Here is a 115,343-nt window from a genome sequence, read left to right as displayed (position 1 = left end):
TGTGGCGAGGGAGCTTGCTCCCGTTGGGGCGCGAAGCGGCCCCGGCATTTCAAAGTTAAACCGTATGTAACGGGCTTACGACTGCTTCGCAGCCGAACGGGGCGATGCGGCGTTCCGACAAGCCCCCTCGCCACACATTGATTTGAGCTTGTTCGAGGATTTTCTGTGCGCTCATTGTTCTGGCGTATCCTGGCCAGCTTCTGGCTGGCCATCGCTCTGGTTGCAGGGCTTTCCATTTTGCTGGGACACATGCTCAACCAGGACGCGTGGATTCTCAGTCGCCACCCGGGCCTCAACACCCTGGCCGAACAGTGGACGCAAACTTACGAAAGCCAGGGCGAGGAAGCCGCCCAGGACATGCTGGAGCAGCGCAAGCGCCAATATCACATCGACGTTCAGGTGCTCAACGAGGCAGGAGACCCAGTGGTACGCGGCACCTTCCCTCGGCGTGCAGCCGCCTTCGAAGCACGGCAGCAAAACGATGATCGGCGCCTGCCGTGGCGACGCCTGACCGATGAATACACCAGCGCCAAGACGGGCGACACCTACCTGCTGATCTACCGCATTCCACACCCGGAACTGGACGCCTGGCACCGGGAAAGCCTGCTCTGGCCGTTGAGTGCGCTGGGTATCGCCCTGGTGGTACTGACCCTGTTCAGCCTGCTGGTGACCTTTTCCATCACCCGACCGCTGAGCCGTTTACGTGGCGCAGTGCATGAGTTGGGGCAGACGACGTATCAGCAAAACAGCCTGGCGCAACTGGCTAACCGCCGCGATGAATTCGGTGTGCTGGCCAACGACTTCAATCGCATGGGCGCGCGCCTGCAAAGCCTGATCGGCAGTCAGCGGCAATTGCTGCGCGATGTGTCCCACGAATTGCGTTCACCTTTGGCCCGACTGCGCATTGCGCTGGCACTGGCCGAGCGGGCCAATCCCCAGGAGCGGGAAAAACTCTGGCCGCGTCTGACCCGTGAATGTGATCGACTGGAAGCACTGATCAGCGAAATCCTGGTGTTGGCGCGGGTCGATGCCGACAACGCCAGTGCCGAAGAGGTGGATCTCAATGCACTGCTCAATACCCTGCAAAAGGATGCTCAGCTAAGTTCGCCGGAGCAGAACGTGCGCCTTGAGGCCGAGCCGCAACTGAACATCAGAGGTTGGCCGACCATGATCGAGCGGGCCGTGGACAACCTGCTGCGCAATGCCCAACGCTTTAACCCGGTCGGGCAACCGATCGAAATGCAGGCGTCGCGTCAGGGCGAGAGGATTGTGGTCAGCGTGCGCGATCATGGCCCTGGCGTAGAGGCCGAACATTTGAATCAGCTGGGTGAACCGTTCTATCGGGCACCGGGGCAGACAACGGCCGGGCATGGCCTGGGGCTGGCCATTGCGCGCCGCGCGGCAGAGCGCCATGGCGGCAGTCTGGTGCTGGCCAATCACCCAGGGGGTGGGTTTATTGCCAGTCTGGAATTGCCGTTGGTGCCGGGGGCGGTGGTTCAACCGTAAATCGGGGGTGATGCAAGAAGATCGCAGCCTCGTTTCACTCGACAGCTCCTACACAGCTCCTACAGGGTTATGTGTACTTCTGTAGGAACTGTCGAGTGCAACGAGACTGCGATCTTTTGATCTTCAGGCCTTACCCGGCCAGGCGCTGACAAACTCGGCCAGATCAACCTTCTCCGCCACACGCGGTTCTTTCTGCGGCGTACCGAGATAAAGGAACGCAATCACCTCTTCCCCTTCGGCCAAACCCAACCCCTTGGCTACATGCGGCGAATAGGCCAGCTCACCGGTGCGCCACACGGCGCCAATGCCTTGCGCGTAAGCGGCCAGCAAAATCCCGTGAGCCGCGCAGCCTGCCGCCAACAATTGTTCGGATTTCGGGTATTTGACGTGATCCTGCAAACGCGCGATCACCACAACCACCAGCGGTGCACGCAGCGGGCCATTACGGGCCTTGTCCAGCGCTGCTTCTGATACCTCGCTGTCTTGCAGTTTCGCCGCTTCGGCCAGCAACTCGCCCATTTGCTCGCGCGCCGCGCCTTCGACTGTCAGGAAGCGCCAAGGCTGCAAATGGCCGTGGTCTGGCGCACGCATCGCGGCGGCAAACAGCACTTCGCGTTGCTCGGCAGTGGGCGCCGGATCGAGCAGTCGTGGAACGGAAACACGGTTGAGCAAAGCGTCGAGAGCCTGCATCGGCCACCTCCTGAAAAAAATGTCTGCCTATTCTAGCGGTATCCGGCGCAGGGCTGTCGGTTTACATGCCCTGCCTCGCAGGTAGAATGGCGCCCTTCCCTACTTCAGCCCGAGCGGACTTCATGGCGTTGCCGACCTTACGGATCATTGGTTTCATCATCGGCATCTTCCTGATCACGCTGGCCATTTCCATGGTCGTGCCCATGGCCACCCTGGTGATCTTCGAGCACACCAGCGACCTGCCATCGTTTCTCTGGGCCAGTATGATTACCTTTGTCGCCGGCCTGGCCCTGGTGATTCCGGGGCGCCCCGAACACATCCACCTGCGCCCGCGAGACATGTACCTGCTGACCGTCAGCAGCTGGCTGGTGGTGTGCGTCTTCGCCGCCCTGCCGTTCCTGCTGACCCAGAACATCAGCTACACCGACGCATTCTTCGAAAGCATGTCCGGCATCACCGCCACCGGCTCGACGGTGCTCACGGGCCTGGACACCATGTCCCCCGGCATCCTGATATGGCGCTCCTTGCTGCACTGGATCGGCGGGATCGGCTTTATCGGCATGGCGGTCGCGATTCTGCCATTGCTGCGCATCGGTGGCATGCGGCTGTTTCAGACCGAGTCGTCAGACCGTTCCGAAAAAGTCATGCCCCGTTCACACATGGTGGCGCGTTTGATCGTTGCGACCTACGTCGGCATCACCATTTTCGGCAGCCTGGCGTTCTGGTGGGCCGGGATGAGCCCGTTCGATGCGATCAACCACGCGATGTCGGCGATTTCCACCGGCGGTTTTTCCACCTCCGACCAGTCTTTGGCCAAATGGCCGGAGCCTGCGGTGCATTGGGTCGCGATCGTCATCATGATTCTCGGCGCCTTGCCGTTCACCTTGTATGTCGCCACGTTACGCGGTAACCGTCGGGCGCTGATCAAGGATGAACAGGTGCAAGGCTTGCTCGGCATGTTGCTGGTGACCTGGCTGGTGCTCGGCACCTGGTACTGGTGGACCACCCAGTTGCACTGGCTGGACGCCTTGCGGCATGTGGCGCTGAACGTCACTTCGGTGGTGACGACGACAGGTTTTGCACTGGGGGACTACAGCCTCTGGGGCAACTTCTCGCTGATGCTGTTCTTTTACCTGGGGTTTGTTGGCGGCTGCTCGGGTTCGACCGCTGGCGGGATCAAGATTTTCCGCTTCCAGGTGGCCTACATTCTGCTCAAGGCCAACCTTAACCAGTTGATTCACCCGCGCGCGGTGATCAAGCAGAAGTACAACGGCCACCGTCTCGACGAAGAAATCGTACGTTCGATCCTGACCTTTTCGTTCTTTTTCGCCATCACCATTTGCGTGATCGCTCTACTGCTGTCGCTGCTCGGCGTGGACTGGATGACCGCCCTGACCGGCGCGGCCAGCACGGTGTCCGGCGTCGGCCCGGGGTTGGGCGAAACCATTGGCCCGGCGGGTAACTTCGCCAGCCTGCCGGATGCTGCGAAGTGGATTCTCTCGTTCGGCATGCTGTTGGGTCGGCTGGAGATCATTACGGTGTTTGTTCTGTGTATCCCTGCGTTCTGGCGTCACTGACCGGCTTGAGCGCTTCCGTCAGCCGCGCCCGGTATTCGCCGGGGGTGGAATCGAACCAACGTCGGAAAGCGCGGAAGAAGTTGCTCGGATCGGCAAACCCCAGCAGGTAGGCAATTTCCAGCAGCGTCATGCTCGGTCGCGCCAGGTATTGCTCGGCCAGTTCACGCCGCGTGTCATCCAGCAACGTCTGAAAACTCGTGCCCTCTTCCTGCAAGCGTCGCTGCAAGGTGCGTTGCGACAGGTGCAGCGCCTGCGCTACCGCATCGCGCTTGGGTTCGCCCTGGGGCAGCAAGCGGCACAACACCTGCCGCGCATTGTGGGTCACGCGGCTCTCGGAAAACCGCGCCAGGTATTCACCGGCAAAGCGATCGTGCAGCAGCGCCATGGCCTCGTTGGCGGTGGGCAACGGCGCCTCCAGGTCAGCGCGCTCGAAAATCAAGGCGTCATAGGGCGCATTGAACATTATCGGCGCGTGGAAGGCTTGCTTATACGGTTCGAGGTCGGCGGGCTGATCGCCCAGCAGCAGCACTTTGCGCGGACACAGCGTGCGCCCGGTCAACCAGCCGCAAAACGCCAGGGCACAGGCCATCGATGCTTCGGCGCTTTGTCGGGTCGGCGGCAAGTGGTCGCCATGCACCGTCAGAATCAGCGCATAACCCTCGTCCAGTATGCGAAAACTCAGATCGGCACTTTCGGCGATGATTCGCTGATAACGCACCAGACGTTGAAAGCCTTCGGCCAGGGTTCGACTGGACATCAAGGCATAACCGGCAACGTGCAGGGACGCCGGTCGCACCACCTTGCCCATGTTCAAGCCGATCGCCGGGTTGCCGGACAACTCGACCGCGCGCTGCCAGAGCCGCGTCATGGAATCTTGCGGGAAGCGCGCATCCGGATCATCCAGTGCCGCATAGTCGAGCCCTAGCTGCTTGAACAAAACCCGGCAATCCAGGCCGTCCATTTCCAGTGCTTTGACAATCCCCATCGCCCAACTTGCAGAAGTCGTTCGTTCGCTCATGGCGTCTACTACGTGATGGCCGCATGCCACGACCCAATGCCGAAGGATACTAAAGTGGCGCCTATTGTCACTGGCTGATGCCTATGATCACTCTAGACTTAAATAGGCTACCCGCAGCGCAACTTGTTGCCTGCACACACACCACAGAGATCGCATTCGTGGAAAACATCAAACGTTTCAACAGCTTCGCTGCGTTTTACCCGTATTACCTCAGCGAACACCGCAATAGCACTTGTCGACGACTGCACTTTGTCGGCACCACGCTGGTTATTTTCATTCTGGCGCTGACCATCGCCAAAGGCGCATGGTGGCTGTTGCTGGCCCTGCCGCTGGCCGGTTACAGCTTCGCCTGGGTCGGGCATTTCTTCTTCGAGAAGAATCGTCCTGCAACCTTTGCGCATCCTCTTTACAGCCTGCTCGGCGATTTCGTCATGTACCGCGACATGATTGTAGGTCGCGTGCCGTTCTAGGCTCCTTTGGCCACAAAAGCGTCCTGTGCAGCCAGTGCAGCGCTCTGGATCCAAGCCCTACACTCCAAACATCCTTTCGATAAGAACAAGAGGATAGCCGATGAATGCCCGCGCCCGTTTTACCCACATGCAGGACGGCACGCAGGAAGACTGGGCGATTATCGCCACAGACTTCAGCGCCTATGCCCGGCAATTGCCTACAAGGATCGTGGCGCATTTGAAGTTACTGGAGGGGGATTTCGGCGGATTCCCGGTGGATCGCCTGACCCACTCGCTGCAAACCGCCAGCCGCGCCTGGCGCGATGGCCGCGACGAAGAGTACGTGGTCTGCGCTTTGCTCCATGACATCGGCGACACACTGGGGTCCTACAACCACCCGGACATCGCCGCGGCGATCCTCAAGCCGTTCGTCAGTGCCGAGAACCTGTGGATGGTGGAGAAACACGGGATTTTCCAGGGCTATTACTTCTTCCATCACCTGGGCATGGACCGGCATTTGCGCGAGCAATTCAGCGCTCATCCGCAGTATCAGGCGACCATCGAATTTTGCGCCCGGTACGACGCGGCGGCGTTTGACCCGGCATACGACACGCTGCCGCTGAGCTTTTTCGAACCGATGATGGAGCGGTTGTTTGCGCAGCCGAAGCATTCGATCTACAAGGCGGCGATGGAAGAACAAGCGCCGGCCTGAAGATCTTTTGACTTTGCTTTTAAGCCGGCTCTGCGACCTTAATTGCCTTCAACTCTGCCTCCCGCGCTTGGGCATCGGCCAACCGATACAACTCGATCGAGCCGTCCCAATGCTCGATCAGCGCCGTGCACGACTCCACCCAATCCCCGCAGTTGAGGTAGTCCACCTCGCCAACCTTGCGAATTTCGGCATGGTGAATGTGCCCACACACCACGCCATGCAACTCGCGTTTGACGCATTCGTGGGCAATGGCTTCCTCAAAATCGCTGATGAAACTGACGGCGGTCTTGACCTTGTGCTTGAGGTACGCCGACAACGACCAATAGCCGTAGCCATAACGGGCCCGCCAATGGTTGAGCCAGCGGTTGAGGGTCAGGGTGAATTCGTAGGCCGAGTCGCCGAGGAACGCCAGCCAGCGGTGATAGCGAGTAATCACGTCGAACTGATCGCCATGAATCACCAGCAGATGACGACCATCGGCGGTCACGTGCACGGCTTCGTCCACCAGCTGGATATTGCCCAGCATCAGTTTCGAATAACGGCGCAGGAATTCGTCATGGTTGCCGGTGACGTAGATCACTTCTGTGCCGCGCTTGCTCATGGTCAGCAGGCGACGAATCACGTTGGTGTGCGCCTGGGGCCAATACATGCCGCTACGCAGCTTCCAGCCGTCGATGATGTCACCGACCAGGTAAATCCTGTCGGCATGGTAGCCCTTGAGAAACTGCGACAGGTGTTCGGCCTGGCAGTCCCGTGTGCCCAAATGCACGTCGGAAATCCATAAGGTCCGCACACGTTGCTTACGGCTGGGTTTGGCGAGCTCGGCGCTGGTCATGGGCAACCCTCTGGACAAGTTTTGGCAAGCTTGCGCCGGTCGGGTTAATTGCCCATGACAATCGCAAGTCAGTCCTGTGACAACGCGCGAACGCAGGGCCTCGGTGTAGACTGGCGCCTTCACTCATCAATATCGCCACGAGACCTGCGATGAGACCGATCCTCACCCTGCGCCAATACACCCACGACCTGATCGTCCACAGCCACGACCACGCGCAACTGGTATTCGGGCTGTCGGGTGCACTGGATTTCGAGGTCGAGGGGCGTGGCAGTCAGGTGGTTCAGCGGAGTTTCGTGGTGGTGCCGTCCGGGGCGCATCATGCCTGCGGCAGCGCCCACGGCAGTCGTTGCCTGGTGCTGGATGTGCCGGGCGATCAGTGGGTGTCTCAGTCACTGGGGGACCACGCCGAGGCCAGCCGCCGCTTGCTCGACAATGCCGGGCGTCTGCCGCTGGACGCCGGGCAAAGCCAATTGGTGAGCTGGCTGGCGGGCAGCCCGATCAGCGATCCGCTGATCGCCCAGCAAGGCGCGGTGTTACTGCTGGCCAGCCTCAACAACGCCAAGCCCGACACGGTCGGCGGTCGGCGTCTACCGTATGCGGCGCTCAACGCTCACATCGATCAATACGCGGCCTATCCACTGCAAGTCGCCGACCTGGCGCGCATTGCCGGCCTGTCCAGCGCTCGCTTGCACGCGCGGTTCGTGGCGGAATGCGGGCAAACGCCGATGGACTACATCCGCAGTCGCCGGCTGCACATCGCCGTGCGCTTGTTGCGCGATTCGGCGCTGCCCATTGGCGAGATCGCCTGTCGGGTCGGCTACAACTCCCAGAGCGCATTCGCCGCAGCAGTGCTGCGTGAGTTCGGCGCCTCCCCCGGTAAATTGCGCCGCGAGGCTGGCGACAAATGACGCGAGTCTGGCGACAGACACCCGCAAGCACATCGTTCATTGTGTAGGAGTTGCCGAAGGCTGCTCCTACACAGGTCGACGGTGTTGTCGGCCAGATTCGATACGTTATTCAAGGACTGCAATGACTCCCCGTACCGCCCTTGGCGCTCTGCATATCGGTGCACTGATGTTCGGCCTGACCGGCGTGTTCGGCAAACTTGCCGCCGCCTCACCGGCGATCATCGTGTTCGGTCGTGCCGCGTTTGCCGTCCTCGCCCTGGCGTTTTTCGCCCGGTTCGCCAGTAATACCCGTTGGCAGGCACTCGACGCCGTGGACTGGCGCCGCCTGTTGCTCAGCGGCTTGCTGCTGACCGGGCACTGGGTGAGTTTCTTCATTGCGGTGAAGGTGGCCGGGGTGGCGATCGCGACCCTGGGCTTTGCCAGTTTCCCGGCGTTTACCGTGATCCTCGAAGGGCTGATTTTCCGCGAGCGCATCCGCGCCAATGAAATCTTGCTGGTGGTGCTGGTCAGCATTGGTTTGGTACTGGTCACACCGGACTTCGATCTCGCCAGCGGCGCCACCACCGGCCTGTTGTGGGCAGTGGCCTCCGGCCTGCTGTTCTCCCTGCTGTCCCTGACCAACCGCGCCAGCTCCGGGCGAATCCCGCCGGTGCAGGCGGCGCTGTGTCAGAACGTAGTGGTTGCGATCTGCCTGCTGCCGGTGGCGATGCCGCAGTTGAGCGAAGTACGCGCTATCGACTGGCTGTGGATTGGCCTGCTCGGGGTGTTCTGCACCGGCGTCGCTCACAGCCTGTTCGTCGCCAGCCTGGCGGTGATCAAGGCCCGGACCGCGTCAGTGGTGTTTGCCCTGGAGCCGGTTTACGGCATCACCCTGGCCTGGTTGTTGTTCGATGAAAACCCGACGCTGCGCATGCTGATCGGCGGCGCGTTGATCATCGTGGCCATCGTGGTCTCCAGCCGGTTGTCCGGCGGTTCAAGCCACAAGACCGTTGCCGCGCAAGCGCCGTCTCACTGAGTGCGGTCGTTGTGGCCCAGGTCGCGGTCCGGATCGATCTGATCACGGACCCGCTGCTTGAGCACCTTGGCCTCGGGGAAACCGCCGTCGGCCTTGCGTTCCCAGAGCTGCACATCGTCACAGAAAATGTGGAACACCCCGCCGGTACCGGGCACCAGGGATACTTTGCCCAGATCATCGCCGAAGGTGCTGAGCAGTTCCTGGGCCAGCCAGGCGGCGCGCAACAGCCATTGGCATTGCGTGCAGTAGGTGATGACGATTTCCGGTTTACGTGCGGTCATGATTGGCAAAACTCCTCTGCCTGAGGGGTTGCCATAATAACCACAAAGGCTGCGATCTTTTGATCTTCAGCGAATACCCGCCAACAGCGTTCGGGCCGTCTCCTTCAGTGGCTCGTCGCCTTCCTTGAGCAACTCGTTCAGCAGCTCGATGGCGCTGTCCAGGTCGCCGTCGTCAATGCAGGTCTGGGCCTGTTCGAGTTTACCCGCGCTGCTCGGCTCGGCCGGTTCAAGATCCATCAACTCAGCATTCAGCGGTTCAAGCTCCAGCGGCTGGCCGGGATCGCTGAATTCGTTGAGAAAGGTCTCGTCCAGAGATTGCGAGTCAGGTTCGGCGACCCATTCAAGCTCGGGCTCATCCAGCGTCGGCTCGTCGGGTATTTCGAAGACATCGGGCAACACATGAAGATTCGACGTGAACCCGGGCTCGTCTGCCGGTGATGGCTCATTCGATGGTTTGGCGCTGGGCGGTGAGTTGTCGAAGGGGCTGATCAGGTCCCAGTTCGCATCCATCGACAGGTCGTCGAGGTTCAACTGGAATTCATCGCTCGGTGCCGCTGGGATTGCAGGCGTGGACGGAGCCACTGCCACGGCGGCGACCACCGGCGCGGCGCCGACCAGTTTCGGATGGCGGGCGCGGATGTCCTGAAGTTGCTGTGCGTCAAACCCGGCCTCACGCAAGCTACTTTCCTGCGCGTCATATGCTTGCGCGTCACCCTGTTTACCAAGAACCTCCAGCAGCTGCACGGCCAGGTCGGTGCGCTGGGGCTCCTTGACCAATGCCTCTCGCAACAATCCGGCTGCCTCGGACAAACGGCCATAGGCGAGGTAGATACCAACCCCCTCCAGCACGTCGCCTGCGGCAGTCTCATCCGCCAAGCCGGCTACCGATTGCGCCTGGGTGGCTGGCCTGGCTGGTTCTGCCGTGCGGTTGAGCACCGGTTCATGACGTGACGGCTGCACGGGTAGCGGCTCGGGTAAGGCCTGAACCTGCTGTCGTTGACGGCGAATGAACACTGCGAGCGACACCAGGGCCACCAACGACAGCAACCCGATGATCAACGGCCAATGGGATGCTTCGGACGTCTCGACAACCACCGGAACCGGCGCCGGCACCTCGGGTGCGGCAGGTGCCGCCGACGCCTGTTTGATTTCCGTCAGTTGGGTTTGCAGCTCAGTCACCTGTTTTTTCTGAACGGCGATCTGCTCGTCCTGCGCCTGCAGCTTCGCATTGAGTTCATCGATGGTCTTTTGCAGCTGCTGGTTTTGCAGCACGCTGGTGGCCAGTTGTTCGGCAACAGGATCATTCGCCGGCGTGGCGGCTGGTTTATCGACATCAGGCTTGGGTGCCGAACTATTCACCGCAGGTGGCGGTGCAACAGCCGGTTCAACGGACGGGAACGCGGAATCCTGAGGGCCCGGCGCGGGGTCGTCGTTGACGGGAACAATCCCCGGTGAACCCGGCGGATCGATCAGCACGGTGTACTCGCGCAGCAAACGCCCGTTGGGCTGATTGAGCTGCACCAGAAAATTCAGAAAGGGTTCCTTGACCGGTTTACTGGACGTCACCCGGATCAGGCTGCGGTTGCCCCGCAGGATCGGCGTGAACTTCAGGTTATTGAGGAAGAACACCCGCTCGACACCGGCGCGGCTGAACTCCTCCGCCGTCGCCAGGCTGACCGACAGCTCGCCCTCCTCCAGACCACCGACATCCAGCAGGGCGATATCGGCGCTGAATGGCTGATTCAACGCCGAATGCTGGGTGATCTCACCCAAGCCTAGCGCAGGGGCCAATGCCGAGTAAGTGACGGCACCACCGACCAGCAGCAGCCGGGTGCAACACCGCAATACAACGTGCCAACTCTCGAGCATGAGCATCCCTTAGATAACCAGAACCAACCTGTATGCATTCGCACATCCGGTACGAACACGATATTGCCTAGTAGTTCTTTATAGTCTGCCCAACGGGGTATCTCAAAAGTCCGACGCGTGGTTGTGCCTCAAGATTTTTCCAGGTTGCCCAGGATGTGCGCGTGGACACGCATGCAGACCTTCAAATCCGCCTCATCGACGCCTTCGAATAATTCGTGACGCAGTTGCGTGGCAATGGTTTCAATTTGTTCGATCAAGGGCCGGGCCGGGGCACAGAGGACGATTTTTTTTGCCCGACGGTCTTCCAGCACCGATTGGCGTTGCACCAGGCCCTGACTTTCCAGGCTATCGAGCAGTCGAGCCAGGGTAGGCCCTTCGACGCCAACGCTTTGCGCCAGTTCACGCTGGGTGGGAGCATCATCGAAACGCGCAAGGTGCAGCAGCACCAGCCAGCGCGCCTGGGACAGGCCCAGGCCAGCCAGTCGGCGGTCCAGTTCGGCACGCCAACCCCGAGACATCTGGGCCAGTTGCATGCCAAAGCGGTGTTGATCGGTTAACGGCATAAAACACTCATGGTTAGACTGAAATAGAGAAAAACTAATTATTAGTCAGCTAAGCATGACCTTTGGCTATAGGCAAGGTTTGCTCTGTACTGAATCGTTACATCTGCGCGACAGGTCATTCAAATTTCGAATTCCGACTGCAGCGCGGCACGTACGCAATACAAAACGCCTTCCGGCACCCGCCCTGCGAACAACGCGGCTATCTCCGCCACCGGCGGCAACTCGCCTTCGCCGTCGAGGAAGGCGTCCTGAACTTCGCCCATCAACTCTTCGGGCAGGTCCAGCGCCTGTTCCAGTGACAGCTGCTGCTTGCCGATGGCCTCGGCGAGCATCGTGTAGACGTTCTTTTCCGAGCATTGCAGCTGACCGGCGATCTGCAGCGGTGTCATGCCGGCCCGGGCCAGCGTGATCAGCTCGTGGCGCACATCGGCCACCACTTTCGGCGCCTCGACCTGACCGCCGAGCACTTCGAGGAAAGCCTCGCCGTAACGTTCCAGTTTGCGCGCGCCGACGCCGCTGACCGTGGCCATTTCCGCCAGCGAGGTCGGCTGGCTGCGGAGCATTTCCAGCAGCGTCGAATCGGGGAAGATGACATACGGCGGCACGCCATGTTCTTCGGCCAGTTTGCGGCGCAAGGCACGCAGGGCTTCCCACTGTTCGCGCTCCTCGAAGCGGACCAGTTGGCTCGCCTGGCTCTTGCTGCTTTTAGCGGTGGTTTGCGGCTTGAGGTCGCGGCGCAGTTCCAGGGTCACTTCGCCCTTGAGCAGCGGCCGGCAGGTATCGCTCAGGCGCAGCCCACCGTAGCCTTCGAGGTCGATGTCCGCCAGACCGCGAGCAACAAGTTGTCGGAACAAGGAGCGCCATTCACTTTCGCCCAGCGCTTTGCCTACGCCGTATACCGACAAATGCTGATGGCCGAAACTGCGGACCTTTTCGTTGTCCTTGCCCAGCAACACGTCCACCAGATGGCCGACGCCATAGCGCTGGCCAGTGCGGTAGATCGCCGACAGCGCCTGGCGGGCCGGCTCGGTGGCGTCCCAGGTCTGCACGCCGTCGACACAGTTGTCGCAGTGGCCGCAGGGCTCGGGCATGTCTTCGTCGAAGTACGCCAGCAGGGTCTGGCGGCGGCAGCGGGTTTCCTCACAGAGCGAGAGCATGGCGTCGAGCTTGTGCTGCTCCAGACGCTTGTGGCGCTCGTCGCCTTCGGAGTTCTGCAACATCTGCTTGAGCATCACCACGTCTTGCAGGCCGTACGCCATCCAGGCATCCGCCGGCAGACCGTCACGACCGCCGCGACCGGTTTCCTGGTAATACGCTTCAAGGGACTTCGGCAAGTCGAGGTGAGCCACAAAACGCACGTTAGGCTTGTCGATGCCCATGCCGAACGCCACGGTGGCGACCATGATCAGGCCTTCCTCGTTGAGAAAGCGCTTCTGGTGATGCGCCCGGGTTTCGTTGGCCAGACCGGCGTGGTACGGCAGCGCCGGGAAACCTTGCTCGCTGAGGAACACCGCCACTTCGTCGACCTTTTTGCGCGACAGGCAATAAACGATGCCGGCATCGCTGCGCCGCTCGGCGAGGAACGCCAGCAACTGCTTGCGCGGCTGTTCCTTGGGCACGATGCGATAAAAAATGTTGGGACGGTCGAAACTCGACAGGAAACGCTCGGCATCCTGCAAATGCAGGCGATCGACGATTTCTTCCCGGGTACGCTTGTCGGCGGTGGCGGTCAGGGCAATGCGCGGGACGTTGGGGAACAATTCCGCCAACTGGCCCAGTTGCAGGTATTCGCGACGGAAGTCGTGGCCCCATTGGGACACGCAATGCGCTTCGTCGATGGCGAACAGAGCGATTTCGAGGCTTTGCAGGAAGGCCAGCATCCGTGGCTGAACCAGGCGCTCGGGCGCCAGGTAGAGCATTTTCACCTCGCCGCGCTTGATCCGTGCAGCAAGATCACGCTGCTGCTCGGCGCTGAGGGTGGAGTTCAACGACGCCGCGGCGACGCCCAGCTCTTCGAGGGTGGCGACCTGATCGTCCATCAGCGCGATCAGCGGCGACACCACCACCGCCAGGCCTTCGCGCAGCAGCGCCGGCACCTGGAAGCACAAGGACTTGCCGCCCCCGGTAGGCATCAGCACCAGGGCGTCGCCGCCACTGGCCACGCGCTCAATGATTGCACCCTGACGGCCACGGAAACTGTCGTAGCCGAAGATGTCCTTGAGGACGCGTTGAGCCTGTTCGAGCATAAAAACTCCAAAAATCACCGAAACATCCCTGCAAGGCTGGTTCAGAACCACGAAAGCTGCACAAACAAATCGTAAGTACGCATTGCATGACGCTGCATATTTCAGCCATGACGCCAGCAGGGCATCACAAAACGCGCGAGTATACCCGAGCCCTCCCCTGCAAAGGGCGCCGCTGATAAGACGCACGCAAGCCAACCGCGGGAGCAAATATGCCGCGCGGCTGGCCTGAGCGCTCAAGAAGGCCTAGAATTCCCGCATCGTATATTCCCCAAGGTAGCCCTTTAATGTCCTTCGCTGAGCAACTAACCCGCCTGCAAGTCTTCCTCGACGCCGACGAGCTGCATGACGAGGCGCTGGACTACGTGGCCGCCCACGGCTACCTCACCGCGCTGTCGATCTGTTCCGAAAGCGTTCCCGACCGTGAGTGGATCGACGCGCTCTTCGCCGAAGAGCCGCATTACGCCGACGACACCGAACGTGAAGCGATCGAATCCACCCTGGTGCTGCTCAAGGCTCACATCGCCCGCCAACTGGCGTCCGACGAAGAGTTCGAGCTGCCATGCGACCTCGACCTGGGCGATGACCCGGACGATTCCGACCTGCGTGGCTGGTGCATCGGTTTCATGGAAGGTGTGTTCCTGCGCGAAGCCGCCTGGTTCGAAACCGCCGAAGACGAAGTCAGTGAAATGCTGCTGCCGATCATGGTCGGTTCGGGTCTGTTCGACGAACAACCTGAGTTCTCCGACATCGCGGCCGACGCCAACCTGATGGACGACATGATCGTGCAAATCCCGGAAGCCCTGACCGCGCTGTACTTGCTGTGCAACGCGCCAGACGAAAAACCGGCGATCCTCAAGCCACGTCACCACTAAGGTTTTGCCTATGGACAACCCCATAGGCAACCGCCCCCTGATGTTGCGCTACGTGCTGCTGGCCATCGGCTGGCTGAGCGTAGCGCTGGGGGTGATCGGGATTTTCCTGCCGGTGCTGCCCACCACACCGTTCCTGCTGTTGGCAGCAGCCTGCTTCGCCCGCAGTTCGCCGCGTTTCTATCACTGGCTGGTTGAACATCCACGGCTTGGACCCTGGATTCGCGACTATCTGGACGGCAACGGCATTCCGCTCAAGGGCAAGGTCTACACCATCGGGTTGATGTGGACGAGCATCCTGTTCTCCTGCTACCTGGTGCCCCTGCCGTGGGCGCGCGGGTTCATGCTGACCAGTGCGGTGCTGGTGACGGTTTATATCCTCAAGCAGAAAACCCTGCATAAACCCTGATCCCCGTAGCAGCTGTCGAGCCCCGGCGAGGCTGCGTTCGGCTGCGAAGCAGTCGCCAATCCGATCAATGCGGTGTGTCAGGAGAAGGTGGGTTGCAGGTTTTGGGGCTGCTTCGCAACCCAACGGGGGCAAGCCCCCTCGCCACAGGAAACAACCCGCCGACATCCTTTCGTCCGACGACCTACCCGACCTCGCCGTAAACACCGCCTAGACTTCAGGCATCTGCACCCGAGCAGCCAGACATGCCCCGCAGTCCGCGTAGTCCAGGATGGTCAACGCTCCGACTTCGGTTCGGCGGATGGCTGTTGCTGGCGAGTTTTCTGCTGGCCGGGTTGGGCAGTGTCTGGGCCGACTGGGATTTTGCGCAGGTTCTGCAAACGGCCGAAAAACGTTACGGCCCCCTTGGCGAGGCCCGGGGACAGATCGAGGCCTGGAGCCAAATGCTGCAAAGCGAACGCAACCAGCCTGAGCGCGAACAGCTGAACGCGGTCAATCACTTCTTCAATCAGCAACTGAGTTTTCAGGATGACACGCGCATCTGGCATCAGACCGACTACTGGGCCACGCCCGTGGAGTCCTTGATCAAAGCCGCAGGCGACTGCGAAGACTACGCCCTGGCGAAATACTTCAGCCTGCGTCACCTCGGGATTCCCAGCGAAAAACTACGCATCACCTACGTCAAAGCCCTGACCCAGAACCAGGCGCACATGGTGTTGACCTTCTACAGCAGCCCCACGGCCGATCCGCTGGTGCTGGACAACCTGATCGACGAGATCCGCCCCGCCTCCCAACGCAAAGACTTGCTGCCGGTGTACGCCTTCAACGCCGAAGGCCTGTACTTGCCGGGAGCCAATGGTGGTAAACGCAGCAGCGACTCGAAAAAACTGTCGCGCTGGCAAGACGTATTGAAAAAGATGCAAATCGAAGGGTTCGCCGTGGGCGAAGGCTAGCCGCCACTGCAAGGAGTGTTTTCATGTCACTGCGCAAACAGTTGTTCCTCGCCATTTGCCTGTTCTTGCTGGTGGCCTTCAGCGGCAGTTTTTTTGTCAGCCTGGAAAGCTCCCGTGAACAGATGCTCAGTCAGTTGCGCTCCCACGCCCAGGACGCCGCCACAGCGCTGGGCCTGTCGTTGACCGCGCAGATCGACGACCCGGCGATGATCGAGTTGATGGTCAGCTCGATTTTCGACAGTGGCTATTTCACCAGCATCCGGGTTATCAACATCGAGAATGAACAAGTGCTGGTGGAGCGCAGCGTACCAGCGCAAATCGAGGGTGTACCCGGCTGGTTCGTCAGTCTGGTGAACCTGCGCCCACAAGGTGGCGATGCACTGGTCACGCGTGGCTGGGACCAGGCAGCCCGGGTCGAAGTGCTGAGCAACCCGCAGTTCGCCCTGGCCAAACTCTGGGACAGCTCCCTCGGCAGCCTGATCTGGCTGCTGATTTGCGGACTGCTCAGCGCCGTGTTCGGAGGCTGGCTATTACGCCGGCAATTGCGCCCGCTCGACAACATGGTCAAACAGGCTGAAGCCATCAGTAAACGCGAGTTCCGCAGCTTGCCAAAATTGCCGCGCACGCCGGAGCTCAAACGCGTGGTGCTGGCCATGAACCAGATGGTCGAAAAACTCAAAGCGCTGTTCGCCGAAGAGGCCGCGCGCAGTGAAAAACTGCGCTCCGAATCCTATCAGGACAACCTTACGGGCCTGGCCAACCGGCGCTTGCTGGATGAACAACTGGCCGACCAATTACTGGATTCCGAGCAAAGCCGCGACGGTCATTTGCTGATGCTGCGGATCAACGACCTGATCGGCCTCAATCAACGCCTGGGTGGCCAGCGCACCGATGCCCTGATCAGCGCCGTCGGCGAGTTGCTCAAGCGCCTGACGCAACCTGCAGAACGTCGTACCTGGCTCGCGGCGCGCAATCGCGGTGGCGAATTCAGCTTGCTGACGCCGGGTCTGGACAGTAGGGGGGCCGCGCGCCTGGCCTCCGAAATCAGCGCCACCCTGGAAAACCTGCGCCTGACCGGCGCCAGCGACTGCATGCCCGTGGCGCATCTGGGCATCGTCGCCTACCACCCGGGCGAACCGGCAAATGATGTGCTGCTGCGACTGGATCAGGCGCTGACCCAGGCCCGGCAACATCCCGAGCGGCCATGGACATACCAGGCCCAGGTCGATACTGCGCCGAATCACTCTCAGCATGATTGGCGCAACTGGATCGACGATGCACTGACCGAAGGCAAGATGCAGTTGTATTTCCAACCGGTGGTGCAATGCGCCGACACCAGTCAGGTGCTGCACCACAAAGTCCTCGCGCGCCTGCTCGACCCGCAGGGCCAGGCCGTTGCCGCCGGGCATTTCCTGCCGTGGATCGAACGCCTCGGCTGGTCGGCGCGGTTCGATCTGGCGATGCTCGAAACCACCCTCGAATACCTCGCCGCCAACCGCTGGCCGCTCGCGTTGAGCCTGTCCGGCAGCACCCTGCGCGACCAGACCCAGCTGAAACTGATCTGCGACATACTCGAATCATTGCCGGAACTGGCGCCTCTGCTGACCCTGGAAATCGACGAACGCCAACTGCCGCCCCCCGAAGAACTGCAACGCCTGAGCCACAGCCTGCTCAACACCGGTTACCGCATCGGTTTGCAGCATTTCGGCGGCAGCTTCAGCCAGATCGGCAACCTGACGCAACTGGGGTTGGCGTACTTGAAAATCGATGGGGCGTACATTCGGGGTATCGATGAGCAGAGTGACAAGCGGTTGTTTATCGATGCGATATACCGGGCGACCAACAGCATTGATCTGCCGTTGATTGCGGAAATGGTCGAAACCAAAGGGGAGCTGGAGGTGATTCGGGAGTTGGGGGTGTTTGGGGTGATGGGGCGGTTGATCGGGCCGCCGGAGCCTATGTGAAGATGATGTAAACGGAGATGTTTAATCTGACACCTCCAGATACTCCTTAGGGCTACGCATTCTTGCGCCGCAACCTACAACTCCGCCAGAATCCGCCGGCTTGTGTGCTTTTGGGGTCGGGCTCTATTGTTTCCGGGTCGCTGACGAATCAGCGATCGGGTTTCGCAGCCCGGGTCAATCAAGGTGCATTGCGCCACCGTTCCCTTTCAGTTGGCTCTTTTTTCGTCTACTGGATGGCGTTATGGCGGCTGTGCGCGGGAGATCTTCGGGTCTGCCGGGTTCCTTGATTCCCGGTCTGCGAACCTGCGTACAGCTGCCACCTCCCTCGTTTCGCAGCGAGCAGTGACAGCTCCATTAATCAAGGAGCTTCACCATGTTCAAAATCACACCCAACCCACCCGAAACCGACGACGTTTCCCCCTACGAAACCCCGGACTCCAAAAAACTCAACGAAGCCGCCGAGCGCGCCCTCGATTACTACCTCAAACCGTCCGACCCCAAGCCCCCACGCAAGCCGAGCACGATTTACACCGTTGCCCCGGACATCGACATCGAAGAGCTACTGGCCAATGCCTGCGAGTCCTTTGCCTCGGCCAAGGTGATCGCCAGTGACTGCGCCGGGTTTCTGGAGGGGCCGCAGCGCAATACGATACTGGGCGTCGCGCAGCTCATCATGTTTGGTGAACTGGCGGTGAGTCGGGCGCTGGACAGTCTGGAACTGAAGGCTGACCCGGCCCTATGACCTGATCCCTGTGGCGAGGGGGCTTGCCCCCGTTGGGCTGCGAAGCGGCCCCCAAAACCTGCAATCACTGTCTGTCTGGCAAACTGCATGTACAGGTTTTACGACTGCTGCGCAGCCGAACGGGGGCAAGCCCCCTCGCCACATGAGGTGTATCCGGGCACAGGGCCGGTAGATAAATCCTCAACCAACAAAAAACCCGCCATCCCCTTTCACCGGGAATGGCGGGTTTTGTCGTTTCAGATCACACGGTATCCACCTTCAACGAATGGTCGTTCAACATGCCGTTGATAATGGTCGCGGTATCGTGACCGCCGGCAATCACCCCACCCGCCCCCGGGGTGACGCCGTAGTGACTGGCCAGGTTCACACCGGCCAGGTCGATGGTCTGGCTCGGCGTGGCGCCAGCCATGGCGCTGATGTCGATGCTGGTGACCAGGGTCGCGCCGCTGCCGGTGACTTTGAAGTGCAGGTAATCATCCAGCGATGCCGCAGTGCCGTTCTCGCCTTGCAGCAGTTGCGACAGGTCGAGTTTGTCGGTGCCCGGGGTGAAGTCGGTGATGACGTCGTGGCCGCTGTTACCTTTGAGCCACTGGAAGGTGTCGGCACCGCTGCCGCCAGTGAGGGTGTTGTCGCCCAGGCCGCCGATCAGGAAGTCGTCGCCGCCCCCGCCGTTGAGCACATCGTTACCCAGACCGCCGTTGATGATGTTGCCGTTGTTGTCGCCCGTGAGGCTGTCGTTGAAGTTCGAGCCCGTGAGGTTTTCGATGCCGGTCAGGGTGTCGGTGCCTGCGCCAACAGTGTTTTGCGCGGTGAGCAGGCTGAGGTCGACAGTGACGCCGGCGGTGGCATGGGCGTAGCTCGCGGTGTCGTTACCGGTGCCGCCGTCGAGCCAATCGTTGCCCGGCCCGCTGAACAGCAGATCGTTGCCGGCACCGCCGTGCATCTCGTTATTGCCTGAGCCTGCGGTGAGCACGTCGTTGCCGTCACCCGCATTGATAATGTTGTTGCCGGTGCCTGCGATCAACACGTCATCGCCCGAGGTGCCGGTCAGTGTATGGCCGGCCTGATAGGTGATGTCGACTGCCGCGCTGTCGCTGCCGCCGTGGTTGTCGCTGGCGGTGTAGGTGCCATGGAAGTCTGGCGTGGAGTCCTGGGCTCCGGCGTAGTTGACGGTCATGGTCAGTTGATAGTTTTCCGCCCCCTTCCCGCTGTTGCCAGGTCCCCCGTCGTCGATGTTGGTGATGTGGATCTGGTACGTGCCGTCCGCCGTGGCGGTGATGGTCTGGCCATCGGCGAGAGCCATGTAAGCGCCGCCATTGACCGAGTACTCCATGGTGATGTGGCCGGCCGCCAGGTTGTGGTCCAGGTTGAGGGTTTCGCCCTGTTTGAGGTTGACGGTGATGCGGTCCTCATCGTTGGTATTGTTGGTGCTGACCGCCCCCAAGGCCCCGCTGACCACCAGCATGGCGGTCATGGCGGCAGCGTTGGCGACGAATGCACTGCGGGCGATAGTCACGGCCTGGACGTTATTGCCGGTGAAACTGAAGCTCGAGTTGGTGCCGGTAAAGTCCGCCCCCTTGGCCGTCCAACCCGTGTTGAAGGTGGTCGGCGATGCCGTGAGCGGATCGCCGTTGGGGTCGGTGTCGTTGGCCAATAGCAGCTCGCCCGGCACCACGATACTGCCCGACAGCACGTTGGTGATGATGTGATCATCGACCGCCACCGGTGGCGAATTCGGAATCACGTTGACCGTCAGGGTCGAGCTGGTGAGATCGCCATCGTTATCGCTGGCGGTGAAGCCGATGTTTTCGGTGATCTGCACGGCCGTGGTTTTCTGCGAGGTGTAGGTGTACTCGCCGGTGTCGAGGTTCACCAGCAGCGTGCCGCTGTTGTTGGTGGCGATGCTCAGGGTGTTGTCGACGGTGTTGAAGGTGCCGTGGTTGGCGCCGCCGCTGAAGTTCAGCGAACCCTGATTGCTGTTGGCTTTCGGGTCGTAGGTATAGGTGGTGCCGTCGACCGTGAGGGTTTTGATGAAACCGCCATCGGCGCCGAATGTACCGCCCTCGCCCAGCAACGAACCGGTGACCGGCGCACCTTGCACGGTGCCCGAAAGTACCGAGTTGAGTTGGTTGAGGTCAGTCACCACCACAGCGTTGGTGTCGGTGTGCGTGCTGCCGTCATAGGCCACCGGATCGAGGCTGGCGTTATTGACGCCGCTGCCCAGGCCGATGGCGTAGTTCTTGATGCCATTGGCGTCGAGGAAGGCTTTGAGCGCGATCTCGTCCGCAGTGCCGATGTCGCCTTCGTTGGGTTTGCCATCGGAGAAGAAGTAGCCGACGTTCTGCGCCCCGATGAGTTTGCCCGAGGTGTCGAACGCGCTCTCCATGGTTGCCACGGCCGCGTCGTAGTTGGTCCCGCCGCCTGCGGTCAGCGTAGCGATGATCGACTTGGCCGTCGCCACATCGACCCAGATCGACGTCTGGTCGGTGGCGCTGCTGCTGAAGGTGACGATCTGTACCTTCACGTCGCCCAGATTGTCGTACTTGTCGAGCAGCGCGCTGATCGCCTGCTTGGCCAGGTCCAGCCGCGACAGGCCCGATACGCCGGAGGGGTCATCCATACTCCCGGACACGTCGATCACCAGCAGCAGGTTGGAGTCGATCTGCACGGCCGGCACCGAACGGTCCGAGGCGACGGCGTGAGGCACGTCGTCGACGATGCTGACCACAAGGGTGCCGGTGGTGCTGTTGCCGATGGCATCGGTGGCTTTGTAGGTGAAGCTTTCGTTCAAGGTATTCGCGCCATCGTTGGCGTTCGGCGATGTTTTCGGCGCCGAGGTCAGGGTGTACGTGTAGGAGCCATCGGGATTGAGCAGGATTTGCCCGTAGGTGCCGGTGGCGCTGCCGACCAGGGTGTAGGTGATCGCGCCAGTGGCGCCAGTGATCGAGCCTGCCAACGTACCGGAGCCAGTTTCACCGGTGTTGCCGGGCTCGCTGCCGGTGACGCTGCCCGCCGCCAGGTCCTGCCCATCCTGGGTCAGATCCAACGCCTTTTCGTAGACGATTACATCGGTATCGGTGGCCGCTACGAGACAGTTGTTGGACACGTCAACGGTGATCGTGGCGGTGCTTTCATCGCCGTCGGCATCGCGCACGGTGTAGGTGAACACATCCGTGGCGCCCGCTTCGCCGACTGAATTCGGGTTGCTGTGGTACACGGCGTTGCCGCTGGCATCCAGGGTGAGATAGCCGTAGGTGCCATTGATTTGCGTGTTCAAGCCACCGATGGCCGAAGTCGAGGTGTCGCTGCCAGCACGCACGCCGACCACTGCCCCACCCAAGGCAGGGCCATCAGCGCCGAGCACATCATTGTCCAGCACATTGCCGCTGACCGTGCCGCCCTCCACCACCGAAACCGAATCGCAATGGGCCGTCGGCACGTCATCGACGATGTTGATCACGATGGTACTGGTGACGCTGTTGCCCAGAGAATCGGTGGCCTGATAGGTGAAACTTTCGCTCAGGGTATTCGCGCCGTCGTTGGCATGCGGCGTGGTCGTGGGCGCAGAAATCAGGGTGTAAGTGTAGGAACCGTCCGGGTTGAGCAGGATTTGCCCATAGGTGCCGGTGGCGCTGCCGACCAGAGCGTAAGTGATTGCACCCGTGGCGCCAGTGATTGAACCGACTAATGTGCCGGAGGCGGTTTCACCGGTGTTGTCAGGCTCGCTGCCGATGACAGTGCCCGCCGCCAGGTCCTGGCCGTCCTTGGTCAGGTCCAACGCCTTTTCGTAAACGGTCACGTCGTTATCGGGGGCCACCACGAGGGAACAGTTGGAGATGTCGATGGTGATGGTCGTGGTGCTTTCATCGCCGTCGCCATCGCGCACGGTGTAGGTGAACACGTCCGTGGCGCCCGGTTCACCGACCGAGTTCGGATTGCTGTGGTACACGGCGTTGCCATTGGCATCCAGAGTGAGATAGCCGTAGGTGCCGTTGATGTGCGTATTCAAACCACCGATAGCCGAAGTCGAGGTATCGCCGCCGGCGCGCACGCCAACCACCGCGCCACCCAAGGCAGGGCCGTCAGCACCGAGCACATCATTGCCCAAGACATTACCGCTGACCGTGCCGCCTTCCGCCACTGAGACGACATCGGCATGAGCGGTTGGCACGTCATCGACGATGTTGATCACGATGGTGCTGGTGACGCTGTTGCCCAGGGAGTCGGTGGCCTGATAGGTGAAACTTTCGCTGAGGGTGTTCGCGCCATCGTTGGCGTGAGGTGTAGTCGTCGGAGGCGAGGTCAGGGTGTAGGTGTAGCTGCCGTCCGGGTTGAGCAGGATTTGCCCATAGGTTCCGTTGGCGCTGCCGACCAGGCTGTACGTGATGGTGTCGCTGGTGCCAGTGACTGAACCCACCAGCGTGCCCGAGGCGGTTTCGCCGGTGTTGCCAGGCTCGCTGCCGATGACCGTGCCCGCCGACAGGTCCTGCCCGTCCTTGGTCAGGTCCAGCGCTTTTTCATTAACCGTCACATCGGTGTCGGTGGCAGCTACGAGGGTGCAGTTGGCCACGTCGATGGTAATGGTGGTGGTGCTTTCATCGCCGTCGGCATCGCGCACGGTGTAGGTGAACACGTCGGTCGCGCCAGGGCCGTTCACGGCATTTGGATTGCTGTGATAGACCGCATCGCCGTTGGCATCCAGGGTCAGGTAGCCATAGGTGCCGTTGATTTGACTGTTCAAGCCACCGATGGCTGAAGTCGAGGTGTCGCTGCCGGCGCGTACGCCGACCACCGCGCCACCGAGTGCCAGCCCGTCGGCGCCGCCGATATCGTTGCCCAGCACGTTCCCCGAGACCGTCGCGCCTTCGGCCACTGAGGCGTGATCAGGGTTGGCGGTGGGCAAGTCATCGACGATGTTGACGTTGATCTGGCCCAACGCCGTGCTGCCGTCGACGTCAGTGGCGACGACGTTGAGGTTCTCGGTGATGCTGTTGGTGCCGTTGGCGTTCGGGTGGGTTTCGTTATCCACCAGGGTATAGCTGTAGCTGACCACGCCGGTCGCGCTGTCGTAACCGGTGATGGTGAGCGTACTGCCCAGCGGAGTGACGTTCGACTGCGGGAAGCCTGCGGCCACGCCACCGGTGACCACCGCGATGCCGCCCACCGTCAGGGTTTGCAAACCGTCGAGCGCGGTGACGGTGAAGGTGCCGCTCTGGGTCAGCGCCGGTGTGTTGGGGCTGCTGCCGTCGCTGAGGTTTTTTTCGTAGACGGTCAGTTCGCCGCCGTTGACGTTCAGGCCATCGAGCGTCACCAGGTCGTCGTTGTTATGGATGTTCAGCACCAGCGTCGCGGTGCTGGTATCGCCATCGGCATCGGTAAGGGTGTAGACGAAATTTTCGGTGCCGTTGCCACCGCCGTGCAAGGCTTTGAAATCGGCATCGTTGGTGTTCAGGGTGTAGGTGTACGTGCCGTTGGCATTGAGTACCAAGGTGCCGAACGTCCCGGTGAAGGTGCCGCCGATGATCGGCCCGCTGTCAGGGCCGATGGCAATACGGTCGGCGCCCTGGACGTCGTTGGGCAGCACGCTGCCGGTGAGGGTCAGCAGGGTTTCCGATGCCGTATTGGCGTTGCTGTCATCTACGGCATGAGGCAGGTCATCGACGATATTCACATCAAGACTGCCAGTCGCGGTGGTGCCGTTGTCGTCCACCACGGTGACCGCAAACTGCTCGGAGAGACTGTTGGCGCCGTTGGCATTCGGATGCATTTCGTTGTCGACGAGGGTGTAGCTGTAGCTGACCACGCCGGTCGCATTGTCGTACCCGGTGATGGTCAACGTGTTGCCGAGTGGCGTGACGATGGAATGCGGGAAGCCTGTGATCAGGTCACCGGAAACCACCACGATGCCGCCCACCGTCAGGGTTTGCACACCGTCCAGCGCAGTAATGGTGAATGTGCCGCTCTGGGTCAGCGCCGATGCATCAGGGTTGCTGCCGTCACTGAGGTTTTTCTCGTTGACGGTCAGCTCGCCACCTTCGGCATTCAGGCCATTGAGCGTCACCAGGTCGTCGTTGTTATGGATGTTCAGCACCAGCGTCGCGGTGCTGGTATCGCCATCGGAATCGGTAAGGGTGTAGACGAAATTTTCGGTGCCGTTGCCACCGCCGTGCAGGGCTTTGAAGTCGGCATCGCTGGTGTTCAGGGTGTAGGTGTACGTGCCGTTGGCGTTCAACACCAGGGTGCCGAACGTCCCGGTGAAGGTGCCGCCGATAATCGGCCCGCTGTCGGGGCCGGTGGCAATGCGATCGGCGCCCTGGACGTCGTTGGGCAGCACGCTGCCGGTCAGGGTCAGCAGGGTTTCCGACGCGGTATGGGCGTTGCTGTCGTCGATGGCCTTGGGCACATCGTCGGTGATATTGACGTCCAGCGAACCGGTGGCGGTATCGCCGTTGCTGTCGTTCGCAACCACAGTGAATTGTTCACTGAGATTGTTGGTGCCATCACCGGCGGAATGGGTTTCGTTGCCGACCAGGGTGTAGCTGTAACTGACCACGCCGGTGGCCGGGTTGTAGCCGGTGATCGTCAGGGTGTTGCCCAGTTGAGTGGTGATCGACTGCGGAAAACCGATGGGCACCCCACCACTGATCACGCTGATCCCGCCGATGCTCAGGCTGCTCAGCCCGTCGGGCGCAGACACCGTGAACGTGCTGTGCTGAGTCAGTGCCCCCGGGTTGCTGGCCGACCCGTTCGCCAGGTTGGCTTCATTGAGGGTCAGTTCACCGCCCGCCACCGACAGGCCGGTGAGGGTGACCGGGTGATTCGGCACGTTCGCGGCAAACGGCGTAACGATGCCTTTATCGCCGTTGTCCGGCGCAGCGTCCCGGCGCTCCAGGGGGAATTCGGGAATACCGTTGAAACCCGCGGTGGGGAAACCAATCGTGGGATCGACCCGCCCGCCCACTTCCTCCAACAGCACAAAACTGTGGCCACCACCCAAGGCGCCACCAGGCGCGCCCGTTGTGCCCGGCCCGGCGGCGGTGGCCTCAGCGGTCTGGGTCGGGTCGGCACCGGCGGCAATGGCTTTTTGCAGTTGTTCGACATCGGTCAGTTGCGCCTGGCTCGGTGTTACCGCATCGGTGGTTTCCACATGCGGCACTTGATGCGCCAGTAATTGGGCGGTCATTTGCAGGCTGCTGTCACGCCCCAGGGTCAGCTCCTGGCCATTTTGCAAATGCACCGCCACCGCCCCTTCGGCCCCGGTGACCAGTTGCTCACCGGCAAACAGCCGATCGCCCTCGATCAGTGCCCGTCGAGTGCCATCACCCGCCACTGCATACACTTGACCGATGACCTTACTGACGATACCGATGAGCGTTGCCATGTGCATTCCTCCGCTGCCAACTGCTGTCGGCATCCTGTTTTCGCGAAGAAACGTGCTCATGGTTCAAGCAGGTTGCCCGAGACCCGTGTGCCGGAAAGCGTTTACCTGAAGTAAACCGCTGCCTCCCGACACTCTCGCCAGGCGTGTCGCTCGCGAGGGGGGTGTCTTGGGATCGGGATAAAACCCTCTGCAATCAATGGCATCGGGACCCACTTCCAAAACGACCGGCCTGCAAACGCATGCGTAACGGTTCTGAATCACTCGAGCGACAAAAAAATGTCGCCTCTAAACCGTCTCGCTCTCCTCCCCTCCAGCACTTCTTCGCCCTGTATCGAAAAGTGAATGGAACTTTCCAAAACCCTGTTGATGCTCCAGAAAGCCAATAAAACAAAGGCTTTCGCATTGAACAATGTGCTGGATTTTTCAGGCCGCATAAGTTTTTTTTGGCATAGCCCTTATGAAAAATTTTTCTTAGCTACGCTTCAGGATGTTCTTAGCTCTGTTGTTACAGGCATGAAACGGTTTCATCTAAAAATATCGTCAAAAAAATGGCGACCGCTAAGCACCATCAGGAATCAGGGAGATGCACCCATGCGCGTTTTAACCCCCCTTTGCAGTGCGATTCTGCTGGCCATGGCCTGCGCTTCTCAGGCTCAGGCGATGTCATTGACCGAGGCGATCCAGAGCACCATTGCGACCCACCCGGAACTGGCGTCTCGGGTCGATGCCCGGCTCTCGGCCGACGAGCAGATTAAAGTCGCTAAAGGGGGCTTTTATCCATCGGTGGATTTGAACGCCGCCTACGGGCGCGGCTACAGCGATAACACCACCACCCGGTCGCGGGGCAATCACAACACCGAAATCCTCACCTACACCCAGTCGGAACTGCGCCTGCGGCAAATGCTGTTTGATGGTTTCAACACCGCCAACGAGGTCGCGCGCACCAAAGGCGTGTCCAACTCGCGGGCCTATTACGCTCAAGGCACCGCCCAGGACCTGGCCCTGCGCACCATCGAGGTGTACCTCGAAGTGCTCAAGCGACGCGAACTGGTGACCCTGGCCAAGAACAATCTGCAAGCGCACATGCGGGTCAACGATCAGATCGGCCTGCGTACCCAGCGTGGGATCGGCAGCAACGCCGACGCCGACCAGTCCACCGCTCGCCGGGCACTGGCGCAAAACAACCTCGACACCGCCGAAGTCGATCTGGCCGATGCCGAAGCGAATTTCTACAGCGTCGTGGGGCGCATGCCCGATGAACTCGAAGCGCCGCCGTCGACCCGCGGCGAACTGCCCGCCACCCTGCCCGAAGCCCAGCAGAGCATGGTGGAAAACAACCCGTACCTGAAATCCGCCCAGGCTGACGTGCAATCGGCCGAGAGCCAGTACGAAGTCGCCAAGTCGCCGTTCTACCCACGCTTCGACGCCGAAGCAGCGGTGGGCGCCAATAACAATGTGCAGGGCGATCAAGGCCACGACAACGAATGGCGAGTGGGCGTGGTGATGAACTACAACCTGTTCCGTGGCGGCAGCGACAAGGCCCGGTTGGCCTCCGATGCGCATCAGATCAACCAGGCGATGGACATCCGCAACAACGCATTGCGCCAGCTCAACGAGAACATCCACCTGGCCTGGAACGCCATGCAGAACGCCAAGAAACAAACCCCGACCGCCCGTGAATACGCCGAAACCACCACCCGTGTACGGGCAGCGTATCAGGATCAGTTCGGTCTCGGCCAACGGACTCTGCTCGACTTGCTCGACAGTGAAAACGAGCTCTACAACGCCAACCGCCGCTACACCGAAGTGCGCTACACCGAGGAGTTCTCGATGTACCGCGTGCTGGCGAACATGGGCCAGTTGTTGAGCAAGCAACGGGTGGTGCTGCCCGCCGATGCGATCGCCGCCACCGAAGTGAAAAACGAAGCGCGCTTGCCTGAACTCAAATGAAGTAACGCCGTGTAGGAGCGATCAATGTGACCAGCATGGAAACCGGCAACACGGGTGTCGATCCGCGTCTGAGCTTCGATGATCCGCTTCTGGACGGCCTGTTGATTCTCTGCAAACTCCACGGCGCGACGGTCAGTCGCGCCAGCCTGAGTGCCGGGCTGCCAATGGCACACCAACGCTTGAGCCTGGACTTGCTGCCCCGCGCAGCGGCCCGGGCCAGTTTGCAGGCGCGGGTGCTGCGCCGTGAACTGGCGGATATTTCCGCGCTCAACCTGCCAGTGATGCTGATCCTCAACCATGGCCGCTGCGCGGTCTTGCGCCGTTGGGGCGACGATGGTCAGGCGCTGATTCTGCCCAGCGAAGCCGACGGCGGAGAACAATGGGTCAGCACGGACGAGCTGGCCGCCAACTACAGCGGCCAGGCCTTGTTCGCCCGGCCACGGCATGAACTCGAAGACTTGCGCGCGCCGCTGGTGCCGCGGGTCGAGGCGTGGTTTCGCGACACGCTGAAGCTATCGAAATGGCTGTACAGCGATGCGATTCTGGCGAGTTTCCTGATCAACCTGCTGGGCCTGATGGTGCCGTTGTTCGTGATGCAGACCTACGACCGGGTGGTGCCGAACCAGGCCACTTCAACCTTGTGGGTGCTGTCGATCGGCCTGCTGATCGGCACCGGTTTTGAGTTGGTGCTGCGGGTGGTTCGTGCGCACTTGCTGGACACTGCCGGGAAGAAAACCGACGTGATTCTTTCGGCGACCCTGTTCGAACGCATCACCGGCATGGCGATGAAAGCGCGACCCGCAACCATCGGTGGTTTCGCCCAGAGCATTCATGATTTTCAGGGCCTGCGGGAGTTTCTCACCGCCGTCACGCTGACCAGCCTGATCGACATGCCCTTCGCTGTGCTGATGCTGGTGGTGATCGGCCTGCTCGGCGGCTGGCTGGTGGTGATTCCGCTGCTGGCCTTCCCCATCACGATTCTCTTCGCCATGGTGATTCAGGCGCGCCTGCGCGACACCGTGCAGAAGAGTCTGAGCCTCGGTGCCGAACGCCAGGCCCTGCTGATCGAAACCCTCGGCGGCCTGGAAACCCTCAAGGCCTGCAGCGCTGAAAGCGAGCGCCAGCACAAATGGGAAAGCACCCACGGCGCCCTCACCCGCCTCGACAGCCATGCGCGCAACCTCTCCGCGCTGGCCACCAACGGCACGCTGTTCATTCAGCAGTTCTCTGGCATGGCGACCATCGTCGCCGGGGTCTACAGCATCATCGCCGGCAACCTCAGCGTCGGTGCGCTGGTGGCGAGCTACATGCTCGGCAGTCGCGTGCTCGCGCCGCTGGGGCAGATCGCCGGGCTGATCACCCGTTACCAGCAAGCGCAACTGACCATGAAAAGCACCGATTCGCTGATGTCGCTGCCGCAAGAGCGCGATGCCAGGCAGCGGCCGCTGGAGCGCACGCAACTGCAAGGCGCCCTGGACGTCAGCGGCGTGACGTTCCACTACAACGGCCAGAACGCGCCGGCCCTGGCCAACGTCAGTTTCAGCATGAAGCCGGGCGAACGGATCGGCATCATCGGCCGTAGCGGTTCGGGCAAAAGCACGCTGGCGCGGCTGGTGATGGGTTTCTACGCACCGGAAGAAGGCCAGTTGCTGCTCGATGGCCTGGACCTGCGGCAACTGGACGTCGCCGACCTGCGTCAACAGATCGGCTATGTCGCCCACGACCTGCCCTTGCTGGCCGGCAGCCTGCGCGACAACCTGACCCTCGGCGCCCGTTATGTCAGCGATGCCCGGATGCTTGAAGTCGCTGAGCTGACCGGCGTGACTGAACTGGCGCGTCAGCATCCACAAGGGTTTGATCGGCCAGTGGGCGAGCGCGGTCAGTTGCTGTCGGGTGGGCAACGGCAAGCGGTGTTGCTGGCGCGGGCCTTGTTGCTCGATCCGCCAATCATGCTGCTCGACGAACCCACCAGCGCCATGGACAACAGCAGCGAAGACCTTCTGCGGCAGAAACTCCACGGCTGGGTCCAGGGCAAAACCGTGCTGCTGGTCACCCACCGCACCTCGATGCTCAGCCTGGTGGATCGGCTGGTGGTGCTGGACAACGGGCGGATCGTCGCCGACGGCCCGAAAGAAGCGGTGATCGATGCATTGCGCAAGGGCCGTGTCGGCTCTGCGACGGTTTAGGAGCGACCCATGGCCCGTTCATCATCCGACACACCACAAGACCGAAGCTACTTCGGCAGTTTCAGCAAAAGTGCCGAAAGCGAATTCATGCCGGAAACCGCCGGCGCCTCGTTGCAGGATTCGCCGCGCTGGTCGCGGATCACCGTGTGGCTGGCGGCGGCGCTGCTGATCAGCGCGCTGGTCTGGGCCAAATTCGCCGTGTTGCAGGAAGTCACCATGGGCGAAGGCAAGGCGATTCCGTCGAGCAAGATACAGGTGATCCAGAACCTGGAAGGCGGCATCGTCACCGAGATTTTCGTGCGCGAAGGGCAAATGGTGAACAAGGGCGACACCTTGCTGCGCCTGGATGACACGCGATTCCTGTCGAACAAGGGCGAAAGCGAAGCGGACCGCTATGCCTTGATCGCCCAGGTCGAACGATTGTCCGCCGAAGCGGAAGGCCGGCCGTTCAAGCTGTCCCCGGAAGTCATCGCCAAGGCGCCGCAAGTGGCCGATGACGAACGCTCGCTGTATGAACAGCGCCAGCGCCGACTGGCTAGCGAACAGCGCACGCTGACTGAACAACTTCGGCAAAAAACCCAGGAGCTGGCGGAATTCCGTTCCAAACAGGGGCAGTTCAGTTCCAGCCTGGCGCTGCTGCAACAAGAGATGAACATGTCGGCGCCGCTGGTGGGCACCGGGGCGGTGTCACCGGTGGAAATCCTGCGGCTCAAACGCAGCGCGGTGGAAATCCGCGGCTCGCTGAACGCCACGACCCTGGCGATTCCCCGGGCGGAATCGGCGATCAACGAGATCAAAAGCAAGATCGACGAGTCCGAACAATCCTTCCGCTCGGACGCGGCGAAAGAGCTGAATGAGAAACGCACCGACCTGTCGAAAATCACCGCCACGAGCATTGCCATCGACGACCGGGTGACGCGCACCACGGTGGTGTCGCCGGTTCACGGCATCATCAAAGTGCTGAAGGTCAATACCATCGGCGGCGTGGTTCAGCCGGGCAGCGACATGGTGGAAATCGTGCCCGTGGAGGACAACCTGCTGATCGAAGCCAAGGTCCGCCCTCAGGACGTGGCGTTCCTGCACCCGGGCCAGAAAGCCATGGTCAAGTTCAGCGCTTATGACTACACGATTTATGGCGGGTTGAGTGCCAGGCTTGAGTTGATCGGGGCGGACACCATTACCGATGACAAGGGCAACAGTTTCTATCTGATTCAGGTCAGAACCGACAAGAATCACTTGGGCGGGGATGTGAAACCGCTGCTGATCATTCCGGGGATGGTGGCGACGGTGGACATTATTACCGGGGAGAAAAGCGTGCTGGATTACCTGCTTAAACCGGTGTTGAAGGCACGGACCGAGGCGATGCGCGAACGCTAAGTCTCACCGTCCCTGTGGCGAGGGAGCTTGCGTGTGATCGTTCCCACGCTCTGCGTGGGAATGCCGCCCGGGACGCTCCGCGTCCCTTCCCGGATGTGACGCAGAGCGTCACTGGATGCATTCCCACGCAGAGCGTGGGAACGATCACATCACACGCTCACTATTTCGGCCCATGATTACGCTGAAAAACCTCCTCCCCCATCGCCGCGATCTGCCCCTCGATCAACGCCTCGAACGGCTTTAATAACGGCTCGAAACTGCTCGGTGCTTCGAGGGTCTGCAACGCCTGCACAATCGCCTCCACCGTCGACAACGCCCCAGGCCCAGGTGCCTTGCGCAAGCGATAACGCGACACCCCGCCCTCGGCCAAGGTCACTCTCGGCAACGCCGCCAACAACGGATTGAGGTGCAGCATCTTGCGCGCCTTGCGCCAGGTACCGTCCGGAACCACCAGCAGCAGCGGCTTATCACTCGCGGTGTATGTCTGCATCGGCTGCGCATCTTCACCGGGAAACAACAGCCGCGCCTGATAACCCGGTTGATTCAACAACGCCGGCAAATCCTCGAACACCTCGCCCACGATCAACTCGGCATTCTTGAGTCCCAACGCAGCCAATCGTGCGGTATTCAATGCATGGTTCACTTCACTCGGATGCTGCAACAGCAACACCCGCGTGCGGCTATCCAGGCTTGGGATCAGTGGGCACAGACAATGGGTTTGCGGACGCAGGCAGCGCGGGCACTGGATTCTGGACATATTCTTAAGCCTGATTGAGCTGTGCTTTGAGCAAATCACGGAAGGTCTGGATCAGCGGCTCGCGGCTACGGCCACGGCGCACGATCATCGAGAATGGTGCCTGATAACCGAACGTCGCCGGCAGCAGCACGCGCAAATCCCCCTTGTCGGCCCAGGCCTGGGCGTAGTGCTCCGGCAGGTAACCGATGTAGGCGCCGGACAGCACCAGAATCAATTGGGCCTCCATACTTTCCACGGTCGCCGCGCTGTGCTTGAAACCATGACGCGCCAGTTCGGCCTGGCTCCAGTAGCCGCGACCGACCATGCGTTGCTGGGTGATGACTTGCTCGGGGATGCGCCGCTCGGTGAACAGCGGATGACGGCTGCTGCAATACAACCAGTGTTGCTCGCGGTAGAGCGGCATGTAGACCAGACCGCTCATGCGCGTGGAAAAGGCACCGATGGCCAGATCGAGGCGGTTGTCCTGCACGCCGAGTTGCAGTTCGTAGGGGCTCATGACCGACAGGTGCAAATGCACCGCCGGGTGTTCCTGGCTGTAGGCGCCGATGGCTTCGGCGAACGGCAAGGCCTTGTCGCTGACGGTGGAATCGATCACCCCCAGGTTCAACGTGCCACGCAATTCGCCTTTGAGGGCGGCGGCATATTGTTCGAAACCTTCGAGTTCGGCCAACAGGCGCAGGGTTTCCTGATGGAACAGCTCACCCTTGCTGGTCAGGCTGAAACCACCGCGCCCGCGATGACAGAGCACCAGGCCGAGGGCCGCTTCGAGCTGGCTCATGTAGGTGCTGATGGCCGAAGTCGAGAGGTTGAGCTCGTGCTGGGCGTTGGCGAACCCCTGATGGCGGACCACGCTGACGAAGATGCGCAATAGTTTCAGGTCGGGTAAAGCGTTGGCCATGGGGGCTCCATTGCAAGGTAGTGCATGTTGCTTTTGTGGCGAGGGAGCTTGCTCCCTCGCCACAAGGGTTCGGTGCATGGAGGGGAGTCTATCTTCCCGCCCGCCATTAGTTTAGAAAAATCTGAACTAAGTATTTGCCCGTAGCGATTCTTCCCGGCCACTGCATTTCGCAGAATCGGCCCACAGCGGTGCCCGTCTCTCCCCGAGCGGCTTACCTGCATAAATAAAACAACGACGATGAGGCCTTACCCGTGGACAAGATTCTTCACCAACCACTGGGCGGCAATGAAATGCCGCGCTTCGGCGGCATCGCCACCATGCTGCGACTCCCCCATGTGCCATCCGCTGCCGGCCTGGACGCTGCCTTTATCGGCATCCCGCTGGACATCGGCACGTCCCTGCGCCCCGGCACCCGCTTCGGGCCGCGTGAAATCCGCGCTGAATCGGTGATGATCCGTCCGTACAACATGGCCACCGGCGCTGCGCCGTTCGACTCGCTGTCGGTTGCCGACATCGGTGACGTGGCGATCAACACCTTCAACCTGCTGGACGCCGTGCGGATCATCGAAGAGGCCTACGACAATATCCTCGAACACGATGTGATCCCCCTGACGCTGGGCGGCGACCACACCATCACCCTGCCGATCCTGCGTGCCATCCATAAAAAGCACGGCAAGGTCGGCCTGGTGCACATCGACGCTCACGCCGATGTGAACGATCACATGTTCGGCGAGAAAATCGCCCACGGCACCACCTTCCGTCGCGCGGTAGAAGAAGGTCTTCTGGATTGCGACCGCGTAGTGCAAATTGGCCTGCGGGCTCAGGGCTACACCGCTGATGACTTCAACTGGAGCCGCAATCAAGGCTTCCGTGTGGTTCAGGCCGAAGAGTGCTGGCACAAATCCCTGGCGCCGCTGATGGCTGAAGTTCGCGCGAAAGTCGGCGACGGTCCGGTGTACCTGAGTTTCGATATCGACGGCATCGATCCGGCCTGGGCACCTGGCACCGGCACCCCGGAAATCGGCGGTCTGACGACCATTCAGGCGATTGAAATCGTGCGTGGCTGCCAAGGCCTCGACCTGGTCGGCTGCGATTTGGTAGAAGTCTCGCCAGCGTACGACACCACCGGCAACACCTCGCTGCTGGGCGCCAACCTGTTGTACGAAATGCTCTGCGTACTGCCAGGCGTGGTCCATCGCTGAGGATCGGTCATGAACGAACGTGATCAGGTACTCAATGCCGCCGCCGAACTGGTGTCGGCCTTTGCCCGAAACGATCGCGAAGCCTACTTCGGCGCATTCAGCATCGACGCCAGCTTCGTGTTCTACACCCTCGAACAGCCTCTGTTGTCGCGCGATGCCTACCAGGCGTTGTGGGACAGCTGGCGTGCCGAGGACGGCTTCGAGGTGCTGTCATGCACCTCGAGCAACGCCTTCGTCAGCCTGCAGGGTGACGTGGCGATTTTCATCCATGACGTGGCCACCGAGCTGCGCATGCAAGGGGAGCAACACTTCAGCCAGGAACGCGAGACGATTGTTTTCAAGAAACAGGCGTCTGGCCAAGAACAACAAGGCCTATGGCTGGCCTGCCACGAACATTTGTCCGCAATGCCGGAAGGGCTGCCACCCCCTTAGCCAAACAGGTGACGCTCACGCACGATGAGCGCGCCTTTATGATCGGAGCAGATCATGAATAACAACAACAAAGACCAAAGCCTTACGCAAATTGAAACCTACGGGGTCGAGCAGATCCCGGACAACGAACGCACCGCAGGCCCGACGGACTTGTTCCGGATGATCTTCGGCGGTTCCAACACCTTCGCCACCGCCGTGCTCGGCAGTTTCCCGGTACTGTTCGGCCTGTCTTTTCAGGCGGGCGTCTGGGCGATTGTGCTGGGCGTGTTGCTGGGCTCGCTGATCCTCGCGCCGATGGGCCTGTTCGGTCCACTCAATGGCACCAACAACGCCGTGTCGTCCGGTGCGCACTTCGGCGTGCACGGGCGGATCGTCGGTTCGTTCCTGTCGCTATTGACCGCTATCGCCTTCTTCTCGCTCTCGGTATGGAGTTCGGGTGATGCGTTGATCGGTGGTGCGAAACGCCTGATCGGCCTGCCGGAAACCGACCTGACCCTGGGCCTGGCCTACGGTCTGTTCGCGATCCTGGTGCTGACGGTGTGCATCTACGGCTTCCGCTTCCTGCTGTGGGTCAACAAGATCGCCGTGTGGAGCGCCAGCCTGCTGTTTCTGCTGGGCGTCTTCGCCTTCGCCGGTCCTTTCGATGTGAACTACGCCGGCAGCGTCAGCCTCGGTCAACCGGGTTTCTGGGCGGCTTTCATCGGCGCTGCGCTGGTGGCGATGAGTAACCCGATTTCCTTTGGGGCGTTCCTCGGCGACTGGTCGCGCTACATCCCGCGTGACACCTCCAAGCGCCGGATCATGGCTGCCGTGGTGATCTCGCAGATTGCGACCTTCATCCCGTTCCTGTTCGGCCTGGCCACCGCCACCATCGTAGCGATCAAGGCACCGGACTACATCGCGGCCAACAACTACGTCGGCGGCCTGCTGGCGGTGTCGCCGAGCTGGTTCTTCCTGCCGGTGTGCCTGATTGCGGTGATCGGCGGCATGTCCACCGGCACCACGTCGCTGTATGGCACCGGGCTGGACATGTCCAGCGTGTTCCCTCGAGTGCTGTCGCGGGTCAAGGCCACGCTGCTGATCGGCGTGATGTCGATTGCCTTCATCTTCATCGGGCGCTTTGCGGCGAACCTGGTGCAGAGCGTGTCGACCTTCGCCGTGCTGATTATCACCTGCACCACTCCATGGATGGTGATCATGATCATCGGCCTGCTGGTGCGTCGCGGCTTCTACTGCCCGGATGACCTGCAAGTGTTCACCCGTGGCGAAAAAGGTGGCCGCTACTGGTTCACCCACGGCTGGAACTGGCGTGGTCTGGGCGCCTGGATCCCGAGTGCCGCGGTCGGTTTGTGCTTCGTGAACCTGCCGGGGCAGTTTGTCGGGCCGCTTGGAGATCTGGCTGGCGGGATCGACATCAGCCTGCCGGTAACCCTCGGCCTGGCTTCGCTGGTGTACCTGACGCTGCTGAGCCTGTTCCCGGAGTCGGCTGCGGTGTTCGGCCCCAACGATGCACGCAGCAAGGGCACGGATTCGCTCGGTAAACCGGCGATGCGACAAGCCGCCTGATTCAACACAGTGGTCAACGGAACTTCCGTGGCGAGGGAGCTTGCTCCCGCTCGACTGCGCAGCAGTCGCAAAACAGGCTAATGGCGTTTCTCCAGAAGAAACCTGGTTGCAGGATTTGGGGATGCTTCGCAGCCCAGCGGGAGCAAGCTCCCTCGCCACAAAAAGCGGTCTCATGGCCATATTGCTATTCAGCCTCACCATAAAAAAGACAATCGGAGACACGCCATCATGGCTTTGGATTTATTCGTCGTACTCATCTACGCCGCCGCGATGCTGATGCTCGGCTATTACGGCATGCGCAAGGCCAAGACCAACGAAGACTTTTTGGTCGCCGGTCGCAACCTCGGCCCGAGCATGTACATGGGCACCATGGCCGCCACCGTTCTGGGCGGCGCGTCCACCGTCGGCACCGTGCGCCTGGGCTACGTCCATGGCATCTCCGGTTTCTGGCTGTGCGCGGCACTCGGCTGCGGGATCGTGGCGCTGAACCTGTTCCTCGCCAAACCGCTGCTGAAACTGAAAATCTACACCGTTACCCAAGTGCTGGAAAAACGCTACAACCCGATGGCCCGCTCCGCGAGCGCGGTGATCATGCTGGCGTATGCGCTGATGATCGGCGTAGTTTCGATCCTGGCAATCGGCACCGTGCTGCAAGTGCTGTTCGGCCTGCCGTTCTGGGTCTCGGTATTGCTCGGCGGTGGCGTGGTTGTGATCTACTCTGCGATCGGCGGCATGTGGTCCCTGACCTTGACCGACATCGTCCAGTTCGTGATCAAGACCGTCGGCCTGATGTTCATCCTGTTGCCGATCTGCCTGTACCGCGTTGGCGGCTGGGATGAATTGGTGTTGAAACTGCCGGCCACTGCCTTCAGCTTCACCACGATTGGCTGGGACACCATCATCACCTACTTCATGATCTACTTCTTCGGGATCCTGATCGGCCAAGACATCTGGCAGCGTGTGTTCACCGTCAAGAGCGCCAAAGTGGCTCAGGTCGCCGGTACCTTCGCAGGCTTCTACTGCATCCTTTACGGCCTGGCCTGCGCCCTGATCGGTATGGCCGCTCACGTGCTGATCCCGGACCTGGACAACGTCAACAACGCTTTCGCCGCCATCGTCAAACTGTCCCTGCCGGACGGTATCCGTGGTCTGGTGATCGCCGCGGCCCTGGCGGCCATGATGTCCACCGCCAGCGCCGGCCTGCTCGCCGCTGCCACCACACTGACCGAAGACCTGCTGCCAAAACTGCGTGGAGGCAAACAGTCGAGCCTGGGCATGAACCGCCTGTTCACCCTGTTGACCGGCATCGTCGTACTCGGCATCGCTCTGGTCGTACATGACGTGATCAGCGCGCTGACCCTGGCTTACAACCTGTTGGTGGGCGGCATGCTGATCCCGCTGATCGGCGCGATCTTCTGGAAACGCGCAACCACCGCCGGCGCTATCGCCAGCATGGGCCTGGGCTTTGCCACTGCGCTGTTGTTCATGATCAAGGACGGTATGGACGCCAACACTCCGATCTACTACAGCCTCGGCGTGGGCCTGGTGAGTTTCGTGGTGGTCAGCCTTCTGTCCCGTCGCCCGGCCGTAGTGGCGAGCGCTGCCTAAGATTTCTATAACGACCTGATGCTTTCTTCGGCGGGTGTGGCGTCGGTTGCCACACCCGTTTTTTTCGGCTGAAGGAAACTGTTTATGAAGATCGTCAGCCGTGATCAGTGGTTCGAGGTCAAACAGCTCAGCGACGGTATCCGCCTGATTCACGAGCCGTACATTCGGCCTTTTTACCGCTGCAACCTCTGGCACATTCAGGGCCGCGACAAGGACTTGCTGCTGGACAGCGGTTCCGGGCTGGTCAGCCTGCGCGAGCAATTGCCGTGGCTCACCGAACGACCGCTGGTAGCGGTGGCCAGCCATTGCCATTTCGATCACATCGCGGGCCATCACGAGTTCCCCGAACGGCTGGTGCATCCGGCCGAAGCGCAGATCCTCGCCGAACCCGACGGCGACAACACCCTGAGCAAGGCTTTCGTCGGTGACGACATGTTCGAGGCTCACCCCGACTGCCCATTGTGCTACGCCGAATACCGGGTCAAAGCCGCGCCGGCCACCGGTTTTATCGAAGACGGCGACGTGCTCGATCTCGGTAATCGGGTCCTGCAAGTGCTGCACACGCCGGGTCATTCACCCGGTGGCATCAGCCTGTATGAAGCGGCGACTGAAACCCTGTTCAGTGGCGACATCATCTACGACGGGCCGCTGATCGAAAACGCCTACCACTCCAACCTCGATGACTACGCCCGCAGCCTGCAACGCTTGCGCGCGATGCCGATCCGCACGGTGCACGGCGGGCATTTCGGGAGCTTTTCCGGGGAGTATCTGCGCTCGATGATTGACGAGTGGCAGCGCCGACACGCCTGAAGCCTGCTGTACTCAGCGTCAGGGACCTCATAACGTTCTCGAAGAAGGATCTCATGACAAGAGCCGCCGTTCGTGCCGCCGTGCATCGTCGCATCCGCCGCCTGCTGGAAAACCAGGATGACTTCGACGACAACACCAACCTGATGCAGTTGGGATTGGACAAAGAGGATATTGAAGAGCTGATCTTCCGTCTGGAGGATCAGTTGGGGTTGACGGCGTTTACCGCCGAAGAAGACCGGATGCTCAAGACTGCCAGGACGGCGAATGACTTGACCCGGTTTTTGATTGAGATTGGGCGGTATTGAAACGGATTGCTAAATACATCCGATGGGCCGAACGAACCTCTGTGGCGAGGGAGCTTGCTCCCGCTCGATTGCGCAGCAATCGCAAGCTGCACTCGCGCTCAACCTGACCCACCTGAGTGGCGATGAATGGGGCCGCTGCGCGCCCCAGCGGGAGCAAGCTCCCTCGCCACAGGTGATTTGCCAGACTTACCTACGGCGCTGCTGGCGGCGACGTTGTTCGTCATCAGTGCGAATTGGCACCGGTTGCAGAGGCGGTTCAATCAAACCGAGTGCGACACCCAGGTCATGCAGCCAGTTTTGGATTTTCTCTTTCATGATGCCCCCCTTCAGGGTCGTGCCGAGCGGCCGAAGTTCTGTAGCCCCTTCGCACTGATAATAGTCCGAAGTCCTACGCAATGCTCGCTCAAGATCGCAATGATCTGTTACTGAATTGATCCAAATCCTTGGACGTTAGTTCAAGAAATTGACTGGGCCTGGACCATGGTCGACGGATACACCGCCTGCTGTTGCTCGATCCACGCGTTCAGATTGGCGCCGACCATGCCTTTGCGCCACATCAGCCAGGTGGTCGCGCTGGCAAACGGCTCGGCCAACGGGTGCACCGCCACGCTTTCACGCCCCGGCAGACTGGCGAGCATCGACTCCGACATCAGCGCCACGCCGGAACCGGCAATCACGCAGGCCAGCATTCCCGGATAAGACTCGATCTCCATGGCCCGGCCCATCGCCGCATGGTCATGGGCAAACCAGGCTTCCAGGCGCATCCGGTAGGAGCAGCCCTGGCGAAACGTGAACACCGAACGCCCTTCGACATCCAGCGCACTGCGCACCGGCGGATGATCGGCCTCGCTGATCAACACCAACCGTTCGTCGCACAACGGCACGCCGTCGAGCCCGGCCAGTTCCAGCGGGCCGTCCACCAGCGCCGCATCGAGGCGCCCGGTGAGCAGCCCTTCGAGCAGTTCACCGCTGGGGCCCGACTGCACTTGCAGGTTCACCGCCGGGTAGCGGCGGTGATAACGCGCCAACAGCTCTGGCAAGTGAATTGCGGCGGTGCTGTACATGGTGCCCAGTACGAAATCCCCGGCCGGTTGCCCGCCCTGCACCGCCGCGTGAGCTTCGTCATGCAAGGCGAACAGCTTGGTGGTGTAGTCCAGCAGGACTTTTCCCGCAGGTGATAACTGCAAACGCTGACGCTCGCGTACGAACAATTCGACACCCAGTTGCTCTTCGAGCTGTTTAAGCCGGGTCGACAGGTTGGAGGGCACGCGATGCAGGCGTTCGGCGGCTCGCGTAATGGAGCCCTCTTCCGCCACCGCTTGGAAGATCCGCAATTGGCTGAATTCCACGCCATTCTCCAAATCAGAACAAGTTTCTCACTATTATTCATTTTTAAAGAAAGTCAATCAGTCCTAGCCTGACGGTCATTGATCCTCGAAACGGAACTCAGACCATGTCCCCGCTGATTCGCTTAACCGCCAGCTTTGTCGCCCTGATGATGGCCATGGGCATCGGGCGTTTCGCCCTCACCCCACAACTGCCGCACTTGCTCAGCGAAGGTCAGATCGACCTGACTGCCGCTGGTCTGATTGCCGCCGCCAACTACCTTGGTTACTTCGTCGGCGCGGTGGATGCGATGTTCGCCCGTCGCCCCGATCAGGTTCGCAGGCGCCTGCTCGGCGGTTTGTGGTTGTGTGTATTGCTGACCCTGGCCTCGTTCTGGGCCAACGGGTTCTGGGCGCATCTGGCGCTGCGTTTCGGCACGGGCGTGGCCAGTGCCTGGGTGCTGGTGATGATTACCGCGTTGAGCCAACCGCTGGCAGCGGCGGCCGGTCGTCCGCGACTCGGCGCCTTGGTGTTTGCCGGACCGGGTCTGGGGATTTTTCTGACAGGGTTGTTGGCCTTGGGCTCGAACCTGCTGGGGCAGACGTCCGCAACCTTGTGGCTGGTGTATGCCGCTGTCGGCCTGGTGATGCTGCTGGCGATTCTGCCGTTCCTGCCGCAGCCGGCCGCCACTTCAACGGTGATACCGCTTGCCACCAAGTCGGCCGCCCAAGGCGTCGGACGCTTACCGGTAATCTATGGGTTGTACGGTCTGGGCTACATCATCCCGGCCACTTTCCTCTCACAAATGGCCAGCGCGCAGTTCCATGGGCAATGGCAAGCCGATCTGTTCTGGCCGTGCTTTGGTCTGGCGGCGGCGACCGGGGTCGTGTTGGTGAGCCTGCGTCGGCACAACCCGAACGCAACTCGTCATTGGCTGATGGCGACGCTATGGCTACAGGCCGCCGGGGTGTTTGCTTGCCTGTTGGGCAGCGGTGCCGGCCTGGCGCTGGGGGTGATCCTGTGTGGCGGGCCGTTTCTGGCCTGCATGCAACTGGTGATGCAGCGCTCCCGGGAACTGGCGCCCCACGCCACCCAGCGCAATGCCGGGCTGCTGACCGCGTGCTTCGCCGTGGGTCAGCTCAGCGGGCCGTTGCTAGCCGCGTTGAGCAGCCATTTCAGCGGTGGCTTGCAACCCGCGCTGGTGATCGCCGGCGGCGGTTTTATCATTGCGCAGGCTTGTTGCTGCGCCCGATCAGGGTTGCCCAAGTGCTTTGCGCAAACGACGGCGCACCCACTGCTCTGCGCTCACAAAAGTGATCCCGAGCAAAACCAGTACCGCGCCGATCACAAAGTTCAGGCTCAGCTCTTCACCCAGCAGCACCACGCCGAACGTGACGCCGAACAACGGCGTCATGAACGAAAACACCGCGAGGTTCGCCGCCAGGTAACGGCGCAGTAGCCAGAACCACGTCAGGTAGCTGAAGAACGACACCACCAATCCCTGAAACAGCACGCTGGCCACCGCCACCGTGGTCAGGCTGACATGGGTGACCTGACCACTGAGGATCGCAATCAGCAGCAGGCCGACGAAGCCGACGATCAGTTGATAAAACAGCGTCAGGGTCACCGGCGCTTCCGACAGGCGCGAGGCGCGCACCACCACGGTGGTCGCGCCCCACGACGCGCCGGCCAGCACACCCAGGGCATCGCCCATCAACATGCGGTGGTCAAGATTGTCCCAGGACACACCACCGGCAAACGCAATGGCAATGCCAATGAACGCCAGAAAAATCCCCAGCCACTGCACCGGTCTTAAACGCTCACTCGGCAGCAACCAATGCACGCCCAACGCGGTAAAGATCGGCGCGGTGTAGAGAAATACCGACATATGCGCCGCCGTGGTCAGTTGCAGACCTTCGGCAATGAAGAAGAACTCCAGGCCAAACAACGCGCCGGCCAGCAAGCCGCCGCGCCAGGTAGTCCCGACCTGATCCCAACCGCCCTTCCAGCAGATCAATAATCCTACAAGCAACGCGGAAATACCCGACCGCCCCGCCGCCTGCATGACCGGCGCGATGTCGGGCGCGGCCCATTTGATCATCACCTGCTGCACACCCCAGATCAGGCACAGCCCGACCATCACTTGCAGGGCAAACCCATCGGCGCTACGCCGGGTGGCGCTCACCGGAACACCTCGACAACACAATCCATGGCAGTGACTCGACAGTAAAAGCAAAGCCCCGGCCTTCCTGCTGAACAGAGGGTGCCGGGGCGAAAAATTATGCTGTCGATTATTAACCAGATGGACAGAAAAAGGTGTCTGCAAAAGACCTTTAAATCGCCACGTACGTCATCCAGCGATGACCAGCGCCGCCGATTGCTGTGCCTGCTCGCGCCTGGCTAGAGCGAAGTACAGGACGCCGCCGAGGAAGCAGCCGGTGAACCAGGCGAAGTTGGCCATCGGCTGCAACACCGGGATGAAAGTGATCGCAACGCCCATCAGGGTGGCAGGAATCAACGCCTTGACCGCCGTCCAGTTGATCCCGCCGCTGTAGTAATAACGCCCGCTCGGGCCGTCATTGAACAGCGCATCGACGTCGATCTGCTGCTTTTTGATCAGGTAGTAATCCACCAGCAGAATCCCGAACAGCGGGCCGATGAACGCCGCCAGCACGTCGAGGGTGTAGTGAATCACTTCGGGGTTGTTGAATAGGTTCCACGGGGTGATGAAGATCGACGCCATGGCGGCGATCATGCCACCCGCACGCCAACTGATTTTGCTTGGGGCGACGTTGGCGAAGTCGAATGCCGGGGACACGAAGTTGGCGACGATGTTGATGCCGATGGTCGCGGTGACGAAGGCAAAGGCGCCGAGCAGCACCGCCACGCTGTTGTCGATGCGCGCCACGGTGGCGATCGGGTCGTGAAGCATTTCACCGAACACCGGCAAGGTGCCGGAAACGATCACCACGGTCACCAGCGAGAACGCCAGAAAGTTTACCGGCAGCCCCCAGAAATTGCCGCGACGCACGTCATTCATGCTGCGGCAGTAGCGACTGAAATCACCGAAGTTCAGGGTCGGACCGGAAAAGTACGACACCACCAATGCCGTTGCCACGATCACCTGGCCGAAGGCTTCCCAGCCAGACAGGGATTTCTCCGCCAGGGTGAAGCTGATATTGCTCCAGCCGGCCTGCCAAACGATCCAGCCGGCGAGCAGGAACATCACGCCGTACACCACGGGGCCGGCCCAGTCGATGAAGCGGCGGATCGACTCCATGCCGGTCCAGAACACCAGCGCCTGGACGAACCACAGGCTGAGGAAACCGAACCAGCCGAGGTAGGACAAACCGGCAAAGTGCGGTTCGGCGTAGGCCGCCATCGCAGGAAAAAACCGCAGCACGACGATGATGAGTGCACTGGACGCCAGGTACGTCTGAATCCCGTACCAGGCCACCGCAATCAGGCCGCGAATGACCGCAGGAATATTCGCCCCGAACACCCCGAACGCCAGTCGGCAGATCACCGGGTAAGGCACCGCGGCTTGCTGACTCGGCCTGGCCACCAGGTTGGCGATCAACTGCACGATGCAAATCCCGCCGAGCAAGGCAATCAACACCTGCCAACTGGCCAGCCCAAGCGCAAACAAGCTGGCGGCGAACACATAGCCGCCGACGCTGTGCACGTCGCTCATCCAGAAGGCAAAGATGTTGTACCAATTCCATGTCTGCGGCAGTGGCCCCAGGTCCTGGTTATACAGGCGCGGGCTGTAGCCATTGGGCAATTGTTCGGTCATCGCGGGGCTCCTCGAAAGTACAGGCGCGGCCCCCGGGATGGGTGTGGCGAGCACACTGCGTACGGGAGCCGGCATGGTTTGTATACGAGTTGCTACGCAGAATGCGTGCCATACGATCTAAAGGTGTGACAAATCTGGCTTCCAACCCTGTTCAGAGCACAGCCTTCAAGTCGTAGAGGGGGTGATAATGCCCATGAACAGGGCGTCCGCGCCTGCAAACGGTGCAGGGCGTTATGTATACAAAGAGATGGGTGACTGCTACGCAGAAGGCTACCGTAGGCTGGATCCTTTTTTGATCACAACCTGCGGTAGCGCCTACCGGGGCCGGTGCAGGTCAGCTGAGTTCGATACGATCAGCGTGAATGACGATCTGGCCGTTCTTGTACAACGCACCGATGGCCTTTTTGAAGTTGCCCTTGCTGACGCCGAACATACTGCTGATCAGCGTCGGGTCGCTCTTGTCGCTGACTGGCAGGGTGCCGTTGTTGTCGCGCAACTTGGCGAGAATCTTCGAGTTCAGACTGGTGGCAGCGGCTTCGCCCACCGGCTGCAGGCTCAAGCTGATCTTGCCGTCGGCACGGACTTCTTTGATAAAGCCCTTCTCTTCTTTACCGGCGCGCATGAACTTGAAGATTTCGTTCTTGTGGATCAAGCCCCAGTGCTTGTTGTTGATGATTGCCTTGAAGCCCATATCGGTCGCTTCGGCTACCAGCAAATCAACTTCCTGGCCCGGGGTGTAGTTGGCCGGGGTCTTGTCCAGATAACGGTCCAGACGTGCCGTCGCGGTGATGCGCCGGGTGTGTTTGTCGAGGTAGACGTGCACCACGACATACTCGCCGGCAGTCATCTGGCGCTTTTCTTCGGAATACGGCAGCAGCAGATCCTTCGGCAACCCCCAATCCAGGAACACGCCGATGCTGTTGACTTCAACGACTTTCAAACTGGCGAATTCACCGACCTGAACTTTCGGCTTTTCGGTGGTGGCGATAAGTTTGTCATCGCTATCCAGATAAATAAAAACGTTGAGCCAATCTTCATCTTCGCTGGGAATATCTTTGGGAATATAACGATTAGGCAGAAGGATTTCGCCGTCCGCGCCACCGTCCAGATATAAACCGAAGTTAGTGTGTTTAACCACTTGCAAACTGTTGTAACGCCCGACTAAAGCCATGTCCAATACCCTCATTGCGTGGGCGGCATTCTACCCGGTTTTGCGGGCTACGTTCGGCGGGCCGGCTCGGTGGCGCGAGAAAATCCGCGCAAGGCCCTAATTTCCCTGGGTTTGGCGGGCGTGTTTGGCCGCTCGTCAGGCCGTTCGGGTGGTCTGGACGGTGGCCAGCCCATCCGAAAAGCACTATTTTTCCACTGAGGTTTTTAGTTAAAACAGCAGCTTAGGGGACTATTCCAAATAATAACTTGCGATTATTCGCGCACCTGCCGTGTGTATTTCGGGAGGATATTTACCAAGCAATTGTCAAGTATTTCCTGTACGATGCCTGGCCAAGTTAATTTCTACAGGTTAATGGCCGCCATGCGTGTAAAAGCATCCAACAGCAAAGCAAAGCCAGCTCCAGCCGTTGAAACCAGTGAATCGATCAACAATCAGATCGCTGCGTTCCTCAAGTCCGGTGGCGAGATCCAGCAAATTGCCAAAGGCGTCAGCGGCCAGACGTTCGGCCCGTCCAAGCAGATCACGCTGGGCAAAAAGTAATTCCCCCGTTTTAACTGGTCCCTAAGCGCTTTGAGCTTCGAAGCGCTTGGACTGGAACCCTCCAGCAACACCCCATAAAACAAATCAATATTTCAACAATCGACGAACGGCCCTCGATGCCGAACATTCGCCGGTATGCTTGCACGTGTCTGGATCAAGCGTTTCAGCAGGTTTTCACCACCTGCTCCTCGCAGCTCATGGAGTGACGCATGCTCAAGCCCCCTTTTCTCCTGCTCGCCAGCCTGTTGTGGTGTTCCGTCGCCCATGCGCAAGTCTTCCAGCGCGAATTGGGCGATTTCGATCTCAAACTCGCCACCACCCCCAGCCGCAGCATGGCCCAAGGGCTGGTCAAACCCTCGACGACCGGCTCGTTCCACGGTGGCCTCGACCTGAGCCACGACAGCGGCTTCTACGTGGGCCAATGGTCCCCCAGCATGGGGCTTAGTCCTTCGAGCAACCTTGAAGTCGACTCCTACATGGGCTTTAAACAGCCCTTCGATCACTCCCTCGGCTACGAAGTGGGCATGATCCATTACAGCTATCCCAAAGTGGATACCCTCGACAGCCAGGAGTTGTTCGGCGGCCTGACCCTGCTGGGCAGCCGCTTCGGCGCTGCCTTCAGCAACGACCCGGACAAACAGAACAGCACCCTGTTCGCCGACCTAAGTGGCAATCAGCCGTTCGGCATCGGGGTCAGCCTGAAATACACCACTCACCAGCTCAATACGCCGGTGTCCGTTGACGGTGGATATGTAGGCAGTTTTACCGACTGGTCGGTGAAATTGTCCCGGCCGTTCATGGGTATCGACCTGGACTTGATCTACAGTGACTCAAGCCTGAGCGGCAGCGATTGCTCCGCCTATTCCGGCCACAATAGCGAGTGCGACGGTCTGGTCACTCTCAAGGCTGTACGCGCCTTCTATTAATCGGCTGAACTGCCAGGCTCGTCCTGCGTTCACATAAAAGAACCCAATAAAAAACCAGGTCTTCGCAAGGGCTTGCCATGTCGCATTGGTTGAAACAGATCACCGTCATCCTCACGCTCAGCCTCACCATCGCCGCCTGCACCCGCGTGGGCCTGGCTTACCGCAACCTCGACGTGATCATTCCCTGGACGCTCAGCGACTACCTGGACATGAACCGCCAGCAAAAAGACTGGTTGAACGAGCGGCTCAAGGAACACCTGCGCTGGCACTGCACCACGCAACTACCCGGCTACCTCGACTGGCTGAATCGTTTACAGACCATGATCGAGACCAACCAGATCACCGACGCCGAGCTGCAAGCCCGTACCCAGGAAGCCAAACAAGCCATCGCCGAAACCGCCCGGGAAATTACCCCATCGGCCATCGAACTGTTGCAAGGGCTGGATGACAAGCAAGTCGCGGAAATGAACGACGCTTTCGCCAAGGACCTGCGCAAACGCCAGGAGGAATACCTCAAGCCACCTCTAGAGCAACAGATCAAAGAGCGAAGCAAGCGCATGGAAAAACGCCTGAATGCCTGGCTCGGACCACTCAGCCCAACCCAACAGCAACGGGTGATGGCTTGGTCGAGCGCCCTGGGGGATCAGAACAAAGAATGGATTGCCAACCGCGTCCATTGGCAACAGCAATTCAGCGCGGCGGTCGCGCAACGTCAGAGTCCGCAATTCCCACAGCAAATCGAGACACTTCTGGTTGATCGCGAGAGTTTATGGACCCCCGCTTACCGTGTGGCCTATGCCAACACCGAAGCCCAGGCTCGGGCATTGCTGGTGGACTTGATGGCCGAGAGCACGCCGTTTCAGCGTCAACGGTTGCTGCATAAGATTGAAGACATGCGCAAGGACTTCACTGATTTGAAATGCCTGAAAGCGGCGCAACGAGGATAGGTTCTAAAGCTGCAAGCTTCACGCAATCTGAGCCTTCGACGCCACTTCATCAAACGTCAATTCATCCAGCGCATCTTCCTGCTCATCCAGCACCTGGCGCGGATGCTCATTTCCCGGGATGCTGCTGTCGATCAGGCTCAACAAACTCGAGCCCCGGGGTGTCAATATGTAATTCTCGCCATTGCCACCCTGATCCTCCGGCCGAGGCTCGATATACCCCCGCAACAGCAGTATTTTTTCGTACTCACCGGCCATCGTTTTCAGGCGATCCAGATTCTCGAACGGCTCGCCCGCGGAGGCTTTCGCCGCCGCATACTGCTCGGCATAAGGCCGTGGAGTGAAACTGCGGCCAGCACTGTTCTGCACTTCGTGCAGTAAATGCTCGATCAAATCCCAGTTATAAGTCGTCATCCTGATCAACCTCCAGTGCCCACGAGTGAAATGGCCTTCATAGGTTGTGACCGACAGGGAGTGCAGCCGTTCAGCCGAGTTCTTTCCCCCAACCGACCGGCGGCCTGTCGATTTGAGCGCAGGCCAAACGACTAGGCTGTGTAAGACGGTTTACCCCTCTGCGCGGATCGACTTTCGCCACAGCAAGCAGGAGAAATCAGCATGAACATACAGAATCATCCGGTCGTGTCCCGGGAAGAATGGGTCGCGGCCCGCAAACAACACTTGGCCCACGAAAAAGCCTTCACCAAAGAACGAGACAAACTCAGCGCCGAACGCCGCGCCCTGCCCTGGGTAAAAATCGACAAACCCTACCGCTTTCAGGGCACCAACGGCGAACTGAGCCTGACCGACCTGTTCGGCGGCCGCAGCCAGTTGATCGTCTACCACTTCATGTTCGCCGCTGGCTGGGACGAAGGCTGCCCAGGCTGCTCGTTCCTCTCCGACCACATCGACGGCGCCAACCAACACCTGGCCCACCACGACGTCGCCGTGGTCGCGGTTTCCCACGCACCGTTCGCCGAATTCCAACCGTTCAAACAGCGCATGGGCTGGCAATTCGACTGGGTCTCATCTGAAGGCTGCGACTTCAACTACGACTTCGGTGTCTGCGCCCGGGCCGAAGACGTCGCCACCGGAAAAGCTACCTACAACTACGAAAAACTGACGGCGTTGAGGAAGAACTCCCAGGGCTTAGCGTGTTTTATCGCAATGAAGCGGGGGAGATTTTTCACACCTATTCAACGTATGCGAGAGGCCTGGATCTGCTGGTCGGTGCCTACAACTACCTCGACCTAACGCCCAAGGGCCGTAATGAAGAGGAAATCATGGAATGGGTGAGGCATCACGATCGGTATGAAGACAAGGTGTCAGCTAGTTGCTGCCATGGGGGGAATGCTTGAAGGATGAAGACTATAGTCAGCCCGGTAGCCCAAAAGGCGACCGGGTTTGGCGACCCAACCACGGAGAGTCCCTATTAATGACAGAGATTCCACCCATGGATAGATACATGTGTCGCCCGATTTACATAGTGAATGTCCTTTACGCGGAAGGTACGCTCTTCACGGGAATGCGTTCCTGAGGCTGAGTTATATCGTAGACATGCTGCTCACAGCGGCTACCAACAAACTGGAACTCCACCAAATAGACCTTGCTTCTTTCTGGTGTGAAAGTGGTTTTGATCGGGCCGCAGCTATAGATACTCCCAACACCCGCGCCATTCGAATAACCCGACACCTGGAATGGCTGATCGACATCCGCCTGCACTTCCAGCTGCGGGAAGCGTTTAAGCGTGGCGCTGTTGGCCGCTTCGTTGAGTTTGGCGATCCAGCCGAAGACCTTGCCCTGACCTGAATCCACCACGGTGCCAAGCACCTCCATACGCTTGTCGGGATCCGCTGCGCGAAGGATCGAGAACTCTACCGGGGTAGTGCTACCTGATGCTTTCATGATGATCTTGGCGTGTTGCGCATCGACGGCCACTTTGTTCTGGTGCAGCTGAATACCGTCCGTCAACAGGCTGGGGGAAGAGTCCCGGACGTTGGAATGGCAGCCCGGTAATGCCAGAATCTGGGTGAGTGCTAGTAGTGTGGTTCTTTTCACGTCTGAATGTCCTTTAAAGCGTATGTTCGGCTGATGAGAAAATATTTGTCAAAGCGGCGCGTCATAAACGCTGAGTTCGCTATAGGGGGACTGCCACATCCCAAAATCAGACAGATTTATTTTCTGGCCGTCGCATAAAACCAAACAAATAAATCCGTCCCCTTTTCTTTCCGTCGATTAGCAAGGGTGGATGTCAGGAAAAATGGGCACGCTAAACATGTTAAGTAAGTGCCATTCTGGTCTGTCCCCGTACCCCTAATCCGTCCCACTTTTCTGCGCACACTTACTCAAAAAACCTAGTCTGTCCCCGGTTACCCTGTTCAGGGCTAGACAATCAAACCTACTTCGTATTCGACACATAAGGATTAATACCAGCCTTTATCAACCGCTTTTGTAATGCGAACAGCATTTTCATTGCTGCTTCGGTACTCTGCGAAGCCTCTAGGGCTTCCAGCTCTGATATCTCATCCTCGCGCATAGCAATCTGATGTGATCCAGCATCGTATCGTACAAAAAACCGATCCCCGCGAGCCCATATCTCCATGTCGCTGAACTGAAATAGCTTCTTGTCCATACCCCACCCTTACCGAAAAACATTAGAAACAGTGTAGCCTCCTGGCTGCACAGGATTTATCACAGCTTCTGGAAAACCTCCAGGACTAGTAAATCCACCGGGTCTCCAAAAGTCATTTGTGTAGTGGTCAACTAATCCCGGACACGACGTTAAGTTTTTCTTCGGCCCGAGCTGGCGCCAGCCCACCGTTGAATTGATGGGGTCGAACCCAGTTGTACCGATGCATCAAGAAGTGGCTGATATCGCGCTGGGCTTCTTGAGCCGTTCTGTAGCCCGTGGTCGGTATCCATTCCGTTTTCAAGCTGCGGAACACGCGCTCCATTGGCGCGTTGTCCCAGCAATTTCCTCGGCGACTCATGCTCTGGCGCATGCGATAACGCCACAATCGCTGACGAAATAGCCGGCTTGCGTATTGCGACCCCTGATCTGAGTGAAACAGCAGACCCGAAGGCCTGCCACGCTGCTCGTAGGCCATATCCAGGGCCTTGATCACCAGTTCAGCGTCCGGCTTTTCCGACAACGCCCAGCCCACCACCCGGCGCGTGCAAAGATCCAGCACGACCGCCAAGTAATGCCATTTCCCCTGGGCCCAAATGTAGGTGATGTCGCCGCACCAGACTTGATTCGGGGCTGGCACATCAAACTCACGGTTCAAGGTATTCGGGATATCGAGTCTTTCTACTGTCGCTCGTTTGTAGGCATGTGAGCCGGGTTGTTTACTGACTAAATCAAGCTCGCGCATCAAGCTGCGTACTTTGAATCGACCGAGCTGCTCACCGTCTTCACGCATCAGCGACAGGATGCTGCGGCTGCCCGCCGCACTGCGACTTTGCGTGAACAACTCGCTCACCCGGCTGCGCAACCTAAGCCGTTCAACATCGGGCGTGCGGCGCCTAAGACGCTGGGCGTAGTAGCACGAACGAGTCACTGCAAACACTTTGCACAGCCAATCAATCGGTTCATGGACGCTCAGCTGATTGATCAGCGTGTACGCCCGTGATCTTCCGACATCAAGAGCGCGGTAGCCTTTTTTAAGATGGATTTCTCTCGCTCAAGTCGGGCGATACGAGCTTCCAGTTCCTGAATTTTTTGCTGTTCCGGGGTCAGTGCTTTGCTTTGCGGGGTGACACCTTGACGCTCTTGCTGAACCTGCTCGACCCAGCGGCGTAGCGCAGACTCGCCGACGCCGAGTGAACGGCTGGCTTCGATGTAGCTGTAGTTTTGCTTGAGCACGAGGTCGGCAGCCTCGCGTTTGAATTCAGCAGAAAAGGAACGGCGTTGTTTGGTCATTTGACACCTCGATCTGGCGAGTATTCTCGCCTAAATGGGTGTCCGGTTTCATTAGACCACTACATTTGCGCCGAACTCATTAACTGACGGAATGCGATATCCATCGACTTTTGTAATATTCACTAGGGCTGGATTGTTACCAAGATACCCTTTATCAAGTCCCAGATATTGCTCTAACTTCGAGACATCCCCGTTTGCGCGCGATATCGCATCTTGCGCAACACTCTTAGGCAACACCCAAGTCTCAGTCCTACCAATGGTCCCAGCGCCGAAAAAAAGGGACGGATTTATTTTCTAGCCACCACACGAGCCAAATAAAAAATCCGTCCCATTATCCATACTCCCATTATCCATAGGCATTGGAGTAGATTTGTGGGGAGCCCTCAGAGCCTGCCCCCGTTTCCCGCGTCTATCTAAGCGCCCAGTTATGCACTGAAATACGCTCAATAGTTTGATCTGGAGCATGTGCCAAAGAGGCTCGATAATCTGTAATAAAACTAATACCACTAATATGCCCACCATCCTTCACAATCAAAAACTCATCATCAACATCATTAAAATCAAGCTTGAAGCTTTTTTCTAGCAACAACAAACTGTCGCCCACTCTGACATCCTGAAATGCTCCTAAGTACCCCCTACCCACGACTACCCGACACAAGGTCTCACTACGTTCAAATGCAAGAATAACCAAACCATTCATATATGTAAAAGTAACAACATCACCACTATCAAAACCTAATTTTTCTCTTACACCAATCCAGCCTTTGTTTTTCAGAAGCACATCGTGTATACCAGCATCCGCCTCATACCAAATAACCGGACCAATTAACTTCATCACAGATAGAAGAGAATCACCCAACTGAAAGCCTGCGGCGCTTATCTCTGAAACCAATTCAGCTTCTATATTCGGAACAAAAATCGCGCTCATTTAACGTCTCCTCTCCAAGCCAGCCACTTGCTTGAGAAAAAGGGGACGCCCATTAGGTATCCCTTTAGGTATCCCTTTAGGTATCCCTTTAGGTATCCCTTTAGGTACTTGCACACATTACCACTTAGAAAATATTATTGTAGTCATACATATATTCCTCATATTCATCAAGCCCCCAAATATGACCATCCAAGCGATCAACCATAAGCATCCCACCTGCTTTTTTCTCCCCATGACCGACAGAGCTCAAACTAAAAGACCAAAAAAGAGGTGGACATTGCGATTGATCTCTCACTCCTACTACTACACCTTGCTCTGCAGAATATTTTTTTGCTATTTCAAATGCTATCTCAAATGAAATCTCACCTTCTCGATATTCGACGGGAACACTGAAACATAATATCTGCTTTTGCCGCAGAGCAGACACTACCGCCACAAGCTTTACCCTATTAACACTTACAAATAAATAACCACTAAATACCTTGCCATCTTCGCAAGCAAAATCATTATCAAACAAACGTAGCATTTTAAGTCGCGACGCATCCACCGGACCACATAAATATAAATCACATTTCTTCTGCATAATATTTATTCACCTATGGATGGACAATTACGCCACCGTTAAGAATCCCTTCTAATGCGCTTGCGGGGCCAGACAAATAAGTCCGTCCCCTTTTCTCACATAAATCCGTCCCCTTAGGCATTTTAGGCATTAAAACCTTAATCTTCCGTCCTCGTCAGTGCCTGTAAATATTTAAAAGGAGAATTTCCGACATCAAACCCCATATCTAATGCTAACTGCTGAATTTCTTTAAACTCATCAATAGTCAAAGCCACATCATATTCACAAATATGTTCACAAAGAATCTCTAAGGCCAAGCTCTCTTCATTATATTTAACATAGTCCAATGCACCCTCAAGAAACACCGCCCCCAAACGCCCTTCAAACTTAGCACCTAACTTTAATATTCGTTGCGAGTACATAGCAGCCTACTTAATCGATTTATAGGGTGGTATAGGTGCGTCGTCAGGAAATGCAGTTACGACATTGCTTATCGCGGGTTGATAGACAACACGCATACGAACCCCATCGCGCACCTCGTAAGCAACCCACTTCGCTGGATCGCCATTTTTTGTGTACAAACCGCCCGTTCCCGTCTGGGCATACCACTTCGTATCTGGCGAAGTCACAATATCACCCACTTCATGAATTACCTTATCTGCGGACCAGCTTTCCGGAAAAACTGTTTTCCCGGGTTGCCCCGAGAGAAAACGGGGACAGACCACGTTTTCCATCTAAAAAATCGAATGCTTTTTCGGTCTGCCCGGGCATCCCCGCCGAGCTCGTCGCCCAATCATAGCTTCAATTTCGGCTGCAAATCGCGAATCACCAAGTACATAGTTGCCATTGGTGGCAGCCCGAATCTGGTCAACCAATCCTATCTCCAACTCGCTTGATAGACTTCAGCAGTCGATACATCTGTGTCCCCCAAGCGATAGGTACTGAGCATGCGGGGTAATGAGATCCGAAAACTCTGATTGTGCGTTAGCACGATAACTCGACCAACGATATTCCGCAGGATGCGTCACCATTTTGGCTCTGACAGGATTCATCTCAATGTAGCGATAACAGGCCAATACATAACTATCACTTTGAACAAGGCACGAACGGAAGCGTCCTTCCCATAAAGTCCCACTACGCCCATATGTACGATTTATGTATTGCACATATCGTTGCCCTATTCCTTTCATAAGCGAACTGGTGCTGCTGTGCCCATGAGAGCTAATCAACAAATGGACATGATTAGTCATAAGACACCACGCGTGAATTTCACACGAATCTTTGTTGGCCTGCTCAGCAAGCAGCTCTAAATAAAAAAGGTAATCATCCTCTGAAAAAAAAGCAAACTGATCTATTATTTCCTCGTTGAATCAGATGCAAGGGGACACCTGGCATCAAGAGACGTGCTCTGCGTGGCATATGGTGAATCCGTTCACAATTAATGATGCCAATAACTTAGTCAATCCTACGAAAAACAATCTCCCTATCTATTTCACACTTTTTCAGATCGCTAAAGTGCGACACAGAAAAATGTAGTCTACCCCCATTTTTTGCCATTCTCAGGATAAACGTGGTCCGTCCCCGTATTTCATAAAACTAAACAAATATATCCGTACCTTCTTCTGCTTTTCCGCTCAAAGCTCCATTGCTCTGCGTATCTTTACCCGTAGTGGCGGCACTGGTGATCACACTGCAACGCGCAACATTTTTATTTCTTGAGACTTACCACTCATACAGATTACACCTGCCACCAAAGCCCCCTACTCATTGCAGCCTATATCTTCATAGAATATCCAATAGTCTCAGAGTCAAGTTTCAGACATTGAACCAGGGCTTTTAACCAGGATGTCGAATATTGCACATATGGGCCTAAAGATGAATTATCTAACTGCAACCCACCGTCATCATCAAGAATCTTCAATCCAAGAAGCAAAGTCACTTCCCCATCGACCTCAGAGAATCCCAACTGATCGTTATTGAAGTCTCCACCATATCGACCTGGAATCAATACAGCGCCATATCTTTACACTAAGGACTCAAATAGCCGACTTCAAAGTATCGCTTGCTCCGACTAATTATTCATAATAACGCTCCCGAGCCAATTAGAAGCTCACTTCAGAAAACTGTAAATGGGATTGTAATTAGCCAGGGGTTTAACCGGAAGCCACTCAACAGGTATGTAAGGTGTGTCAACCCGGACTTCATAACCATGACGCCAGGCAATTTTGGCATAAATCACGCCAAAAGTAGAAATCAGACCTTCGGAAAAGCCACTTTCAATACTGAGTCTTTTCTTTATTGAAGCCGGCGAGGTTAACTCTATCAAAGCAGCCTCCATTCCTGCTACATCACCGTTCGCAAGCGCCATAAAGAAATCATTATCCAGCAAAAACATTTTTTTCGGCCCTTTTGGTGGATTGGCACTCATCCGCAAGCAACGCTCGACTAATTGAGAAAAGTCCCCTTTAACTGCCAAGATTATCTGGTAGGCTAAAAAATCTGCGGTTGTCGTCGACTGAACTCTTTTTTCGTCAATAATTTCACTACAGTGACAAAACCAGTCAATAAGTGAAGCATTATCCGAGACAAGCGCCCTCATAAAGTCCATTGCTTTTGGAAGCAAATTCATTTTATCGCTTTGAAGCATAAACTGGTATTTATGCAGACATCCAGAGACGTAAAACCAGTTTTTCATAACCTCAAGATCGGCGCCTTCAAACCACGCATATATGCCTTTCGCGAAAGCATACGACGAAAGCCTTCCTGCACATGCAACAGGATTACCTTGATTGCTTTCAATATTGACTATATAGCCATCCACATCAAACCCACCATCTAGATGGGATTTGGTGTGCTCCAGCCTGTCTTTAGCCCTCGCCTTCCCCGGACCATAACTCTCAAATGAATTCACCCCAACAACCTCACTTCAACTTCGCCATTATTAATTGACCAACAGGAAAAGAAGGAAAAGGGGCTGCCCCCGTTTTCTGCCCCCTATCATGATGAAAAAAAACAGCCATTCTCATCGACCCAAATCACAGCTGGAATTTCATAAAAATAAATTGTGAGAGCCTCATCATCCTCACTCACTACACCTTCAGGCCATTTGCTTTCCAAATATGAAACGATCTGCCTCGGACTTAACTTCCAATGAGATTCACTATCATTAATGGAGAATTTAGGATGCAGGTTATCTGGAGATATATAGCAATCCGCATCTGGCGCGATGAACTTTATTTTCCCCGTCGTTAGTAGATGCTCAACCACAGTAAAAAAAGCATCTTTCTGCTGAGAAAATGTTAAATCGGGATTCCGCGCTCCAATAGAACTAAATAGAGCAGAAATCCACAAACCAAATGAATCCCTCACTATCTCTTCAAGAAATTTAATAGCCATTATTACCTTCCTATTAGAAATTCTATTTCTGGATTATATGTCGTACCTGTTGCGCCTTTAGGAACATCTATAGTCCAGGCTGGACCAGTCTGTCCCGAGGAGGACGAAAAATTTCTAAGAATAAAGTTCCCATGCGACGTATCAACAGGAAAAGGGGACCGGAAAAGGGGACGGATTTATTTTCTAGCCACCGCACGAGTCAAACAAATAAATCCGGCCCCCTTTCTGAAAAATCTGGGATTCCTCAGAATCCGTCCCCTTTAGGTTATTAATGGGTTCCTCCTTTACGCTTCTTCTTTCCTTCGTTACAAAAACCGAAGTTTCCAATAGTCATTACCTGCCTTTACCCAGTATCGTTCGTTATCAGGAATCAGAAAGCTAAAATCCGCACACTCTGAGATCCAATCTGAATAGGCAAGGTCTTCATGAGCGCGCCCATAATCCAGATGCATATATATTTTTCTATCAAAATTTATATAAAACTTCGGAAAACGTGAAGAAATGACATTTGCATGCTTAAAGTCAGCCATACTTAACACCTCACCCGTTAAATAGTACGCCTCAACCTTCTTAAATATATCGCCATCAACCCCAATAAAGTTCTCAAGCTCAAACGAAGACAGGATTTTTTCATTTGAACTCTGTAAATACTGCGGAAAATTATCCGCAGTCATTCTCAGAATACCCCCTCTAAATTCTTTACAAGCAAGATCATACTGCTCTTGGGTAATATCTCCACCCTCGAGGTAGGCACGATAATCTTTCTCCGCATCAAGACAAAAATTGTATTTTTCATCAACAACCCAAAAGCATCTCCCCAAATGAACAAAAAAGCAGACACTTTTTTCGCCATTCCAGAGATCATCAAAAACCGATTGATTCAATTTCATTTCCCGAACTCCTTGAGAAATTCATCTTGGGTATAAACGCGCGCGTTACTCGAGTTTTTTCGAGCAGCGATTCCCAAACCTTAGGTAACTCCAACGAGTAACCTGGCTGACCCGGATCTACTCTTTTGGGTGCGTCAGGATCTCTTGCAGGATAAACGTGGTCTGTCCCCGTTTTTCCAGTAGTCGCGTCCCAATACCCCTGTGCCGAACCGGAGCAAAAAAAGGGGACGGGTTTACTTTCTAGCCACCGCACAAGCCAAACAAATAAATCCGTCCCCTTTTCTTACACCTTTTCTTACAAGCTGCCGCCCCGCGCATGCATCTTCAACCCCTAACCTATTGATTTCTAGCAAGAAAAACCGGGAATTCCTCAGGATCTATCCCCGTCCCCCCTCGTTTACCTTGATTCCACTTATCTTTTACCCTTTGATACAGCGATCCAAGCAAGGTCATCATTTAAATTCACGCCAAACCTTACCCCACAAGAGTCGTATACACGACTAACGACCCTATCGAGCGAAAACTGAAGTACAAGGCATACCTCATTTTCTGCCACACTTAAAAAGCCTACCTCATCCCTGTATCTATCACTTGGCCAACCGTCAATATTAAACATGGGCAAACCCGCTACGGACACACATTTTAGATAGTCTTCATCACTGACCAGAAAGTCCGACTCACCATAAGCAATAAGTCCAACCTTAGCTATAGCACCACTACTCCGATTAAGTCCTATTTCAACTAGCGAATCCACAAAGTTACCTACCCGCCAATAAAACGGAGCCGCAGGCACTTGCTCCTTACAAAACTCCACATTCAACAACACATACTGACCAAACTCAACTATCACTGAAGAAGGCTCTTTAACACCAACAACTCTTAACATTTTTACCTCGACTTAAAAACAGCATGATACAGAGCGGGAAACTGGTCGGCAGTTTTGGCGGGAGCAAACATTAACTCCCACCCATCAACATTAATCACCTCACGGTACTTCAACCCTGCATTGGCCGCCGTTTCTACAGCAGCTTTAAGACTACTAAGCTGCACCTGACTCGCTAATCGTACAGCCTCAGGGGTGTAATTCTCCGCTTTGTAGGCCGCGTATTCAGCAATGTGTTTTGTAGCGTTCCCATCAACCCATATTTTTTCACCACTCCCGAGACTCAACTCAAAGGATTGAGGAATAACCGAACCAGGATGCACCGGCCCCACAGGCTTGATCGAGTCCCAAACTGTACCAGTTTGGCCGACGCCCAAGGGGGTGTCGGGTGCTTTCGGAGGCGTGTCATCGATCTTAGGAGGCGTTACATCAGTTTTAGGCGGCGTAACCGGCTTCGTCGAATCAAGCACCGGCACATCCGTATCCGGCATCAGATCTTGCATTCTGTTGATCTGAGTTTTGACGACGTTTATATCAACCGACGCCCCGATTTTTTTGACAGTGTTGACCGATACGTCGATCCCCATTCTCGAAAGGGTCAGCGCACTGTTGGCAGAACTGCTCCCGCCTCCAGCCAGAAGCTGTACAACAAGCGCTAATGCCTGCCCCATTTGGTTGCCGAGATTTTCTGCGTTGGCATCGCCGCCTTCGACGACCGCCTTTCCAATCTGATCAATTTGGGACTTGAACGCAGCAGCGATTGCCTTACCCAAGATCGCCTTGGCCTCATCGGAGGATGCAAATTCCTTAACGGCCTCCCAACTCTCAACTGGGTCCGTCATGAACATAACGGCGCTATCCAAGGTTCCTAAACCTGCGCCGGCCATCCCGTCCGTGAAGCCTTTGAGGACACCCGAACCGGTCAATACATCCTGCCGTAGAGAAGTGATCTGCCACTTCATGGCGATCGCCAGTTTCTTGAGCGGATTAGGTTCGGCATCGATCTCTTTCTTTGCCTGCACGTACTGCTGTGTCGCCAACCAGTTGTTATCGACGTTCGCCGTAGCCGCGTTATTCGCGGTCGCCGCACCATTCGGATTGCTCATGGCCGCAATACCGGTCACCAGGCTGGTGATGATGTTGCGTTTGGCTTCTCGCTCTACTGCGGTTTCGTTCGGATCGGAATCCGCGAACAGTCCCGCCAGTACGCTGGCAGCAGAACCACCCAAGGCACCAGCCGAGCAGCTCTGATTGCTGGCGGCCGCGCCGGCACAACCGAGAATGGCATGCAAGGCTGCGTGCTCAGGGCTGCCTTCCTTCAACCCCTTTTTCACCAGTTCGCCGATATACGCCGAGCCTTGCTGCTGGACGTAGTTGACCACCATGTTTTGTGCAAACTGGGCACCGCTGCCGGCCACATTTCCGCTGATACCGGCGACCAAGGCTGTTGCGATTTGCCGGTAAGTGCCACCCGCTCCCCAGTTATCGCCGATCTCCTTGATCTGCTGATTGAGCACCAGGTAGTTCTCGTGGTGCTTTATCCGATCGTCGTCAGACAAGGTCTTATCATTCGATGCCGCTTTTTCCTTCTCGGCCAAGCCCTTCTTCTGATCAATTTCCCTCGCACGACTCTCAATGTACTGAGAAACGTTCTGCACAAACTTGCCGACGATCTCGAAATCCACGCCGATTTCTTGCGTATCGAAGATCGGCTTGAGTTTGTTACTGCCGTCACGATCGCTGGAAACATCGGTATTGATTGCGGCAATTGCCTGCTCTGCCGTCTGACCGGTCAACTCCTGTTGCTTGACGGTATTGGTGATGGTGACCGCCGCGCCGCTGATCCCGCTGTGGGTGGTGCTGCTGGAACTGTCACCGGCAAACAAGGCAATCGGTGTTGTAACGCTCACGCCATCCTTGCTGGCAACGACAGGCCCGCCCCTATTGGCCGTAGCGCTGGCGTTGCCGTTTGCATCACGACCGATATCGCCGCCGTACCCACCACTGAGGTTGATACTGCTGGCGTCATACTCAGCCTTGTTCTTGATGTCAGAGCTGGTCAGCGTGCCGGTACTCAGGGTGTTTTTGCCGTCGGCGACCGCTTTGTCGCTGCTGGCGATGACTGCCCCAACAAGATCGGTATTGCCGGTGACTTCAACCTGGAAGCCGCCATCGCCGGCCTTGATGCCTGATTGTTCGCTAACGCTGGCGTACTCGCTTTGCATGTGTTGCTGGGCGATGCCGCCGCTGACGCTGCTGGTGCCGTAACAGAATGGAGGAATGCAAAGGCTCACACCTACGTTGGCACTCGACTGCTGCGATTTGTAAGTGCTGGTGTCCTGCAAACTCTCGATGTTGAGGTCGCCGCCGACTTTGACCTTGACCGTTTCACCGCTGGCGACTGCGCCCTTAATGTTGGTATCGCCACCGCTTTGCAGATTCAGCGTATGGCCGGACTTGATCGACGTGTTGGTTTGGGTGACATCATCGCCATCGGCGCTGCCGCGTCCCTTGTTGGCGGCCAGTTCAAAGGTGATGCCGTTGCTTTCACCAAAGCCGAAACCAATTCCGGCGCTCCAGCCACTGTTGCTGTTGCTACTTTCCTGATGTGCGGTGTTTTGTGCAGACAGCAAATTGATCGCGCCGTCGGCTTTAAGGGAGACGTCCCCGCCACCTTCGATCCGGCTTCCAACCACATTGATGTCGCTGTCAGCACCGGCCCCGGTGGAGACGATGTTGATGTTGCCGCCAGCTACCACGCCGCTGCCCACGACGTTACGACCACTCTGAGTGCTGGTCATGTTGCTCTGGCTGTTGCTCAGATTGACGCTGACCTTAACCCCGGCTTTAGGGTCCTGCATTATGGCCTTGCCCGCGTCCATGGCCTGATCGGCACTCATGGCCGCGTTCACGGCAGCCAACGCGACCATACGATCATCACTGGTTTTCTGCGCTGCTTCGCCCATCTGCTGAATGCCTCGCAAAGCATCAAGCAGCGGAATGCTCACCGTCCCACCGACGGCCGTACGGCTGGTACTGGCCGTTTTGGTGGATTCCATGGTGTCGAAACCGGCCTCGATATCGACATGCTTGGCAGTAATGCCGATATCACCCTGAGGCGTGACCAACTGACTGGCGGTTTGGGTGTAATGGTCACCGGCTGTGAGGCTGATGTTGCCGCCCAGCGATGCGATCTGGCTGCCCGACTGGCGGGTAGAGGTGTATTGATCGGCTTCTTTCTGTTTGACGATCCCTGTCGCACCCTGCCACCAGGAGCCTATTTCACCGGCTTTTTTACTGCCGGATTTGGAGCTCGACGTCTCGGTACTTTCTGCGCTGGTGATCTCCAGATTGCGACCGGCATCGATGCCGATGTTCTTGTCGGCTACCAGCGTACTGCCCTCAACAACAGTGTCGCGGCCACTCTTGATTTGAATGCTGCCGCCACTGATATCACTGCCGATGCTTTGGGTTGAGGTCGTTTGCCCTTGTTGCGATTTTTGCGTGGAAGACAGCAAGCCCGTGAACGTTGCACTGGTCTTGCTGGAGCTTTTCGACTGAGAGGATGTTTGAGTTTCCTCGCCGGCACCAATCAATACGTCGTTGCCAGCGGTGAGTTTCACCGCTTCTTCAGCACGCAGTGCAGCAGCTGTCAGCGAGATGTCATTATCGGCTTTCAGTTCGATGTTTTTTGCGACCAGCTCAGTACTGTTCAAGCGGGTCTGCGTGACTTCCGAACTGCTGGACTTGCTGGAGGACCATCCCTTCTTGGACGAAGCATTAGCCTGGCTTGCGTAGTCTTCGGCGGCATCGAGATTGATGTCACCACCCGCTGTGACGAGCAACGTTCCATCGCTGTTCAGCTTGGCGCCGGTGGCATTGAAATCCTCCCCGGCGGAGATCGCCAGTTTTTTCCCGGACGAAACACTCGAGCTGACGGATACGTCCGCTTCGCTCTCGGTCATCGTCGACTTTTTCTTGCCGAACGAGCCCTTCTTGGTTTTCGAGTAGTAGGAGTAGTCGACGTTATCCGCTGTTTCCAGATTCACATCACCGCCGGCGTATAGGTAAGCTTCATCCTTCGCACTCACCCGGCTGGCAATCAGGTCCAGATCCTTGCCCGCATTAAGGGCAACACTGCCCCCCGCATTAACAGTGGTAGACACCTGACTGACATGATCTTCCTGACTGGTAACCTTCTTGCTCTTGCCATACGAGTGCTGCTCATCCGCCGCCGAGGCCAGGGTCAAGTCGCCGACAGCGCTCATGCTCACATCGCGTTTGGCGTCGATCTGACTGGCAATAACGGAGAGGTCTCGACCGGCGTTGACCTTCAGGCTCTGCCCCACATCTACGTCTGAGCCATATTGGGTAATGGTCTGATCCCTATGCAGCCCCCGCTCGCCACTGACGATCTGTTCGGCTGATGTGAGGTTGACGTCACGACCGGCAGTGATCGTGGTATCCGCTCCGCTTTTCAGCACGCCGCCAACGTTGTTGATATCGCGTCCGGCATTGAGAGTGAGCGAGTTTCCGGCTTCGATGCGAGCGGCGTTGTCGACGAAGTCCGTGCGCTCGTTGCGATATCCGCTGCCGCTTTCGTGGGTGGTGACGGTGCGTTCGTTGATCACGTCGCCCCGGGTGGCGGTCAGCGTGACGTCACGGCCGGCGATGATGCCGCCGGCCTTGTTTACTATGTTGTTGCCGGCTTTCAGGTCGAGGCGATTGCCGGCTTCCACCAGGCCGCTGTTGACCAGATCGTTGGTGGCGGTGGCCGACAGGTTGTTGGAGGCGCGCAAGGTGCCGGCGTTGTTCAGGTCTTTGCCGGCGATCAGGGTCACGTCGCTGCCCTGGATCAGGGCACCGTTGGCGGCCAGGCGATTGTTGGCGTTGGCCAGGTACAACACCGGCACCAACACTTGCTCGCCGTTCACCTCGGCATTTTCCATCCACACAATGTCGTGGGTCAGGGCCGCGACTTGTTCGGAGGTCAGGCTGACGCCCAGCGACAGGTTGAGTTCTGTTTTGCTGGCGACGGCGTTGTTCATCAAGTATTTGAACAAGCCTTCGTCGCTGGTCTGGCCATCGATAAAGCGCTGACCGGTACGCGCCACTACCGCTTGTTGGATCAGGCGTTGTTCATAAAGGCCATCGCCCAGGCGCTTGGCACTTTGGTCGGGGTCGTAGCCGAGGTTCGACAACAGGTAGTCCGAGCTCATGAATTGCTTGAGGTCGGTGAGTACCGGGTTGGTTTCGATCAGGTATTTCTGGGGTTTGGACTGGCCGCTGCTGGCCGGCAACCCTTGGACGCGATTGATGGTAAAGGCCGTGGAACGACCCGGCAGCGCCGAGCCGGTTGAATTGGCAGCCGGTGCGCTGACGTTGATCGCGCTGGCGCCGGCGCCCACGTTCGACGCCACATAATCAACGGGCTTCAGGTCAACGCTGCTGGCGGAGGCCTGAGTGTTGCTGACCGGTAGAATGTTCCGTGGCTGGACGCTTTGCAGCGGTTGCTGACGCTGGGTCGTGCTGACGCTGCCGCCGCCCATGGTCCAGCTTTGCGGACCGCTGGCCACTGGCGTGCTGCTGTCTTGGCCGCTCAGGCGGAACAGGCCGTTTTGCCCGGTGGGCAGAGCGAAGCCGGGCAAGGCCAGCGGGTTGACTTGCTGTTGGGCCAGGTTGGGCGGCAATTGTTGATTGAGGGTGATGCGGGTGGAGAACTGGCTGCCCGCAGCACCGGTGCCCGTGCGCGGGCCACTGCCCACATAGGTGTAGCCAGGGCGTACGACACTGTTATCGATATTGTTCTGGGCGTTGATGTTGACCGCGCCAGCAGCCTGGATCACGGCGGCGTAACTTTGGTCGCTGGACGAGATTTTCGTGGTGCTGCCTAAGTTCGGATACTCCACTTCGGTCATGCCGATAAAGTTGGCTATTCCGGCCTCAAGACCGCCCAGGTCGTTGGGGGTGTAGCCCGCGCTTTCGAACCAGTACTTGTCGGTGAAATTACTGGCCGCGTTGTACCATCCGCCTGCGTTGCGAGTTCGTTCGGAGCGAAATACCCGGGTGGTCTCGGTTTCGCCGGTCTCGATGCCGCTGTTGGTCAGGTTGACCAGCGAGGCGCTCAGATTGCCGCCGGTGGCTATGGTGCTGCTCTGGTTCAGCAGGTCACCACCGGTCAGGGTAAGGTCCCCGCCCGCCGTGATGCTGGACGCGGCACTGGCATCAGTGACTTCAAATTTGTCGCGCTGCACGATCTCCCAAACATGGTTTTGCTTGCCGCTGCAGTCGCCCGCGTTCACCCCTTCGATACAGGTGATTTCGCCGATTCGGGCGGTGTAGATACCCTGGTTATTGGTGGTCAGCACCGCGCGGATGTTCTGAATCGTGCTCGCCGCCAGGCTCATGCTGCCGTCGCTTTGAATCGACGCCGAACTGTTGACGATGCTGGCGGCCTGGGCGCCTTGACCGTTACGGTCGATCGTCAGGTTGCCCAGGCTGTAGATGTTGGCGTAGCTGTTGTTCAGCGCATTGACCCGCAGGCCCATGTTGCCGCCACTGAAGATCAGCCCGTTACTGTTGACCAGCGAACCGGTGGTGACGGTCAGTTGTTGAGCGCTGGCCAGCGTCCCGAAGTTGTTGATCCCGCCGGCGTTAACCGTCAGGTTGGCGCCCGAAGTGAGGCGACCGGCGTTATCCAGTTGACCACTGACATTGAGCGTGGTGTTGCCACCGCCAGCGATGCTGGAGGTGACGCTATTGAGGCTCACTTGCGCGGCATTCAGGCCAAGGGCCCCTTGGCTGCTAAGACGACCAGCCCCCCAGTAAGCACCGCTCAGCCCCACGTTCATGCTGCCGTCACTGGCAATCAATCCTTCGTTGAACCAGTTGACACCGGTACCGACGAGGCTATCCGAGGCCAGCAACTGACCACTCGCCGTCTGGGTGAAACTATTGACGTTAACGGTCAGGCGCCCAGCCTGGATGACGTTGCTGTTGGTCCAGCTGTCGGCGTTGAGGGTCAGGCCGCCGCGAGTGACGATGGTGCCGCCGGCGCCGGTGACGTTGGCGGTGGAAATGTCGAAAGTACCGTTGCCCACGTGCAGCAGACTGCCGCCGCCGTTGAGGAAGCCGCCCACTGCCATTGTCAGGTCAGTGTTGGCGCTTTCCAGGGTGCCGTTGCGGTTGTCGAACAGGCCACCGATCTGGAAGCTGGTTTTGCCTTTGTCGCCGAGGGCGCGCAGTTGGCCGGTCTGGTTGTCGAGGCTGGCAGCCTTGATCGACAGGGTGCTGTCGCTCTCGATGATGCCCAGTCGGTTGTTCAGGGCACCGCTGAGGGTGAGGTCGATCTGTTGACCGGCAATCTGGCCGTCATTGTCGCCGCTGTTGTCAAAGTTGTTGCCGGTGACGCTGACCTTGCCTTTGGCGTAGAGGCCGCCGTTGCGGTTGTCGAAGTTGCCGGTGACGACAGTCGCGTCGCCGCCTTGCGCAGCGATACGCCCGCCGTAGTTATCGATGCCGGCCAGCGCGGTCAGGTTCAGGCGCTCGGCCTGGGTGACGCCGCTGCGGCGGTTGTTGTTCAGGTCATAGCCGTTTTTCAGCACACCGGTCAGGTTGGCCGTGAACGCGGCTTGCAGGCTGGCGAGCACGCCGCCGCGGTTATCCAGGTTGCCGGCCTTGATCGACAGGTCACCGGCCTTGGCGACAATGCGGCCGCTCTGGTTGTCAATATCGCCGCCGATGGTGAGGTTCAAAGCGCCCTGGCTTTGCAGGGTGCCCTTGGCGTTGACGAGACTGGCGGCCTGGATTTGCAGGTCGCCATTCTGGCTGTAGATCTGGCCGTCGGCGCTGTTCTGTATCGTGCCGCCGGTGGTGATGGTCAGTAGATCATTGGCCGCGATGGTGCCGAGATTGCGGTTGTCCAGGCCACCGGTGAGCAGCGTCATCAAGCCTTGGCTGGCGATTTGACCGCCCTGGTTATTGATTTGCGTGGCGCGTTGCACCAGCAGTGGGCCGGCGCTGGCCAGTTTGCCGTTGGTGTTGGTCAGGGCGCCGAGCAGGTCGAGGGTCACGGCACCGTTGCCGATCAGATTGCCGCCGGTGTTATCCAGTGTGGTGCCGGTGAAACTGAGGTCCTGTTTTGCGTTGACGGTACCGCCGGCATTACCCAGGGTCATCGCCTGCATCGCCAGGGTTGCGCCGCTGTCGATCAAGCCGCCATGAGCATTGTTCAGCAGGCCGCTGAGGGTCAGGGTCTGATTGCCGCCGCTGGAGAGAATGCCACCGTTGCTGTTGTCCAGGCTTGCTGCGTTGACGTTCAGGGTTTTCTGGCTGACCAGTGCACCTTCACCGCTGTTGAGGATGGCACCGCTGACGGTGACGGCCACGTCGCTGTCATGACTCGACAGCGTGCCTTTGTTGCGGTTGTCCAGGCTGTTGCTGGTGAGGCTCAGGCCTTGCCAGCCGGAGATCAGACCGCCCTGGTTGAGTACCGTGTCGGCGTTGACCGTCAGCAGGTTATTGCTGATCAATTTGCCGTTGTTGTTATCCAGTGCGCGGGCCGTCAGATCGAGGCTCTGGCTGCTGGAGATTTCGCCGTTCCGATTGTTCAGGTCACGCAGGTGCTTGAGACTCAGCAAACCCGTGGTGGTGATCAGGCCGGCACCGTTGTTCAGGTCGCCGGTAGCCGCCCCGAAGTCGATGGCAATGGCGCTGCCCAGCAAAGAACCGTTCTGGTTATTCAGACCGCTGCTGTTGATTGTCAGCTCCGTGGTGGCGTTGATCAGCCCCTGGTTCTGGTTCGTCAGCAGCCCGTCGAGGCTCAGGTCGAGGTTGGCGCGGCTGGTCAGCGTGCCGCCGCTGTTGTCCAGGCTGGCGGCTTTGACGTCGAGTGCTGCAGCGGCGATCAAGCCTTTGAGGTTGGTCAGTGCCTGATCGATGCGCAGGGTCAGGGGCTGATTGCTCAGCAGTTTGCCGTTGCTGTTGTCCAGGCTGCGAGCAGCGATGGTGAAAGCCTCGGCGCTGGAGATTTCGCCGCCGTTGTTATGAACGTCGGTGAGGTTTTTGAGCATCAACAACGGCGCGCTGATCAGACCATTCTGGTTGTTCAGCTGACCCTGGTTCAGATCCAGTGTCAGAGACGTGTTGCTGAACAGTTGCCCGCCTTGCTGATCCAGGCCGGTGACGCTGGCAGTCAGGGCACCAACGCTGGCGATACGACCGCCATCCTGGTTGGTCAGTTGGGTGGTGGTCAGGTCCAGACTGGCGCCGCTGTTCAAGCGACCGGCGTGGCTGTTATCCAGTGCGCCGGTGTTGACGATCACCGCCCCCTTGCCACTGATGCTGCCGTTATTGCGGTTGTCGAGGCTGGCACTGTTGAGTGTGATGCCAGCATCCGTGACGATCTCGCCGCCCTGGTTGAGAATGGCGCCGGTGGTGGTCAACGTCAGCGGCCCTGCCGCGGAAACACTGCCCAGGGTGTTGGTCAGGCTGGCGGCCGTGACCCCGAGTGAGCCTTCAGCGCTGAGCAGACCCTGGCTGTTGTTCAGGTCCCCCGTGAGATTGAGCGTCAGGTTTTTCTGACTTAACAGCGAGCCGCCACTGTTGTCGAGATCGCGTCCGGTCAATGTCAGGTCGGCCTTGCCCGAGAGCAGGCCTTTGGCGCGGTTGATGATGTTTTCGACTGTCAGGGACAGTGCACCTTCAGCGAATACCTGGCCGCCATCGCTGTTGTCCAGACTGTTGCCGATCAGGGTGACATCTGACTTGCTCGACAACTCGCCACCGCGGTTGTCGACCGATTCGACGTTCAGTTGCAGCGCGTTGGTTGCGCCGATAAGGCCGCCAAACCGGTTATCGAGATTGATGCCCGTCAGGGTGAGCCCACCGGTTGCGATCAACTGACCGCCCTGATTGTTCAGGGTCGCAACGTTGGCCGTGACATCGGTTTTACCGGCGATCTGGCCACGGGTGTTGTCCAGGCTATCGGCGCTGAGGTTCACGTCACCGTCAGCGATGAACGTGCCGTCCTGATTGACGATCTGACCGTCCACCGTCATCCCGAGGGTGCCATGACTGCTGATCAAGCCGCCGGTGTTGTCCAGGCGCGCGCTGTGCACCTCCAGGGTCTGTGCGGAAATCAGGCCCTTGATGCTGGCGAGCAGTTGATCGATGTGCAGCGTCAGCCCCTGATTACTGATCAGCTTGCCGTTACCGTTATCCAGGTTCCGGGCGGCCAGTGTGAAGGCCTGGGCGCTGGAGATTTCACCGTTGCGGTTGTTGACGTCCGTGAGGTTTTTCAACATCAGCAACGGTGCATTGATCAACCCGTTCTGGTTGTTCAGTTGGCCGTGATTCAAGTCCAGGCTCAGGGCGGTTTTGCTGAACAGCTGACCGCCCTGTTGATCGAAACCGGTGACACTGGCGGTCAGGGCCTTATCGCTGGCGATTCGGCTGGCAACGCCATTACTGACCTGGGTCGCGGTCAGGTCGAGCGTATCGCCGCTGATCAATTGACCGCCCTGAGTGTTGTCGAACGTACCTGTGGTGACAGCGGTCGCGTTCTTGCCACTGAGCAGGCCGTTCTGGCTGTTGTTCAGGCTTTGACTGTTGAGGGTCAGGCCGCTGTCGGTGGTGATCGACCCGCCCTGATTGTTCAACACTCCCGTCGTCGTTAGCGCCAACGCACCGGCGCTCGACACGCTGCCGCGGGTATTGTCGAGGCTGACCGCGTTAACTGTCAGGGTGCCTTCGCTGCTGATCAGGCCTTCGATGTTGCTTAGCGCGTTGTCGAGGCGGATATCCAGCCCAAGCTGAGTGACCAGGCTGCCACCGCTGTTGTCCAGGTTCTGCCCCGTTACCGTCGTGGCGCCCTTGCCGAACAACAGCCCCTTGTTCTGGTTGATGATCTGCGCCACTTTCAGGCCTAGCTCGGTGCCGGCCAGGATCTTGCCGCTGTCGCTGTTGTTCAGGCTTTGGCCTTCGATGGCCACATCAACGGCACTGGAGATTTCGCCGCCGCGGTTGTCCACCTCATCGACATTGAGTTTCAGCGCTTTTGTCGCGCCTACCAGCCCGCCACTGCGGTTATCGAGCCCCTTGCCATTGAGGGTCAACATTCCTTGAGCGACAAGCTCACCGCCCTGGTTGGTGAACTGCGCAACCTTGGCCGTCAGATCGGTTTTGCTGGAGATACGGCCGCCGCTGTTGTCGACGCTGGCCGACTCCAGTTGCACCGGCCCCGCTGCACTGAGCAAACCGTCGCGGTTATCCAGATGAGTGCCGTTGAAGTTGATGGCCGCCTGGCTGTTGAGCAGACCTTGCTGGCGGTTATCGAGTTGTCCGACGGTCAGTTGCAGGTCTTTGCCAGCGCGTACTTTGCCGGTGCGGTTATCCAGTGAATCGCTGCGCAGGGTCAGGCGATCCTTGCCGGTCAGGCTGCCATTGCGATTGTCGAGGCTGCCGGTTTGCAGGTCGACCACGCCTTTGGCACTCAGGTCGCCATTTTGGTTATCGAACAAGCCATTGATGCGTGCGGTGAAGCTGCCGTCGCTAACCAGGCTGCCGCCATGACTGTTATCCAGGCTGGCGGCGCTGATGCTCACGCTTTGGCCGGAGCCCAGCACACCGTTCTGGTTATTCAGGGCGCCGATCAAGCCAATGTTCAGGGCTACGTCGCCCGTGACCTGGCCGTCACTGTTGTCCAGTGTTGTGGCGGTGACGGTGGTGGTGCCGGCGCTGGAAACTTCACCATTGTGGTTGTTCAGGTGGCCGAGATTGGCCGTGAGGTTGCCGTTGCTGGTAATGACGCCCTGGGTGTTGAGAACCTGCGTGGCTTTCAGCTCCAGAGTGCCGCTGCCCAATACTCGGCCCTTGTTCTGGTTATCCAGCGTAGTAGCAGTGATGCTGGTTTTTTTCTGCCCGCTTAAAGTGCCGCCCTGGTTATTCAACGTCTGCGCGGTATTGACCGTCAGGTTGCGGCTAGCCACCACGCTCTTGCCGGTGTTGGTGAAATTCTGCGCATTCAGGCTCACGTCGCCGCTGGCATTGCGGCTGGTATCAGCATTGACCCCGGCTTCGATGATGCCGTTGTTGGTCAGCACACCACCGGCCGTCAGCGCGATGCTGTCCCGGGCGGCGAGGGTTTGCTGGTTGGTCAGGTTGCCTTGGGTTTGCACGTTCAGCGCCGTACCGGCATAGACCGGACCGCGCGCATCAAGGCTGGCCGCTTTGACGTTCACGGCGCCCGTGGCCGACGTTTGCGCGAGACTGAGATGACCGTTGGCGTCGAGCTGGATATCACCACCGCTGGCGGCCAGGTTGCCGTCGAGTTTCACCCCGACCCCGGCTTCGGTGCCGACCAGTTTGATCGCCCCGGCGTACATGCCGCCCAACGCAGAGGAGTCGATCGCCAGTTGCGGCTTGGCACTGCCGTCATCGGCACGGGCAGTGGCGTTGAGGCTGTCGGCGTTGACGTCGTTGCGACCGGCAACGATGGTCAGGTTTTTCGCCTGGATCTCGGCGTTGATCTTCGCGCTGCGGGTGATGATTTCAAACTGGTCGACGTTGTTGGCGTTCAGCCCGGCGCCGTCGATGGTGACGCTGCCCTGATCGACCTGGAAGCGATCGAGGCGACCGCTACCGTCGAGCACCGGCTTGCCGGTGGTCAACGTCACGCGCGGGGTATTGATGAAGCCGCAGCCGTTGCAGCTGATGCCGTAGGGGTTGGCGACGATCACCCGCGCCGACTGCCCCGCCACTTCGGTGTAGCCGCGCAACTGGCTGGGGCTGCCGCCGACCACTTCGTTGAGGATGGTTTGCGCCGCGATCCCGTTGGTCAGGTTCGGGTTGCCGACAATGATCCCGCCCAACTGGGTGGCGCCGGTCTGCGCGGCGACGTTGTTGAGGATCACCCCCTGGCTGCCGACGTTGTAATCGTGGAACTGGTTATGCGACAGGCCCGTGCCGTTGGGCGTGGCGATCTGGACGATCGGCACGCCATTGCCCGCCTGCCCGAGTCTGGTGCCGGGCGTGGCCACCACGATCCCGTCGGCCTGGGCCCACATCGGCTGCCAGAACATGACGTTGGCCAACAGGAACGCCAACCCGCGCTTGGGCATGCCCCAGAAGTGCTCGCGATTTTTGACCGCAGCCGAGGGCTGGCTAGCGAGGAAGGCGTAATGGCGAACGTCCATGTCAGTGTTCTCGAAGAGGCGTAATTAGAGGAAGAAATCCACGCGGAAGTAGATCGGCGCTTCGCGCTCGGTCAGCACGTCAGGGCGTTCCAGGGAATGGGCAAAAGTCACGCTGGCGGCCACATGCTGACCCCGGGCAAACAACTCCACGGAATCGCTGGACATGCGCCCGTGCTGATCGCCGTTATAGCGGTCGCCACGGATCACACCCTGGTCGTAACCGAGGCTGGTGCCGTATTCGGCGAACACCGGGCGCAGCCATTCCAGGGTGACCGGGCGGCTCCAGCGCAGGTCGTTGCGCCAGTAGCCGCCGCTGTCGCCGGACAAGGACTGGTCCTTGTAACCACGGATCGAAGACAGCCCTCCGAGGCTGGTGCGTTGCGGGCTGAACAGCACGTCTTCACTGCGCTGGCCGGTCATCAGGCTGCTGAAACTGAAGGACTCGCCCCACAGCTTGAACGGCTGCAGATAACTCGCGGTGGCGGTGTATTTGCGGTAACGCGCGTTCGGCTCGCCGGGGCCCGGATCGCCGTTACCCTGGGCGTCGAACGCGCCGATGCCTTGTTGCATGCCCAGGTCGAGGTTGACGAAGGCTCTGCCGACCCGCCGACCGTGGTTGATGCCGAACTGCGCTTCGCTGATGCGGTTGCTGCTCAGCTTGAGCTTGCTGTCTTCGATGAAGTTGTTGGTGCGCAGGTACGACAGGCCGGTGCTGAGCGAGGTCTTGCTCAGGGCGTCGCGATGGATCACCCGCTCGGCGCGCAACTGATGGTTTTCGCTGTCGCCGGTCTGCTTGAAATTGAAACCGTTGGCCTGCGCTTGCGAGCGGTACTCGCTCTGGCTGTAGGTGTAACTGAAGTTCCACCAGCCCCACGGCACGCTGTAATTGAGCAGCGCGTTGTTGGAGGTGTGCTGGTGATCGCTCACCGCATCATGACCGCCGCGCAGCATCAACTGATCGGCCAGGCCCAGCGGGCTGTCCCAGTCAAACGTCGTGCCCCACTGCTGCTCGCCGGTGCTGCGCTGGCCGTCGTTACTGCGCGACAACCCGACACGCCACGGCTTCTGCGGGGTGTTCTTGACCAGCACCTCGCTGCCACCGACGTTCTTGCCCGGGGACAACTCCATCTGCGCCTGATTCGACGGCAAGCGGTTGAGCTGATCCACCATCTGCTCGATTTCCCGCAGATTGACCAGCTCCCCGCTCCTGCCGGGAAAAGCCATCCCCAGTTCGCGCTCCGACAGCTGGCTGCCCTCCGCGCCCTTCAACCCTTCGAGCCGGCCCTCGACCACCAGCACCTTCAGATGCCCGCCGGACAAATCCTGCTGCGGCAAGTAGGCACGGCTGGTGACCAGGCCTTTTTCGATGTAGTGATCGGTGATGACTTTCAGCAACTCGTTGAGCTGTGTAACGCCCAGGCACTGGCCGATGTAAGGCTTGAGCAGGCGATTTTTCTCGCCGTCCGAAAGACTGTCGGCGCCTTTGAGCTCGATGTCCTTGATGGGGAAACAACGGGCGTCGGCCGGGGCCGTCGCGGGCGCGGGTTGGGCTGCCTTGCCGGGTAATTCCTTGAGCTCCTCGAGACGCCGACGCTGCTCGTCGAGCAAGCGATCCTGACGTTCGCGGATCAGATCGGTTTCACCGGGGGTGGGGGCAGCGTGAGCAAGATTCAGCGGAGAAAGGCACAGCAAAGCCAGGCACAACCTCGCCACGAGGGCGGGTGGATACATGTTCGATCCCTCGAATGGAGAGTGATAGCACAATAGTGGCGCGATATTAGATGGCCACTATTTTGACGTCAATGAATGGATTCATTCGAGGAGGTTAAGGGATGACTTGTAATGGCTAAATCGGGCGCTTCCGATGAGAGCGCAGGACGTTTCCTGATGTGGTGTAGAAAAATGCTCACAACACCAAGGCGCTGTAGTCCGCAGAGAAAAAAGCCGAGAGCTAAACAGCAAGATCAAAAGATCGTCCGATCGCGGCCCGAGCCTTCGGCAGCTCCGGGATGAACGCCAATTCCGTGCAGGAGCTCCGATCTTTTGACGTAAAAAAACCCGGACACTGTCCGGGTTTTTATTGGATCGCTACGACGCTTTATTCAGCCGCCGGCGCTTCCGGCTTACGGCGTTTCAATGGCGCCATGCCGTCCTTACTGACCAGCGACAGGGCGTCGGTCTTCGGGCGGTTGGCGATTTTGCGCTTGGTCGGGGCCTTGGCGCCGGTTTTCTTCTTGTCGCCCTTGGCGTCGACCTTTTTCTTCTTCACACCAACGGCTTTGCCCGAGGCCTTGACCTTTTTCGGTCCGCCGTAGGTGCCTTTGACTTCCTTGATGGTGCGGCGCTCGAAGCTCTGCTTGAGGTAGCGCTCGATGCTCGACATCAGGTTCCAGTCGCCGTGGCAGATCAGCGAGATAGCCAGGCCATCGTTGCCGGCGCGGCCGGTGCGACCGATGCGGTGAACGTATTCGTCGCCGCTGCGCGGCATGTCGAAGTTGATCACCAGGTCCAGGCCGTCCACGTCCAGGCCACGGGCAGCGACGTCAGTGGCCACGAGGATTTTCACCCCGCCCTGCTTCAGGCGGTCGATGGCCAGTTTGCGGTCTTTCTGGTCCTTCTCGCCGTGCAGCACGAACGCTTTGTATTCCTGTGCCACCAGGCGGCCGTAGATACGGTCGGCCATGGCCCGGGTGTTGGTGAAGACGATGGCTTTCTGGTAGGTCTCGTTGGCCAGCAGCCAGTTCACGATCTGTTCTTTGTGCTGGTTGTGGTCAGCGGTGATGATTTGCTGACGGGTGGTTTCGTTCAGCTGGCTGACCGCGTTGAGCTGCAAGTGCTCAGGGTTGTTCAGGACCTTGGCGATCATCTCGCGCAGGCCCGATCCGCCGGTGGTGGCGGAGAACAGCATGGTCTGCTGGCGGTTGGTGCACTCGTCCACCAGACGCTGCACGTCTTCGGCAAAACCCATGTCGAGCATGCGGTCGGCTTCGTCGAGCACCAGCACTTCGACTTCCTTGAGGTCGAGGTTGCCGGCGTTCAGTTGCTCGATCATCCGGCCCGGCGTACCGATCAGGATGTCCGGCACCTTGCGCAGCATGGCGGCCTGGACCTTGAAGTCTTCACCACCGGTGATCAGGCCGGACTTGATGAAAGTGAACTGCGCGAAGCGCTCGACTTCCTTGATGGTTTGCTGGGCCAGCTCACGGGTCGGCAGCAGGATCAGGGTCTTGATGCTGACGCGGACTTTGGCCGGGCCGATCAAGCGGTTGAGGATCGGCAAAACGAAGGCGGCGGTTTTGCCGCTGCCGGTTTGCGCTGTCACCCGCAGGTCACGCCCTTGGAGCGCCAGCGGAATAGCCGCTGCTTGCACAGGCGTTGGCTCGACAAATTTAAGCTCGGCCACGGCTTTGAGCAGGCGTTCGTGCAGGGCGAATTGGGAAAACACGGGTGCTACCTCGAAGAAATACAAAAAAACAGCTGCATAGGGTAACGGTTTCGAGCGCGAAGGCCGAGTTTCTTTATACAAACGGCTGCAAACAGTGGCTTTTTTGTTGCCTGATTTGTCTCAAAACGTCATCCGCAACCTCTTAAATGCTCTAATCGCCCCGTCGCGCCCTACAGAAGAAGCGTTTTCACCCATGGATATCAAACAGCTCTGGCTCAACGCCCAAGACCTTTGGGGTGCCCTTGATCAGCACCCGCTCCTGCATTCCACACTCGCGCTGATGTTGCTGCTGGTGGTGGCGCTGGTGCTCGGACGAGTGGCGCGTTACCTCATTCTTCATGCGACCAAAATGCTCGGCCGTCAGCCGGCGTTGCACTGGGTCAACGATTTTCGCCACAACAAAGTGTTTCATCGCCTGGCGCAAATGACGCCATCGCTGGTGATCCAGTTCGGCCTGCACCTGGTGCCGGAGTTGGGCAAGACAAGCATGAACTTCCTCGGCAACGTGGCGCTGGCGTTCACCATTCTGTTCCTGGTGCTGGCCATCAGCGCGTTGCTCAATGCCCTGCTGGACATCTACGCCCGCACCGAACACGCCCGCACCCGCTCGATCAAGGGCTACGTGCAACTGACGAAAATGGTGTTGTTCGTGTTCGGCGCGATCATCATCGTCGCCACATTGATCGACCGTTCGCCGCTGTTGCTGCTGTCGGGTCTGGGCGCCATGTCAGCGGTAATTCTGTTGGTCTACAAGGACACCCTGTTGTCATTCGTCGCCAGCGTGCAACTGACCAGCAACGACATGCTGCGGGTCGGCGACTGGATCGAGATGCCGCAAGTCGGTGCCGACGGTGACGTGGTGGACATCACTTTGCACACGGTCAAGGTGCAGAATTTCGACAAGACAATTGTGTCGATCCCGACCTGGCGCCTGATGTCCGAGTCGTTCAAGAACTTTAGACAGGCACCGCACTTCCCATACTATCAACCCTTAACCCCCCGCCATTCCTAGCCTCCGTGATAGTAGTCATACTCGCTATTCCATACTATTTTCCCCGCCTCATAGTTTCCCTCCCCCCAAGTCATCCATACCCAAGTGCACATCAACTGCTTCGGCGAACACCATCGGTTCATCTTGAAAGTGATCCTTGCGACCTATCTTGAACCGCTCCCAAGCGACTCAACCTCCGCCTAAAACCCCCTTCCAAGATGACCCGGAAAGGCATCCGCCCCACCTCGATTCCGGCTGGAGATGGAGTCATAACAGAGAGACGCCTAGGAGACAGGCCACAAAATTAGAACGAACGGAAGCAACCCAAAGCGGGCGCTCGATCAAGAGGGATACGTTCGTGGACGATGTGAAGGAAGGAGAGCTATCCCATCGAGCCAAGGGACTGACACCCTTCGAAACCTTACGATGGGTACTGGAACGGAAGAAAGGGAGCTAACCATCGCCCCCTCTTACAAACACCCCCCAAAAAGCAAAAAACCCGAAAAGCCCAAAAACCCAAAAGCCAAGCTTTGCACTCAAAGAACCTTCAGCACCTTCTCAAGCGCTTGAACCGTGTAGGGTTTGAAGACCGCTCTCCCGTTAGGATCTACGACATCACCGACCTTGCCACGCTCCATTTTCCAGTCACTCAGAAAGTCATCTGATCGCAGGTACTCCAGGGCGCGGCGCTCAAGGTTGCTGAGCTTCACATCTGCGGCGACCCCAGAGCTCCGATCATCGACGCGGATGACACTGCCAGGAGGGATAATTTCTCTGATGATTCGCTGCGCCTCGGCCAGTTCCGCGAGTTTGCTCTGAACCAACAAGCGAATCCGGACATCCTGGATCTCCTCTGCCCAGGCATCACCCCCCCGAGGCTTAGGTGGTCGCTTGCGGGTTCCTTTTGCCGAAGCGAAACACTTGATGAGCGCCTGGTAAACTTCCCCTGTTTTGTTGGCAATACTTTGAGCCTTGGGCACCCCGCGTTCTGCGCCTAAGCGCGCGACTGTGGCGTATCGAAGATCTGTTCCTTCCGACCCCACGATCTCCTTGCAAACCTCGTAGATCGCCTTGAGCGAAGACTGCTTCTTGGGGTGCTTCTCACAAAGATGAGTGAGCATTTCTTGCGGGGTCATTCATCGATCCTTTACTAGCGAATCACACGGCAACCTTTTAGAGCCAAGAGGGCTAACACAGAGCCCTCCAGCATCACTTGGTGTCAGGCAACGGCGTACTCAGCGTCTTCAGCAAGCTCATATTCCTGACGCCCAAAACGACCTTCGTGGCCAATGCTCGGGGTGCTCATCAGCTTCTCAAACTCAAGCTTGGTGATCTTTTCGGAGGCATCAAGGTCTTCCAGGAGCAGGTCGCCGCTAGCAAGTTGGTTGACGCGATCCCAGTTCTGCAAACGCTTGAAGAAGAACTCCGTCACTTGGTTACCAAGCTCCAGTTGCTCCTGCTCGGTCAGCTCAAACATTCTGGGTTTGATACCGTTGATAGCGGCCACACGATCAATAATTTGCGACCGACGCGGCGTCGCCAAAACTGCCGAAGCGGATTGGTAGATAGTGGCGTTTACACACACTTCATGAAGCTGCTGGAAGAGCGAGGTTTCGTGGTATTGAATTTCCAGATCGCTCTTGTCAGTTGCGATCAACTGCAGCCCTCTCTGGCCTTCGTCACCCTCTTCTGTGCTCTCTTGGGAGGATTGTTGCTTGAGCACCGCGCGGGAATCCTCGACGAGTTTGGTGATCGCATGCATGTCACACAGATACATATCGATCTTGGTCGCCACGCCTTCCATTTCTGAATGCAGCTTACGGTTGGCCGCTTCGCAGTGAAGGCGCTCACGCTCATCGAATGTCTTTCCTGTGGTTTCACATTCGGCTTCCAGATAGTCCAACTGCTGAATACGTGAGCGATTCTTCTCTTTGCGTGAGTCCAGCTCGCTGTACTTGTCCCACAGCAGGTTGACGTTCAGGCTGATCTCGTTCCACAGGGCAACCATGCCTCCCAGGAAGACCGGGCCGCTGACAAAATGCCTGCAGCGCGGACAGTTCTGTATCCCGAGGTATCCAGATGGAGCAGGCGACCAGTAACTAGAGCCATAGTGCTCGCCACCATCAGCGCATCGTGAACCTGCGTAAGGGCAGATGCCGTAGTCACGAAGCAACTGAGTTCCCGTCTGACCGGAAAGAATGGCCGCCAGGGCTTCTTCACTATTGGCAACCAGTTGGGAGTGAAGTTGATCAATCCGGTTCTGCTCGAACATCAGCTGCATGTCATGAGCTTTGTTCAACAAAGCCCGTTTCTCGCCTTCGGCCATTTGGAACCGCATACTGGCGGTGCCGATCTTCGTGTAGTAAACACTCATCACCATCGATGAGTGCCCCGCAATTTTCATGATGATGGAGATCGGAATACCGAAACTCACCACATATGCCGTAATCAAGCTCACACGCATGCTGTGCGGGGTGAAGCGAGAAGAGTAAGCGCCAAGTGTCGATGGCCGACCGCCAGGCTCGATGGTCGCAAGCTCCAGACCTTTAGGCTGAGTATGGTAGAGCGCAGCGGCCAGACGAGTCGTCATGAGACCAGCAAAAATCGGAGGCTGACGCTCTCCAAAATCCCGGAAAAGAAAAGTCGCCGGCACTTTGCTCGCCAGTTTTTTCTTGCTAAGGCCACAGCGCTTGGAACACTCAACCCACGACGTTAGCCGGTTAACTGGGTTGTATTTGCGCTGCCAATCACGCAGCACAGTCAACCAATACGCAAGCTTGTCTGGAATCCATGGCACCGAGTAGCCAGCACCGTCATAGCTGGTCTTATTACTGGTGAAATACATACCCCAATCGTCTTCAAGTGAATGAGTAACGAAGCCCTGCTGTCGTCCCAACGTTGCTAGCGGACTCGGATTTTTCACCCAAACAAGTTGACCGTCATAAATTTCAGCAATGTACTCATCCGCCTCACCCGAATCGTTGTACATGATCTGCCGGCCACGAGCAGGCACTGAGACAAGCGCGTATACCGCCAACCAGTTAGCGGGGCACCAGATGAAATACTCCCCACCCGTCTTACGATAAATGCAGTTGGGATCAGTCGGGTCAATCAACTCCTCGGCAATCGGTTTGTAATCACCACTAAAACCATGAATGTTAACCAAATCCGACAGAGACTTGGCTCCCTCAGGGACAATCCAATTGCGGATCTCCTCGACAAAATGGTATGCAAGTACGGGCTTTACCGACTCAGACGGCGTTGCCTGAAAACCTTCATACTCGACTCCGGCGAAAGGGTTGATTGCTCCGGGGACACGATAAAGAAAACCTTCTTCATCCTCTTCGGTAAAATATCTTTTCAACGCGCTTTCAAGATATTCGTTGATCTCGAACCACGTACGTCGACCGTGGTGACTAGCACCTTGGGCGTCCAAGAACTCCTTGTATTTTTTGACATCAGCTTTCCCACATGTGAGAAACTCTTGAACAGTGCTGCCAAGATTGTTCGGCTCGATGTAATGACGTACAAACTTTGACAACGATACTTCCCGCTGTCCCTTTACTTCCAATCGATCCAAGTGAAGCTGGATATCGTCGGCCCAGGCTTTGGTGGTGCTAGAAAAGTATTCAAGGCGAGCCGGCAGCTCAGCCCCAAAAAAATCATACGTATTGATCCATTCCTTGTAGTCTTTCTCTGGAGTATAAGTCATGCGAGGGTCGTTCAACTTTCGCCAGAGCTTTTGATAGTCACGCATGTACCTACATCCGTGCAGGCGAACGATTTCCTTTAACTCTTCAAATGAGTAAGGCGTCGGTAACCCACAAAGATCTGGCCAGCCCTGCCAATCAGAGTTAAAGAGCACATCAGGTTCGACAGGAAGAACTGAATAGCTTAAGCATGCAGTTCGATAGTCATCCTCATTTTTCACCTTGAGAACCTGAGCCGCCAGTTTTACATCATCGAGGGTTTCATAGACATCCGGCAGCAGGAATACTTCGTACCCAGGAAAGTTCTGAAATTTCTTTCTGGGACATGAGGGCAGTCGAGTATCAACACGGGAGCGCTTACGATAATCGCTCGGGCCACTGAATCGATATGGCAAGGCTACCTCTCGCGCCTCCTGCCAAGTAGTGCAAGCGTAGGATTTCGCACCTGCCATAGCACGGATCCAGCCATCCCACTCTTCAACATAGATGTTTTGAGGGCAAGCCGGCATCTTCGGATCCAGGTGATACTCTGCGTTATACTGTCGCTGAGTTTTAATAGCTGCCCGTTTAACTGCCTCTTTGAACTCTGCATAGGTAGCGTAAAACCCTCTTTGCGCAGGGGCCAACAGCTCTGCCAAGTTCATTTTCAGGTAATCAACCCATCCTTTCCATTCTTTTGGATAAACCCTACTGGGAGATGCTGGGAGTCGCGGGTCAACTCTTCTACCTCGCCCATAGGCATCTCTAGTTTTGAAACCGCGACGCACGGCGGCAGCGGAGGCCTCTGCATATGTTTCGTAAGGAGGCTGCTCCTTTCCGAGGAAAACATCAAAGTTTACCGGGAAATTTTGATAGACCGCTTGGGGGGCAGCAGGAAGACGAGGATCCTCAAAACGCCGTTTTTTGTAATCCACTGAGTCTTTAATTTTAAGAGCAAGACAAGAAGCCTTGCACTCTTTCAAGGTTTTATAAGGCTCTGGCAGATTAAAAAAGTCAAACCAACCACGCCACTCATCTGCATAGTGAACATCTGGAAACTTCGGCAAATTATGATGAAGTTTCTGAAGTTCGTTATATTGCCCCTTCAGAGTAATTCCATTCTCGACAACTAATGCGCGAGCATCTTCATAACTCAGAAACTCAACAGACACAAGCAATGGACGGTTCGCCACTCCCGCCTTTCGTGTTGTAGATCGCCTCTTACTTTGTTCACTACGCGCAACCCCCGGAGCCATACCATGAGGGTCTTTATTTGCCTCTTTTGGGTGAGAGGAAACTTTTTTCGTTTTCATAGATTCCACTGCAATCGTCTGGATTCTTTAAACGCTACAACAACTCTTCGAATTGTGGAACCCCACCCTGCATTGAGCAATTTCAATATATCCAATATTCGAGCGCTATATAGAGACCAATATTCGATTTAAAAACAAATTGACCCAACCAAACTTTTTTTAAATTTAACTAGCCAATTTTGAAAAGTAAGGGTAACCGCAGATCAAAACGTCGCAGATTTCACGTACGAAGCGCCGCTTTTAAAATTGACCGGCAATAAACAGTTAAATCGAAGGCCATCCAAATGCAGGCGAGATCATTTTCAATTTTGAATTGGGATAGATTTCTGAAATATTTTGTTACAAATACACATCATCTACTCCGTTTTGGCCGGCCTAGCTGAGCAAGCCCATCCTGGATTTCAAGCCGTCCCCCTCTGCGGGCACAGAATGGGGAAGACTCACCTGACTCATGGGCGGGGCTTGCCGATGCTGGCTCAACGTAGAACCACTTCAGAACCGATCAACGAGACTGTGCTTATTTGATCGGAGCTTCCCTAAACCCTAACCAGCGGAAACACTGCGGAAAACTGAACGGCCAAGGGCAATGACGAGGTGTCAGGTTTGACAGCCAATGTTTCCTCCTATCATGGTGGCGCTGAGGTGCTCTGCTAGCAAAGTCACGCCCCCCCACCCGCCTAACAAACATAGCTGTTGATTTTCTCCCACCGAACCGGCATATCTGCTAGTGCGCGCGGCCTACAACAGCACCTGCGGCATGTGGACGAAGCCAGAAGCGCCTGTGCTCAGTCTGGAGTACTGGTGTATACTGGCGAGGTTAAAGGAGGGCTTATGACAGGATTATTCAAGGCTTTACGTTCGAACACCAAAGGCGACTTCACTTCCAAAGTGTTGGATCGCTACAGCTCGAAAAAGGCTGTGAGTACCTTTGCGCGCGACCTTTTCCGCTCCGAGGATGCTGCTTCCATCAACGAGCGCTTCGCCAAGGCCAAGCGTAACGTTTCGGCATAGTGGGCAGCCAAGGGCAAACGAGCAACCCGCCGCCCTCCCCCTCTTCAAGTGATTCGGCTTCCCAGCACGAGGCCGAGTACAACATTGTCTACCAGCAACTGGTCGCTAACGAGAACGATATCGTTGGCCAGTTGGCGTACTGTCTGTACAAGCAAAGCAAGCAGAAATATCTCCGGGAGTTTCTGCGATTGAACCACAGGCGGCCTACTGACTCAGAGCTACGTATCCACGTGAATTGCGCGGAGCTGCCTGCGCTCAACGACTACCGGGAGAAGGCTACCCAGGTAGTTTCCGAGGTGCTGGCGCAGGCAGCGCAGGAAAAACAAGAAGAACTCGAAGAACACTTCAAGAAGCAGCTGTGGCGCTTCATCAATAGGCATCAGCCAGAATCGTTTGTAGAGCGCGGCTGGCGCTGGCTAAAAGGCTTGATGTATGGGGGTGCTGGCGGTGTTGTCGGCAACTTCCTAACTACCGTCGTAGTCCTGCTCATCCTCTTCGGTGCAGCCTCAAGCTCTACACGAGACGAATTTACAAACAGCGCTAAAGAGAGCTTCGTTTCGGGGCTTGCCCAGGTGATCGGGGTGGGGGTAACCATCAGTCGCACGGACGAACCCAAGTCACCTGACACACCTGCTTCTGCGCCAACACAACCACAGTGAAGGACAACCCCACCCGGCGGTTGTGCTCAACCGTCGACGAACAACTCCATCTCAAAGCCCCCCTACGCTGTAGCGATCTAAGGCCAGCAATTTACTTACCACCTTTACGCATGTGTTACTTCACGCGCTGATAATCCAAGCAAACGAGTATTCGACACCAATGCTGGCATATTGATACCATTGCAAACGCATGGAGATGTAGACCACGTCTCAGCAAATTGTATTACTCGGGTGGAAATCAAATGGATTTACAAGCGTTAAAGTCTTACATCGAAAAAGCTTTTGATTTTGTCGGATGGCACCCCACCGATAAACAACTCCAAGAAATCGCCAGACGGATTAGGACGACTCAGCCCCTAACGCAACAGGCGTTAGCCCAAATCATTGAAGACGTCAGCCCACACCACACAGTCTGGGCACTAGAAGGCATAGATAATACAGATCTAGATACTCTTTTATTGATGGCCACTAAGGCTTCCCAGCCAAAATGACTAATGAGATTGAAGTTTCGAGAATTGAAGCCAAGGTCGCCGAACTCAAGGAAGCATACATTAATTACATCGAACCTCTGGCGCATGAGGTTCGGAAAAATAATACGACTCTTGAGGCCAGTCAATATACAACTTGCCAGCGCCTTGGAAATGCCTATTTCAATGCACTTGAGAATTTCGTAGCCAACAGCGGTTTGCTTAGTGCCCACCTGAATGGAAAATGGGTAACCAACCTGGCAGAAACGTGCCATACAGCATTGGTGAGCTATTACACTCACATCACGTTCTTGCGAAGCCATTCTGATTGTTTAGGAGACGCTTATACAGAACCGGATAAGCACGCCATGGCAGGCATGCAAAGAATGGTGAAGGAATATTTAGAACCTGAAACCTTTGAAGCTCTATTCAAAAAATTCAGTGATGCGAAACTACCGATACAGGGGTTTACCGTGAAAGCGCACGAAGACGTAAAGAAAATATCAACAGCACAGCTTATTTCATGCACGGTGCTGGGGGTAGTAATAATGGCTATCTCAATCGGCCTAAGCCTGTATGCTCCCAACCCAACTCCGTATCAAACCTTCGTATTCCGAACTGTGTTGGCAGTTGGACTATCAATGCTCATTGCAGGCGTACCTGGCTTTATAAATGTCAAATTTAAAGCCTCAGGACTTGGACAATACTTCAAGGCCGTCGCCGGAGGTGCGATTGCAGTCTTTTTAGTTATCTATTTAGTCAACCCCGCAGAACTGGCGCCGAGTGCACCCCCGTCGACGGTTCAACCACCGAGTTCGACTGCTCCGAATAGCTAAATAAAAATATTATATCTCCCTGGTTACATGAAGCAATGCCAGGGAGACTTCTAAAATCCAGTCGAATTAATTTTTAAGGACTTTCTCTCGGAATGAGCAACCACAACCTCGCCCACTCATTAAAGATGAAATTTGGCTTAGCACCTGGCGAGCCAACAGACGCTCAACTTGCGTGTATTCAAAGAGACATCCAACGGATCATAGACCAAGGCGAACGCCCGACACGCTCAGACTGGGAAAGTGCGGTTTACCGTCACTGCAGAACAGCAGGCTCCTGCAGCTATTCGGGGATAGACAACTCCGACTTAAATACCCTACTGACCATGGCGACATTAAAACCATCACGGCAGTGAGACGGTCTCACCACTCGACCGCCAACCCTCCCTGAGACGACAGCTGCCATTCAGAGCTTGATCAGGCCTCCACTGGGGAGGGCGAGCCGACAAAAACCAGGCGATTTAAGCGTTAAACGCCTCGACAGCCGCTCTGGCTTGCAAGGGAAGGCATTCAACGGTGCCTGCATGACGCCCGATCAAAGAAAGCAATTGGGCGTATTCTCTGCCGGTACTACATGAATGCACCAATAGATTTTGCTGAGCGATCCCTGTCGCATCGTACAGTAACTCGGCATGCACCTCCCCAGCGCTACGCAATATTACTCGCCACATGAAACGCGGGAGATCCGCATACAGAGATTTCTGAGGATCCATCCCAATAATCACGTATTCGTTACGCACAGAAGTTTTATAGTCATTAACCGAAGTTAAAAAGATATCCCATTCTGCACGGTCAAGCAGATTGGCGAGCTCGCTTCGAGAACGAATTGTTTCCAATGCGAAATCCAGAGCCTTCATGGCATTATGGATGAGCGCAAAAGGGATTCTTATCTTGTGGTACAACGGCAGGAGGACAAAATCGGGGACAGCAAAGGTGAGCGGCGACCACGAAGTTTTCAAACCAATAGATGTCTGCTCTAGCTGCATCTGATAGGGGGTCGGCATACGACTCCACTCCATACGAGCAAATGGGCCAATCTGGTCGTCATGAACATACAACTTATCAATCTTGGCGGCTCGCAACCTGAATCCATTGCCCGCCTGCGCATCCTCCTCAAGCAGTCCGTCCTCACCTCCCAATATAGTATTCGCCGCTACCACCGATTCTTCATCTCGCAAGGAAAAGCCAGTGATAGCAACCGCATGGGCTCCTATGTATTTTTCTTGGCCAGAATCGTAACTAGTTATATGACAAGCCAACAGCAATGGAATTTTTCCACGCAAATAGGCATAAACAACGCTGTTAAGACTGTAGCTTGAACCTGCTCTCACGGCGAAAGGGTCGAGATCGACCTGCTTGATTGCATGTGCCATTTGTTTAGCCGAGAGGCCAGAATTGGGAAAGGCCCGCGCCCCTGTAGACAACAGGTTTTCGGGCATGACCTCATTCGCCCAATCGGTAATTTCAACCGGTGCCGGAATTGAATGCTGGAACAACTTACCCGTCCCGTGAAAACAAGTCCAAAGGGCGCTCGTCGCGCACGCAGCAACCACAGTATCCTGCTCCTGGTACGCCAAGCTCATGACTTCCAGTTCGATACCAAATAAATTTACCGGATATGCACGTAGGCTTGGAAATACGCGACGACCGCCATCCGCGCCATAAGTCGCCAGACAAGTGCGACCAATGATCGTCATAGGTAAAGGTCTTACTACGATAAAACCGAGGTAAGCAGTTTTTAGATCCGCTTCGAGGAGATTACCAGGGTTGTTAACAATTAGTTTCTGCAGATCTTTGCGGCCAAATTTCTTATTGAAGAAATGCAGCCGCTTTGTCCGCCGAGAATAATCACTAAAACAACGATCATAATAAGCTGCATAATCTTGAAGATAATCTCTATCGACGTATGCGTGCTCTACAACAATCGTTTGTGCATTTATTTCTTCGAAATACTGTTCGAGGTAATTCCTGTGCCGCTTACCTTGAATAGTTTCCAGCGTGGTAAATTTTGAGGCACTCATTAAACAATGGAGAAAATTCGCCGAGTCATACTTCCAAAGATCAAAATGCAAAACCCACCGTCCATGTGCCTATAACTATATGGTACTAAGAGGTCTGTCGAGAGACTCGCGAGAAACTATGCAGTATCGGTCATATTCGGCATTCGAACGCGCCGCTGCTTCCAGGGCGGCACGAATGGCTTGTTGCGCCTCAGAAGAGCCAACCCAGCGAACAACAGAATCCGGTAGGGCCCGGGGAGCACTATGCGAATTAATAGCCGCTTTAGATTTTGATGAAATCGTCATGATGCACCTACATCTACCCCAAGTTACACATTACCACTCATACGGCAATAACGGCAATATCAAATTGACACCAATACTGCCTCACTTCTTCACAACGGGATGCGAAAAATTTGCTGAGGGGAGCTTCTTGGGCACTTTTAACGGTCTGCTTCAGTAGGCTGCTCAACTGGTCAAAAGCTATAAGGGGTTGGCTACAAAAATACGAGCACTCTGCGCCATCAATCAATTTTTCCAACGACAGTTTTTTGCCCCCTCCCTCAACCTCTATCCAGTATTAACGCCAGTGCACATGGCGGCCCTTCTCCGTCACGAAGACCTGATTTCTCTCTTAGGGCGCCAGCTCCCCCCCCTTGGAAATATGTAATTTCAACCGGTGGCCGCTTTGCTTACAAACATCATCAGTCGCGGAGGCCATGCCTCCTTAAAGCAGAGCCTGATCATCCGTGGCGTGCGTACCGTTCTTAGCCATTTCGGAAGTAATCTATGATTGCCTTCGACCGGAATTACAACGACCCTTCACGCTGCTGCGCCAAGGGAACACAACGCTTCTTGAGCTCCTCGTCGATTCGCAGCTTTTCAAGCAGATCCGGTGCCTGATGGATCGCTCGATTGAAGTAATCCACCCCCTCACTCACGCGGGTTGCTGAACACAGGATCTTCGATACGTTGATAACAACGGTCAACTGATCACTGTGCTGGGTCGGTCGCAAACCAATAGCTGTCTTGATGCTTTGGAGTGCGGTCTCAGTCCGACCTACTCGCATCTCGGCATAGGCCTTGTAATTCCAAACCATCGGATCAACCGGCGTCTTGATTGATGCCAACTCAAAACTGGCGCGCGCCTGCTCAAAATCACCTTTGGAAACATACGCCTTGCCTAGTGCGACATAGTCAGGTGCGACTGTTGGCGTTGGGCTTGCGGTCTCCACTGTCGGCTTTGGAATGCTGTCTCGAATGAGCTTCGCCCGGTGCAAAATGTCGCTTGCCTCCACTGGTGGCCATAGCGCCTTGACCAGGGCTGTCACCTTCGCTTCAGACTCTGGAGCTGTGGACGAGATCAGCTCAAGATTGTCTTGAAGGAATTTAGCTTTGGTCGCCTCTTTGCTCATTTGAAGCTCGCTGCGTTTTATCAGCAACTCCTCACCTCGCTGTTGAAGCTCCAACGGGTTTGTCGCCTGAGCAGAATTGGACGAAGATGGTTTGAGTGTAAAAGCAAATGCACCAATGCACGCGACCACCAGAGCGATGAAGAGTTTGCCCCACTCAAGCACCAGGTTTCGATCCGCAATAGATACTTTCCTGTCCTCAAGCACCAAGCTGCGATCCGCCTGCGAAACTCGTTTGTGTTCAAGCACAAGTCTTTCGCGCTCAATACCCATTTTCTGTACTTCGATGTCCAATTTACCGTCATCTGGCGGAATCACGTCACGCAGACCTCATGTCAATGCTCAAACCACCCGAAACCGGCGACGACAGCCTGGCTCAGTACGTCAAGAAAACTCGAATATGCCCAGCAATACGCCTACACGTGTCTTCCCTATGGAATCTAGAAATCCCTTGGCGGTCACGCTCGGTCAATATAAGGCGAAATGCCATCTTTGGGCATCAAGTGAGTTCATCCAGGGCTCTAGTTCTGGCTTGCCACATAGGGCAGCGTTCCGCCAAGCCACCAACCACACAGTGACTGCTGTTTTGCGTTGCGACGTTGGCCATGCATGGCTTTGCCCCCCCCCGTACCGCTACTGACGACGCCAGACAGGCACTTCTGACGACGACCTCATTACGCTATCATCCGCTCAGCTTATTTTGCTCGCCTCGCTCTCAAGGAACAGAGCATGTCCTCGAACAAACGCAAGAGCTTCTCCGAAAACATCAATATTATGTTGGTAGGTGAAGTTTCGGCCAAGTGCCCTAAATGTCGAAAACCGCTGATGTATGAGAAAGCGAGGACATCAAACAAAAGGTTTGAACTTGCGCATATCTATCCGCTTAATCCTAAGCCAAAAGAACTAGAGCTTCTCAAAGATGAGTTCAGACTTCACGAAAACGTCGATCACCCGGACAACCTTATAGCGCTCTGTATTCTTTGCCATACTGAATTCGACAACCCAAGGACAGCCGAAGGTTATAGGGAGATGGTCGCGCTCAAACAATCAATCATGGAACGTAACCGTCAATCCAAGCTAATGGATGAATATGCGATTGAGAACGAGATTGCAAAAATCATTGATGCCTTGGAACACGTCTCCGATGAGGACATTGAGCTCAGTCTTGAGCCAAAAGAGTTAAGCGCAAAAATCAATGACACCATGACCCGCCTGACCAAGAACCGTATCAAGGAAAATGTGAGCAATTACTTTTCCTTCGTCCGGAGGAAATTGCAGCTCGTCGAGGCAGAATCGCCTGACTCATCGACGATGATCTCTCTTCAGGTCAAAACGTACTACCTGCTGCAGAAAAAGCAAACCCAGAACCAGCAAGTAATTTTCAAAAACATCGTGGAATGGATACGCCATCGTTCAGGATCTCAGTCGGACGAAGCCTCGGAAATCATCGCATCCTTCTTCATTCAAAATTGCGAGATCTTCGAATGATCACGCCAAATAAATTCATATCGTTCGCAGAATCTTCCCTAGGCCATGCGGAAAAAGTGTACGCCGCCGTAGAACAACCAATATCCCTTGGAGAGCTTTACAAGAAAACCTCTGCGAGTATTGGTTCGATAGAGCTGTTCCTCTACGCCATAGAGATTTTGCACCTGAGCAATGCTCTCCATGTAAACCTTACGACAGGGATTGTTTCAAGATGCTGATCTACATCGAGTGCGATTGGTTCACCGAAAAACGCATCACTTTCAAAGAGAAGCTCAATATTGTCGTAGGAGACCGTGCGAACTCCAACTCGATCGGAAAGTCGACTCTTCTGAAAATCATCGACTTCATCTATGGAGGAGATACGCTTATAACGCACGGAAAAGACGTTCCTGAAACATTGGGGCATCATAGCTACATCTTCAAGCTTCGCCTGGATAAAGAGTACATCTTCGAAAGAAATACTGGCACCCCAACTCTGCTGCATGTTCATGGAGACGATGGCTCTACAAGGGAGATGGGTACCACTGAGTATCTGGAATTCCTGAAGCTTCATTACACCAACGAAATCGAAGATCTGAGCTTTAGATCCATCGTGTCCTTGGTGACGCGCGTTTGGGGACGAGACAACCTCGATGTCAGGAAGCCGCTTCACAATTTCAGTCAGGAGAGTGGATCTCAGTGCATCGAGTGGCTGATCAAGGTCTTTAAGCAGTTCGGCCCACTGGAAGACCTGTCGATCCGTCAGACCAATTTGCTTACTGAGCAAAAATCACTTAACGCCGCCGCAAAACAGAGCATCATCCCGAAGATTACCAAACCCAAATACAACAAGAATCAGGAAGACATCGCAAACCACGAGGCTCGCCTAGATAATATTAGGAAGGAGATCTCCAGCCTGGCCATGTCGATCAACGAACTGATTGATGAAGCAGTACTGGAACAGAAAACACAAAAAAACCAGCTGCTCGAAATAAAGATGTCCCTCGCAAGCGAGCTTGAGCGAGTCAAAGCCAATCTTGAGAACAACAAGAATATTTCCAAGCGAAGTTTCCAACCCTTGCTTGAAATTATCCCCTCTCTCAACCTAGAGAAGCTGGATACTATCGAGTCATTTCACAACGGCCTGACTCGCATTCTTCGAAAAGAGATCAAAGCTAAAGAACAAGAACTAACCGAGCAATTAAGTCTGATCGATACTCAGATTGCAGAATGCAATGCAGCCATCGCAAAAGCCTTAAAGAATTCGGGCAACCCAGCGTTCATCGTAGACTCAGTAATTGACATTTCCCTGGAATTATCCAAGCTTTCCAAAGAGAACGAACTCTACGATAAATTTATCGAACTAAAGAAAGACGCCAAAGAACTTAGAGACAAACTCAAAGAACTAAAATCCGGCATACTTCAAAAAATAGAAGACAACTTAAACACGGACATTGCAGGCCTAGTCAACTTCATTTACGGCGAATTGCGAGCCTCACCAAAACTTGAGCTCATGCCGGAGAAATATAGCTATGAAATACCCAAGGATACGGGCACTGGCAAAGCCTATTCAAACCTCATATTGCTCGATACGTCGCTACTTAGGCACACGACCATTCCATTCTTGGTTCATGACTCTATCTTATTCAAAAATGTCGAGAACAAAGCGATTGAGAACGTCCTACACGTGTATCAGTCTTTGAGGCAGCAAAGCTTTATTTCGCTTGATGGTGAGATCGTAGAGTCTAAGTCAGCAAAGTTACTTGTTGAATCATGCGCCGTAGTGTACTTGAACGCTGATAAACTTCTTTATACGAAGGATTGGCGCGCCCAAGAAAATAAGGTGCAAGCAGAGTAGCTCGAAAACAGTCTGTTGCATCAGAGTGGTAGTAGCCCTGTGCTGCTACCACGGGTTATTCCTCGGGCGCGTCTAGTTGTCGACCAAAGGCCTTGGCTTCATTTTGTAGTAGACCATCCAGAGTTCATCGACACGCGTCGTGAAGCTCTGGACGGTCTACTACCGCTGGAGCCTCGCTCTATCTACCGGTACCGCCTAGAACCGACGCGCTGGCCGACGGTTTTCTTACCGTATTCATTTTTCGTCTGGGCCGTAGACGACGGAAGGACATCCCAGCAGTCCAAGGACTTGTCCACGTGCCGACTTGCTTTTTCGTACGCACGGACTTTGCCTTCCTTACGATCAACGTACCAGTAGCAATAGGTTATTGCTCGGGTGATGGCCACGTAAGCAGTGCGCAAAGCTTCACTTCGTTGAGAGGTGTCGAAGCCGCAAGGGTCATCTCCCCCCATCTTGGCCTGCCTGAAAATGTCGTTTTTGAATGGCGAGGACGTGGTCATCTCGCAGTCGCCCAGTAAGAATACGGCATCCGCTTGAAGGCCCTTCGAAGCATGGTACGTCAGTAGCTTCAGGTCACCCTCCCTACCGTCCTTTTCTGCCTGACTGATGAGGCTGGCCAGGTTCTTCTCGACGACCTCTTTGGTACGCCCAACCCGATAGAGTACCAAGATGGAACGACCTGCTTCGTAATGCGCTTGCGCTGTTTCGCGCAGGTGGATGTAGCTCAAATCGCGCATCTGAACGGGAACCTTGTTACCGATCACCTGAGGGTTGGCCGCTTTACCCTTCTTGTTCTTAAAGCCTCCTGTTCGCTTCACAATGGCCTCTGCCGCATCGATGACCCACTGATGAGAGCGATGGTTTTCCTGCATAAATACACGCGTCGACGGAGGCGCCACAAAGTGGCTATCGAACTCCATGAAGAACTGCGGCGAGCTGCCTCGCCATCCATAGATACTTTGCCAGTCATCCCCCACGGCCATCAGCGAAGCGTAAGCTGGAGGCCCATCTGTTTGAACCGGCAAATTCCTACGCTCGATCTCGGCAAAAGTTGCCCTGACCCAGGAGATGGTATTTGCACCGACGTCTTGGAATTCGTCGATAAGTAATGTCGACATCGGCTGTAGGACGCCATCGGGAACCGCCTGCAGGTTTTTCGCGCCCCGTTCACTGAACATCGAAAACATCTTGTTGAAGGTCAGCACTGGGGGGCTCATCACCCTAAGCTTTTCATCCAGTGCCACCCAGTAGCGGCCAAGAGCTTTAAAGAATGCGCGGTCGGGATCATCCTCCGTGAGTTCCATAGCCTTGATCGCCGGAATCACATCCAACCCCAAGTTCTCGATAAAGGAAGCCGCCGAGTAAAACGCCTCCAGAATGTACTGGGATGAAATCTCTCCGGTTATCTTGTACCGGAATTTCGGACAGGCATTTGCCAGGTTCATGATCGCATCGACAGATGCGCCGGCATCGGTGTAGCTGCTCAGGAAGATCACAGGCTTCGAACAAAAAGCCTGAAACAGGATGCGCTTATCGGCTACATCCAAAGTGAGGTAAGGCCAGCGCTCAGGCTCAATCTTCAAGTCGCGAGGTTCGTCCTTATCCACACCGAGAATGACGTAAGCACCCAACTCGGGAATGAAACCGTTGGAGTGGAACGTCTGACCGAGCAGTGTGATCTTTTCACGTGACGGAACTACCCCCGCTATCGGCCAGCGGCCAGCTGACTTCCACAGCCCTTCCAGCCTGAAACACAACGCGTCGTCGATTTGTTCCATCTGCACGACCTTGTCCTGTCGCGCCTTCACATCAGCGCTTTGCGCGTCCAAGTGCTCCAAGTAGATGGCTCGGCGTGCCAGCTCGGCAATGAGGTCTTTGAAAATTGGGTCGCTGTCGTACAAATCCTGATAGCACTCATTCATCAGGGTGAGCTGCTCAGGTTTGAGCTTCACTTGGAACATGGAGCCAGACTTTTCTTCCTCGTCGTTTTTTAAGTCCAGGAATTCGAAGGCTTGCGCTTTCTCCAAACCAGGAATGCTGCGCGTGAAAGACAATATTCGAGAGTGGAAGGTACGCACGATGTCGAGGGACTCTTCCTTCGAGAGTTCGTAGCCCCACTGTTTGAAGACCTTGCGCACCTTGCCGGCGAAATCCAGTTTGGATTCTTTGGTGAAGGTAATGACAGTAAGGCTTTCAAGCTTAATACCGAGGTAATGGTGGAGGACGAGGAGGCGTAACACCATCGTCGTTGACTTGCCGCTCCCAGCACCAGCTACCACGGAGGTTGTCGGCGTTTTAGACAGGATCATCTTCCACTGATCTTCGGACGGCTTATCCTTCAACAACCGGGCGAAATCATCCCGGATCTCGTCTTCCAACTCAGGGGTGATCGGGAATGTCCAATTCTTGAAAAATGCCGGCGGTTTTACTCCGGGCTCCCCCGGTACTGGAATTGGCCCGGGTTGCAGCTCAACGATCAGTTTTCCGTCTTCGAGCCCCCTCTTGTGGCCCTTGTCATAGCCCAGCAAATATCCTTCATCGTGACCGGACTTATGGCCCACACGCCAGGCTGATGCCTGCTGAATTCCCCAGCGATCGAGAAGCTTGTCGAACAGCCTCAGCACGAAGCCTTTAGATAGGTGAGGGTCAACTGCTTCCGAACGCGCAGCCGGGTTAAAACGATGATCAGTATTTACGTCCACTGAAGATAAAGCTCCTGTACGCCGGGCCGGGCCTCTCTAGCTGGGGGCACTCGGAGGCTCCGAAATTAGGAAGCCTACCATCAGGAGAGTAAATTCCTACAGTCAAGATGCTTAGCTCGTCAGCTCAGCCGGTGTCCGAAGGTTGGCGGCCGTCGTAAGCTATATCCGGATAGCCTTTACCACGGTATAGGACTCCATAGCCTTCAGCTTTGGAAGGCCAGTCGCTCCACTAGATCAATCACATCCTTGCGATCCTTCCGTTTCAACAAATGAAAGCACTGCAGCAAATGTGCAGTCTCATCGTCCTCACAGTAAAAGTACGCTGCTGGCAGATTCAGGACAGCAGCAATCTGCTGCACGATGCCCTCCCCTGGTTGGTGAACACCTTTCTCATACTGATTCATCCGAGCTGAGGCAGATGCTGGCTCAATTCCGGCTTCTATCCCCAAACGCTCTTGGGAAAAACCTCTCACCTTGCGCGCCTCTTTCAAACGTTTACTGAACGTCGTCATTTCTCTCGCCGCAAAAGGCTAAGAGATTCTTAGATTCGGCTTGATGACATACTAAGTATTACTTAGTATTCGGCAGAAATATCTTTTTGCCATCACTCCAAACGCTAGGACAGGATCAAGATGAAGGAAATGCAAATCGTAGACGGCCGGATCGACGAGAAATCGCGAGGCTTCGGCGGCGACATGATCAGCTATCACTACTGGAAAGTTGATGGCAAAAAACACGAAAGGCTCGAAATCCCTGACGTTCTGGACGCACATGTAAAAGCCGGCGACCGGATCCGAGCGACGTATCAACCAGGCAAAGACAACGTCAACAGAATTTGGGCCATCCAGCTCGACAACGAGCCTGTCCGCTCAGTTGTCACGATCCCCTTTATTGCCGTCTCCCTGGGGAGGCTCAGCATCCTGCCTCTGACGGTCGCCATTTTTACTATTTTCGTTGCCTACGGCTTTTGGCAAAACAGCACACACCATGGAGGATTTCATGGCTCGACTTACCAGTTGGGTTGGCTCGCGCTCAATATGTTCGTCAGCTATCGCTACATGATTAAGCCAATATTGATCATCAAACGGGGCATCAAAGCGTTTCGTGAATATTGCGCGAAGACCCCAGCATCAACCTCGACCGTCAGCTAAAACTGAAAGGACACCGGCGAGTCACCCAAGAGCCAAACAATGAATTACGTTGAGCTGATCCAGCATCAAGCCAAGCTTGTATTTGGCAACAAAGCAAAAGCCGACAGTTGGCTGACCCAACCGAAAAACACCTTCGGTGGTAGTACACCATTGGAGCTCGCTTTCACTGAAGCGGGATACGAACTCGTAAAGGCTGAACTCGAAAGGCTCAGTCACGGGTTTGCCTGCTAATGCGATCCCCTCCTCCAAAGTCCCGGACTCAACATGATTGTTTTTGATCTCAACACAAACAATGCGGAAGCCCTTCTCCGGCACGTCGAAGAATTCAAGCCGAGCTCGGGCGACCGGTGCGAGGACGCTCGACTGCGAGAAGCGTTGCTGGAATTGAAAGAAGCATTGGTGTCGCATCTGGAAGACACCAGCACTCCAGCTGCCCCAAAACCAGAGCGACAGATTTAGGTCGACAGGAGCTCAAGCACATCATCATCCTGGCGTGTGTATGAAGATCACGACCTCTCTCGAAGGGCAGCTTTGGCAATTGGCTGTGGCCACGCTCGGCGCGCAAGGTTTGGAGCAGTTGGTGGCAGAACTGCTAAAGAGTCATGTGAAGGCTTCCGCGGTGAACATGTATGGATTTTTACGCCTCGAATGGCTCGGCCAGGAGGCATTAGAAGCCCTGCGCAAGGGCCAGCGCCGGGCAGGAGCAAAGCTAGCGTTTTTTGAGGATGACCCGAGAAAAGTCGCGATACTCCACTGCCATTCCGGTCATCTCTTGCGAGGCATAGTCCAAACTTTGCCGCCGGAAGTTCTGCCAGAGGACGTGCTTGAATGGCGTATGCAACTCGATATTGGCTTGTGATTTCATCCCGTAGCTCCTTGCGCCTGAAGTGCACTTCGGCGAGGTTCATTGAACTGGCCTAATGATTTTGGACACCTCAAGACGAGTATCGGCAATCAATACGATGGAAAATTTGAACACAAAACCTGCTCTCAACGCCCGCGAGGTCTACCAGGCGCAGAAGGTCGTCGCGCTCGGTCAACGCATCATGAGTGAGCGTACGCCCAACTCACCTTGCGTAAGTCAGGCCGGCACCCACTCATGCGGTAGCAGTTGCCCGATCTCACTCGCCCGCTGTGTCGGCAGCCGTGTCAGCACATCTTTCAGATAGGCATACAGACCACGCCCGTTCATGCGTGCCAACTGGATTAAACTCATGATCGCCGCCTGTTTGCCACTGCGAAGCGACCCGGCAAACAACCAGTTTGAGCGCCCAAGTGCCCATGGTCGGATTTGGTTCTCGATTTGATTATTGTCGATGGGCACGGCCCCGTCTTCCAAGTAGCGCGTCAGCGCTAGCCAGCGTTTAAGGCTGTAATCCAGAGCTTTGGTCGTTGCTGATCCATTGGGCACGAGATCGTGCTGGGCCAGCATCCAGTCATGCAGCGTTTTGATGATTGGGGCTGCCTTTTCCTGGCGTATTCGCAAACGATCCTCATCGCTTATGTCTCGAGCTTGGCGTTACTTCGTACAAGCCGCCAATCGAGTACAGCGCGTGTTCAGCCAGCTGGCTTATCGAAAAACTTGCGACGGGCGTGGGCCATGCAGCCAATTTCGGTGATGCCTTTCTCGAAACCGGCTTTGTAGCCCGCGAAGTCATCGCATACCAGCTTGCCGTTCCACTGCTCAAGGAAGTTGCGCGCATGTTCGCCCGCTCGGCTTGGGCTGAAATCGTAAACCACGGCCTTGAGTGCCGAAAACGGCGTCGTGCTGTAGGCCCAGACGTAGGCTCGACGAGTTTTCTTCTCGCCGGGCGCAAGCATCTGAACCGGGGTCTCATCGGCGTGGATGACATCCTCGGCCAGTACGGCAGCGCGCAATGCATCAACGATGCAGTTGGAGTTGAACACCGGCTTGTCCAATCCATTGCGCCAGCGTCGAGCGCGCAACTGGCAAACCAGCCCGACCGAAAATCTTTTCCTGTCGGGACAGCGGCAAGTGGTCGGCAAACTTCGCCACCATCACGTGAGCCAACAACTCCGCGGTCGGGATACCTTGTCGATGACCTGCGCGGGTACCGGCGCCTGGATCAGAGTTTCGCACTGACGGCACGTCCATTTTCCACGCACATGCTGCTCAACGGTGAACACGCCCGGGGTGTAATCGAGCTTCTCGCTGACGTCCTCACCGATGCGCTGAAGTTGACAGCCACAGGCGCACTGGGTGTCTTGCGGTTCGTGATGGATCACTGTGCGCGGGAACTGCGCAGGCAGCGGAGCACGCTTGGGCTTCTCACGTGGCTCGGCCCGTGCAGGTGATGGATTGACCGACTTTAGCTCGGCTTCGATGGCCGCAAGATCGGTATCGAGCAGATCGTCGAGGAGGCTGCCTTGGTCAGAGCTCAGCTGTTCACTGCGCTTGGCAAACTTGTGCCGCTTGAGGATTGCGATCCCATGAGCCAGTTGCTCATTGACCGTTTCGAGGCGGTGGATTTTCTGGCCCATCGAATCGACCTGGGACAGCAACTGCAAGGCTAGTTCGGCCAAGGCGCGAAGCTGTTCCGGTATCATCTGATCGAGGTTGGGAGAGAAATTCATGCCGACTTAGATGTGCCCGAACGAAGCCAAGCGCAAATTAGGCGCGGAAAAACCAGCTCCCAGTTTGGCTTGCGGCCCCACAGGGGGCGTTCAGGGGGCGTTCAAGATAAGCAGGCGGTACCCACACCCATGCCTTTCTTGGAGAAATCATGCCTGTACAAACATTAGCCCCTTGGGAATACCCTGCCTTGGCATCCAAACGAATCTTGGGATTGCTTTGGTTCGTGCTCGCCATGATGACGATCATCGCGGGACTCAATGCGTCAGAAATTTTCTATTCCACCACCGCACACCAAGGGCCGATGGAACTTGGTTTTAAACTGGGGGTTATTGCGACGTCGTTCAAAGTGCTGGGGATATTGGCCCCGCTGACCCCTGCCATCCAGCGCAGGCAAATTCGTCGAATGCGTGAAGAACATAAACGGCGCGGAGTAGCACTACGCGTCAGACCTACTTACCGTGCAGCGCTGATTGCCGGGGGATTATTGATGGCCGCTTCCCAAGCCATTACCCTGTTTTTGGAATACTTCTGACGCGGCTGCTGGGAAGGAAGTAGAACGTCTACTTCCTTCCCACGCCGCAGAATGTCTCGGCTCACAGAGGGGCGGTCGAAAGACCGTCTCTTTGCGTTATCGCCCCTTGAAAATCAATAACACTCAGTGAACCATAGCCATTCAGCTTTTTAGAACAGTACGAAGTCCATAAACCTAAGCCTCAGCTATGCTCTGAAGCAGAGTGTCTCTAACGCCCATCAATGCCGACTGCAGTACTTTCTGCTGCGCCAGGTTAGCCATCACTTGATAGATCGCAATACGATCACTGTTGAAAGTATTGACTTGAGTATATTCACTTTGATTGAAGACTGGAATAATAGGGACAGAGACGTTATCTGCCAGCTCATAAACAATTCCGGACACAACGTCCAGGCTGTAACCTTTATGAAAATCCTTAAGCTTGAGTGAACGTGAGCCACGAGGCTCTCTGATAACATGGATGCGACAATGTTCCTTTCCATATTCGTAACGCACTCGGCCAGTGTAGCCGCTATCAAAATCGCCATCTACTGTAATAAATGTATATTTCTCTTGGGTGCAATGTTCTTCGATATCCGGACTCCATTCTAAAACTGTTGTGTCAACGTGATAATCTCTAGGACGACTGTCCAGATCGGCTTTTTTTGTTTTTATCAATTCTTCTGTTTGTTCCACCAAGGAGGTTATGGACTTACTATTTTCAGGCGCCAACCAATTATTAACCTGATCAAGAAAGCTTCGCGCTGCTGAAACCGAACTGTCTTTATCACTGCGTTTATTGTAACAAATAAAACAGATCGACATCCCGGCGACATAGGAAACAAATCCAGCCACGCCCATCTGGCCAAGATTCAGAGTTTCGTTGAAACAGTAAAAAGCAAGTTCACGATACTCCTCGGAAGTCGTTCTTATTGCAGCAGGATCAATCGACGCGTCCTTAGCCAGGTACATTTCCAACTGTTCCCAGCGAGATTGAAGCGATCTGCCGTAAGATTTCTCCCATGACTGATCAGCGATAACTTCCATATGTAAGCCAAGACTTTTTAACTCACTTATTATTGCAACTTGATTTGCAATAATTGTATCGAGCTTGTCATTTATTTCGTTAATTTTTCTATTAAGTTCAGCCTGCGAAATGAAACCAGCAATCCCGGAGACTATGCCAACGACCGCAGCTGCAACGCCCAGCGCCACTGCAACTTCGAACGCATATATTTTTGCATTTGAAACATCAACTTGCTTCGATAATTTTTCTATTTTCATGGCTTTCTCCTATTCGACATTCAGGACGACTCTGAAGACTGGCAAATCGAAGCGTAGCTTAGCACTGCGAAAACCCTAGTTTTTTGGGCAAACGAAAAGAAATACCAACATCAACTTTTACTTTGAAAAGTTATTTATAGCCTCCTGGCACTTTGCATTTCACATGCTCCGACAGAATTGCAAATCGTAGAGAACCACAATCCATGGAACTCGGCGATCACTCGCTCTCCGATTTTTTGAGCGCATCGAGCTCAATTTGTTTCTTTTCTATCTCGACCTGAGCATCAATCATGGCCTTCTTGATCTCCGCCAGGGACTTCTCGTTGGTTGAATAATCAACCTTGAGTTTGATAAGTTCGGTGGGCAATGCAAAAACTCCTTTTATCGCGTTAGGTATAATCATTGCTACGCCCATGGCTTCACTCGGTTGGATGATCCGGCTTTTAGTCAGCGCACCATTACTGAAAGCAATGTCATACTCATTTTTGGAGAAGCGTCCTTTGGGCATGGAAACAACCCCGATATGGCCTCCCTGCGCTAACGTTAACGGAATTCTTTGCAGCACCTCCCCCCCTGAGCTTTTACTCACGGTAAAGTCGACAACACCGGGCTGTCTGTAGACAAGGCCGTTAAATACTTGCTGACCGCTCAGGCTGTTAACTGCCTCGTCACGTTTGGCAGACAATTGAATACAGGCAGCTTGTTTGAGCGCGTTATTTAAGACCTCCATATCGTCAACATCAAATGGATCAACAATTTGATTGACTGAGGCCACCAGCTTTGGATCGCAAGTAATAGCTTCAGCCAGAGGCCGTTTCAAGGCGAATGCTCGAAACTGACTTCCCCCGGGAACCCCGAAAACGCCTGCCAAGGTACTGGTTAACGTAGTGATCACCTCCCCGGTCTTGTCATCACTCTGACCTATTGCACCGTCCAACAATCCGCCCTTAGTTTTAATCTCAAGGGTGTCGGAAAATGCTCCCCCATGATTAGTGATGGCAGAAAACGTTTGTTTGCCTTCCGTGGTAGCTGGCTGGGCTGTGATCTCAAATTTTTCACTAAACGCGTGAGAATCCTGTAACGTCGACGCGTGTTCAAGCTGAGCGACTTTAAACGCATCCACTAACTCTTGAAGCTTATTAGATAAATTGAGTTTTTTTGCTTTTACCACCGTCAATTCGATATTGAGCTTCGTCTCTGTGGCAGCTTTTTCTGGTGATAATGGATCAAGACTACTAATAAGTTGGGTGATTGCTTTTTCTTCCGCAGTGATGTCCTTGACCGCCTTTTTTGCCGCATCAACCCCTTCTTTTGCGACCTTCAAATTTTCGGCAGTCTTGGTTGAATCCAGTAGTTCTCTGGAATACGAAACCTTAACCAGTTGTTTTGGAAGCGAGTAAATAACCCCCTCCCCTACCGTTGCAGAGGCCAGCGTAGAACGAACAATAGATTCCTTGGAGGCACAGCCAGAAACACTGAAAACGATAGCCACTACTGCTGCAAAATTTTGAAATTTCATTGGCTGGGCGTCCTATCCTTGTTATTAGACGATTTTCTACTAAATACTCATTTCCTTTCGCGAGCGCATGGTAGCTCAGTGCAATCGTAGTGACATTTTGATCACTTACAAGCTTTCGCATCGAATTGAGTGTTGGTAGATCACGCTGCATTGTAAGGGCGCCGATCAGCGGCCTGAGCAACTGACTGCTCTGGCCGACCCTGTCGGCGAGGGTTGAAGGACGGGGCTGTACGAATTGGCCTGCGCCAATCAATGCCCTCCAGCAGCATCGACAGCTGAGCTGCCGTCAGTGACACGCTGCCGCTGGTTGCTTGCGGCCAGACAAAGCGACCTTGTTCCAGGCGTTTGCAGAACAGGCACAAGCCGTCGCCGTCCCACCACAGCAATTTGATCCGATCACCGAGTCGTCCGCGAAAGGCAAAAATCTGGCCGGAGAAGGGATCGGCTTCCAGCTGTGTTTGCACCAATGCCGCTAAACCGTCGAAGCCACGGCGCATGTCGGTGACGCCGGCGGCGATCCAGATACGGGTTCTAGCCGGAGGGGCAATCATCGCAGGAGCTGCTGCAAGATGAGTTGCACGGTCTGCGGGTCAGGCGTACCGGTGATACGCAGCTTGGCTTTTCCGACTTCTACAAGGATCTCGGAATGGGATTCTTGCGGCAACAGCTTTGGTGGCGGTAAGTCAATTGGTGCTTCGATCACTTCGACTGGCAGGAGCGTTGCGCTCTGGCCCGAATGCCCCGTCCTGGTATTGCTGTCACCAACGAAAGACCATGTTGGCATTGACGTCGTGCTCGCGGGCGATCATCGACACTGAGGCGCCGGGTTGGTATGAAGCTTCGACAACCTTGCGGTTGAATGCAGGGGGGGGAAGTTCGGGCGGCGACCGGAGCAACGAACGGGAGCTATATCCAAGATAGTGTCCACTAAAAAATGGTGTCCACTATCTTGGCGAATTTGGAGGACTGTCAGGAGAGGGTGCTGAGCGGACGGTATGCGTCCGGCCAAGTCATCTACCCAGTCCTGAAAAGCCAAGGCATGGTGTGCACTTAAATTTAAGTGGGCACCAGTTCTAGCCTTTTAAGCGGGTATTTCATGCAGCCACAACGCCGTTCCTACTCCAAGTCCTTCAAGGCCCAGGTCATTCAAGAGTGCGCCCAGCCCGGCGCTTCGATTGCCAGCATCGCCCTGAGCCACAGCCTCAACGCGAACCTCGTCCACAAGTGGATTCGGCTGCAATCGCAGAAAAGTGCCGTCCTGCAACCTGCCTTTATTCCCGTGGATTTACCGTCGTCGGCGTCACGATCAGATATCACCCCGGCCATGATCTGCCTCGAAATCCCACACCCACGCGGCACCGTCAAAGTGAACTGGCCGACCGAAAGCGCAGCTGCCTGCGCGACCTTTCTTCGAGATCTGTTGCGATGATCCGCATCGACTCCATCTGGCTTTCCACCGAGCCCATGGACATGCGAGCCGGCACCGAAACCGCCCTGGCGCGGGTGGTCGCGGTGTTCGGTGCGGCGCAGCCGCACTGTGCTTATCTGTTTGCCAACCGCCGCGCCAATCGCATGAAAGTGCTGGTGCATGATGGGCTGGGTATCTGGCTGGCGGCCCGCCGCCTGTATCAGGGCAAGTTCTTCTGGCCCAGCTCTCGACACGGCTCGCAGATAGAGTTGGCCTCCGAGCAACTGCATGCTCTGGTGCTGGGCTTGCCTTGGCAAAGAGTTGGGCCAGGCAACGCGATTTCCATCCTGTAATCTCTGACACGTCCCGCCTGGCCGTGCAATTGTCCGATCAGCCTGTCGTCGGTTTTCGCCTACTCTGGCAAAATCGGCAGCATGACTTCGCTCCCCAATCTCGACCACCTAACCCCTGAACAACTGCGCGCTCTGGCAGCGCAGTTGATGCAGCGTGTGGAGAGTCTCGATCAGGCAGTCGAGACAATGGACAAAAAGATCCACCGCGATCAAACGGTTATCGAGAAACTGACCCACGAGATTGCACAGCTCAAGCGTTTGAAATTTGCCAAGCGTAGCGAGCAGTTGAATCCGGCGCAGGCCAGCTTGCTGGAAGATCTGATCGATACCGATATCGCGGCGATTGAGGCTGAGCTTCAGGCATTGCAAACACCTTCAACTCCGGCCGAGACAAAGCAAAAGCCTAAGCGCACGGCGTTGCCGCCGGAGTTCCCGCGCACGCTGATCCATCACGAGCCGGACAATACTCACTGCCCCTGCGGCTGCGCACTCAAGCGTATCGGTGAAGACGTCAGCGAAAAGCTGGACTATACGCCCGGCGTTTTTACTGTCGAGCGTCATGTCCGTGGCAAGTGGGTATGTGATGAGTGCGAAACACTGATCCAGGCGCCGGTGCCGGCACAGGTCATCGACAAGGGCATCCCGACCGCTGGGTTGCTGGCCCACGTCATGATCGCGAAGTATGCCGACCATTTGCCCCTCTACCGTCAGGAATCGATTTTCGGTCGGGCCGGTTTGGCCATCCCACGTTCGACCTTGGCCCAATGGGTTGGCATGAGCGGTGTGCAGTTGCAACCGCTGGTCGATGCGCTGCGCGATGTCGTGCTCGGGCAGCAGGTAATTCACGCCGACGAAACGCCAGTGCAGATGCTCACTCCAGGCGTGAAGAAAACCCATCGCTCCTATGTTTGGGCCTACGCCACCAGCCAGTTCTGTGGAACAGCGGCAGTTGTTTATGACTTCAGCCCCAGCCGCGCCGGAGAACATGCACGCAACTTCCTGCAAGACTGGAAGGGCAAGCTGGTCTGTGATGATTTTGGTGGCTACAAGGCCAGTTTTGAACTCGGCGTGACCGAGATCGGCACATGGCCCACGCGCGGCGCAAGTTCTTCGAATTACACGCCACTAACAAGAGCCAGCTTGCCGAGCAAGCCCTGCGTTACATTCAGGTGCTGTACGAAATTGAGGGTGAAGTCCGCGACCTGGAACCGGATTTACGCCGCCGAATACGGCAAGAAAAAGCGGTGCCGGTGATGGATGCCCTGCATGCCTGGATGATTGCCCAGCGTGATCTTGTGCACGACGGTTCAGCTATCAGCAGAGCACTGGATTACAGCTTGAAACGCTGGACGGCGCTATCGCGCTATCTCGATGACGGGGCCGTACCCATTGACAATAATTGGGCGGAGAACCAGATCCGACCATGGGCGTTGGGGCGAAAGAACTGGCTCTTTGCAGGCTCGTTGCGTAGCGGCAAACGGGCGGCGGCGATCATGAGTTTAATCCAGTCTGCGCGGCTCAACGGGTATGAACCGTACGCTTATTTGAAGGACGTTCTCACGCGCCTGCCGACACAGCGGGCTAGTGAGATCACCGAGCTTTTGCCACATAAGTGGATGCCCGTTAAATGACGCTGGCGTGATGGGCAGATGCTCACAAAACCCCTCCACGAAAAGCGATGCCTCCCTCCAGTTTTCACTGGAGGGAATCATCCCATCACAAATTACGTCAGGAAATGATCTCTGCTCAAATCAAAGTGATCGAACCTTGGAGTTCACTTACTGAATGCAGCGATCCTGTTGTGTACTTTTACTAGGTCGTCAGAGACCGATAAGCGCTTTGGCGACATGGCCCGCGATACTAGGATTCTCATTCAGTCTGCGCGTGCTGTAACCGTACCAATCCATACCAAAAGGTACGTAAATGCGCACGCTGAATCCCATTCTCAACACCTTGTCACGCAAGGGTTCGCAAACGCCTAGCAGCATCTGGAATTCAAACTGGGTTCTGTCGATACGGTTGTCTCGGGCCAGAGCAATAACTTGCTCGATCAGTGCAGCGTCGTGCGTGGCCACACCGACGAAGCTGCCGGAGTTAAAGCAGCGCATGACGTGATCCAAAAAATGCTTGTTGATGGCGGTACGGTCACTCCATGAGCCGTTCACAAGGTGCGATCGCTCCTCCACATAGATACCCTTGCAGATGCGCAAAGTGCTTGTTTCGCGTGTGAGCACCTCAATATCCTGATAAGTACGCTTCAAATAAGCCTGCAATGCCAGCCCAACATTGTCATGGCCTCTCCTCAATCGGGTGAACAGATCGATTTCCTTTTCCGTGCAGTTAACATCTTCCATATCTATGCAAACAGAGTTGTTGTGACCCTCTGCGGCTTCAAGAATGCGCTCTGCGAGATGTTCGCATTGCTGCATGTCGAGGAGCAATCCAAGCGAGGAAGGCTTGATCGAAATATTGGCTTTTAATCCATTTGCTTGAATCGCTTCAAGCAAATCAATGTAATCGATCGCCGTATTCTCAGCCTGTTGTGGAGTCGAAATAGTCTCGCCCAATACGTCGAGAGTCACACAAAAACCTTGTGCGTTTAGCTGTTGAACTCGCGCAAGGGCTTCGCCTAGCGTGGCACCAGCAATGTAGCGGCGGGAGATTTTTTGGATAATTGCGCGAGGAATAAAAGGGATGGCACGAGCCATCAAAGCGTTGAAAAGGTGCATATCAATACCCGATACGAAAAACAGCCAACTTCCGTTTCTCCGCGCCAAAGCGTCGAAAAACCACGGACGAAGCAGAGCCGCTACTCCCTTTTGGGAGCAGCATGAAGCAGAGTCACAGCCGTATGTGTCAGCGCATAGCGGCAGCGTCTACTGCGAGCTTCAGTTCATCAATGGGGGCCAGGCAGCGGCGTGCATGCTTTCTTCTCTAGGTGTTTGCTAACGTCAGATGTTGTTGAAGTCTTCTACCCCAGTATTGCCCAAGCTTTTTGTAGAGCTTGAAGGGGACTGAACGGTGATCCATACCACAAAAAAAAGCAAGGTGTGTTGGGCGTACGCTTACGATTGAACGCCTCGAACCAAGTCCCCGAACCGGTGTAGTTCACACGTGTGAAGCCATTTTCCAAACGTTCGTTTCTGCCCAGTGTTAAAGCCTACAGCGATGCGGCCATCAACGTAGGTGCCCCAGTCCTCAGCCATACGCGGCGGGTGCAGCACCTTCCAAAAATCAGCGATATAATGCCGCCAAGCCCTAACTCCGCTGGATGGTGGTAGTCATGTCGCGCTCACTCTTCACTCCCGCTGAACTCGAAGAAATTCACGCTCAAATCGCTCAACTGAGGACTGACTCCATGCGTATCAGAAGCGGAGCCCGAGAGCCTGTCACAGTGCCTGCCATCGCGCCTGTAAGCCTCCCTCCCTTCAGGCCGCTCGTTCACTTCTGCCAAACCATGGTGTACGTGTTTTGCGTTATCGCTATGGTGGGGGCAATGATGGCCGTCGCGATCAAATACCTTCTCTAACCTTGAGCAGCACAGCCGTGTTGCCGATCATCAACGTAGTTGCCAGATGGAAAAACAAAGCCCGGAGGTTCGCGGCTCCAGGGCTTCTATTTTCGCCTCCATCCCTTAATGGTTGGGCGAACGTGGCCAGGACATTACCAGCGTCGTTTTGATATTTCACTACGACTTTGGATAAATGTGTTCGATCAGCGAGCCGGGCCCATTGGCCCGAAGAAGCGACCTCTGCATTTACGTCACCCGCAGCTTAGCTTTGGGCATGCGATGACTCGAACACAATGATTTGAACACAACCTACCCTTCCCACTTCCCGCGAAGTCTCTGTCCTCATTCAGAGAATCATTGCGCCCTGTCATAAATTGTCTCAGCTCAGTCCTGCATAATTGTTGAAATCATGGAGTGATACCGGTACTCCTAAAGCACCAGTTTCAGCAGGGAACGCACCATGCATTCAAGATTCAGGGTCATCGAAACAACCAGACTGGATGATGGCATCAAGCAGTATCGGGTTGTGGATCTCGTCCAGGGAGGCTCTGCTAGCAAACACGGTGTGTTCAAGGCCAGGGTCGAGGCAGAGGCTGTTTGCTCGCTCCTGAATGCTGAGCATCCGCGTCAGAGTGGTACAGGTCGTACGTCCCTGTGCCTTTGATCCACTCATTTCGGAACGCCAAGCGCCGGATGATTTGCAGGACTGCTCATACCTACAGCGCAGTTATGGATTCGCGCTCAGAAAGTATGATTTGAAGGCGATCAAAGTTAAGTCGTCGACATTCAGTCTCGGCGCCTTCTCGAGACTCATAGGTAGTCTTCAGACGTAGTTTCTCTTCGCTACCATAGATGTTGAAACCTTTCGGTGCAGTCTGGCAGTAGGAGCGCGCTCCGTTACGCATCGATCCTGTTTCTGTTGGGATAGCAGGGACAACAACAAATCTCGAAATCATCTTCAGTCGCTCTCCTATATTGTCTTGAAGCGTGGTGGTCACCGCGGTGATCGGAAGGCATTCCAACAACGATTTGACGTGGAGCAGCAACGCTTGGAATTAAGACAACTGCGCTATTTCGTAAAAATCCTCGAACACGGCAGCTTGGGACGCGCAGCTCTTGAACTGGACGTCGGCGTATCAGCCCTTAGCCAACAAATCGCGAAACTTGAAAGTGAGCTGTCAACCCGCCTCCTTAATCGCACCACTACTGGCGTCACACCTACCAGCTCCGGTATGGCGTTCCTGCACCATGCCCAGCTGTGTTTGCGGCAAGCCGAAAATGCGATCATGGCCGCTCACCGTGGGCGAATGAGTGGGTACGTCACCGTCGGAATGGCGCCCACGACTGCCACTGTTCTTGCCCTGCCATTGATCAACGCGATGCGAGAGCGCTACCCGGATATTCAATTGCACCTGGTCGAGATGCTGTCCGGGCATTTGGCCACACAACTCAATGCTCGCCAGATCGACCTGGCCATTCTGTTTCAACTCGAAGGTGGTAAGCGCTGGAGCGTGACACCGCTGCTCGACGAAAAACTATTTGTCATCAGCTCACCGCACCTGCCCCACGCACCACAAGGAACCAGCGTGCAACTGGCGGATCTGGGGCAACTTCCACTGGTAATGCCGAGCGCGCAACACGGTTTGCGTTCTACGCTGATGGTTGCGTTTGAACGTTCGGGATTGGCTCCCAACATCATCATGGAAGTGGATGGTCTTGCCGTATTGATGAACGCCGTACGCGCAGGTCATGCTGCCACCATCCAGCCCGGTGCGGCAGCGGCGCTCAAAGGTGAGTCGGGACTTTCAGTGGTGGAAATTTCCGATGCTCACGTAGGTCGACGAAACCTGCTGGCGACACTGCCTGATGATGAGCTGTCTCCCGCTGCTCTGGCGGCGCGACTGGTCATCACCGATGTCGCTCGACAGTTGGTCGTTGATCAACAATGGCCGGGAGCGTCGTGGATTGAGGACGTCGCGTCATGATCCCGGCGCACCTCCCCGGTTTCCAATACTGGGGTGTCCGCGCCAAAGCCTTTACGAAAACTAAACACCCCCACTCATTTCGCGCCTTTCGACAATAAGCTGACAGCTCTACCTTCTCCCCACTCGCGAGGAGCACTTCGTTCATGCCTCCTTGCGATTGAGGAGTGATGATGATCGACGTATTAGTAATTGGTGGCGGCAATGCCGCCTTGTGTGCAGCGTTGATGGCTCGAGAGGCTGGCGCTAGCGTGATGCTGCTGGAGGGCGCACCGAAAATCTGGCGCGGTGGCAACTCGCAACACACCCGAAACCTGCGATGCATGCACGAAGCACCGCAAGACGTATTGGTCGATGCCTATCCCGAAGAAGAATATTGGCAGGATCTGCTGAAGGTCACCGGCGGGATTACCAACGAAAAGCTTGCTCGTATTGTCATCCGCGCCTCGTCGAACTGCCGTGACTGGATGCGCTCCCATGGTGTGCATTTTCAACCGTCGTTGTCTGGTGCCCTACATGTTGCGCGCACTAATGCTTTTTTTATGGGCGGCGGCAAAGCGTTGGTTAATTCGTACTTCCGTAGCGCCGAGCGGCTGGGCGTCAAGATCCGCTACAACGCTCAAGTCACTGACATTGAGATGAAGAGCGGAGAGTTCGTCGCGGCGTACATCGGTGAACGTGAGGTCGATGGTCAGCGTTTACCCGCCGAGCGTATTCAGGCCAAAGCCTGCGTTCTAGCGGCTGGCGGTTTCGAGTCGAACCGCGAATGGCTCCGCGAAGCTTGGGGTCAAAACGAGCGCGGAGAATGGCCCTCAGACAACTTTCTGATTCGCGGGACGCGCTTCAATACCGGCGTACTGCTTCGGCGCATGCAGAGCCTGGGCGCCGATTTTATCGGCGACCCAACCCAAGCGCACATGGTGGCCATCGACGCCCGTGCGCCCCTGTATGACGGTGGTATCTGTACCCGTATCGATTGCGTATCGCTGGGCGTGGTGGTCAATCGCGACGGCGAACGCTTCTATGACGAAGGCGAGGATTTCTGGCCCAAGCGCTATGCGATCTGGGGCCGCCTGGTGGCCGGTCAACCCGGTCAACAGGCCTACTCAATCATCGACCAACAAGCCCTCGGCCGTTTCATGCCTCCGGTGTTTCCGGGCACTAAAGCCAACTCCCTGCAAGACCTGGCCCGCCAGTTGAAGCTTCCCGTGACGCAATTTGTCAAAACCATCGAGGAATACAACGCGGCCTGCCGCATCGGCACGTTCGACCACACCGCGCTGGACGATTGCCACACCGAAGGTTTAACACCCGCCAAAACCCATTGGGCCCGCCCATTGGTAAAGCCCCCCTTCTGTGCCTACCCACTTAAACCTGGCGTGACCTTCACCTATCTAGGCCTCGCTACCGACGATACCGCCGCCGTTCACTTCAACGGCGAGGCTAGCCCCAACCTGTTTGTCGCAGGAGAAATGATGGCGGGCAACGTATTGGGCAAGGGCTATACCGCCGGCATCGGTATGGCCATTGGTACCGCATTCGGTCGCATCGCCGGTGTGCAAGCCGCGGCTGCGGCTGGCTTCCTGACCCCTTCCTCCACGGAGCCCCAACATGCAGCTGTTTGATCCCAAGGCACCGGGTAATTTGATTCCCGTACTCAACCTTGATGAAAGCGAAGTTCAGCGACAAATGACCGTTTGCAATGCCTGCCGTTACTGCGAGGGCTTCTGCGCTGTATTTCCGGCCATGACACGACGTCTGGAGTTTTCCCAGGCCGATATCCATTACCTGGCGAACCTTTGCCATAACTGCGGCGCATGCCTGCATGCCTGCCAGTACGCCGCACCTCATGAATTCGAAATCAATGTGCCCAAGGCCATGGCCAAAGTCCGCCTCGACACTTACGCCGAGTACGCCTGGCCACAGGTGATGGGCACGCTATACCGGCGCAACGGACTGACTCTGGCACTGTCAGCCGGTGCCGGGCTGGCACTGTTCCTGTGTCTCACGTTGATGGTAATGGGCAACCTGTTCACGGCGATGCCCGGGGGAAATTTCTACGGGATCTTCCCGCACAACACCCTGGCCGTAATGTTCGGTGCAGTTTTCGGATTTGCGGTACTCGCGTTAACCCTTGGCGCGTGGCGCTTCTGGCGCAATGTTTCACCGGCCGACGCGCCCGCGCAGGAAAAAACCGCTGCTGCACTGGAAGCCACGGCCAACGTCGCCCGGCTCAAATTTCTGGACGGTGGCCATGGCGAGGGCTGCAATAACGCTGATGATCGATTCACCTTGTGGCGGCGGCGCTTCCACCACTTCACCTTCTACGGCTTCATGCTGTGCTTCGCAGCCACTGGGCTCGCCACGCTCTACCATTTCCTTCTGGACTGGTCGGCGCCCTACCCCGTCTTGAGCTTGCCGGTGATGCTGGGCATCAGCGGTGGGCTCGGGTTGCTGGTCGGCCCTGCGGGTCTGTTGTGGTTGAACCTGCGTCGCAACCCCGAACACGGCGACGAAAACCAGAAACCCATGGATCGCGGCTTTATCGCACTGCTGTTTCTGGTCAGCGCCAGCGGCCTGGCACTCCTGGCGTTCCGTGAAACCGCAGCCTTGGGCCTGTTGCTGGCAATCCATCTCGGCCTGGTCATGGCGTTTTTCCTGACAATGCCCTATAGCAAATTCGCCCATGGCATCTTCCGTAGCGCCGCGCTGCTCAAGTACTCCATCGAAAAACGCCAACCCAACCCGATCAACGCAGGTAGCAACTGATCGGCGATCCACTCATTCCAAAAACAATATTGATCACCACGGTAGCCATGATGAAAACAACAACTCAAGACACCCGATCCAAGGGGTCGAAACTGGGCGCCATCCTGCGGGTCACTAGCGGCAATTTTCTCGAACAGTTCGACTTCTTTCTGTTCGGGTTCTATGCAACTTACATCTCGCAGACATTCTTTCCTACCACCAGCGAGTTCGCCTCGTTAATGATGACCTTCGCCGTATTCGGCTCGGGATTTCTGATGCGGCCGCTGGGCGCTATCGTGCTGGGCGCATACATCGACAAGGTGGGCCGGCGAAAGGGGCTGATCGTGACGCTGTCGATCATGGCCGCGGGCACGGTCTTGATCGCCTTGGTTCCGGGCTACGCCAGCATAGGCATCGCAGCGCCGATATTGGTGTTGCTCGGGCGACTGTTGCAGGGATTCTCCGCAGGTGCGGAAATGGGTGGTGTTTCCGTGTACCTGGCTGAAATCGCCACGCCCGGACGCCGGGGTTTCTATACCAGTTGGCAGTCGGCCAGCCAACAAGTGGCGATCATTCTTGCGGCTGCGTTGGGCTATACGATTAACGCGTCCATGGAGGCTGCCGACGTTGCAGCCTGGGGCTGGCGTATCCCATTCTTCATTGGTTGCCTGATTATCCCGTTCATCTTCATCATTCGCCGCTCGCTACAGGAAACCGATGCATTCAAAGCGCGCAGCCATCACCCAAGTGCCAGTGAAGTCTTTCGCTCGATGCGGGACAACTGGCGCACGGTACTGGCTGGTGGTCTGTTAGCGTCGATGACCACCACCATGTTCTATCTCATTACCGTCTACACCCCGACTTTCGGTCGGTCTGTACTGAACCTGAGCACCAGCGACAGTCTGGTGGTCACGCTCTTCGTCGGCCTGAGCAACTTCATCTGGCTGCCCATCGGCGGTACGATCTCTGATCGCATCGGACGCCGCCCCTTGTTGCTGGCGGTCACCTTGCTGTGCATCTTCACCGCCTATCCCGCCATGCATTGGCTGGCCGCGGCGGCAAGCTTCGAACGACTGCTCGCAGTGCTGCTGTACTTCTCTTTTTTCTTTGGCATTTACAACGGCGCGATGGTTGCAGCATTGACTGAGGTAATGCCTCAGAACGTACGAGTCGTAGGATTTTCACTGGCATTCAGTTTGGCAACGGCTGTGTTTGGCGGTTTTACACCCGCCGTATCAACAATCCTGGTGCAGGCAACAAGTGACAAGGCGTCGCCCGCCTACTGGCTAATGTTTGCTGCACTGTGTGGGTTCACAGCGACGACGATCCTGTATCGCAGGCAAAAAGCAGTGCCAGTCAACGCTTGATCAAAGAGAGGTTTCGGCGGAATTCAGGGCTTTGCGCTGAATAAATATCGCGCCCTGGCCTGCATTGTATGCGTCCGGCAAAGGCATCTATTGGACGGACGCTTACAGAGCATCGACAATCAAGACGATGAAAAATTTGAACTCAAAACCTGCTCTCAACGCCCACGAGGTCTACCAGGTGCGAAGGACGTCGCGCTCGGCACACGCACCATGCGAAGAACGTGTAATGAGTCCTGGAGTGAAATCTATAACGGCCTTATGCCTGTTGAGATCGATGGCTGGCGTCTCACGCTTTTCAATGACGGCGGCACCTTGGATTACTGCGAGGATTGCAGGACACCTGATGGTCGAGTGGGGACTGTGGAAGCTTGGCAGCGCTACGGCACTGAACCGGTCGACCTATTGAGTGGATGGGAGCGTGAGCAGCTTGAGCGTCTGCTTAATGCGCTCTGACTCTATGCGACCGTCCATAGCCGAGCGGCAAGATCCCACCAAATTCCTCTACTGCTACGCTGTCCTTTTTCCATGGAGGAATCGCGATGCCGAACTCTGATCTGCTCCCTTCCCTGCTATTCAAGATCAACGAAAACCAGCAAGCCCTTGAAGCCGCCATCATGGAACTGACGCTCTGGGTCGAGCAGCGTGGATCGGGCGAAGTTGGAGGCAACGTGCGCGGTGCGCTGGACACGATCAGAACAAATGAAGAGTTCATCAACTTGACGCTCGCGGTGTTGATGGCACCGGAGTAATTCACCCCATACGCCGAAAGAATCCTGTTTGGCACGGTACTGATCCTGTCGACCTATTGGGTGACTGAGAACGTGCGCTTGCTGATTGTGCTCCGAGCCTGCTGAGCAAAAGAAACCCTCGTCACGGCCATCTCTGAGCGAAGCTCGCCAATCAGATTGGCAATGGCTCGACTCGATGTGAGATTCGCGGTCGAGATACCGGTGACCAGCAATTCCACTTGACCAGACGAAGTCTCGAACACCTTGATCATTAGAGATCCATCGGGATTCACCGTGCAGCTACAAGACAGCGGCAGGAAGCCACATTCAATGATGTGGCGGAGCTTCAGAACAGGAATCATGACAGTCGTCCTTAGTATTATTTTTCTTTAGTTTTTTCTCCCCAAGAATGGTCGTCAAGCAGTTCCGCAGTGCAAAATACGACCAGTTGTCACCATGTCCTCATACCTCTTGGTGGACGCCAACTGTCCATGACTAGCTAGCTTTGACCGCTTATCCGCAAGCAATGAAAGCCCGACATTTCTGCCGGGCTCTAACATCCCGCTCTACGCACGCCGCTTGATTGCGACCTTTGACCACAGAGTAAAGGCGACTGGTGGTGTCCAGCCTGAGTTTGATATGTGCTCTTGCAGGCACAAGTACTTATTACCTTCGTAAGTCACGCCATCTTCCTTGCGATACCGATGGTTCAACTGCCACTCGGGGAACTCTGGATCAGTGATGTCTCCAGCAGTTCGAACGCTCAAGCTCTTGCTCGGAAGCGACTCATTTCCCTGAGAGTCTGTTGCCGTGACAAAGTAGCTGTACTGGGTGTTCGGCGTTAGGCCTGAGTCATTCAGCATTAAAGCCGCCGCATGGCCTATCGCAGCCCCATTTCGGTACAGCGTGTATGTCTCGATCGGACGAGGGCCGCTTGAAGCGCCCCAACTCAAGGTCATACTGGTTTCGGTTACGTCCCTGGCGGAAAGATTTGCGGGGGCCGTTGGCCGGTCACCTGGTTCTGACTCGCCGTGAATCAACGGGGCGTAACGATCGTAGAACTCCCAGTTGTAGGGAACATTGTCCCTGGTAATGCCATCGTCCCAGTTGATAGACCAGGTCATCAGCCCTTTGATGGAATGGCCGGCAGCGTCAAGACGCTTGAATGCATTTACAACCGCAGCAGGATCAATCACATAGCCAGTGGCCGCAGCGTCATTGTTGGCCGGTAGGCCAATGACAAATTTATCTGCAGGGATGGCGATGTAGTCCCGAGTGCCAGTCACCAGGCTTTCGGTCAGGTAGTAGAGGAAATCCTCTTTCATCTCATCATTGTTCTGCGCAATCCAGGCACCTTGACCACCATTGGCCTCCTGAACCCAGATCCCATCGCCACCTTGGTTGTAGTATTGAGGCGCAATGAAATCGTAGTACCCCTCGAGCGCCTGAATGTAACCAACGTACTTGCCGTCAACTCTGAGGTAGGGAAACTCAGGCGCCATGCTGATGATGAAATGCTTCCCCTCACCCTTGTAGTGATCCTTCACCAGTTTCAAGGCTGCAGGCAGCACCGTCTTGTTGTCAGCGAAATCAATGGCGTTTTGCTCAAGGTCGATATCCAACCCATCAAAACCGTAGACTTCAACCAAGCGAATGATTTCATTCGCCAATGGCTGCTCATCCCCCTTGTGCAACTCGATATGAGCGTCGGCACCGCCCAACGAGATCAACACAGCCCGTCCCTGGCTGTTCAGCACGCCTACCTGACGGCGAAACTCGTCGTCGGAGAGGTTATAAGGTTTGAAGGTAGGAATGCCTTGGCCTTTCATGAAAGCTACAGCAACAACGTTGTAGTCCTTGGGTACATCCACTAAATCCAGATTGGCAAACTGCCCACCTTGATAGCCATCACTATGGCCGGCTGGCCAGTTATGCCAGAAACCCATCAGAATTTTTTTATTGGCAATACTAGGCATCAATGATGCTGAATCACTTACTTGAGACTTCAGCAATGCAAAATCAATCTTAGACATTGTTCTATTCCTTCAGAACTGTATTAGGAGCCGTACATGGCCCGACTTTACTTAAAGTTCACATCAAACGCCTGATAGAATGCATTGCCGGTATCAGCAACAATCCAAAGCAAGACAATAACGTGATGACCTTGCTTACCCATTGGCAGCTTCACTTCATGTTCAGTTTTCGCCTTCATGTCAGCGGAATGCTGGTAATACGGAACTTGAGTATAAAAATCATCATAGAATGAGTTTGGTTCCAGCTGAGCGCGGCTGATACGCTTTTCAGGATCCCAACCATCTTTGGTGACAAACCAACTGTAACCCCGAGTCACGTGAGGCACGGCATATACCCATTTGACATGAAACGTTTGGCCTGGGTCGACATTCAGCAGAGGCCAGGTAAATGGGCGATTTAGCTTCTGGCTCATCTCCTCGTTAGTGAAGTTAACGCAGTCTCGGGCATCGGTCTTACCTCCGCTGAGGATATAGCCATCAGCTGGTGGCACCAAGCTCACGTTATCAGTCTCATAAGGTCTTGGGAATGGGCCCGCAGTCAATGATGGGAAGTTCTTACCTCCTTCCATTGCATCAGCATGCCAGTCAAGGATTAGGCCTTCTTCTGTAGCAATAGCAGAACGACTAGGAGGGGAAATTACACGACCGTGTTTCAACTCCGGCTTGGATTCTGGCTTATTCATTGGTTCATTCCTTTGATTAATTGATCTCCTCCCTAGAGGAGAACTCTCAGGCTAGCGCAACGTTTTAGATTGT

General features: G+C 56.3%; 86 protein-coding genes and 6 pseudogenes. 46 read left to right on the top strand and 46 right to left on the bottom strand.

Annotation, left to right across the window (positions count from 1 at the left end; genetic code table 11):
- The first annotated feature begins 165 nt into the window (after nucleotides 1-165).
- Complete coding sequence (locus PSH69_RS07665) at nucleotides 166-1,506, top strand: cell wall metabolism sensor histidine kinase WalK (protein WP_305411576.1); 1,341 nt, start codon at nucleotides 166-168, stop codon at nucleotides 1,504-1,506.
- Between the two features lie 123 nt (nucleotides 1,507-1,629).
- On the opposite strand, the gene PSH69_RS07660 is transcribed toward PSH69_RS07665, so the two are convergent.
- Nucleotides 1,630-2,196 carry an NAD(P)H nitroreductase gene (locus PSH69_RS07660; protein WP_019579531.1) on the bottom strand — a complete coding sequence of 189 codons (567 nt, stop codon included), beginning with the start codon at nucleotides 2,194-2,196 and terminating at the stop codon, nucleotides 1,630-1,632.
- A gap of 122 nt (nucleotides 2,197-2,318) precedes the next feature.
- Between PSH69_RS07660 and PSH69_RS07655 the strand changes: the two genes are divergently transcribed.
- Nucleotides 2,319-3,773: a TrkH family potassium uptake protein gene (locus tag PSH69_RS07655; RefSeq protein WP_305411575.1), complete on the top strand. Its 1,455-nt coding sequence runs from the start codon at nucleotides 2,319-2,321 to the stop codon at nucleotides 3,771-3,773.
- Here PSH69_RS07655 and PSH69_RS07650 read toward each other — a convergent pair.
- Entirely contained in the window at nucleotides 3,730-4,791 is a 1,062-nt protein-coding gene (locus tag PSH69_RS07650; RefSeq protein ID WP_305411574.1) for an AraC family transcriptional regulator, read from the bottom strand. The two genes, PSH69_RS07655 and PSH69_RS07650, sit on opposite strands and share 44 nt — an antisense overlap.
- Before the next feature lie 158 nt (nucleotides 4,792-4,949).
- Here PSH69_RS07650 and PSH69_RS07645 point away from each other — a divergent pair, with 158 nt between their 5' ends.
- Nucleotides 4,950-5,261, top strand: coding sequence for an Mpo1-like protein (locus tag PSH69_RS07645; protein ID WP_305411573.1), 312 nt, complete (start codon nucleotides 4,950-4,952; stop codon nucleotides 5,259-5,261).
- A 100-nt stretch (nucleotides 5,262-5,361) separates the two neighbouring features.
- Nucleotides 5,362-5,952: an HD domain-containing protein gene (locus PSH69_RS07640; RefSeq protein ID WP_086946377.1), complete on the top strand. Its 591-nt coding sequence runs from the start codon at nucleotides 5,362-5,364 to the stop codon at nucleotides 5,950-5,952.
- 19 nt (nucleotides 5,953-5,971) lie between these two features.
- Here PSH69_RS07640 and PSH69_RS07635 read toward each other — a convergent pair whose 3' ends face one another.
- Nucleotides 5,972-6,787: a UDP-2,3-diacylglucosamine diphosphatase gene (locus PSH69_RS07635; RefSeq protein ID WP_018929924.1), complete on the bottom strand. Its 816-nt coding sequence runs from the start codon at nucleotides 6,785-6,787 to the stop codon at nucleotides 5,972-5,974.
- A gap of 149 nt (nucleotides 6,788-6,936) precedes the next feature.
- Between PSH69_RS07635 and PSH69_RS07630 the strand changes: the two genes are divergently transcribed.
- Nucleotides 6,937-7,695, top strand: a complete 759-nt coding sequence (locus PSH69_RS07630) for an AraC family transcriptional regulator (protein WP_305411572.1) — start codon at nucleotides 6,937-6,939, stop codon at nucleotides 7,693-7,695.
- Nucleotides 7,696-7,816: 121 nt separating this feature from the next.
- A complete protein-coding gene (locus tag PSH69_RS07625) occupies nucleotides 7,817-8,710 on the top strand; it encodes a DMT family transporter (protein WP_018929922.1) in 894 nt (297 codons plus the stop codon).
- On the opposite strand, the gene PSH69_RS07620 is transcribed toward PSH69_RS07625, so the two are convergent.
- The 4 genes from PSH69_RS07620 to recQ all read right to left on the bottom strand — a co-directional run bounded on the left by PSH69_RS07620 (nucleotide 8,704) and on the right by recQ (nucleotide 13,669).
- Nucleotides 8,704-8,991, bottom strand: coding sequence for a SelT/SelW/SelH family protein (locus PSH69_RS07620; protein WP_007895010.1), 288 nt, complete (start codon nucleotides 8,989-8,991; stop codon nucleotides 8,704-8,706). The two genes, PSH69_RS07625 and PSH69_RS07620, sit on opposite strands and share 7 nt — an antisense overlap.
- 66 nt (nucleotides 8,992-9,057) lie before the next feature.
- Nucleotides 9,058-10,860 carry a FimV/HubP family polar landmark protein gene (locus tag PSH69_RS07615; RefSeq protein ID WP_305411571.1) on the bottom strand — a complete coding sequence of 601 codons (1,803 nt, stop codon included), beginning with the start codon at nucleotides 10,858-10,860 and terminating at the stop codon, nucleotides 9,058-9,060.
- Between the two features lie 128 nt (nucleotides 10,861-10,988).
- Entirely contained in the window at nucleotides 10,989-11,423 is a 435-nt protein-coding gene (locus PSH69_RS07610) for a MarR family transcriptional regulator (RefSeq protein ID WP_018929920.1), read from the bottom strand.
- Between the two features lie 119 nt (nucleotides 11,424-11,542).
- On the bottom strand, nucleotides 11,543-13,669 hold the full coding sequence (recQ, locus tag PSH69_RS07605; RefSeq protein WP_028939960.1) for a DNA helicase RecQ: 2,127 nt from the start codon (nucleotides 13,667-13,669) through the stop codon (nucleotides 11,543-11,545).
- A 284-nt stretch (nucleotides 13,670-13,953) separates the two neighbouring features.
- On the opposite strand from recQ, the gene PSH69_RS07600 reads away from it, so the two are divergent.
- From PSH69_RS07600 to PSH69_RS07580, 5 genes are all read left to right on the top strand, one after another.
- On the top strand, nucleotides 13,954-14,541 hold the full coding sequence (locus tag PSH69_RS07600) for a YecA family protein (RefSeq protein ID WP_007938492.1): 588 nt from the start codon (nucleotides 13,954-13,956) through the stop codon (nucleotides 14,539-14,541).
- A 10-nt stretch (nucleotides 14,542-14,551) separates the two neighbouring features.
- Nucleotides 14,552-14,947, top strand: coding sequence for a YbaN family protein (locus PSH69_RS07595; RefSeq protein ID WP_018929918.1), 396 nt, complete (start codon nucleotides 14,552-14,554; stop codon nucleotides 14,945-14,947).
- Nucleotides 14,948-15,189: 242 nt separating this feature from the next.
- Nucleotides 15,190-15,897: a cysteine protease LapG gene (gene lapG, locus PSH69_RS07590; protein WP_305411570.1), complete on the top strand. Its 708-nt coding sequence runs from the start codon at nucleotides 15,190-15,192 to the stop codon at nucleotides 15,895-15,897.
- 23 nt (nucleotides 15,898-15,920) lie between these two features.
- Nucleotides 15,921-17,861, top strand: a complete 1,941-nt coding sequence (lapD, locus tag PSH69_RS07585) for a cyclic di-GMP receptor LapD (RefSeq protein WP_305411568.1) — start codon at nucleotides 15,921-15,923, stop codon at nucleotides 17,859-17,861.
- A gap of 373 nt (nucleotides 17,862-18,234) precedes the next feature.
- On the top strand, nucleotides 18,235-18,603 hold the full coding sequence (locus PSH69_RS07580; protein WP_204124874.1) for a DUF6124 family protein: 369 nt from the start codon (nucleotides 18,235-18,237) through the stop codon (nucleotides 18,601-18,603).
- Between the two features lie 241 nt (nucleotides 18,604-18,844).
- On the opposite strand, the gene PSH69_RS07575 is transcribed toward PSH69_RS07580, so the two are convergent.
- Nucleotides 18,845-25,984 carry a retention module-containing protein gene (locus PSH69_RS07575; RefSeq protein ID WP_305411567.1) on the bottom strand — a complete coding sequence of 2,380 codons (7,140 nt, stop codon included), beginning with the start codon at nucleotides 25,982-25,984 and terminating at the stop codon, nucleotides 18,845-18,847.
- Between the two features lie 591 nt (nucleotides 25,985-26,575).
- Here PSH69_RS07575 and PSH69_RS07570 point away from each other — a divergent pair.
- The 3 genes from PSH69_RS07570 to PSH69_RS07560 are packed head-to-tail and all read left to right on the top strand — an operon-like array spanning nucleotide 26,576 to nucleotide 31,497.
- Nucleotides 26,576-27,934 carry a TolC family outer membrane protein gene (locus PSH69_RS07570; RefSeq protein WP_019648053.1) on the top strand — a complete coding sequence of 453 codons (1,359 nt, stop codon included), beginning with the start codon at nucleotides 26,576-26,578 and terminating at the stop codon, nucleotides 27,932-27,934.
- Nucleotides 27,935-27,960: 26 nt separating this feature from the next.
- Nucleotides 27,961-30,120 (top strand): type I secretion system permease/ATPase, encoded by a 2,160-nt coding sequence (locus PSH69_RS07565; protein WP_305411565.1) that lies wholly within the window; start codon nucleotides 27,961-27,963, stop codon nucleotides 30,118-30,120.
- 9 nt (nucleotides 30,121-30,129) lie between these two features.
- Nucleotides 30,130-31,497 (top strand): HlyD family type I secretion periplasmic adaptor subunit, encoded by a 1,368-nt coding sequence (locus tag PSH69_RS07560; RefSeq protein WP_305411564.1) that lies wholly within the window; start codon nucleotides 30,130-30,132, stop codon nucleotides 31,495-31,497.
- A gap of 160 nt (nucleotides 31,498-31,657) precedes the next feature.
- Here PSH69_RS07560 and PSH69_RS07555 read toward each other — a convergent pair whose 3' ends face one another.
- Together PSH69_RS07555 and PSH69_RS07550 are read right to left on the bottom strand one after the other, a co-directional pair.
- The gene (locus tag PSH69_RS07555; RefSeq protein ID WP_305411563.1) at nucleotides 31,658-32,254 is read right to left on the bottom strand and encodes a tRNA-uridine aminocarboxypropyltransferase; all 597 of its coding nucleotides are present in this window, start codon (nucleotides 32,252-32,254) and stop codon (nucleotides 31,658-31,660) included.
- A gap of 4 nt (nucleotides 32,255-32,258) precedes the next feature.
- Nucleotides 32,259-33,152, bottom strand: a complete 894-nt coding sequence (locus PSH69_RS07550; RefSeq protein ID WP_258620607.1) for a LysR family transcriptional regulator — start codon at nucleotides 33,150-33,152, stop codon at nucleotides 32,259-32,261.
- 251 nt (nucleotides 33,153-33,403) lie between these two features.
- On the opposite strand from PSH69_RS07550, the gene speB reads away from it, so the two are divergent.
- From speB to PSH69_RS07520, 6 genes are all read left to right on the top strand, one after another.
- Nucleotides 33,404-34,354 carry an agmatinase gene (gene speB / locus PSH69_RS07545; RefSeq protein ID WP_305411562.1) on the top strand — a complete coding sequence of 317 codons (951 nt, stop codon included), beginning with the start codon at nucleotides 33,404-33,406 and terminating at the stop codon, nucleotides 34,352-34,354.
- Nucleotides 34,355-34,363: 9 nt separating this feature from the next.
- Nucleotides 34,364-34,786, top strand: coding sequence for a nuclear transport factor 2 family protein (locus PSH69_RS07540; RefSeq protein WP_018929906.1), 423 nt, complete (start codon nucleotides 34,364-34,366; stop codon nucleotides 34,784-34,786).
- A gap of 54 nt (nucleotides 34,787-34,840) precedes the next feature.
- Nucleotides 34,841-36,352: a cytosine permease gene (locus PSH69_RS07535; RefSeq protein ID WP_019648047.1), complete on the top strand. Its 1,512-nt coding sequence runs from the start codon at nucleotides 34,841-34,843 to the stop codon at nucleotides 36,350-36,352.
- A 228-nt stretch (nucleotides 36,353-36,580) separates the two neighbouring features.
- Nucleotides 36,581-37,960, top strand: a complete 1,380-nt coding sequence (locus PSH69_RS07530; RefSeq protein WP_007942152.1) for a sodium:solute symporter — start codon at nucleotides 36,581-36,583, stop codon at nucleotides 37,958-37,960.
- An 84-nt stretch (nucleotides 37,961-38,044) separates the two neighbouring features.
- A complete protein-coding gene (locus PSH69_RS07525) occupies nucleotides 38,045-38,770 on the top strand; it encodes an MBL fold metallo-hydrolase (protein ID WP_305411561.1) in 726 nt (241 codons plus the stop codon).
- Between the two features lie 53 nt (nucleotides 38,771-38,823).
- Nucleotides 38,824-39,075 (top strand): acyl carrier protein, encoded by a 252-nt coding sequence (locus tag PSH69_RS07520; protein WP_026286702.1) that lies wholly within the window; start codon nucleotides 38,824-38,826, stop codon nucleotides 39,073-39,075.
- 186 nt (nucleotides 39,076-39,261) lie between these two features.
- Here PSH69_RS07520 and PSH69_RS07515 read toward each other — a convergent pair whose 3' ends face one another.
- Together PSH69_RS07515 and PSH69_RS07510 are read right to left on the bottom strand one after the other, a co-directional pair.
- Entirely contained in the window at nucleotides 39,262-39,390 is a 129-nt protein-coding gene (locus PSH69_RS07515; protein ID WP_007914492.1) for a PA1414 family protein, read from the bottom strand.
- A gap of 140 nt (nucleotides 39,391-39,530) precedes the next feature.
- Nucleotides 39,531-40,424, bottom strand: a complete 894-nt coding sequence (locus PSH69_RS07510) for a LysR family transcriptional regulator (protein ID WP_086946450.1) — start codon at nucleotides 40,422-40,424, stop codon at nucleotides 39,531-39,533.
- Between the two features lie 104 nt (nucleotides 40,425-40,528).
- Between PSH69_RS07510 and PSH69_RS07505 the strand changes: the two are divergent.
- Nucleotides 40,529-41,718, top strand: a pseudogene (locus tag PSH69_RS07505) (MFS transporter).
- On the opposite strand, the gene PSH69_RS07500 reads toward PSH69_RS07505, so the two are convergent.
- The 3 genes from PSH69_RS07500 to PSH69_RS07490 form a co-directional block, all read right to left on the bottom strand.
- Complete coding sequence (locus PSH69_RS07500; RefSeq protein WP_028939950.1) at nucleotides 41,654-42,586, bottom strand: DMT family transporter; 933 nt, start codon at nucleotides 42,584-42,586, stop codon at nucleotides 41,654-41,656. The pseudogene PSH69_RS07505 and the gene PSH69_RS07500 overlap by 65 nt on opposite strands.
- 165 nt (nucleotides 42,587-42,751) lie before the next feature.
- A complete protein-coding gene (locus PSH69_RS07495; RefSeq protein WP_305411560.1) occupies nucleotides 42,752-44,197 on the bottom strand; it encodes an NCS1 family nucleobase:cation symporter-1 in 1,446 nt (481 codons plus the stop codon).
- A 334-nt stretch (nucleotides 44,198-44,531) separates the two neighbouring features.
- The gene (locus PSH69_RS07490; RefSeq protein ID WP_007942143.1) at nucleotides 44,532-45,368 is read right to left on the bottom strand and encodes a S1 RNA-binding domain-containing protein; all 837 of its coding nucleotides are present in this window, start codon (nucleotides 45,366-45,368) and stop codon (nucleotides 44,532-44,534) included.
- Between the two features lie 351 nt (nucleotides 45,369-45,719).
- Here PSH69_RS07490 and PSH69_RS07485 point away from each other — a divergent pair, with 351 nt between their 5' ends.
- The 3 genes from PSH69_RS07485 (at nucleotide 45,720) to PSH69_RS07475 (ending at nucleotide 47,781) form a co-directional block, all read left to right on the top strand.
- Entirely contained in the window at nucleotides 45,720-45,908 is a 189-nt protein-coding gene (locus PSH69_RS07485) for a hypothetical protein (protein WP_017337097.1), read from the top strand.
- Between the two features lie 209 nt (nucleotides 45,909-46,117).
- Entirely contained in the window at nucleotides 46,118-46,834 is a 717-nt protein-coding gene (locus PSH69_RS07480) for a TorF family putative porin (RefSeq protein ID WP_028939948.1), read from the top strand.
- A 77-nt stretch (nucleotides 46,835-46,911) separates the two neighbouring features.
- Nucleotides 46,912-47,781 carry a DUF6279 family lipoprotein gene (locus PSH69_RS07475; RefSeq protein ID WP_064619623.1) on the top strand — a complete coding sequence of 290 codons (870 nt, stop codon included), beginning with the start codon at nucleotides 46,912-46,914 and terminating at the stop codon, nucleotides 47,779-47,781.
- A gap of 18 nt (nucleotides 47,782-47,799) precedes the next feature.
- Here PSH69_RS07475 and PSH69_RS07470 read toward each other — a convergent pair whose 3' ends face one another.
- The gene (locus tag PSH69_RS07470) at nucleotides 47,800-48,192 is read right to left on the bottom strand and encodes a hypothetical protein (protein ID WP_018929896.1); all 393 of its coding nucleotides are present in this window, start codon (nucleotides 48,190-48,192) and stop codon (nucleotides 47,800-47,802) included.
- A 264-nt stretch (nucleotides 48,193-48,456) separates the two neighbouring features.
- On the opposite strand from PSH69_RS07470, the pseudogene PSH69_RS07465 reads away from it, so the two are divergent.
- A pseudogene (locus PSH69_RS07465) lies at nucleotides 48,457-49,133 on the top strand (DUF899 domain-containing protein).
- Between the two features lie 139 nt (nucleotides 49,134-49,272).
- Here PSH69_RS07465 and PSH69_RS07455 read toward each other — a convergent pair.
- From PSH69_RS07455 to PSH69_RS07390, 15 genes and pseudogenes are all read right to left on the bottom strand, one after another.
- Nucleotides 49,273-49,833, bottom strand: a complete 561-nt coding sequence (locus tag PSH69_RS07455) for a hypothetical protein (RefSeq protein ID WP_305411558.1) — start codon at nucleotides 49,831-49,833, stop codon at nucleotides 49,273-49,275.
- A 340-nt stretch (nucleotides 49,834-50,173) separates the two neighbouring features.
- Entirely contained in the window at nucleotides 50,174-50,407 is a 234-nt protein-coding gene (locus tag PSH69_RS07450; RefSeq protein WP_305411557.1) for a hypothetical protein, read from the bottom strand.
- 127 nt (nucleotides 50,408-50,534) lie between these two features.
- Nucleotides 50,535-51,697, bottom strand: a protein-coding gene (locus PSH69_RS07445; RefSeq protein WP_305411556.1) for an IS3 family transposase whose coding sequence is annotated in 2 segments (ribosomal slippage) — nucleotides 50,535-51,445 and nucleotides 51,445-51,697 — 1,164 coding nt in all. Because the reading frame shifts where the segments join, the coding sequence is not laid out codon by codon here.
- Nucleotides 51,698-52,106: 409 nt separating this feature from the next.
- On the bottom strand, nucleotides 52,107-52,625 hold the full coding sequence (locus PSH69_RS07440) for a hypothetical protein (RefSeq protein WP_305411555.1): 519 nt from the start codon (nucleotides 52,623-52,625) through the stop codon (nucleotides 52,107-52,109).
- A gap of 124 nt (nucleotides 52,626-52,749) precedes the next feature.
- A complete protein-coding gene (locus PSH69_RS07435; protein ID WP_138866150.1) occupies nucleotides 52,750-53,208 on the bottom strand; it encodes a hypothetical protein in 459 nt (152 codons plus the stop codon).
- 137 nt (nucleotides 53,209-53,345) lie between these two features.
- Complete coding sequence (locus PSH69_RS07430; RefSeq protein WP_305411554.1) at nucleotides 53,346-53,609, bottom strand: MafI family immunity protein; 264 nt, start codon at nucleotides 53,607-53,609, stop codon at nucleotides 53,346-53,348.
- Nucleotides 53,610-53,615: 6 nt separating this feature from the next.
- Nucleotides 53,616-53,888 (bottom strand): annotated as a pseudogene (locus PSH69_RS30230) (EndoU domain-containing protein); the annotation flags it as partial.
- A gap of 201 nt (nucleotides 53,889-54,089) precedes the next feature.
- Nucleotides 54,090-54,491, bottom strand: a complete 402-nt coding sequence (locus PSH69_RS07425; protein WP_305412800.1) for a transposase — start codon at nucleotides 54,489-54,491, stop codon at nucleotides 54,090-54,092.
- Nucleotides 54,492-55,297: 806 nt separating this feature from the next.
- Nucleotides 55,298-56,098, bottom strand: a complete 801-nt coding sequence (locus PSH69_RS07420; RefSeq protein ID WP_305411553.1) for an Imm49 family immunity protein — start codon at nucleotides 56,096-56,098, stop codon at nucleotides 55,298-55,300.
- A gap of 86 nt (nucleotides 56,099-56,184) precedes the next feature.
- Nucleotides 56,185-56,583 carry a hypothetical protein gene (locus PSH69_RS07415; RefSeq protein ID WP_305411552.1) on the bottom strand — a complete coding sequence of 133 codons (399 nt, stop codon included), beginning with the start codon at nucleotides 56,581-56,583 and terminating at the stop codon, nucleotides 56,185-56,187.
- A 305-nt stretch (nucleotides 56,584-56,888) separates the two neighbouring features.
- The gene (locus PSH69_RS07410; RefSeq protein ID WP_305411551.1) at nucleotides 56,889-57,473 is read right to left on the bottom strand and encodes a hypothetical protein; all 585 of its coding nucleotides are present in this window, start codon (nucleotides 57,471-57,473) and stop codon (nucleotides 56,889-56,891) included.
- Between the two features lie 412 nt (nucleotides 57,474-57,885).
- Complete coding sequence (locus PSH69_RS07405; protein WP_305411550.1) at nucleotides 57,886-58,359, bottom strand: hypothetical protein; 474 nt, start codon at nucleotides 58,357-58,359, stop codon at nucleotides 57,886-57,888.
- 2 nt (nucleotides 58,360-58,361) lie between these two features.
- Nucleotides 58,362-71,549, bottom strand: coding sequence for a hemagglutinin repeat-containing protein (locus tag PSH69_RS07400; protein ID WP_305411549.1), 13,188 nt, complete (start codon nucleotides 71,547-71,549; stop codon nucleotides 58,362-58,364).
- Between the two features lie 24 nt (nucleotides 71,550-71,573).
- Complete coding sequence (locus tag PSH69_RS07395) at nucleotides 71,574-73,280, bottom strand: ShlB/FhaC/HecB family hemolysin secretion/activation protein (protein ID WP_305411548.1); 1,707 nt, start codon at nucleotides 73,278-73,280, stop codon at nucleotides 71,574-71,576.
- A gap of 367 nt (nucleotides 73,281-73,647) precedes the next feature.
- A complete protein-coding gene (locus tag PSH69_RS07390; RefSeq protein WP_019580783.1) occupies nucleotides 73,648-74,994 on the bottom strand; it encodes a DEAD/DEAH box helicase in 1,347 nt (448 codons plus the stop codon).
- A gap of 193 nt (nucleotides 74,995-75,187) precedes the next feature.
- Here PSH69_RS07390 and PSH69_RS07385 point away from each other — a divergent pair.
- A pseudogene (locus PSH69_RS07385) lies at nucleotides 75,188-75,955 on the top strand (mechanosensitive ion channel family protein); the annotation flags it as partial.
- A 566-nt stretch (nucleotides 75,956-76,521) separates the two neighbouring features.
- Here the strand turns inward: PSH69_RS07385 and gmtX are convergent.
- Nucleotides 76,522-77,121, bottom strand: coding sequence for a gamma-mobile-trio protein GmtX (gmtX, locus tag PSH69_RS07380; RefSeq protein WP_305411547.1), 600 nt, complete (start codon nucleotides 77,119-77,121; stop codon nucleotides 76,522-76,524).
- An 83-nt stretch (nucleotides 77,122-77,204) separates the two neighbouring features.
- A complete protein-coding gene (locus tag PSH69_RS07375; RefSeq protein WP_305411546.1) occupies nucleotides 77,205-80,987 on the bottom strand; it encodes a VPA1269 family protein in 3,783 nt (1,260 codons plus the stop codon).
- Between the two features lie 831 nt (nucleotides 80,988-81,818).
- Between PSH69_RS07375 and PSH69_RS07370 the strand changes: the two genes are divergently transcribed.
- The 4 genes from PSH69_RS07370 to PSH69_RS07355 all read left to right on the top strand — a co-directional run bounded on the left by PSH69_RS07370 (nucleotide 81,819) and on the right by PSH69_RS07355 (nucleotide 83,960).
- Complete coding sequence (locus tag PSH69_RS07370) at nucleotides 81,819-81,998, top strand: hypothetical protein (RefSeq protein WP_305411545.1); 180 nt, start codon at nucleotides 81,819-81,821, stop codon at nucleotides 81,996-81,998.
- Nucleotides 81,998-82,657 carry a hypothetical protein gene (locus PSH69_RS07365; RefSeq protein WP_305411544.1) on the top strand — a complete coding sequence of 220 codons (660 nt, stop codon included), beginning with the start codon at nucleotides 81,998-82,000 and terminating at the stop codon, nucleotides 82,655-82,657. The genes PSH69_RS07370 and PSH69_RS07365 overlap by 1 nt, the downstream gene beginning before the upstream one ends.
- Nucleotides 82,658-82,899: 242 nt before the next feature.
- Entirely contained in the window at nucleotides 82,900-83,148 is a 249-nt protein-coding gene (locus PSH69_RS07360; RefSeq protein ID WP_305411543.1) for a hypothetical protein, read from the top strand.
- Complete coding sequence (locus PSH69_RS07355) at nucleotides 83,145-83,960, top strand: hypothetical protein (RefSeq protein ID WP_305411542.1); 816 nt, start codon at nucleotides 83,145-83,147, stop codon at nucleotides 83,958-83,960. The genes PSH69_RS07360 and PSH69_RS07355 overlap by 4 nt, the downstream gene beginning before the upstream one ends.
- A gap of 458 nt (nucleotides 83,961-84,418) precedes the next feature.
- On the opposite strand, the gene PSH69_RS07350 is transcribed toward PSH69_RS07355, so the two are convergent.
- Both PSH69_RS07350 and PSH69_RS07345 read right to left on the bottom strand, forming a co-directional pair.
- Nucleotides 84,419-86,029 carry a hypothetical protein gene (locus PSH69_RS07350; RefSeq protein ID WP_305411541.1) on the bottom strand — a complete coding sequence of 537 codons (1,611 nt, stop codon included), beginning with the start codon at nucleotides 86,027-86,029 and terminating at the stop codon, nucleotides 84,419-84,421.
- Nucleotides 86,030-86,766: 737 nt separating this feature from the next.
- The gene (locus PSH69_RS07345) at nucleotides 86,767-87,687 is read right to left on the bottom strand and encodes a tetratricopeptide repeat protein (RefSeq protein ID WP_305411540.1); all 921 of its coding nucleotides are present in this window, start codon (nucleotides 87,685-87,687) and stop codon (nucleotides 86,767-86,769) included.
- Nucleotides 87,688-88,098: 411 nt separating this feature from the next.
- Here PSH69_RS07345 and PSH69_RS07340 point away from each other — a divergent pair, with 411 nt between their 5' ends.
- From PSH69_RS07340 to PSH69_RS07335, 3 genes are read left to right on the top strand one after another with little or no spacing between them, the layout of a single operon-like run.
- The gene (locus PSH69_RS07340) at nucleotides 88,099-88,857 is read left to right on the top strand and encodes an ABC-three component system protein (RefSeq protein ID WP_305411539.1); all 759 of its coding nucleotides are present in this window, start codon (nucleotides 88,099-88,101) and stop codon (nucleotides 88,855-88,857) included.
- Nucleotides 88,767-89,075: an ABC-three component system middle component 7 gene (locus PSH69_RS30225; protein ID WP_370695233.1), complete on the top strand. Its 309-nt coding sequence runs from the start codon at nucleotides 88,767-88,769 to the stop codon at nucleotides 89,073-89,075. The genes PSH69_RS07340 and PSH69_RS30225 overlap by 91 nt, the downstream gene beginning before the upstream one ends.
- A complete protein-coding gene (locus PSH69_RS07335; protein ID WP_305411538.1) occupies nucleotides 89,069-90,694 on the top strand; it encodes a DUF2326 domain-containing protein in 1,626 nt (541 codons plus the stop codon). Before PSH69_RS30225 ends, PSH69_RS07335 begins: the two co-directional genes overlap by 7 nt.
- Nucleotides 90,695-90,876: 182 nt before the next feature.
- Here the strand turns inward: PSH69_RS07335 and PSH69_RS07330 are convergent, their stop codons facing one another.
- Nucleotides 90,877-93,396: a UvrD-helicase domain-containing protein gene (locus tag PSH69_RS07330; RefSeq protein WP_305411537.1), complete on the bottom strand. Its 2,520-nt coding sequence runs from the start codon at nucleotides 93,394-93,396 to the stop codon at nucleotides 90,877-90,879.
- 203 nt (nucleotides 93,397-93,599) lie between these two features.
- Nucleotides 93,600-93,908 (bottom strand): helix-turn-helix domain-containing protein, encoded by a 309-nt coding sequence (locus PSH69_RS07325; RefSeq protein WP_305411536.1) that lies wholly within the window; start codon nucleotides 93,906-93,908, stop codon nucleotides 93,600-93,602.
- 129 nt (nucleotides 93,909-94,037) lie between these two features.
- Here PSH69_RS07325 and PSH69_RS07320 point away from each other — a divergent pair, with 129 nt between their 5' ends.
- The 4 genes from PSH69_RS07320 to PSH69_RS07305 are packed head-to-tail and all read left to right on the top strand — an operon-like array spanning nucleotide 94,038 to nucleotide 95,406.
- Nucleotides 94,038-94,547 carry a hypothetical protein gene (locus tag PSH69_RS07320; RefSeq protein ID WP_305411535.1) on the top strand — a complete coding sequence of 170 codons (510 nt, stop codon included), beginning with the start codon at nucleotides 94,038-94,040 and terminating at the stop codon, nucleotides 94,545-94,547.
- 39 nt (nucleotides 94,548-94,586) lie between these two features.
- Nucleotides 94,587-94,778 (top strand): MbcA/ParS/Xre antitoxin family protein, encoded by a 192-nt coding sequence (locus tag PSH69_RS07315; protein ID WP_305411534.1) that lies wholly within the window; start codon nucleotides 94,587-94,589, stop codon nucleotides 94,776-94,778.
- A 33-nt stretch (nucleotides 94,779-94,811) separates the two neighbouring features.
- A complete protein-coding gene (locus PSH69_RS07310) occupies nucleotides 94,812-95,006 on the top strand; it encodes a hypothetical protein (RefSeq protein WP_305411533.1) in 195 nt (64 codons plus the stop codon).
- Nucleotides 95,007-95,046: 40 nt separating this feature from the next.
- Complete coding sequence (locus tag PSH69_RS07305) at nucleotides 95,047-95,406, top strand: hypothetical protein (protein ID WP_305411532.1); 360 nt, start codon at nucleotides 95,047-95,049, stop codon at nucleotides 95,404-95,406.
- A 222-nt stretch (nucleotides 95,407-95,628) separates the two neighbouring features.
- Here PSH69_RS07305 and PSH69_RS07300 read toward each other — a convergent pair.
- Nucleotides 95,629-97,142, bottom strand: a pseudogene (locus PSH69_RS07300) (IS66 family transposase).
- Nucleotides 97,143-97,291: 149 nt separating this feature from the next.
- On the opposite strand from PSH69_RS07300, the gene PSH69_RS07295 reads away from it, so the two are divergent.
- Nucleotides 97,292-97,675, top strand: coding sequence for a hypothetical protein (locus PSH69_RS07295; RefSeq protein WP_305411531.1), 384 nt, complete (start codon nucleotides 97,292-97,294; stop codon nucleotides 97,673-97,675).
- Between the two features lie 174 nt (nucleotides 97,676-97,849).
- Here the strand turns inward: PSH69_RS07295 and PSH69_RS07290 are convergent, their stop codons facing one another.
- From PSH69_RS07290 to PSH69_RS30220, 4 genes are all read right to left on the bottom strand, one after another.
- The gene (locus tag PSH69_RS07290) at nucleotides 97,850-98,938 is read right to left on the bottom strand and encodes a hypothetical protein (protein WP_305411530.1); all 1,089 of its coding nucleotides are present in this window, start codon (nucleotides 98,936-98,938) and stop codon (nucleotides 97,850-97,852) included.
- A 217-nt stretch (nucleotides 98,939-99,155) separates the two neighbouring features.
- Nucleotides 99,156-100,457 carry a hypothetical protein gene (locus tag PSH69_RS07285; RefSeq protein ID WP_305411529.1) on the bottom strand — a complete coding sequence of 434 codons (1,302 nt, stop codon included), beginning with the start codon at nucleotides 100,455-100,457 and terminating at the stop codon, nucleotides 99,156-99,158.
- Between the two features lie 140 nt (nucleotides 100,458-100,597).
- Entirely contained in the window at nucleotides 100,598-101,008 is a 411-nt protein-coding gene (gene tnpB / locus PSH69_RS07280; RefSeq protein WP_370695232.1) for an IS66 family insertion sequence element accessory protein TnpB, read from the bottom strand.
- 207 nt (nucleotides 101,009-101,215) lie between these two features.
- Entirely contained in the window at nucleotides 101,216-101,353 is a 138-nt protein-coding gene (locus tag PSH69_RS30220) for a transposase (protein WP_370695231.1), read from the bottom strand.
- A gap of 200 nt (nucleotides 101,354-101,553) precedes the next feature.
- Here PSH69_RS30220 and PSH69_RS07275 point away from each other — a divergent pair, with 200 nt between their 5' ends.
- The 3 genes and pseudogenes from PSH69_RS07275 (at nucleotide 101,554) to PSH69_RS07265 (ending at nucleotide 103,849) form a co-directional block, all read left to right on the top strand.
- Nucleotides 101,554-101,886 (top strand): transposase, encoded by a 333-nt coding sequence (locus tag PSH69_RS07275; protein ID WP_305411528.1) that lies wholly within the window; start codon nucleotides 101,554-101,556, stop codon nucleotides 101,884-101,886.
- Complete coding sequence (gene tnpB, locus PSH69_RS07270; RefSeq protein WP_305411527.1) at nucleotides 101,883-102,218, top strand: IS66 family insertion sequence element accessory protein TnpB; 336 nt, start codon at nucleotides 101,883-101,885, stop codon at nucleotides 102,216-102,218. Before PSH69_RS07275 ends, tnpB (PSH69_RS07270) begins: the two co-directional genes overlap by 4 nt.
- A gap of 81 nt (nucleotides 102,219-102,299) precedes the next feature.
- Nucleotides 102,300-103,849: pseudogene (locus tag PSH69_RS07265) on the top strand (IS66 family transposase).
- A 189-nt stretch (nucleotides 103,850-104,038) separates the two neighbouring features.
- Here the strand turns inward: PSH69_RS07265 and PSH69_RS07260 are convergent.
- Complete coding sequence (locus PSH69_RS07260) at nucleotides 104,039-104,947, bottom strand: proline dehydrogenase family protein (RefSeq protein ID WP_305411526.1); 909 nt, start codon at nucleotides 104,945-104,947, stop codon at nucleotides 104,039-104,041.
- 1,831 nt (nucleotides 104,948-106,778) lie between these two features.
- Here PSH69_RS07260 and PSH69_RS07255 point away from each other — a divergent pair.
- The 5 genes from PSH69_RS07255 (at nucleotide 106,779) to PSH69_RS07230 (ending at nucleotide 112,575) form a co-directional block, all read left to right on the top strand.
- Entirely contained in the window at nucleotides 106,779-107,714 is a 936-nt protein-coding gene (locus tag PSH69_RS07255; RefSeq protein ID WP_096374285.1) for a LysR substrate-binding domain-containing protein, read from the top strand.
- Nucleotides 107,715-107,884: 170 nt separating this feature from the next.
- On the top strand, nucleotides 107,885-109,336 hold the full coding sequence (tcuA, locus tag PSH69_RS07250) for an FAD-dependent tricarballylate dehydrogenase TcuA (RefSeq protein ID WP_305411525.1): 1,452 nt from the start codon (nucleotides 107,885-107,887) through the stop codon (nucleotides 109,334-109,336).
- Nucleotides 109,323-110,480 (top strand): tricarballylate utilization 4Fe-4S protein TcuB, encoded by a 1,158-nt coding sequence (tcuB, locus tag PSH69_RS07245; RefSeq protein WP_305411524.1) that lies wholly within the window; start codon nucleotides 109,323-109,325, stop codon nucleotides 110,478-110,480. The genes tcuA and tcuB overlap by 14 nt, the downstream gene beginning before the upstream one ends.
- A 47-nt stretch (nucleotides 110,481-110,527) precedes the next feature.
- Nucleotides 110,528-111,826, top strand: a complete 1,299-nt coding sequence (locus PSH69_RS07240) for an MFS transporter (RefSeq protein WP_305412799.1) — start codon at nucleotides 110,528-110,530, stop codon at nucleotides 111,824-111,826.
- Between the two features lie 539 nt (nucleotides 111,827-112,365).
- Nucleotides 112,366-112,575: a hypothetical protein gene (locus PSH69_RS07230; RefSeq protein ID WP_305411523.1), complete on the top strand. Its 210-nt coding sequence runs from the start codon at nucleotides 112,366-112,368 to the stop codon at nucleotides 112,573-112,575.
- A 53-nt stretch (nucleotides 112,576-112,628) separates the two neighbouring features.
- Here the strand turns inward: PSH69_RS07230 and PSH69_RS07225 are convergent, their stop codons facing one another.
- The 3 genes from PSH69_RS07225 to PSH69_RS07215 form a co-directional block, all read right to left on the bottom strand.
- A complete protein-coding gene (locus PSH69_RS07225; protein ID WP_305411522.1) occupies nucleotides 112,629-112,916 on the bottom strand; it encodes a DUF1652 domain-containing protein in 288 nt (95 codons plus the stop codon).
- 204 nt (nucleotides 112,917-113,120) lie between these two features.
- Entirely contained in the window at nucleotides 113,121-114,587 is a 1,467-nt protein-coding gene (locus PSH69_RS07220) for a glycosyl hydrolase family 18 protein (RefSeq protein ID WP_305411521.1), read from the bottom strand.
- Nucleotides 114,588-114,634: 47 nt separating this feature from the next.
- The gene (locus PSH69_RS07215) at nucleotides 114,635-115,270 is read right to left on the bottom strand and encodes a lytic polysaccharide monooxygenase auxiliary activity family 9 protein (protein WP_305411520.1); all 636 of its coding nucleotides are present in this window, start codon (nucleotides 115,268-115,270) and stop codon (nucleotides 114,635-114,637) included.
- Nucleotides 115,271-115,343: the final 73 nt, after the last annotated feature.

The organism is Pseudomonas sp. FP1740 (assembly GCF_030687165.1).
Taxonomy (GTDB): Bacteria; Pseudomonadota; Gammaproteobacteria; order Pseudomonadales; family Pseudomonadaceae; genus Aquipseudomonas.
The sequence above is the reverse complement of the archived record's forward strand: the minus strand, read 5'-3'. Positions and strand labels throughout refer to the sequence as shown.

What these genes read in the sequence shown, in the direction of transcription:
- PSH69_RS07660 (WP_019579531.1), bottom strand. Translation starts at nt 2,196, where the DNA reads ATGCAGGCTCTCGACGCTTTGCTCAACCGTGTTTCCGTTCCACGACTG.
- PSH69_RS07655 (WP_305411575.1), top strand. Translation starts at nt 2,319, where the DNA reads ATGGCGTTGCCGACCTTACGGATCATTGGTTTCATCATCGGCATCTTC.
- PSH69_RS07650 (WP_305411574.1), bottom strand. Translation starts at nt 4,791, where the DNA reads ATGAGCGAACGAACGACTTCTGCAAGTTGGGCGATGGGGATTGTCAAA.
- PSH69_RS07640 (WP_086946377.1), top strand. Translation starts at nt 5,362, where the DNA reads ATGAATGCCCGCGCCCGTTTTACCCACATGCAGGACGGCACGCAGGAA.
- PSH69_RS07635 (WP_018929924.1), bottom strand. Translation starts at nt 6,787, where the DNA reads ATGACCAGCGCCGAGCTCGCCAAACCCAGCCGTAAGCAACGTGTGCGG.
- PSH69_RS07630 (WP_305411572.1), top strand. Translation starts at nt 6,937, where the DNA reads ATGAGACCGATCCTCACCCTGCGCCAATACACCCACGACCTGATCGTC.
- PSH69_RS07625 (WP_018929922.1), top strand. Translation starts at nt 7,817, where the DNA reads ATGACTCCCCGTACCGCCCTTGGCGCTCTGCATATCGGTGCACTGATG.
- PSH69_RS07620 (WP_007895010.1), bottom strand. Translation starts at nt 8,991, where the DNA reads ATGACCGCACGTAAACCGGAAATCGTCATCACCTACTGCACGCAATGC.
- PSH69_RS07615 (WP_305411571.1), bottom strand. Translation starts at nt 10,860, where the DNA reads ATGCTCGAGAGTTGGCACGTTGTATTGCGGTGTTGCACCCGGCTGCTG.
- PSH69_RS07610 (WP_018929920.1), bottom strand. Translation starts at nt 11,423, where the DNA reads ATGCCGTTAACCGATCAACACCGCTTTGGCATGCAACTGGCCCAGATG.
- recQ (WP_028939960.1), bottom strand. Translation starts at nt 13,669, where the DNA reads ATGCTCGAACAGGCTCAACGCGTCCTCAAGGACATCTTCGGCTACGAC.
- PSH69_RS07600 (WP_007938492.1), top strand. Translation starts at nt 13,954, where the DNA reads ATGTCCTTCGCTGAGCAACTAACCCGCCTGCAAGTCTTCCTCGACGCC.
- PSH69_RS07595 (WP_018929918.1), top strand. Translation starts at nt 14,552, where the DNA reads ATGGACAACCCCATAGGCAACCGCCCCCTGATGTTGCGCTACGTGCTG.
- lapG (WP_305411570.1), top strand. Translation starts at nt 15,190, where the DNA reads ATGCCCCGCAGTCCGCGTAGTCCAGGATGGTCAACGCTCCGACTTCGG.
- lapD (WP_305411568.1), top strand. Translation starts at nt 15,921, where the DNA reads ATGTCACTGCGCAAACAGTTGTTCCTCGCCATTTGCCTGTTCTTGCTG.
- PSH69_RS07580 (WP_204124874.1), top strand. Translation starts at nt 18,235, where the DNA reads ATGTTCAAAATCACACCCAACCCACCCGAAACCGACGACGTTTCCCCC.
- PSH69_RS07575 (WP_305411567.1), bottom strand. Translation starts at nt 25,984, where the DNA reads ATGGCAACGCTCATCGGTATCGTCAGTAAGGTCATCGGTCAAGTGTAT.
- PSH69_RS07570 (WP_019648053.1), top strand. Translation starts at nt 26,576, where the DNA reads ATGCGCGTTTTAACCCCCCTTTGCAGTGCGATTCTGCTGGCCATGGCC.
- PSH69_RS07560 (WP_305411564.1), top strand. Translation starts at nt 30,130, where the DNA reads ATGGCCCGTTCATCATCCGACACACCACAAGACCGAAGCTACTTCGGC.
- PSH69_RS07555 (WP_305411563.1), bottom strand. Translation starts at nt 32,254, where the DNA reads ATGTCCAGAATCCAGTGCCCGCGCTGCCTGCGTCCGCAAACCCATTGT.
- PSH69_RS07550 (WP_258620607.1), bottom strand. Translation starts at nt 33,152, where the DNA reads ATGGCCAACGCTTTACCCGACCTGAAACTATTGCGCATCTTCGTCAGC.
- PSH69_RS07540 (WP_018929906.1), top strand. Translation starts at nt 34,364, where the DNA reads ATGAACGAACGTGATCAGGTACTCAATGCCGCCGCCGAACTGGTGTCG.
- PSH69_RS07535 (WP_019648047.1), top strand. Translation starts at nt 34,841, where the DNA reads ATGAATAACAACAACAAAGACCAAAGCCTTACGCAAATTGAAACCTAC.
- PSH69_RS07530 (WP_007942152.1), top strand. Translation starts at nt 36,581, where the DNA reads ATGGCTTTGGATTTATTCGTCGTACTCATCTACGCCGCCGCGATGCTG.
- PSH69_RS07525 (WP_305411561.1), top strand. Translation starts at nt 38,045, where the DNA reads ATGAAGATCGTCAGCCGTGATCAGTGGTTCGAGGTCAAACAGCTCAGC.
- PSH69_RS07520 (WP_026286702.1), top strand. Translation starts at nt 38,824, where the DNA reads ATGACAAGAGCCGCCGTTCGTGCCGCCGTGCATCGTCGCATCCGCCGC.
- PSH69_RS07515 (WP_007914492.1), bottom strand. Translation starts at nt 39,390, where the DNA reads ATGAAAGAGAAAATCCAAAACTGGCTGCATGACCTGGGTGTCGCACTC.
- PSH69_RS07495 (WP_305411560.1), bottom strand. Translation starts at nt 44,197, where the DNA reads ATGACCGAACAATTGCCCAATGGCTACAGCCCGCGCCTGTATAACCAG.
- PSH69_RS07490 (WP_007942143.1), bottom strand. Translation starts at nt 45,368, where the DNA reads ATGGCTTTAGTCGGGCGTTACAACAGTTTGCAAGTGGTTAAACACACT.
- PSH69_RS07485 (WP_017337097.1), top strand. Translation starts at nt 45,720, where the DNA reads ATGGCCGCCATGCGTGTAAAAGCATCCAACAGCAAAGCAAAGCCAGCT.
- PSH69_RS07480 (WP_028939948.1), top strand. Translation starts at nt 46,118, where the DNA reads ATGCTCAAGCCCCCTTTTCTCCTGCTCGCCAGCCTGTTGTGGTGTTCC.
- PSH69_RS07475 (WP_064619623.1), top strand. Translation starts at nt 46,912, where the DNA reads ATGTCGCATTGGTTGAAACAGATCACCGTCATCCTCACGCTCAGCCTC.
- PSH69_RS07470 (WP_018929896.1), bottom strand. Translation starts at nt 48,192, where the DNA reads ATGACGACTTATAACTGGGATTTGATCGAGCATTTACTGCACGAAGTG.
- PSH69_RS07450 (WP_305411557.1), bottom strand. Translation starts at nt 50,407, where the DNA reads ATGGACAAGAAGCTATTTCAGTTCAGCGACATGGAGATATGGGCTCGC.
- PSH69_RS07440 (WP_305411555.1), bottom strand. Translation starts at nt 52,625, where the DNA reads ATGAGCGCGATTTTTGTTCCGAATATAGAAGCTGAATTGGTTTCAGAG.
- PSH69_RS07435 (WP_138866150.1), bottom strand. Translation starts at nt 53,208, where the DNA reads ATGCAGAAGAAATGTGATTTATATTTATGTGGTCCGGTGGATGCGTCG.
- PSH69_RS07430 (WP_305411554.1), bottom strand. Translation starts at nt 53,609, where the DNA reads ATGTACTCGCAACGAATATTAAAGTTAGGTGCTAAGTTTGAAGGGCGT.
- PSH69_RS07415 (WP_305411552.1), bottom strand. Translation starts at nt 56,583, where the DNA reads ATGGCTATTAAATTTCTTGAAGAGATAGTGAGGGATTCATTTGGTTTG.
- PSH69_RS07410 (WP_305411551.1), bottom strand. Translation starts at nt 57,473, where the DNA reads ATGAAATTGAATCAATCGGTTTTTGATGATCTCTGGAATGGCGAAAAA.
- PSH69_RS07405 (WP_305411550.1), bottom strand. Translation starts at nt 58,359, where the DNA reads ATGTTAAGAGTTGTTGGTGTTAAAGAGCCTTCTTCAGTGATAGTTGAG.
- PSH69_RS07400 (WP_305411549.1), bottom strand. Translation starts at nt 71,549, where the DNA reads ATGGACGTTCGCCATTACGCCTTCCTCGCTAGCCAGCCCTCGGCTGCG.
- PSH69_RS07395 (WP_305411548.1), bottom strand. Translation starts at nt 73,280, where the DNA reads ATGTATCCACCCGCCCTCGTGGCGAGGTTGTGCCTGGCTTTGCTGTGC.
- gmtX (WP_305411547.1), bottom strand. Translation starts at nt 77,121, where the DNA reads ATGACCCCGCAAGAAATGCTCACTCATCTTTGTGAGAAGCACCCCAAG.
- PSH69_RS07375 (WP_305411546.1), bottom strand. Translation starts at nt 80,987, where the DNA reads ATGAAAACGAAAAAAGTTTCCTCTCACCCAAAAGAGGCAAATAAAGAC.
- PSH69_RS07370 (WP_305411545.1), top strand. Translation starts at nt 81,819, where the DNA reads ATGACAGGATTATTCAAGGCTTTACGTTCGAACACCAAAGGCGACTTC.
- PSH69_RS07360 (WP_305411543.1), top strand. Translation starts at nt 82,900, where the DNA reads ATGGATTTACAAGCGTTAAAGTCTTACATCGAAAAAGCTTTTGATTTT.
- PSH69_RS07355 (WP_305411542.1), top strand. Translation starts at nt 83,145, where the DNA reads ATGACTAATGAGATTGAAGTTTCGAGAATTGAAGCCAAGGTCGCCGAA.
- PSH69_RS07340 (WP_305411539.1), top strand. Translation starts at nt 88,099, where the DNA reads ATGTCCTCGAACAAACGCAAGAGCTTCTCCGAAAACATCAATATTATG.
- PSH69_RS30225 (WP_370695233.1), top strand. Translation starts at nt 88,767, where the DNA reads ATGGATACGCCATCGTTCAGGATCTCAGTCGGACGAAGCCTCGGAAAT.
- PSH69_RS07335 (WP_305411538.1), top strand. Translation starts at nt 89,069, where the DNA reads ATGCTGATCTACATCGAGTGCGATTGGTTCACCGAAAAACGCATCACT.
- PSH69_RS07325 (WP_305411536.1), bottom strand. Translation starts at nt 93,908, where the DNA reads ATGACGACGTTCAGTAAACGTTTGAAAGAGGCGCGCAAGGTGAGAGGT.
- PSH69_RS07320 (WP_305411535.1), top strand. Translation starts at nt 94,038, where the DNA reads ATGCAAATCGTAGACGGCCGGATCGACGAGAAATCGCGAGGCTTCGGC.
- PSH69_RS07315 (WP_305411534.1), top strand. Translation starts at nt 94,587, where the DNA reads ATGAATTACGTTGAGCTGATCCAGCATCAAGCCAAGCTTGTATTTGGC.
- PSH69_RS07310 (WP_305411533.1), top strand. Translation starts at nt 94,812, where the DNA reads ATGATTGTTTTTGATCTCAACACAAACAATGCGGAAGCCCTTCTCCGG.
- PSH69_RS07305 (WP_305411532.1), top strand. Translation starts at nt 95,047, where the DNA reads ATGAAGATCACGACCTCTCTCGAAGGGCAGCTTTGGCAATTGGCTGTG.
- PSH69_RS07295 (WP_305411531.1), top strand. Translation starts at nt 97,292, where the DNA reads ATGCCTGTACAAACATTAGCCCCTTGGGAATACCCTGCCTTGGCATCC.
- PSH69_RS07290 (WP_305411530.1), bottom strand. Translation starts at nt 98,938, where the DNA reads ATGAAAATAGAAAAATTATCGAAGCAAGTTGATGTTTCAAATGCAAAA.
- PSH69_RS07285 (WP_305411529.1), bottom strand. Translation starts at nt 100,457, where the DNA reads ATGAAATTTCAAAATTTTGCAGCAGTAGTGGCTATCGTTTTCAGTGTT.
- tnpB (WP_370695232.1), bottom strand. Translation starts at nt 101,008, where the DNA reads ATGATTGCCCCTCCGGCTAGAACCCGTATCTGGATCGCCGCCGGCGTC.
- PSH69_RS07275 (WP_305411528.1), top strand. Translation starts at nt 101,554, where the DNA reads ATGCAGCCACAACGCCGTTCCTACTCCAAGTCCTTCAAGGCCCAGGTC.
- tnpB (WP_305411527.1), top strand. Translation starts at nt 101,883, where the DNA reads ATGATCCGCATCGACTCCATCTGGCTTTCCACCGAGCCCATGGACATG.
- PSH69_RS07260 (WP_305411526.1), bottom strand. Translation starts at nt 104,947, where the DNA reads ATGCACCTTTTCAACGCTTTGATGGCTCGTGCCATCCCTTTTATTCCT.
- tcuA (WP_305411525.1), top strand. Translation starts at nt 107,885, where the DNA reads ATGATCGACGTATTAGTAATTGGTGGCGGCAATGCCGCCTTGTGTGCA.
- tcuB (WP_305411524.1), top strand. Translation starts at nt 109,323, where the DNA reads ATGCAGCTGTTTGATCCCAAGGCACCGGGTAATTTGATTCCCGTACTC.
- PSH69_RS07240 (WP_305412799.1), top strand. Translation starts at nt 110,528, where the DNA reads ATGATGAAAACAACAACTCAAGACACCCGATCCAAGGGGTCGAAACTG.
- PSH69_RS07230 (WP_305411523.1), top strand. Translation starts at nt 112,366, where the DNA reads ATGCCGAACTCTGATCTGCTCCCTTCCCTGCTATTCAAGATCAACGAA.
- PSH69_RS07225 (WP_305411522.1), bottom strand. Translation starts at nt 112,916, where the DNA reads ATGATTCCTGTTCTGAAGCTCCGCCACATCATTGAATGTGGCTTCCTG.
- PSH69_RS07220 (WP_305411521.1), bottom strand. Translation starts at nt 114,587, where the DNA reads ATGTCTAAGATTGATTTTGCATTGCTGAAGTCTCAAGTAAGTGATTCA.
- PSH69_RS07215 (WP_305411520.1), bottom strand. Translation starts at nt 115,270, where the DNA reads ATGAATAAGCCAGAATCCAAGCCGGAGTTGAAACACGGTCGTGTAATT.